The sequence below is a fragment of the Pseudarthrobacter sp. H2 genome, from assembly GCF_050157045.1.
GTDB lineage: Bacteria > Actinomycetota > Actinomycetes > Actinomycetales > Micrococcaceae > Arthrobacter.
In genome coordinates this window covers 2950099-3065441 of the sequence record NZ_CP189594.1, presented here as the reverse complement: position 1 = coordinate 3065441, position 115343 = coordinate 2950099, and the positions used below count along the sequence as shown (strand labels likewise).

The following is a 115343-nucleotide window of genomic DNA, read 5'->3' as shown; positions in this document are numbered from 1 at the left end:
GAATGGTTTCGTGCGGCCGGCTTCGCCGCACAGGTGCCGTTCGACGGGCTCACGAAAATCTGAAGCAGCACCTGCCGGTGCAGCTCGCAATCGGCGGTGCTTTCCCTCGCCGACGTAGGGTATTCCTTCGGGGCCTGGTGTGGCTGATGATGCGCAATCCGCTCCACGATGCGCCAGGCACCAGGCGCCGCGCGGGAGGCCCGGCCCACGCGGCCCCGGCGTGACGGATCCTGATATCCGGGTCGGGATTGCTCATACGCAGCAGCAAACACCGCCCGGTGCCCACTGCGTCCTGACCGCACGCGCGTTTCGGGAGAAGAAACTAGCCCGCAGTTGTTGTCGTTCTGAGCCCCCAAAACGACAACAACTGCGACCCAGTTGGGGGCCGTTGCCCGCACCTCTGGCAAGATAGCTAGCATGGAAACCGTCCCCGCCTACGACCTGCTCGTCCGCATCCAGGACACCGAGCCCGAGATCTTGCGGCGGCTGCACGTCCCGGAGACCATCACTATCCCGGAACTGCACCGGGTCCTGCAGGCGGCGTTCGGCTGGGAAAACCGCCACCTCTACGGGATCCGGGGCGTTGACCGCCACGGCCAGCCCCGCATGATTGTCGGACCTGACGAGGCGGCAGAGGACACAGACGCCGAGCGGGCCTCCGGCGTCGTGCTCTTTGAACTGCTGGACGCCCAGCACACCGGCCCGGCAAAGCTGGAATACGAGTACGACTTCGGCGATTCCTGGACGCACACATTCGAGGTCATGGGGTCCGCCGAGCTTCCCGCGGGTACCCTGCGCTGCGTCGACGGTGCCAACCGCGGCCCGGTGGAGGACTCGGGCGGACCCTACGGCTACGCGCGCGTGGTTGAGGTCCTGGCCGATCCCGGGCACGCCGAACACCAGGACGTCTCCGGCTGGTACACGTTCGCCACCGGGCAGGACGCCGGCACCTTTGATCCGCACGCGTTGGACCTGCCGGCGCTCAACCGGCGGCTGGACGGGCTCGCCCAGCGGCTGTGGCCGGAACCGCCCACGGACGGGGAGGTCGACGCCGTCGTCCGTCCCGTCCAGTGGCTGCTGACCCACGCAGGCCCGGACGGGCTGCAGCTGACCCAGGACGGCTACCTCAAGCCGGCCGTGGTGGTCCAGGCGATGCGCGACCTCGGCTGGGGATACCGCTGGCCGGGGACGGCGAACCGCGAAAGCCAGACCCGTCCCGTGCTGCTGCTCCGGCAGCAGCTGCAGGGATGGAAACTGCTGCGCAAGAGCAAGGGCCGGCTGGTCCTTTCACCCGCGGGCCGCAAGACGCACGACGGCGGCCGGAAACTGTGGGACTACCTCGCCGACGCCGTGGCGTTCCCGCCGGAGAAGGCGACGGCGGTGGTGACCGGGCTTGTGGTCACCTGGATGCTGGACGGCTCCACACCGTCCTGGGACCGGCGAAAACGGATCATCGCCGACGTCCTGACCGTGGCAGGGTTCCGCATGCAGGACGGGTCCGCGACGCCCCCGGACGTCGCGCAGGACCTGTACCTCGATGTGCGCTGGACGCTCGAATGCCTGCAGCTGACGGTTCCGGAACGCAAATTCAGCGAGGCGTCTGCCCTGACCGACGGCGGGCGGAAGTTCCTGCTGCAGGTACAGGGGCTGCTCGGCGGAGCGTAAGCCCTGACCTGAGCGGCCGCCGTCGGGGTCGTCGGGGTTTCGACAGGCTCAACCACCGATCAGGCTCAACCACCGATCAGGCGGCGTCTCCGCGGTAGTCGAAGAAGACCTTGGCCGGGGGAGGGCCCTGCAGCATCTCTACCGTCAGCCCGTGCAGGCTGACGAGGTTTTCGCGGAACCAGACGTCGAAGGGATCCTCCGAAGCGGCGAGGGTCTGGAAGGCCTTGGCAAGGTCCTCCGCCTCGTGGAACGGGCAGACGAAATCCCCCTGCGGGGTCTGCATGAGACTTGCGACCTCCCGGACCACGCCCATGCGCTTCCGGGAGCGTTCGTGCTCCTCCCTGCGCGGGCCGCTCATCTCCTGGTCGAACGCTTTCCACTCATCGACTTTCCCGGGCAGAATCGGCGCGAACCACGTAATGCATTCCATGACAGCTGTCCTTCCACGCAGTAACCAGCACGGTGGCAATCCCTTCCGTGCAGCTGAATCGTAGTCCTGCGGCCGACGGCGGGACAGAGTCCGCGGACAGGGACACTGCGCGCTCAACCACCGTGGCGCTGCACCAGGAACGCGGTCAACGCCGGGTTGTCGATCTCTTTGGCCAGCCAGGGCACGACTTCGGCGGCGGCCGCGTCGCCCAGGACCGCGCGGTGCGACTGCGCCCGGACCACGAACTCCCGCATCCCGCTGCGGCTGGCCAGCTTGCCCAGGCGCTCCACGAACTCTGAAGCACGGGGCGACCGCGTCGCGATGGCGACTTCCGCCGCAGTATCCAGCAGCCGGGCCGAGTACCAGAGGTACCACGGGGAGGGCTCGAGACCCCGCTCGATCCAGTGTTCGGCGGCAGCGAGATCGCCATGGGCCAGGAACAGCCGCGCTTCGGCGCCAGCCGCGAGGGCCATGTAGCAGTGGTCGCCGGCAATGTCGGCCATGACCCAGGAGCGGTCGATGAAGGCCGAGGCCTCCTCCAGCCGGCCGGCGGCCAGGTACGTTTCCCCCCGCAGCCCGGCAACAAAGGGCTCGAACGCCGTCCAGTGTTCAGCCGCGATCAAGCCCAGGGCCCGGTCCAAAGCTGCGCCCGCCTGCTCCAGTTCCCCGCGGAGGAGGTGCACGCGGCCGAGCAAGGCGCCGCTGAAGGCCTGCTGGCGGCGGTTCCCGGCTGCTTCGGCCAGCGTTCCGGACTCGGTGAAGGCCGCCACGGCGTCGCCGTAGTGCGCGGTGTCCGACGCCAGCATGCCCTTGATCGCCAGGATCCTGGACTGCTCGTCGGGGATTCCCGCCGCGGCGAGCATCGCCCGGTCAAGCCAGCCGGCCGCACGGTCCGGGACGCCCCGCTGCACGGACAGGTAGCCCAGCTCGCGGTAGGCAGCAGCGGCAGTCCGGGAGACGACGTCGGGCGCTTCCGCCGACAGCGCACGGTGCAGGAAATCGGCGACCTCGGCGCCGCGTCCGCCCGCCTGATGGATCAGGGCCCCGGCCAGCGTCACGAGGGATTCGGCGAGCAGGTGACGGTCGGCGGTGCGCTGGGCCAGTCCGACGGCGGCGCGCAGCTGATCCAGTCCCCGGTCGACCGAACCCGCCGAGAGCGAGGCGGCGCCGGCGTCGAGGTAGGACCGGACCGCCGCCGCGCTCGCCGGCACACCTGAGTCCGCAGCCGGTTGCGAATCCGACAGGGCACGCCGGACCTCCGCGGGCAGGGGCAGGCCGAGCTCGCGGTGATAGAGGTCTGCGCATTTGGCGACCTGCTCCCGCGCCCGCCGGTGCTCTCCGAGCGCGACGAGCGCCTTCACGAGGACGGCGTTGCAGTCCGCGTTGAAGGCATCCCGGCGCAGCGCCTGCGACGCCAGCTCGACCGCCTCGCCGGCCGCGCCGGAGGCAAGGGCGGCCAGGGCCGCCTCATAGAGCAGGGACTGGACACAGTTCTCGAGGCGGTACCGCTGGTCCGCCAGCCACGAATCGAAAACCGGACAATCGCCGAAGGCGAGCCCCTCCAGTAGCTGGCCGTCGAGCATCCGGGGTGCGACGCCGTCGGTCGAGTCACGAAGTGCGGCGGCGTCGCAGTGCCAGCCGGGCTGCAAGGCCAGCTGCAGGGGGTCACCGGCGATCGCCGCCCCGCCGAGGGTCCGCCGCAGCTCGGACAGGTTCCAGCGCAGGGCACCCAATGGATCCTCGGCATCGGGGAAGAGCAGCGCGGCAGTCCGGGACCGGCTGGTGCCACCCGTCTGCAGCGCAAGGTAGGCCAGCACCGCCCAGGCCTTGCGGCCCCGGGGCTGCGGGAGAGTTGCCTCAGGGGTCTCGATCCTGGGTGGACCGAGGAGCCGAATCCAGGTGTCGGCCATACGAGCCATGGTACGCCGGGGGACTGGCGGCGTCGTGGCGGATTCACACGCTTGCTCACACGGCCGCTGAACAGACTGGAGTCATCCAATCCGCTCAACACCTGAGGTGAATCACAATGGAACTGTTTCTAGTCCTGCTGGCTGGAATCGTGCTTGTCTCCGGCGGTGCCACGTTCCGCGCAGTGCTCAAGGACGGCCACGGCCATATCCCCGAGGAGCGCTCGAACGCATCCTGGACGGCCGGGAACCTGCCCAGCGAACCGTACGCAGGTTCGCCCAACCGCATCCCTACGGCGTTGTGGTTCCGGTAGGCGCGCCGGCCGCCGTCGAGTCTGGACACGAAAGCGGGGCGGTGGGATTCTGAGGCTGGCACCATCGGCGAGGGAGGCTGGTAGCAGCTCATGGATGAAACATCGGACACGCGTCAATTGCTTTCCGCCCGCATCGAACAGAAGCAACAAGCCGTCCGCTCGTATCTGGGACGGGAGCGCCCACGCCGGAACAAACTCTCCAACGTCAGCGTCGTGGGCAGCGCCCTGGCCGCCATGCTCACCGCCGGCCCGGCGTTCGGAGGCACCGGCTTCACCGAAGCACTCAGCAGGGTCTTCTCGCTGGGTGACGACTCCATAGTCTGGCGTGTCCTTTGCCTCTTTGCCGTGCTGCTGTCCGTGGCCGCGGCGCTCGCCACCAATTTCGCCAACTCCCATTCACTGGCGGACCGGGTCAGCGCGGCCGAGACGGCCAACGCCCAGCTGGAAGGGCTGCGGGACACCTTGAGCTTTGGCCACATCGACACCGACGAGGCACTGAAGCTCTATCAGCAATATGTGGCCCAGGTGGCGTTCGTGGACGACGTGACCCCGCGCTGAACGTCTGACCGTCTGATTTGGAGTCTCCGGGATCCCGACAGGCTGGATCAGGGCAGTGTTCACATCGGCGTCGCCGGCGGTTCACGCGGCCGGTCAAGGATGGGGCCATGACTCCCTTCACCCGCCGAAATGTCCTCAAAGGCGCCATCGCCGCCGCCGGTGCCGCCGTCGCCGTTCCCGGAACGGCCCACGCCTCTACCGCCGCCCGGCCGTCCGGCGTCGCGCTGGTCCGCAACCGCCTGACGCTCCCGTCCGGCATCGCCACCGGCGATGTGACTACCGATTCGGGCGTCCTGTGGTCCCGCGCGTCGGGCCCGGGCCGTCTGGTGGCCAGCCTGCTGGCGGTCGACGACGGCGGGTCCCCGCTCCGTGGACGCGGCGCCTTCCAGCGGGTGCTCCGGGGGACCGCCGCCAGCGAAGCGACCGACTTCACCGCCAGGATCAACGCCCGCGAGCTCCCTGCCGGCACCCGGTTCGCGCTCACCATGCACTTCGAGGACGCCGACGGCAACGCCGGCGAAACCGCACAGGGCTCCTTCAGCACGGCACCGGACACCCGTGGAGGAAACGGGGACGGGAACCGCAGCGGCGACAACAGCGGCGGCAATCGTGGCCGCGCCTCCCGGGGCCAGAGCTTCGTCTGGACCGGCGACACCGCCGGCCAGGGCTGGGGCATCAACGAGGAGATCGGCGGCATGCGCGGCTACGCAGCCATGCACGCCACCCGCCCGGACTTCTTCATCCACTCCGGCGACACCATCTACGCCGACGGGCCCATCGCCGCGCAGGCCACCGAGCCGGACGGGAACATCTGGCGGAACCTCGTCACCGAGGAGGTGTCCAAGGTCGCGGAGACGCTCAACGAGTTCCGCGGCCGGCACCGCTACAACATGATGGACAAGAACATCCGCGCCCTGTACGCCGAGGTGCCGGTGATCGCCCAGTGGGACGACCACGAAACCCACAACAACTGGTACCCCGGGCAGATCATCACCGACGACCGCTACACCGAACGCCGGGTGGACGTGCTCGCCGCCCGCGGCCGCCAGGCGTGGCAGGAATACCAGCCGATCTCGGGGCTGGGCGGCAGGTCCGGCGACGGCAGCACCGGCTTCGAGCCGGCCCGCATCTACCGCAAGATCTCCCGCGGCCCGCAGCTGGACATCTTCTGCCTGGACATGCGCACCTTCAAGGACCCGAACACGGACGGCAAGGAAACGAACCTCACGCACATCCTCGGCCAGGAGCAGGCCGACTGGCTGATCAAGGAAGTCAGCAAGTCCAAGGCCACGTGGAAGGTCATCGCCAACGACCTCCCGCTCGGAGTGATCGTGCCGGACGGCCCGGTGAACCAGGAATCCCTGTCAAACCGCGACGCCGGCGCCCCCTTGGGCAAGGAGCTCGAGCTCGCCGGTGTACTCTCCGCGTTCAAGCGCAACCGGGTGAAGAACGTGGTCTGGCTGACGGCCGACGTGCACTACTGCGCGGCCCACCACTACTCGCCGGAACGCGCCGCCTTCCAGGACTTCGACCCCTTCTGGGAGTTCGTGGCCGGCCCCATCAACGCCGGAAGCTTCGGGCCCAACCAGCTGGACGGCACGTTCGGCCCCGAGGTGGCGTTCTCCAAGGCCGGCGCCTACGCCAACGAATCCCCGCGCAGCGGCGAGAGCCAGTACTTCGGCCACGTGGACCTGGGGGACGACGACGTCTTCACCGTCAGCCTGCGCAACGCCAACGGCACCGTGCTCTGGAGCAAGGACCTGCAACCGGAGCGGTGATCGGGCGGCTTTCCGCAGACGCACTTCCGGCGGGACGCCGACGGCGGGTGGCCGGCAACGGTTGCCGGCCACCCGCAGTCGGGCGTTCAATGCCTGGTGAAATTCCTGATGGCCGCCTTGGCGGTGGCATAGTCCGACGTCGGCCCCTTCGCGTGCGAAGGCGATGGCCTTGTGTCCCTCAAGCCGGCCCGTGCCGCGACAGCTCCCATCCCTTTGGTGCTCCCGCAACGGACGACGGCGGTTCTGTTGAAGACTGTTCTGTTGAAGACTGTGGCGCGGTCCACAAAACCCGCCCGGGCCTGTGCCTGGCCCTTTCCGCGGGTGGCTATGCTGGTATTCCGTGCCAATCCGGGGATTTTGTTACCTGGGGGCCTCTCCGCCAGCGGATTTGTGCCGAGGACTCAGGGCGTGTATTGTTTTCTGAGTCGCCACCGAAGAGTGGCGGCCAACCCCACCAAAAATACAGAAGCGGTTCTTCGGGCGCCTGGCGCAGAAACAAGAATTTGCTTCATGTTTTGCTGGGCGGATTCACTCCACCGGGTGAATTCCGGGAGAATTTCCCGGATTTGCAAAGTGGAAATGAATGAAATAAGCTGTAAACATCGCAGCGAAGGAAAGCGGAACAAAGGAATTCATTGTAAATGAATTGTTTCGGCAAGTAATTCGAATGTGTCTGTTGTTTGAGAACTCAATAGTGTGCCAAGTTTGTTGATACCAATTTATTGTATGATGGATTGGTTGTTTTGCCGGGTCATGCCACCCCGTGGTGTGGTCTGGTTTTTACAGCCGGTTTCAAATTTTGTGCAGCCCGGGTCCGCGTTTTCCCGCGGGCCTGTGGTTGTGTCTGTTTTTGTTTTACTTCAACGGAGAGTTTGATCCTGGCTCAGGATGAACGCTGGCGGCGTGCTTAACACATGCAAGTCGAACGATGATCCGGTGCTTGCACCGGTGATTAGTGGCGAACGGGTGAGTAACACGTGAGTAACCTGCCCTTAACTCTGGGATAAGCCTGGGAAACCGGGTCTAATACCGGATATGACCTCTCACCGCATGGTGGGGGGTGGAAAGCTTTATTGTGGTTTTGGATGGACTCGCGGCCTATCAGCTTGTTGGTGAGGTAATGGCTCACCAAGGCGACGACGGGTAGCCGGCCTGAGAGGGTGACCGGCCACACTGGGACTGAGACACGGCCCAGACTCCTACGGGAGGCAGCAGTGGGGAATATTGCACAATGGGCGCAAGCCTGATGCAGCGACGCCGCGTGAGGGATGACGGCCTTCGGGTTGTAAACCTCTTTCAGTAGGGAAGAAGCGAAAGTGACGGTACCTGCAGAAGAAGCGCCGGCTAACTACGTGCCAGCAGCCGCGGTAATACGTAGGGCGCAAGCGTTATCCGGAATTATTGGGCGTAAAGAGCTCGTAGGCGGTTTGTCGCGTCTGCCGTGAAAGTCCGGGGCTCAACCCCGGATCTGCGGTGGGTACGGGCAGACTAGAGTGATGTAGGGGAGACTGGAATTCCTGGTGTAGCGGTGAAATGCGCAGATATCAGGAGGAACACCGATGGCGAAGGCAGGTCTCTGGGCATTAACTGACGCTGAGGAGCGAAAGCATGGGGAGCGAACAGGATTAGATACCCTGGTAGTCCATGCCGTAAACGTTGGGCACTAGGTGTGGGGGACATTCCACGTTCTCCGTACCGTAGCTAACGCATTAAGTGCCCCGCCTGGGGAGTACGGCCGCAAGGCTAAAACTCAAAGGAATTGACGGGGGCCCGCACAAGCGGCGGAGCATGCGGATTAATTCGATGCAACGCGAAGAACCTTACCAAGGCTTGACATGGACCGGAAACACCTGGAGACAGGTGCCCCGCTTGCGGCCGGTTCACAGGTGGTGCATGGTTGTCGTCAGCTCGTGTCGTGAGATGTTGGGTTAAGTCCCGCAACGAGCGCAACCCTCGTTCCATGTTGCCAGCGCGTAATGGCGGGGACTCATGGGAGACTGCCGGGGTCAACTCGGAGGAAGGTGGGGACGACGTCAAATCATCATGCCCCTTATGTCTTGGGCTTCACGCATGCTACAATGGCCGGTACAAAGGGTTGCGATACTGTGAGGTGGAGCTAATCCCAAAAAGCCGGTCTCAGTTCGGATTGGGGTCTGCAACTCGACCCCATGAAGTCGGAGTCGCTAGTAATCGCAGATCAGCAACGCTGCGGTGAATACGTTCCCGGGCCTTGTACACACCGCCCGTCAAGTCACGAAAGTTGGTAACACCCGAAGCCGGTGGCCTAACCCCTTGTGGGAGGGAGCTGTCGAAGGTGGGACCGGCGATTGGGACTAAGTCGTAACAAGGTAGCCGTACCGGAAGGTGCGGCTGGATCACCTCCTTTCTAAGGAGCACCTGCAAGCCACGCCCCGTGTATGCGGGATGCGGACGTTTGCCAGGAGTATATGCCCGCTGCGCAGACGCTAGTTCTGCGGCGGGTGCTCACGGGTGGAATATCAACGAACAGCGGCCGCCGGTTTTTCCCGGCACCCAGTACGGTGTTTCAGGGTTCTCCTTCGGGGGTCCCTGGTCATCTGGAACGGTGCGGGGAGGGTACGGGCGGTTTAGTGTTTGGCACACTGTTGGGTCCTGAGACAACAGGACCATGGCGCGGCTGCGTTTCCTTTCGGGGGGGCGGGGTTGTGGTGTGGGACTTGTGTTTCTGGTTTCCTGGCTGCACCGATCACACATGATCAGCCCTGACGGGTTGGCCCCTTTGCGGGGTTGTGTGTGGGGTGTGTGGTATGGGGTTGTTGTTTGAGAACTACATAGTGGACGCGAGCATCTTTTATAAGAAGCAATTTCCAAGAATATGAACCTGGATCTGGCTGCACTTTCGGGTGTGGTTGGTTTTCGTGGTTCTCTCGTGAAGTAGTTTTTTGATCTTTTGTGGTCAAGTTTTTAAGAGCACACGGTGGATGCCTTGGCATTAGGAGCCGAAGAAGGACGTAGGAATCTGCGATAAGCCTGGGGGAGTCGATAACCGGACTGTGATCCCAGGGTGTCCGAATGGGGAAACCCCGCCAGGGGCGCGAGCTGCCTGGTGACCCGCATCTGAACACATAGGGTGTGTGGGGGGAACGCGGGGAAGTGAAACATCTCAGTACCCGCAGGAAGAGAAAACAATAGTGATTCCGTCAGTAGTGGCGAGCGAACGCGGATCAGGCTAAACCGTTCCATGTGTGATAGCCGGCGGGCGTTGCATGGTCGGGGTTGTGGGACTTTCCATACCAGTTCTGCCGGACTGGTGAGGTGCGAAGTGTGGGCATAGGTGAACGGTCTTGAAAGGCCGGCCAGAGAGGGTGGGAGCCCCGTAACCGAAATGTTGTCATACCGCCTGGGAAGTATCCCAAGTAGCACGGGGCCCGAGAAATCCCGTGTGAATCTGTCAGGACCACCTGATAAGCCTAAATACTCCCTAATGACCGATAGCGGACCAGTACCGTGAGGGAAAGGTGAAAAGTACCCCGGGAGGGGAGTGAAACAGTACCTGAAACCGTGTGCTTACAATCCGTCGGAGCCAGTCTGATTCTGGTGACGGCGTGCCTTTTGAAGAATGAGCCTGCGAGTTAGTGTTACGTCGCGAGGTTAACCCGTGTGGGGAAGCCGTAGCGAAAGCGAGTCTGAACAGGGCGTTGCAGTGGCGAAGATCTAGACCCGAAGCGAAGTGATCTACCCATGGCCAGGTTGAAGCGACGGTAAGACGTCGTGGAGGACCGAACCCACTTCAGTTGAAAATGGAGGGGATGAGCTGTGGGTAGGGGTGAAAGGCCAATCAAACTTCGTGATAGCTGGTTCTCCCCGAAATGCATTTAGGTGCAGCGTTGCGTGTTTCTTGCCGGAGGTAGAGCTACTGGATGGCTAATGGGCCCTACAAGGTTACTGACGTCAGCCAAACTCCGAATGCCGGCAAGTGAGAGCGCAGCAGTGAGACTGTGGGGGATAAGCTTCATAGTCGAGAGGGAAACAGCCCAGACCACCAACTAAGGCCCCTAAGCGTGTGCTAAGTGGGAAAGGATGTGGAGTTGCGAAGACAACCAGGAGGTTGGCTTAGAAGCAGCCATCCTTAAAAGAGTGCGTAATAGCTCACTGGTCAAGTGATTCCGCGCCGACAATGTAGCGGGGCTCAAGTACACCGCCGAAGTTGTGGATTTCAGGCAATAACCCAGCCGCCCCCTTTGCGGGGTTGGTTCAGGTGTCTGGAGTGGTAGGGGAGCGTCGTGTGGGCAGTGAAGTCGCGGTGTAAACCAGCGGTGGAGCCCACACGAGTGAGAATGCAGGCATGAGTAGCGAAAGACGGGTGAGAAACCCGTCCGCCGAATGATCAAGGGTTCCAGGGTCAAGCTAATCTGCCCTGGGTAAGTCGGGACCTAAGGCGAGGCCGACAGGCGTAGTCGATGGACAACGGGTTGATATTCCCGTACCGGCGAAGAACCGCCCATGCTGAACAGGGGACACTAACCGCCCGAGACCTGCCCGACACCCCTTGTGGGTGAAGGGTTTTGGTGGAGCGCGGGACCTGATCCTGGGAGGCAAGCGTATTAACAGGTGTGACGCAGGAAGGTAGCCGGGCCGGGCGATGGTTGCCCCGGTCTAAGGATGTAGGGCGAACGGTAGGCAAATCCGCCGTTCATGATGCCTGAGACCCGATGGGACCCCCGTGAGGGGGGATCCGGTGATCCTATGCTGCCGAGAAAAGCATCGACGCGAGGTTCCAGCCGCCCGTACCCCAAACCGACACAGGTGATCAGGTAGAGAATACTAAGGCGATCGAGAGAATTATGGTTAAGGAACTCGGCAAAATGCCCCCGTAACTTCGGGAGAAGGGGGGCCCCCAGCGTGATGGACACGAGCTGTCCGGAGCGTGCAGGGGCCGCAGAGACCAGGGGGAAGCGACTGTTTACTAAAAACACAGGTCCGTGCGAAGTCGCAAGACGATGTATACGGACTGACTCCTGCCCGGTGCTGGAAGGTTAAGAGGACCGGTTAGCCGCAAGGCGAAGCTGAGAATTCAAGCCCCAGTAAACGGCGGTGGTAACTATAACCATCCTAAGGTAGCGAAATTCCTTGTCGGGTAAGTTCCGACCTGCACGAATGGAGTAACGACTTCCCCGCTGTCTCAACCATAAACTCGGCGAAATTGCAGTACGTAAAGATGCTCGTTACGCGCAGCAGGACGGAAAGACCCCGAGACCTTTACTATAGTTTGGTATTGGTGTTCGGAGTGGCTTGTGTAGGATAGGTGGGAGACGTTGAAGCCGTGACGCCAGTCATGGTGGAGTCATCGTTGAAATACCACTCTGGTCACTTTGGACATCTAACTTCGGCCCGTAATCCGGGTCAGGGACAGTGCCTGATGGGTAGTTTAACTGGGGCGGTTGCCTCCTAAAAAGTAACGGAGGCGCCCAAAGGTTCCCTCAGCCTGGTTGGCAATCAGGTGTCGAGTGTAAGTGCACAAGGGAGCTTGACTGTGAGAGAGACATCTCGAGCAGGGACGAAAGTCGGGACTAGTGATCCGGCGGTACATTGTGGAATGGCCGTCGCTCAACGGATAAAAGGTACCTCGGGGATAACAGGCTGATCTTGCCCAAGAGTCCATATCGACGGCATGGTTTGGCACCTCGATGTCGGCTCGTCGCATCCTGGGGCTGGAGTAGGTCCCAAGGGTTGGGCTGTTCGCCCATTAAAGCGGTACGCGAGCTGGGTTTAGAACGTCGTGAGACAGTTCGGTCCCTATCCGCTGCGCGCGCAGGAAATTTGAGAAGGGCTGTCCTTAGTACGAGAGGACCGGGACGGACGAACCTCTGGTGTGTCAGTTGTACTGCCAAGTGCACCGCTGATTAGCTACGTTCGGATGGGATAACCGCTGAAAGCATCTAAGCGGGAAGCCCGCTTCGAGATGAGATTTCCATACACCTTGTGTGTGAGAGGCCCCCAGCCAGACCACTGGGTTGATAGGCCGGACGTGGAAGACAGGACTAAAGACTGTTGAAGCTGACCGGTACTAATAGGCCGATAACTTACACCACACACTCTCCCCGTAAACCCATTCAAAAGGGGTTTACACCCAGGGGAGGGTACAAAGAAACAAGACTGCTTGCGTCCACTATGTGGTTCCCAGACAACAAACCCGTCCCGGACGGCACGTTGCAGGGAACCGACAACTGAATAACAACACCACAGCTGCATCCGCAGCGTCCCTGTTGTAACACCAGATTTCCCACCCCCGTCCAGGGGTGCGGAGCAAGGGTTACGGCGGTCATAGCGTGGGGGAAACGCCCGGTCCCATTCCGAACCCGGAAGCTAAGACCCACAGCGCCGATGGTACTGCACCCGGGAGGGTGTGGGAGAGTAGGTCACCGCCGGACAACAATTAAACACGGTCGAGAGCCCCAACCACACGGTCGGGGCTCTCCCGCATTTAACCCCCAAACCCCACACCACCACCCCCCGCACCGGAACCCCGGACCCTCCCGCAGGAAAACGACCGACCCTCCCGCACCTCCCGCAAGGAAAGGCCATGTCCTGTCCCAGGGCGTGGTGGCCGGTTTGTCTTGTGGTTCGTCTGCCGGCGGCGGGGTGGCGCAGGTTTTTCGCCGGCAGCGGGTCTGTTTTTTGTGGGCCGGTGCGGCTGATGACGCGCAACCCGCCCCGCGACGCGCAGATCCCCTGCCGCTACCGGAATCCCGGCAGCGACAGGAAATCCGCGCATCGCCAGGCACCAGGCGCCGCGCGGGTGGCCCGGGCCAGGCGGCCACGGCATCACGGGCCCTGCCATCCAGGCCCCCCGCAGCTCCCGGCGCCGGCCGGACAACATCTCAGGGTGCGTCGCCCCGGAACCTGCGGAACGTGAGGGAGCGTCCGGAGAGCCCCCAATCACCAAGAGCACGGTTGGGGGATCTCCCACAGTTAACCCACAAAACCCACAGTCAACCCACATCAAACCCACAGAATCCGCTCACGAGCAACTGCTGTGGGTGTTTTGGCGGATAGCGTTTGGAGCCCTGCGGACTGTTAAAGCGCAGGGTGCCAGCAGCATCGGGGGGTGCGTGGATAGGACCTAGGAGGCCCCACGATGAGACCCAAACCTGGATTCGCGTCCGGCAAGAACGACACCAGGAGGCTACGGCTGAGCCGCGCGTCGTGGCGGCACCGATGGATCTCCGTGGGAACAGCGCTGTTGCTGGCGGCCGGAGTTTCCCTCGTCGGGAGCCCCGCGGAAGCAGCCACGCTGACCTTTTCTGCCACGGCCGATGCCGTGGTGAAGCGTGACAGCCCCACCATCAACTTCGGCACGGCAACCGGCCTGAAGGCCGACAACTCGCCGGTCGAGATGGTGTTCATCAAGTTCACGGTAGCCGGGACCGCGGGCAGCACCGTAACCGGCGCCAAACTCAGGCTATTCGCGACTGATCCGTCCAACTCGGGTGGCCAGATCCGCCGGGTACTTAACAACGCCTGGAGCGAAAACACGGTGACGTTCAACAACGCGCCGGTCGCCGAAACCACGGTGGTGGCCTCAAAGGGTGCTGTAGCCGTGAATACGGTTGTGGAGTTTGACCTGTCCAGCGTCATCAAGGGCGACGGCACGTACTCCTTCCGCATCAGCAACACGTCCTCCGATGGCGTCATCTACAGCTCGAAGGAGACGTCGACCACCTCACAGCGGCCGCAGCTGATCCTGACTACGAATGCAACGCCGCCGCCACCCCCGCCGCCACCCCCGCCACCGCCGCCGCCCCCGCCACCACCGCCGGGAAACCCCTGCGGCACGACGACAACACCGCCGGCCACCTACGACCACGTCATCTGGGTGCTCTTCGAGAACAAGACGTACTCGCAGGTCATCGGCAACGCCAGCGCGCCGTACATGACGCAGACGGCGAGGCAGTGCGCCTCGGTGTCCACCTGGACCGACGCCGGTCTGGGCCTGCCCTCGCTGCCGAACTATCTGGCCATGACATCGGGCAGCACACAGGGCGTCACATCGGATTCGAACCCGAGCGGCCTGCCGCCCATTACGGCCGACAACATCTTCCGGCAGGTGAGGGCAACGGGCCAGTCGGAGAAGAGCTACATGGAATCCATGCCATCGAATTGCCAACTGGGCGCGTCGGGCCTGTATGCAGAGCGGCACAACCCCGAAATCTATTACCAGGGGCCGGGGGACAGGGCCGCCTGCGCCACCAACAACGTGCCGATGGGCACTACCAGTTCGGGAAACCTGGCCAGGGACCTCGCCAACAACACCCTGCCGAATTTCTCCTTCATCGTCCCGAATGTCTGCAATGACATGCACGACTGCAGCGTCGCCACGGGCGACACCTGGCTTTCCCAGTGGCTGCCGGTCATCCTGGCCAGCCAAAGCTACCAGGGCGGACGAACAGCGGTCTTCGTGCTCTTCGACGAGGACACCCCGGTGCCCAACTTCGTGGTGGCTCCGTCCGTGGTCCCGGGCACTGTTATCCAAGGTTCCTACAGCCATTACTCGCTGCTGCGGACAACCGAAGAAATGCTGGGCATCGGGCCCAAGCTGCTCAACGCCGGGACGGCGCTGAGCCTGCGGCCGGCACTGAGGCTGTAGCCGCCCGGAATATCCGGTCAATACCGGAGCAGCGACGTCCGGCCGGGGAACATAACCCGGCCGGACCTCGTTGTGCGGGCGGGACCTGGTTCGATTTGGACAAGGTCGCCACCGCCTCCCTTCGAAGGACACTTCATGGCCGCACGCACCATCGTCATCACCGGAGCCAGCGACGGCATCGGCGCGTCCGCCGCACGGACCCTGAGCAAACAGGGGGAGCGGGTCGTCGTCGTCGGGCGTTCCGCGGAAAAAACCGAGCGGCTCGCAACAGAAATCGGTGCGGACTATTTCGTCAGCGACTTCGCTGACCTGTCCCAGGTGCGTGCCCTCGCCGCGCAGCTGCTGGAGAAGTACCCGCGGATCGACGTCCTGGCCAACAACGCCGGCGGGATCATGGGCCAGCGCGAACTCACCGTGGACGCCTGCGAGTTGACCTTCCAGGTCAACCACCTCGCCCCGTTCCTGCTCACCACCGAGCTGATGGACGTGCTGACGGCCAGCAACGCGACCGTCATCAACACCTCCAGCGCCGCCAACGGCTTCGGCCGGCTGGACCTGGACGACCTCGACTCCGCGCGGAACTACTCCACCAACCGCGCCTACGGCACCGGCAAGCTCGCCAACATCCTCTTCACCGCCGAACTGCACCACCGCTACGGCGCCGAGGGAATCACGACGGCGGCCTTCCACCCCGGCGTGGTGGCCACCAACTTCGCGGCCGCATCCTCGAGCCCCATGCGGCACGCGTACAAGACCTTCCTCAACCGGTTCCTGCTGCGCCCGGAACAGGGCGCGGACACCCTCGTCTGGCTCGCCACGGCAAAGCCCGGGCAGGACTGGGTCTCCGGCGCGTACTACGCCAAGCGGGCGCTGGCGAAGGCCAACAAGCAGGCCTACGACGCGGACCTGGCGCGGGAGCTGTGGGACCGCAGCGAGGAAATGGTCAGCCGGGATCTCGACAAGCTCGGCCACCGGGGCTGAGCTCGATCACCGGGGCTGAGCTCGGCCACCGGGCCTAGCCGCCGAACTCAGCGCGGCCGCTCGACCCTGCCGATCGCGTCCAGCGCACTTTCCATCGTCCCGGCCAGCTCACCCGCCGGGGCCGGCCTGGCGAACAGATAGCCCTGCAGGGAATCGCAGCCCCGGTCCATCAGGTACTGGGCCTGGGCCGGCGTCTCGATGCCCTCGGCCGTGACCAACAGGCCCAGGCCGTGGGCGGCGGTGATCATCGTGGTGAAAAACGGCAGCCGTTCCTGGCCGGTCCTGATCATCGCGACGAACGAGCGGTCGATCTTGACCTCGTCCAGCGGCAGCTCCCTGAGCCGGTCCAGGGACGCGTAGCCGGGGCCGCAGTCGTCCATCGCGATCCGCACGCCGGCCTCGCGAAGCTGGCGCAGCTGGCGCAACACGTCGGAGTCGGCGTCGAAGAACACGCTCTCGGTCAGTTCCAGCATGAGCTGGCGCGGATCCACCCCGGCTGACGCCACGATCGCAAGCACGTCCGTGCCGAAGTCGCGGTGCTGGAACTGCAGGCCGGAGACGTTCACCGCAACGCTGTAGGCGGCATCGCCGGTCAGCCAGGGCCGGATTTCGGCGCAGGCGCGGCGCAGGACCTCGTCGCCGATTTCGCGGATCAGTCCGCTCTGCTCCGCCGCGGGCAGGAATTGGTTGGGCGGAACCACGCGGCCGTGCCGTTGCCAGCGCGCGAGGGCCTCGAACTGGACTACCGAGCCAAGCCTGGGGGACACCACCGGCTGGTAGTGCACCGAGATCTGGCCCAGCTCGACGGCGCGCCGGAGCCCGGTCCCGCCGTCGGGCCGGTGCGCCGCAGTGTCCAGCATCGCCGGCAGGAAGCGCAGCCACGTGCCCGGGCCGCCTGTCTTAGCCGCGGTCATGGCCGCATCCGCCTGCCGCAGCAGTTCCGCGCCGTCCGCAGTCTGGCCGGTCTGGGAGGCCAGCCCCATGCTCACGCCGGGCCGCACCAGGGTCCCGCCGACGAGCAGCGGCTCCTGCACGGCCGCGGCGACCCGCGCGGCCACCGCGTCCGCGTTGAGGCAATCGGTCAGCAGCACCCCGAATTCGTCCGCGCCGAGGCGGGCCACCGTGTCGTGCGGGCGGACGCAGTTGCGCAGCCGGCCGGCGACCTCCACCAGGAGCTCATCGGCGGCCGAACACCCCAGCGTGTTGTTGAGGTTCCCGACGTCGGCCAGGTCCAGCAGCAGGATGTCCACCGGATCCGCCCGACGCAGCGCCGCGGCCAGCCGCTCATTGAACAGGGTCCCGTTGGGCAGCGCGGTCAGCGGATCACGCAGCACCCCGGCCTTGAGCCGGTCATCGTGTTCGGCGAACGCGGCAGCCCCCGCAGGGGAAGAAACAGCAGAAGCAGCAGCAGTACGACGGCGGTGCGCCGCGGCTCCTGCCGCGGCGCCTGAACCGGCGGCGGGCGGGGAGTCCGGCCGGGTTCCCACACCGCGGACCGACAGCGCGACGGGCTGCCTTGCGGGGGCGGAATCCGGGCCGGCCGGGACCAGCGAGCAGGTGATCTCGACCCGGAGTTCGGTGCCGTCGGCGCGGCGGCCGGAACCGGTCAGGGTGCGGGAGCCGTGGGCGGCGGTGGCCGCCAGACCGGCCAGGACGGCGCGGAAATCCTCACGCCAGGTCTCGGCCAGCAGGAGGCCGGAGTCGGCGCCGAGGAGCCGGGCGCGGGGGTAGCCGAAGAGCTGCTCCGCGGCCAGGTTCAGGAAGGAAATGGTTCCGTCCGGGTCGAGCAGCAGCAGCGCGTCCGGGCTGTGCTCCAGCAGTACTTGTGCGAAATCAGCGTCCAAAGTGTTTGCCTGCCCCCAAGCGACGGATACGGAAAATGCAGCCGCCGCACCACATCTGATTCGGTAGGCAGGGCGGGCTGCGCCTTCTGAATCATATGTGGTGCGGGGCGCCGCCGCGTCACCCGCGTCAGGGGGAGGCGACAATGTGTAGGGATGGTTGGCCTGTTCAGTGTCCCTGCTGTGTGGGGAGCGGGTCCGCGTGGCGGTGCACGAGCGCCCAGGTGGTGCCTTCGGGGCGATAAATGCTGGTCACCCGCAGGTCCAGGGACGAGATGGCGTCGCCGCCGCCGATCCTGGCCTGCCAGTGTTCGATGTCCAGGAAACAGGCGAGATGGGGCGTGACATGCCGGGTCAGGGGATCCACGGCGGTTACCTCTCCGTCTCGGAACCGGGCAGCCGCGGCATCGAGGGCCTCAGCGACTTTCTTCCAGCCCACCACCGGCGGGCCCCACGGATTGGCCAGGGACACATCGGAGCGGTGGGAAAAGACAGCCTTGGCGGGTTCCGGGTCGCCTTTGGCAAACCGGTTCACGGCTTCACGAAACTGTTCGATGACCTCTTCGAGGCGCATGGTTCCCGCTTTCTGGCTGACAGGTTTTGGATCCGACGGCGTCAGTACAGCGGCGTCGGGGATATCCGAATCCTATCCCCGCGGCGTCGCTGTACCGCCTTCGCGGCGTCGGCGTCGACCACCTCTTTGTAGTGCTGGACCAGTTCGGCGCCCAGGACCGACCACGTCCGGCCCTGGACCGAGGTGTGGGCCGCCGCGGCGAACGCGCGGCGCTTGGCGTCGTCGCCCATCAGGTCCATCACGCGTGCCCGCAGCCCGGCCAGGTCGCCCGGCTTATACAGCCAGCCGGTGCGGGAGTTTTCGACCAGGTCCAGCGGGCCGCCGCGGCCCGTGGCCACCACCGGAACGCCCGATGCCATGGCCTCCTGGATGGTCTGGCAGAACGTCTCGAACTCGCCGGGGTGCACGAACAGGTCGAAGGATGCCACCGCCCGGGCCAGCTCCTCGCCGCCGAGGAACCCGGTAAACACCGCGTCCGGCAGCGCCGCCTCGAGGGCCGGCCGCTGGGGGCCGTCGCCCACGATCACCAGGCGTGTGCCGGGGACATCTGCCAGCACTGCCAGGTCCTCCACCTGTTTTTCGACCGCGAGCCGGCCCACATAGCCGATGATCCGCTCGCCGTCCGGCGCTACGGCGGCCCGCCAGCCGCCGTCGCGCTTCTCCGGGCTGAACCGCTGCGTGTCCACGCCGCGCCGCCACATGTCCACCCGCGGAATGCCGCGGCCGCGGAGCTGGTTGAGCGCGAAGGTGGAGGGCACGAGGGTCCGGGATGCCAGCACGTGGATGTGCTCCACCCGGTTCCAGGCCCAGTTCTCCAGGAACGGCACGCCATAGCGGCCGGCGTAACCGGGAACCTCGGTCTGATAGATGGCAACCGTGGGGATCCCCAGCTGGTGCGCGGCCTGTACCGCCCGCCAGCCGAGCACGAACGGGGACGCCAGATGGACGACGTCGGGCGCGAAATCGGCAAGGATTCGCTTGACCCGATACACACCGCCCAACGCCACCCGTACATTCGCATACCCGGCCAGCGGCACCGAGGGGAGCCGGTGGATGTACGCGCCAAGCACCTCGTGCGGGACCTCGGTGTCCTGCGTGGACGGCGCGATCACCAGCACCTCGTCTCCGCGCTCCTGAAGATGCTCCAGGACCCGCAGGATCGAGTGCGTTACCCCGTTCATCAATGGCAGGAATGATTCGGCCACAATTGCGATCCTCACCCCTCCACGGTGCGTGCGGTGGCTGTCGGGCCGGGGGAGCGGGTGTGGCCGGGAGGGGAAGAGTGGGTTAACACGAAGGCCCGGGTTCTCGCCCGGTTTTCGCATTGTGGAATTTAGTTATCCTATTGTGAAATGGTGTGATCTGGCTTACTGTGGTTTTACGTCCTCAACGATGTGGGCGGAATCCAAGTGATTGGTCTGAGTTCCATGTACATCCCACAACCTGCAGGGCTGAAAGCGAGTTCGGCCCCTGCCCGGAGGAATACGGCGCCGGCGCGCCTCCTCCTGAACAGCTCTGATCGCCCCGGCGGCGCCTTCAGACCCCGACCGCCGTGGGCAGATCCCCGCAGCTGACCGGTTCAGATATACAGGCGGCACCGCCTCCGCCACCGTGCTGACACCGCACGAATTAAGACGGATCCCCGCTTCCCTCCTGCTTGAGAGCCTGCCATCTCCTGGCGCGCTGACCCCCGGAAGCCGGAACCACAGCCCCACTGCTTGTATGCGGCATTTGGCATACCCAAAATTTCTTCAATTCCAGAAAGGCTTTTCCATGAATCTGGTGCCGGAAACGACCCGCCCAATCGATGTAGCCATTCCCGAGGACACCATGGGCCACCACCATGAGCACCACCACCATGAGCACCACGACCCCATCATGCACGAGCCGCCGGTCAGTGCTGAGGCCCTGGGCTTGTCGCCGACAAGCGCCCGGCTCTACAACCAGGATCTTGCCCCGACGAAGATGGCCGGACGCCGGTGGACCGCGTACAGCATCTTCACTCTGTGGGCCAACGACGTGCACAGCCTGGGGAACTACGGCTTCGCGATCGGGCTCTTCGCGCTGGGCCTCGGGGCCTGGCAGATCCTGCTGGCCCTCGGTGTGGGCGCCGTCCTGCTGTTCCTGCTCCTGACCCTTTCGGGCTTCATGGGCCACAAGACGGGTGTCCCCTTCCCCGTCATGAGCCGCATCGCGTTCGGCATCCACGGCGCCCAGATTCCCGCACTCATCCGTGGCGGCGTCGCGATCGCTTGGTTCGGAATCCAGACCTATCTGGCATCCCTGGTCCTGAGGGTTCTGCTCATCGCGCTGGTTCCGGGACTGGCGGACCTCGACAAGAATGACATCCTGGGCCTGTCCACCCTCGGCTGGGTGTCGTTCCTGTCCCTGTGGATTGTCCAGGTCATCATCGTCCGGTACGGAATGGACATGATCCGCAAGTACGAGGCCTTCGCCGGGCCGATCATCCTCGTCACGATGGCAGGCCTCGCCATCTGGATGTTCCTCCAGGCCGGCGGCTCCATCGCTCTCTCGACTAAGGATGCCCTGACCGGAGATGCCATGTGGCGCGAAATCTTCGCCGGCGGCGCCCTCTGGGTCTCCATCTACGCCACCTTCGTCCTGAACTTCTGCGACTTCACCCGTGCCTCGACCACCCGCAAATCCATCATCAAGGGCAACTTCTGGGGCATCCCGATCAACATGCTCTTCTTCGGCCTCATCGTCGTCGTCATCACCGGGGCCCAGTTCAAGATCAACGGCGCCATCATTGGCAGCCCCTCCGACATCGTCCAGTCCATCCCCAACACGTTCCTCCTGGTGGCAGCGGCGCTGGCTCTCCTGGTCCTGACCATCGCGGTGAACCTGATGGCCAACTTCGTCGCCCCCATCTACGCCCTGACCAACCTCATGCCCAAACGGCTCGACTTCCGCCGCGCCAGCCTGGTCAGCGCCATCATCGGCCTGGTCATCCTGCCGTGGAACCTGTACAACAACCCCGCCGTGATCGTGTACTTCCTCGGCGGCCTGGGCGCCCTCCTCGGCCCGCTGTTCGGCGTCATCATGGCCGACTACTGGCTCATCCGGAAGACCCGGATCAACGTCCCCGAGCTCTACACGGAAATCAGCCACGGCTCCTACTTCTACAGGAAGGGCGTCAACACCCGGGCCGTCGCAGCCTTCATCCCGGCCGCGGTCATCTCGCTCCTCATCGCCTTCATCCCGGCACTGGCACCGGCGGCCGCGTTCTCCTGGTTCATCGGCGCAGGCATCGGAGCCATCGCCTACTTCCTCATCGCGGACCGCAACAGGACGTTCCACGACGTGTCCGGCGAACCGATCGCCGTCCCCAGCCTCCACTAGGACCCCGGTCAAGATCCCACAATCCGCGGGGCCGGGCACTCCCCTCAGGAAGGCCCGGCCCCGAGACCTCCCCACCCGACCCGACCCGAAGGACACCATGCGCATCCTCGTCGCCAACGTCAACACCACGGCGTCCATGACCGAATCAATTGCCGCCCAGGCCCGCGCGGCCGCCGCCCCCGGGACGGAGATCGTCGGCCTGACACCCCGGTTCGGCGCCGACTCCTGCGAGGGCAACTTTGAAAGCTACCTTGCGGCCATCGCGGTCATGGACGCCGTTCTCGCCTACCCGGAACCGTTCGACGCCGTCATCCAGGCCGGCTACGGCGAGCACGGGCGGGAGGGGCTGCAGGAGCTTCTGGACGTCCCCGTCGTCGACATCACCGAAGCGGCGGCCAGCACGGCCATGTTCCTGGGCCACAAATACTCGGTGGTCACCACCCTTGACCGGACGGTCCCGCTGATCGAGGACCGGCTGAAACTCGCCGGGCTGGATGCGCGCTGTGCCTCCGTCCGCGCGAGCGGCCTTGGTGTCCTCGAACTCGAAGAATTCCCCGAGCGGGCGGTCGAGGCCATCCTCGACCAGGCCAAACGCGCCGTTGAAGACGACAAGGCAGAGGTGATCGTCCTCGGATGCGGCGGCATGTCGGGCCTTGATGAAAGGATCCGGACCCGGCTTGGCGTCCCCGTCGTCGACGGCGTCGCAGCCGCGGTCACCATCGCGGAGTCGCTGGTGCGCCTGGGACTGTCCACCTCGAAAGTCCGCACCTACGCCGCGCCGCGACCCAAAGTGGTGACCGGCTGGCCGTTCCCCACATCCATCACAGAAAAGGTGAGCACCAATGACTGACGCAACAGAGCCCCAGTTTGACCTCGTGATCCGGGGGCGGCGGGTCCTGACCACCGCCGGGATCGCGGCCCGCGAAGTGGGGGTGCGGGGCGGGAAGATCGTGGCCCTGGAACCCCTGGGCAACGGGCTCTCCGGCGCCGAAACGATCGACCTGGCCGACGACGAGACCCTCATCCCCGGCCTGGTGGACACCCACGTCCACGTCAACGAGCCGGGCCGGACCGAGTGGGAGGGCTTCGCGTCCGCGACCCGCGCGGCGGCGGCCGGGGGCGTGACCACCATCATCGACATGCCGCTGAACTCCATCCCGCCCACCACCACCGTGGAAAACCTCAAACTCAAGCGCAGCGTGGCCGAGGACCAGGCGTTTGTTGACGTCGGGTTCTGGGGCGGTGCCGTGCCAGGCAACAAGGCCGAGCTGCGCGGTCTCCACGACGAGGGCGTGTTCGGCTTCAAGTGCTTCCTGCTGCACTCCGGCGTGGACGAGTTCCCGCACCTGGAAGCGGACGAGATGGAAGAGGACATGGCCGAGCTCAAGTCCTTTGACTCGCTCATGATCGTCCACGCCGAGGACTCCCACGCGATCGACCACGCACCCCACCCGGGCGGCGACCACTACGCGACGTTCCTGGCCTCCCGCCCCCGCGGCGCCGAGAACAAGGCGATCGCCGAGGTGATCGAACGGGCCCGCTGGACCGGGGCCCGGGCGCACATCCTGCACCTGTCCTCCTCGGACGCGCTGCCGATGATCGCCAGCGCCAAGCGCGACGGCGTGCACCTGACCGTGGAGACCTGCCCGCACTACCTGACCCTGATGGCCGAGGAGATCCCCAACGGCGCCACGGCGTACAAGTGCTGCCCGCCGATCCGCGAGGCGTCCAACCGGGAGCTGCTGTGGAAGGGCCTGCAGGACGGCACCATCGACTGCATCGTCTCGGACCACTCACCCTCCACCCTGGACCTCAAAGACCTGGAAAACGGCGACTTCGCCGTGGCCTGGGGCGGGGTGTCCTCCCTGCAGCTGGGCCTGTCCCTGATCTGGACCGAGGCCCGGCACCGCGGCATCGCCCTGGAACAGGTGGTGTCCTGGATGGCCGAGAAGCCGGCCGCCCTGGCACGGCTCTCCACCAAGGGCCAGCTGGCGCTTGGGTACGACGCCGACTTCTCGGTCTTCGCCCCGGACGAGGCCTACGTCGTGGACGTCTCCAAACTCAAGCACAAGAACCCCATCACCCCCTACGACGGCAAAGCACTCTCCGGCGTCGTCCGCAAAACCTACCTCCGCGGCACCCTGGTCGACGGCCGGACCCCCACCGGCAAACTCATCCGCCGCGGCGGGATCGAGGGAAGGCAGCCCGAAAAGCGCCAGCACGAAGACCCCTCGGTCAGTTACGCCTAGATCCCGGCCGGCCACGCCGGCTGGGGCGCCGAAGTTGCCCCGCACTGCCGTCATGGCCGTGCGGGGCAACTTCCGAACCGGTTTCCGGTCTCAGCGCGGAGTTGTGGCGCCGGACCGACGCATCGGGTCCGGCCCGTTACCGACGCTGCAGAGTTGGCGCATCGGATCGGGCCAGTTGCCGACTCGACCGGGTGCATGGGTGGCGGCCCGGGCGGAGCCGCGGTGCGCGGCAAGGGAAACGGAATGAAGCAAGGGGGTGTGGATTGACATGACTGTTCTCCTGACTGAAATTTGAATTCCGTACGCCGAGGGCGCCGGTGGCCGTTGTCTGCCCGTAAGAGGGCAGGGATGGCCTTATTCAGTCAGGGGAAGACCCCGGGTCGAAGGACGGACCGGCTGCCGGAGCATGCGCCATGTCCGGCACCGGGGCACTCCTGCTCGCGGCCAAGGGATTCCAGAATCCGGCGGCGTCACCTGCAGCCTGGGCACCGCCGCCCCCGGGCCCGGCTCCGGGTCCGGAGGACGAGGAGCCTGCAGGGCCCTGCAGAGCGGACAGCCAGGGCAGCTTCTCCGGATCCTGCGGGGCGGCTGGTGGCGAGGAAGGTGCGAGGTATTCGTCAGCTGCCGGCAATGCCCGGACCGCAGCGGCGTCAACCGGCAGCTGCGCCGCGGTGTCGCCCGGTCCCGCAGTCCGTTGGCCAAGGCCGGCCGCGGCTTGCTTCGGCAGCGCGGCGTCCGGTGGGGTGGCCGGTGCGGTTGCCGGTGCAGTGGCCGGGCGGGCCTCATTGCCGGTGGTCGGGGCAAGCGGGACCCGGGGCGGGACCACCGGGGGAACGGGGAGCGAGACCGGCAGGACGCCGGACGCCTGGTCAATGACGTCTGCTGCCGGGTTGAGGACCGGGGCGGCAGCCGTGAGGACCGGGGCAGTCTCGGTGAGGACCGGGGCGGCAGTGTCGGCCACGGTTGCGACAGCAGCCGGTGCCTGGTTCAAAACCGCAACGGCGGTGCGCGCCAGGGCAGCCGCCGTCTGGGCCGGAGGGGCGACCGGAAGGGGCACTTCTTTGATCGGCACGGCGCCGGGCCCGGATCCCGGACCGGCCGGCGCGGCGTCGGCGGTTCCGGCACCCCAGACGAGCCAGGCCAGGGCAAGAAACGCGGAAAGCATCAGGGCGCGCGCGGCAGGACCGCAACGATCCCGCAGGCTGCTTCCCATCCGATGAACCCCCAGAGGTGACGGAGCCTCAGACTACGCCCGGTGCCGTCGCCCAGTCCAGAGGTCGCGTTGACTTCCGGAAACCTCCACGTGGCCGGCGAAACGGGGCTGACGCAGGCAGGAACCCCTCGGCACACGCGGCCCGTCCGCCGTAAAATTGGAGTCAGAGGTGTTCCAGAAATGACCGGGCCAATCGTCGTCGTACTCTTGCTCCTCGCCGCCGTCACCCTGCTCGGTGTCATCGGCACGGTGGTGGTGGTGGTGCGTGACGGCCGCGGCCGGGTCCCGGCGGAGCGCTCGGACCGCCCCTGGATGGCGGGAAACCTGCCCAGCGTGCCGTACTCGCTCTGGCGCTTCTAACCGTGGGTGTCGTGCCGGAGGACGTCCGGGAGTTCATCGACGTAGACCGTCTGGGGCGGCTCGTAGTAGATCACCAGAACCTGCTCACCGACGGCAAAAACGCTGGTCTTGTCGAAGGGGTGGGCGTGGAAGGCGCTGGTGCCGCCCCGGAAGGGCAGCATCACCTCGCCGATGGTGCCGGGCCCGATCGGTCCGGTGACCCGTCCGATCTTTCCCGTCAGGCTCCGGTCAACGTCCTTATGCATCCGGGGCTTTCGGCGGCTGCTTGGCTCCGTCCCGGCCGTTCCTGAGCGCGGACCGGAGGGCAGGGAGGTAATCGCCCACCTGGGCCAGGATCCCGCCGATCATCCGGTTGATGCCGTCGCCGCCGTTCAGGACGGTGAGCTGCCCGACGTGCGCAAACGGGGCGGCCGCCGCCGCGATGATGGCCGGCATGGTCTCGGCCAGCTGCTGGGAAATGACGGCCTCCTGGTTGGTCCCGAGCGCTTCGGCGCGTGCCTTGATGCCGTCCGCCTCGGCGAGGGCCTTGGCCTTGATGGCGGAGGCGGCGGCGTCACCACGGGCCTTCGTGGCCGCAGCCTCCGCTTCACCGGTGACGCGGGTGGCTCCGGCCGCGGCTGCCGCCGCCGTCGCGTTGGCCTGGGCCTGGAGTTCGGTGCGCCGGGCGTTGGCCTGGGCTTCGAGTTCGGTGCGCCGGGCCAGGGCTTCGGCGGCACTGATGTCGGCGGATTTCTGGCCCTCGGCGTCGGTCCGCTTGGCATAGGCCTTGGCATCGGCGGGCTTGCGGACGGTGGTCTGGAGCTTCTGCTCCTCCCGGTCCGCCTCGAGCTTGGCCACCTCGGTTTCCTGGACCACCACCTGCTGGCGGGCGGTGGCATCGGCGAGCGGGCCGGCCTGGGCGGCGTTGGCCTTGGCCCTTTCGGCGTTGGCCTGCGCCAGGGATTGCCGGATCGCGGAGACGCTCTGGGCGTCGGCAATCAGCGCCTCCGCCTCGGCTTCCTTTTCCGCCGCTTCACGGTTCCGGGTGGCCTCGGCGATGCGGGCCTCCATCTTGACCTGGGCAATATGGGGTTTGGCGATGTTCTGGATGTAGCCCGTGGGATCCTGCAGGTCCTTGATCTGCAGCGAATCGACCACGAGGCCGAGCTTCTCCATTTCAACCCCGCTGGCGCCGCGGACCTGCGACGCCAGTTTGTCGCGCTCGCGGATGATTTCCTCCATGGTCATGCTGCCGATGATCGAGCGCAGGTGCCCTTCAAATACGTTGTAGACCTGGCTTTCCATTTTGGGCTGCTGGCCCAGGAACCGCCGCGCGGCATTGGCGATGAAGGGCGGGGCGTCGCCGATCTTGTATATGACAACACCCTCGACTATCACCTGGATGCCCTGGGACGTCACGCAGGAAACCTTGAGTTCGGTTTCATTCAGGGTCAGGGACAGGGTCCTCACGGTCTGGAGCCCGGGCAGCACGAGGGCGCCCTTGCCGGTGACGATCTTGAAGTCCATTCCCTCCCGGGTGTCCAGCGTGCCCCGCGTCAGCCCGGAGATGATGAGGGCTTCATTGGGCTCGGCCACCTTCCACATCAACTTTGTCGCCAGCCAGATGACGGCGACGACGACGACCGCGCCGATGAGCGTGGCAATCAGCGGGTAGAAGCCTGACAAGTCCGGCATGACCAGGTCCTTTCACTGTGGTGGAAAAGGCGTAGAGCAACGCGGCTGCTGGCGGTCCCCGGCTGGTCTGGATACGGGAAACGCCGGCCGCCGAGCCAGCTGTTGTAGACAGTCTGTGTGGCTCCCCGCCGGGAAGTCCATAGCAGGCCCGGCTTTTTTGCCGGTGGACGTTTGTACTGCGGCAACCGCGCTGTGGCAACCGGGCTGGTGGCAGTTGAGCTGGCGCAACTGGTGGCGGCAGCTGGGCTGGCCCGTCGTCCCTCGGGTCGCCGCTACGGCCCCAGCATCCTCCGGGCCTCGCGTTCGGCGTCAAGCTCCTCGGGGGTCACCGTCGCTCCGGCCAGGAATCCGGCTCCGGCGATGATCCGCCGCAGTTCCGCCACGGTCCTCGGTGTGCTGACGCCCTGGTGCGCCATGGCGTGGCAGTTGGCGCAGAGCGGCACGAGGTCCGTGACCGGATCCAGTTCGTAGCCGCCGCCGAGCTGGGAGACCGGGACGATGTGATGGACGTGGATGAAATCCTTGCCGATCGCGCCATAGCTGATTTCAAACGAGAACCCGCAGGCCGCGCAGCCGGTGCCGTGATGCGCGATGCAGGCGCGCCGGGCTTCGGGGCTTCGTTCGTACCGGTTTATCGGAACCCGGGTGAGGGCCCCCTCGGGGTAGGTGCCTGGTGCGGGCTGTGTGGGGTCCGGTCCCGGCGGCCGCCCGAACTCGGTCCAGAGGGCCCGGATTCTGGCCTCCTCGGACGGCCCGACGGTCAGCACCGGGCCGTGCGTCCCGTCCGGGTGACCCTCCGCCACGGACTCCTCGGGAACGCCGACGTCGAGCTGGTCAGGAAGCCGGTCGCCGAGGGGGTCGCCGATCTGGTCGCCGATCTGGTCGCCGAGGGACAGGAGAGCGTCGAAGGCCACGATCACGGGCCTTGCCGTCCCATCGGGCCCGGCATAGAGCGGTTCTGGTTCCGGCTGCGCGGAGACCACGACACCGTGCCCGATCAGCCCGCGTCCGTGACGCCCCTGCAGGAGCAGCCAGGCTTCGGTGCCGGAGCGGATGTTCCGGTGGCGGCCGACGTCCCAGGGCTCCATGTGCAGCCCCGCAACGGCGACCCGATCGACGGCTGCGGGGTAATTCCAGCGGTTCCAGTGCTCCGGGTCCCAGGCCAGGATGATGGCGGTCATGGTCCATTGTCCCAGTGACCCGGCCGGGCGCGCGCCCATTTGCCGGAAACGGCCGCATAGCGAGGTGGTTAGCGGCCGTTTGTGGCAAATGGGCGCACTTATGGGGGCCGGACGAACCGCGGCCGGGCCGGACCGCCGTTGCAGGCAGGTCGCAGGCATGTCGCCGGCACAAGGAAGCTGGTGCAGCCGCTGCGTTTCCGCGAGGCGCCTGCACCAGCAGGTAGTACGAATTTTCAGATTGCTATGAAACGTTACTCATTCGCGGCTCCCTTTGTCCCGGTGATTACTTCCGGGTTTACCTTGCGTCGTCGGCCATATGCCTCGACATCAGCCAACCGGCGCCAATCATTGCTACGCCCAGCACCAAAAGGGTCCAGTCGTCCGCCATGTTCAGCGACAGGAAGTTAGCCGCCGACCCCACGCCGACAATGAGCCCGTAAACGCTAAGGACGATGTACAGCAGGCCGAAGCCCATGAGGAAGTTCCGGGCGCCCATGGCATTCCGCGACATGGCTGCTCCGGTAGCGCCGATGGCCAGCTGAACGATATTCAGCAACATCGACACCTGGAACAGATTCAGGAACATGGCCCTGGAATCAGGTCCGAAGAACCTCAGTTCGCCGTACTGCGTGGTGATACCGGGGATGAACCCCAGGATGCCCACGACTAACAGGACGATACCAACACCCATGCCGACGTTCTGAACATCTGTCCGACCGAAGTGAACGCCGTGTGCATGTGGGGATGCGGTAGTCATTTTCTGCCTCCAACCACTGATTGCGGACATTCCAATTTTACGGCGGGCCTCTGGAAAAAGCGCCGTCGGAAAGAGGGATTGAACGGTGTCGATCAGCGGCGGCGCCTGCCGGGTCCGGGTGTTGAGCCTGTCGGAACCTTGGCCGTGCCCCGCACATGGCACCATGGAACACGATGAAACTGCGCGCTGATCAGACCGGAGAACGTGGCCTTCCCATGCCCTTGGGGCTGCAGGGGGCGCTGGAGTCCGCGCAGGCAGCCGTCATTTCGGCCCTCGTGGTGGCCGCGCCGATCATCGCCGTGTGGGCCACGGCCGGCTTCCAGAACGGCGGCTTCGACGTGCTCGCGCGGCTGGCCGGCCAGGCGTGGCTGCTGATCCACGGCGTCCCGCTGCTCCTGGACACCGCCGGCACCGGAGCGGCAGGGTCCGCGGCGCGCCCGGGCTCGGCCACCCTCTCGCTCATCCCGCTGGGGCTGACCCTGATCCCGTTCCTCCTCGCCTGGCGGGCCGGCCGCCGGCTGGCCCGCGCCTCCTACACGGACCAGCTCTGGCAGGCGCTGCTTGGCTCCTGGCTGATGTACGCCGGCTTCGGCCTGACCACGGGCTTCGTCTGCCGCACCGACGACGTCGGCATCAGCCTCTGGTCCGCCGCGCTGATCCCCGTGGTTCCCTTCGCGCTCGGCATGGTGGTCGGGGCGCGCCGCGAGGCGGCCTCGTGGAGCCGGCTGATCGGCGTCGACGCGGTGGACTGGATTTCCCGCACCAGCCAGCACTCGCGCTGGGCCGGGTCGTACCTGGGCTCCGCCGTCAAGGCCGGTTCCGTGGCGCTGATGGCCAGCCTGACGCTGTCCGCCCTGCTGCTCGCCGTCGACATCTTCATCCACTGGAACCTCGTGATCGCCGTCTATGAAGGGCTCGACGCCGGAGCCATGGGAGGTGCCGTCCTCACCATCGCGCAGCTCGGCTTCCTGCCCAACCTCGCGGTGTTCGCGCTCGCCTGGACCTCAGGCTCGGGCTTCGCCCTGGGGATCGGCTCACAGGCGGGGGCACTCGGGACGGCCGTCGGGCCGCTGCCGTCCATCCCGCTGTTCGCGGCGCTGCCCTCCGGTCCGCCGGACTACGGCTTCGTCGCGCTCGTGGTGCCCGCGCTCGCCGGCGCCCTGGCCGGCTGGTGGTTCCTGCGCGAGGGGGAGAACCACTTCGACGAGTGGCTGTCCATCAAGATCCGTGCCCGCTGGTTCACCGCGGCCGTGTCCACCCTCGTCCTGGGCGCCATGATCGGCAGCGTGGCCGGGCTGCTCGCAGCGGGTCTCGCGTGGCTGGCGCGCGGATCCGCCGGCGTCGGGCGGCTGACGGATATCGGCCCGGACCCGCTCCGGACGGCCCTGTACGTGGCCGCCGAGGTGGGAATCGGCGTCGTCATCGGTTACGCGGCGGGACCCTGGCTGGAACGCCAGCAGAAACTGCGCGAGGCGGACCTGGACAGGGCCGCACGGAACTAGCCGGGCTGCCCGGCGCAGGCCCACGGCCTCAGCGCAGCTGGGCCGACAGCGACTTCTCCAGCTGCGTGCGGCACTCGGAGGCCCTCTGCTGCGTGAGGGCAGAGCGCGTGCACTCCTGGTAATCGCGGAACTGGTTGAAGAACGCTGCGGAGGCGAGGATCACCAGGACCATGACCGCGGAGACCAGCAGGCCGGCGATCGTCCCGAACAGCACCAGCCGGGATTCCTTGCATTTGAGGGCCCGGATCAGCACCATGATGCCCAGTACGAGGCCCACCGCCGTCAGGAGCGCGGTCAGCCACAGGTAGCTGATGTCCAGCCGGAAAACGAAGAACGAGCCCAGGACCACCAGGATGAAGATGCGGAACAGGGTGTGGGTCTTGACGAGCGATGCTTTGGCCGCCTCGCTGGGCGGCTGACGGCTCCGCTGGCTGTCGGCGGGGCCGTTCGGGGGATTCATGTTTGCCAGCCTACGCGAGCGGCCCCATAAGCTAGGACGATGCGCATAGTTGTCCTCGTGTCCGGTACCGGCTCCAACCTCCAGGCCGTCATCGACGCCGTGAAAGAGGGGCGGCTCGACGTCGAGATCGCCGCCGTCGGCGCGGACCGGCCGGGGACCTACGGGATCGAGCGCTCGGCCGCCGCCGGAATCCCGACCTTCGTGGTGGACTTCAAGGCCTGCCCGGACCGGGCGGCCTGGAACGAGGCGCTCACCGGGGCCGTGGCCGCCTTCGCGCCGGATGTGGTGGTGTCCTCGGGGTTCATGCGGATTGTCAGCGCGGACTTCATCGAGGCCTTCGGCGGCAAATACCTCAACACCCACCCGGCGCTGCTCCCCGCTTTTCCCGGCGCCCACGGCGTCCGTGATGCCCTGGCCTACGGCGTGAAGGTCACCGGCTGCACGGTGCACTGGGCCGACGCCGGGGTGGACACGGGCCCCATCATCGCGCAGGAGGCCGTGGCGGTCGGGGACGGCGAGACCGAGGAGTCGCTGCACGAGCGCATCAAGGTGGTGGAGCGCCGGCTGCTCGTGTCCACGCTGGCGTCCCTCGCCGCGGCTGAAAAGTCACCCAAGTAACTCGCAGTAGTTGTCGTTTTCAGGCCTCAAAACGACAACAACTGCCAGTCAGTTGGGCTGCTGCGCGGGGCTCCTACTCGAGGCGGCGCTGCTTGGTCTCGGGGGAGAAGAACGCCATCCACAGCACGGACAGCAGCACCAGGCCGCCGGCCAGGGCGAACGACGTCGCCAGCCCCAGTTCCGGCCACAGGACCGCGGCGAAGACCACGGGCCCGAACCCGGCGCCGAGCCGCGAAAACGTCGAGGCCCAGCCGAAGCCCGAGCCGCGCAGCTCCGTCGGGTAGAGCTCGGACACGTACGCGTACAGCACGGGGATGGCCACCTGCACCACGAAGCCGAACACGAGCAGCCAGAACACGGCAGCCGTCGGGATGTCCACCACCACCGCCACGACCACCAGCGTCAGCGCGGACAGCGGACCGGTGATGGCCAGGATCCACTTCCGGCCCACGCGCTCCACGAGCAGGGCGGCCAGCACCACGCCGAGGAGCCCGACGGCGGACATCGACGCCGTCGTGAGGAATGCCGCGTAGTCCTTGAAGCCGGCACCGATCAGGATCCGGGGCATCCACGTCAGCGACAGGTAATAGACCAGCAGGATGCTGAAGAACAGCGCCCAGGCCGCCGTCGTGATCTTCCAGCTGAACTGCCAGACCAGGCGCAGCTGGGTCCACGCGCTGCCGGCGGAGAGCCGCGGCGCGTCCTGCGGCGCGGGCAGGCTGTAGGCGCGGGGCTCGGCGCCGGTGGCAGCGACCAGGCCATCGATCACGGCGGCGGCCTCCTCGCGGCGGCCCCTGCGGATCAGGAACAGGGGCGATTCCGGGACGCTGCGCCGGACCCAGAACACCAGCAGGGCCGGGAGCACCATCACGAGCATGGTCAGCCGCCAGTCCGCGAACGCCGCCACGAGCCCGGCGGACACGAAGCCGCACAGCGCCGCCCCCACCGGCCACCAGCCGTCCATCGCGGTCAGGACCCGGCCGCGCTGCCGGCGGGGCGTGAACTCGCCCACCAGCGCGTAGTCCACCGGGATGCAGCCGCCCAGGCCGAAGCCTGCCATGAAACGGAACACGCAGAACCAGAGGAAGTCGGGCGAGAACGCACCCAGCACGGTGAACAGCGAGAAGATCAGCAGCGTCGCGGTGAAGGCCTTCTTGCGCCCGATCGTGTCCGCGATGGTGCCCCAGACGAAGGCGCCCAGGGCCATGCCGATCAGGTTCGAGGCGCCGATCCAGGCGGCGTCGCCGGGGCCCAGCGACCAGTGCTTGGACAGCAGCGGAATCAGGATGCCGTTGAGCGTCACATCCCAGGCATCAAACATGAAGCCCAGTCCGCCGATCAGGAAAATCCGGCCCTGGACCCGCCACCGCCACGGCAGTTCCTGGACCACCTGTTCGCCGCTGGGCACAGTGGTGTACGTATTCATCTCAGCCTCCTGGGAAAACTCTACGGGCAGGCAGCGGTCCCCGGGCAGGCCTCGTCCTCCGGCGCGCGGTCCGGCGCCCACCCCGGCGCCCATGCCCGCGCGCACTCCGGCGCCATCCGGCGCGCGGGGGGTCCCGGCGCCGCGACGCGATAAACTGGCCCCATCCCACCACCTGCGGCGCTGCCGCGAGATAAGACGGAGACCTTTGTGAGCCTTACGCAGCCTGAGCGTGTAACCATCGACCGTGTTCCCATCCGCCGTGCCCTCGTTTCGGTCTACGACAAGACCGGTCTGGAGGAACTCGCGAAGGGCCTGCACGAGGCAGGCGTCAAGATCGTCTCCACGGGCTCCACCGCCAAGAAGATCGCCGCCGCCGGCATCCCGGTGCAGGAAGTCGAGGAAGTCACCGGCTCCCCGGAAATGCTCGACGGCCGCGTCAAGACCCTCCACCCGCGCGTGCACGGCGGCATCCTCGCGGACCGCCGCGTCCCGGCCCACATGCAGACCCTCGCGGACATGGACATCGAGCCGTTCGACCTCGTCGTCGTCAACCTCTACCCGTTCGTGGAGACCGTGAAGTCCGGCGCCGCGCAGGACGACGTCGTCGAGCAGATCGACATCGGCGGCCCCGCGATGGTGCGCTCCGCCGCGAAGAACCACGCCGCCGTCGCCATTGTGGTGGACCCGTCCTCCTACGGCGACGTCGTCAGGGCCGCCGCTTCGGGCGGCTTTGACCTGAAGACCCGACGCCGGCTCGCCGCCAAAGCCTTCGCGCACACCGCCAGCTACGACAACGCCGTGGCGACCTGGACCGCGAGCCAGTTCCTCGACGAGGACGGCGACGGCGTCATCGACTGGCCCGCCTACGCCGGCCTCGCGCTGGAACGCTCCGAGGTCCTGCGCTACGGCGAAAACCCGCACCAGCAGGCCGCGCTGTATGTGGACAAGGCCGCTCCCGCCGGCATCGCGCAGGCCGACCAGCTGCACGGCAAGGCGATGAGCTACAACAACTTCGTCGACGCCGACGCCGCCCTCCGCGCCGCGTTCGACTTCGCCGGGCCGGCCGTGGCCATCATCAAGCACGCCAACCCCTGCGGCGTGGCCGTGGGCTCGGCGGACGCTGCCGATCCGATCGCCGACGCACACGCCAAGGCCCACGCCTGCGACCCGGTCTCCGCATTCGGCGGCGTGATCGCGGCCAACCGTACCGTCACCGCCAGCATGGCCAGGACCGTCGCGGGCATCTTCACGGAGGTCGTCATCGCGCCGGGCTTCGAGGACGAGGCCGTGGAGATCCTGTCCAAGAAGAAAAACATCCGCCTCCTGACGCTGCCCGAGGGCTACGGCCGCTACCCGACCGAGTTCCGCCAGGTCTCCGGCGGCATGCTCGTGCAGGCCACGGACAAGGTCGACGCCGAGGGCGACAACCCGGCCAACTGGACCCTCGCCGCCGGCGGGGCCGCCGATGCCGCAACGCTGGCCGACCTCACCTTCGCCTGGACCGCCTGCCGCGCGGCCAAGTCCAACGCCATCCTGCTCGCCTCCGAGGGTGCTGCGGTGGGTATCGGCATGGGCCAGGTGAACCGACTCGATTCCTGCCGCCTCGCCGTTGAGCGCGCCAACACCCTGGGCGTCACCGTACAGTCCGACGGTACTGTTGGGGGCGATGCCCCCGGTGGGGCTGCGGCCGTTACGGCAGAACCGGGCGCCAGCGGTGCCCCCGAGCGCGCCCGCGGCGCCGTGGCAGCCTCGGACGCGTTCTTCCCGTTCGCCGACGGCCTGCAGATCCTGATCGACGCCGGCGTCCGCGCCGTCGTCCAGCCCGGCGGATCCGTCCGGGACGAGGAAGTCGTCGCCGCGGCCAACGCCGCCGGCATCACCATGTACTTCACCGGGGCCCGGCACTTCTTCCACTAGCCACCGGCTTCCTCTGGCTTCCTCTGGCACTTCCTTTAGGGGTCCGAATGGACATGCCCTCCCCTCCCCGGGGGGCATGTCCATTTTTTGTGCCCGGGACTGGGCACAAGGGGAATATGTCCACGCCCGGGCCTGAGCGGAGGGCATGTCCGGTGCTGATGGGGTGCGCGGCAGCAACCAGGGGAGGCCCGGCGGGGGGCATGTCCATTTTTTGTGCCCGGGACTGGGCACAAGGGGAATATGTCCACGCCCGGGCCTGAGCGGAGGGCATGTCCGGTGCTGATGGGGTGCGCGGCGGCGTCACGGAGGGCCCGCGTCCGACGCCGGGAAGAACCAATCTGGCCACCTCGGGTAAGTTAGAGGTGTCGAACTAACACCCGATTCCGGATATCCGCAGACTTTCAGGAGACGCCCGAGCAATGGCCAAGATTATCTATACCCACACCGACGAAGCGCCGATGCTGGCTACCTATTCGTTCTTGCCGATCGTCGAGGCGTTCGCGTCCACGGCCGGTGTGGAAGTGGAGACCCGCGACATCTCGCTGGCCGGCCGCATCATCGCCACTTTCGGCGACTACCTCACCGAAGAGCAGCGGGTCAGTGATGCCCTGGCCGAACTCGGCGCCCTGGCCAAGAACCCGGAAGCCAACATCATCAAGCTTCCCAACATCAGCGCCTCGGTGCCCCAGTTGAAGGCAGCCGTCGCGGAACTCCAGGGCAAGGGCTATGCGCTGCCGGATTACCCGGACAACCCTTCCTCGGACGAGGAGACGGACATCCGCTCCCGCTACGACAAGATCAAGGGCTCCGCCGTCAACCCGGTGCTCCGCGAAGGCAACTCCGACCGCCGCGCACCGCTCTCGGTCAAGGCTTACGCCCGGCAGAACCCGCACAGCATGGGAGCCTGGAGCCCGGATTCGCAGACCAACGTCGCCACCATGGGCACCGATGACTTCCGCGACAATGAGAAGTCCGTCGTCATCGAGGCCGACACCAACATCAAGATCCAGTTCGTCAAGGAAGACGGCACGGTCAAGGTCCTGAAGCGGTCCTTCCCCGTCCTGGCCGGCGAGGTCATCGACGGCACCGTGATGCGCGCCGCCGCGCTGGATGAGTTCCTCGCAGCCCAGGTGGCCCGGGCCAAGGACGAGGGCGTGCTGTTCTCCGCCCACCTGAAGGCCACCATGATGAAGGTCTCCGACCCCATCATCTTCGGCCACGTCGTCACGGTGTATTTCTCCGAGCTCTTCGGCACCTACGGCAAGCAGATCGCCGCCGCCGGCCTGAGCCCGAACAACGGCCTCGCGTCCATCCTCAACGGCCTCGGGGACCTCCCCGAGGACATCCGCGGCGACGTCGAGGCCCTCATAACCAAGGGCCTCAACGAGGGACCCGAGCTCGCCATGGTCGACTCCGACAAGGGCATCACCAACCTGCACGTGCCTTCCGACGTCATCGTCGACGCGTCGATGCCGGCCATGATCCGCAGCTCCGGCCACATGTGGGGCCGCGACGGGCAGGAAGCCGACACGCTCGCCGTCCTCCCGGACAGCAGCTACGCCGGCATCTACCAGGTGGTCATCGACGACTGCCGCGCCCACGGAGCCTACGACCCGACCACCATGGGCACCGTCCCCAACGTCGGCCTCATGGCCCAGGCCGCGGAGGAATACGGCAGCCACGACAAGACCTTCGAGATCACCGCCGCCGGCACCGTCCAGATCGTCGACGACGCCGGGACCGTGCTGGTTGAACACCAGGTTGCCCCCGGCGACATCTGGCGCGCCTGCCAGACCAAGGATGTGCCGATCCGCGACTGGGTCAAGCTGGCCGTCACCCGTGCCCGCGCTTCCGCCATGCCGGCCGTTTTCTGGCTGGACAAGGGCCGCGCCCACGACGCCCAGATGATCGCCAAGGTCGAGGAATACCTGAAGGACCACGACACCGAGGGCCTGCAGATCGCCATCATGGCCCCGGACGAGGCCACCGCCTTCACGCTGGAGCGCATCCGCAAGGGCGAGGACACCATTTCGGTCACCGGCAATGTGCTCCGCGACTACCTCACCGACCTGTTCCCGATCCTGGAGCTCGGCACCAGCGCCAAGATGCTCTCCGTGGTCCCGCTGATCAACGGCGGCGGCCTCTTCGAAACCGGCGCCGGCGGCTCCGCGCCGAAGCACGTCCAGCAGCTGCTGAAGGAAAACCACCTGCGCTGGGACAGCCTGGGTGAGTTCCTCGCCCTGGCCGTGAGCTTCGAGCACCTCGCCACCAGCACCGGCAACGCCCGCGCGCAGATCCTGGCCGACACCCTGGACCGCGCCACCGGCACCTTCCTGCTCGAGGACAAATCCCCGAAGCGCAAGTCCGGCGAGCTGGACAACCGCGGAAGCCACTTCTACCTGGCCAAGTTCTGGGCCCAGGAGCTGGCACGCCAGACGGACGACGCCGAGCTGGCCGCGGCTTTCGCCGCTGTCTCGGGCGCTCTGGACTCCGGCGAGGAAACCATCACCGGCCAGCTCCTGGCCGTGCAGGGCTCCCCGGTGGACATCGGGGGCTACTACCGCCCCGACGCGGCGAAGGTCACCGCCGTCATGCGCCCCTCGGCAAAGTTCAGCGAAGTGCTGGCCCTGCTCAGCAAGTAGCACCCGGCCCGCCGACGAACTGCCGGCGCCGGGATGACGCAGCGAGGTGCCGGCAGCACGATGCCGCAGCGAAAACGCCCCGCCTCCCTTTCGGGAGGCGGGGCGTTTTCCGTAGCCGTCTTCATCTGAGCGGGGCTTCACGTCGGGGTTGCCCGACAGGGCAGGGCCCTAGCCCGGGGTTTTCATCAATGTTGGGCTGACGGGTGTGTTTAAGAGACGAAAAGGTGCTCTGACAAGGGAAAATAGGGGTGTCTACGCCGTTATTTCCGTGTCTTGAAGGAGCACCTTTTCGATGCACCAGTCTACCAAGGTCTTCCCATCCGTCCCGGTTTCTTTCACCGGCCAGTCGCTGGTCTCCCATGCCGGGGGACGGATCCTGACCTCATTCATCGACGCCCTCGGGTTCCGGGACCTGTGCGAGGACCGGCTGGGCCAGTTCGTCCCCGTGACGGCCTCACACCGGCCCGGGAGGCTGCTCGGGTCGCTGGCGGTGATGCTCGCCGCCGGCGGCGAGCATGCCTCCGACCTGGACATCCTGCGCTCCCAGCCCGGCGTGTTCGGCCAGGTGCCCTCGAACGCAACAGTCTCGCGGTTCTTCGAACGCACCGTGAAGAACCCGGACGTCTTCGATTACGGCTTTTCGACCCTGGCCAAGGAACTGCGGACCCGGGCCTGGGAAGCCGCCGGGGACCGCAGCCCCGCGGTGAAGGCGACGGCCGCGGACCCGCTGGTCATCGACCTCGACGCCACCTTGGTGACCTCGCACTCGGACAAGGAACAGGCCACCGGAAACTACAAGGGCGGTTTTGGATTCGCCCCGTTCACCGCCAGCATTGATTACGGTGCCGGCAGCGGCACCGGGGAGGAACTCGCGGTGCTGCTGCGTCACGGCGGGGCCACGGCGAACAACGCCGGGGACCACATCCGCATCTTCGAGGCCGCCATCGCCGTCCTGCCCGACGCCCTCTACGGTGAGGACGAGGAACTGGACGGGGAGAGGATCCTGGTCCGCACCGACAGCGCCGGCGCGTCCCGGAAGTTCCTCTGGTACCTGCATTCGCGCGGCGTGCAGTTCTCCGCCTCGTACCCGGTTCCGGTCGGCAAGGCCCACATGATCGACTGGATCAACGACAAGAAATACTGGCAGCCGGCCCTGGACCAGGACGGGGTCGAACGCGACAACGCCTGGGTCATCAACGCCACCCAGGTGATCCCGCTCCAGGACTACCCGCCCGGGACGAAGATCTTCCTGCGCGCCGAACCGCTGCACCCCGGCGCGACACCGACCCTGCTCGACATCGACGGTCACCGTGTGACAGCGTTCCTGACGAATGCCCCGCGCTGGCACGGACCTTTTCTGGATGCCCGGCACCGGGCCCGCGGCCGGGCCGAGAACCGCATCAAAACCCTAAAGAACACCGGGCTCGGAAAGCTCCCCTTCTTCGATTTCGCCGCCAACCAGGCCTGGGCCAACCTCGCGGTCCTGGCCGCGAACCTGGTCTCCTGGCTCCAGCTCACCGCCCTGCCCGACGGCCACAAGGCACGGGGCTGGGACATCAAACGCTGGCGCTACCGGCTCTTCGCCACCGCCGGGAAGATCATCACCCGCGCCCGCCGGAACCACCTGCTGCTGCCCGCCGCCGCGCCGGAGCAACCCCTCATCGCCGCCCTGCTCGAAGCCATCAGCCGGATCGCCGCGGCCGCGAACCGCCCCGCACCCCTGCTGCGGACCTGACACCACAGCCCCCCGGACAATCACGAGCAGGAAAGAAGAACACCAACGGGATCAGTGGAAACCCGCGCACCGCCCGGCGCCCCCGGGCCTTCAGCCACGCCCGAAATCCGATTCAGGCCGCCGGGACGGCAAAAACCAGGCCCGGCGCCCCGACCGCCATCCGATGAAAAATCCGGGCTAGTCCTTGCCCTTGTCTTTCGCTTTGGCCTTGCCGCTGTTCGCCGGGACCGGCGCGGGAACCACCACGGCGGCCGGCGGGGCAGCGGCGGCTGCAGCCCGGGCCGCTTCTTCCTCCGCCGCCTTTTCGGCTGCCAGCCGTTCCGCTGCCTTCCGGGCCGTTTCGGCCGTGGCCTGCCGGGCGGTGAGATCGGTCCGGACGGCGGCGATGGAGGCCCGGATGTTTTGATGGCGTTTGAAGGAAACGGCGCCGCTGGCGGCGGCCTGATCCAACCTGGTGGCCAGCTCATCGAGGAGTTTTAGCGAACCGGCCGGGTCCTCGGCGGCCGCGGCCTCGGTGACGGCGAGAACCTGGGTCTGGAGCGCCCTGGCCGCGTCGGGACGCAGCTCGGGAGGTGCGCCGCAGCCTGCCAGGGCACCGGCAAACAGGGCGGCGCAGGCCAGGAAGACCGCAGTTGCCGATCGCCGGCGGGGACAGCGGACACCGCGGCGCCGGCCGGTGGTGCTGGGGCTCATGGCTCCACGCTCTTCTGCAGCTGGTCCAGATGTTCCCCCAGGGTGCCGGTGACAGCCGGGTAGGGGACGACGGCGGGCGTCGCCGGGGAAGCGACAGCGACAACGACGGCGGCTCCCGCGACGAGGATGACGGCGGCCAGGAGCAGGACGGCCCGGGTCCGGCGTCGGGCCTGCCGGAAGCGGGCCACGGTGCGGGCCACGAACGGGTTCCGGCCACGCCGAGGTGCCGTCACGCCGTCGGGAGCCGGCTGGTGCCGCGGGTGCGTGCCGGGGTCCGGGAGCCGCGGGGGGCGTGCAGGCGGTGCCGGCAGTACCCGGGTATGCTCTTCGGCGAGGATGCCGGGAACGGACCCGGGCGAGACCACTGCCTGGCGCAGCGCCGCCTCCAGCGCCGCGGCGCCGGGACGGGCGAGAGGATCCAGAGCCGTCATGGCCCGCAGCAGGTGCGCCCATCCGGCCGGAACGCTGTCCGGGATGGCGGGGGCGCGGTGCAGCCGGGCCACGGCCGACTCCACGGCGCTGCCCGGATACTCGATCCCGCCCTTGATGCACTCGAGCAGGACGAGCCCCAGCGAGTAGATGTCACTGGCCGGGCCCAGATCCGCGCCCCTGGCCTGTTCCGGGCTCAGATAGGCGGCGGTCCCCACCATCGTGCCGGTGGTCGTCAGCCGCGTCGCGTCCAGGCTCCGGGCGATGCCGAAGTCCGTGAGCTTTGGCCGCAGGGGCTCACCGGGCCGGACCCGCACCAGCAGGATGTTTGCCGGCTTGATGTCACGGTGGATGATGCCCAGCGAGTGCACATATGCCAGGGCAGCGGCTACCCCCGCGCCGATGACGGCCAGCTCGTCCAGGGGCACCGGACTGTGCCGGATCCTGGTCCGGAGGTCCTGGCCGTCCACCAGTTCCATGGTCAGGAAGGGCCGCGGTTCCCCCGGGATCCGGGTGTCCGTCCCGGCGTCGAACAGGGTCACGAGGCTCGGATGACTCAGACCGGCCAGCAGCTCGATCTCGGCCTCCTGGCGCCTGAGTTCGTCAGGATCGGCGGACTGCGGCGCGAAGAGTTTCAGCGCCACGTCCCGGCCCAGATTCAAGTCCTTGGCGGTGTAGACCGAAGCCATCCCGCCCCGGCCGATCACTCCTCCCAGTTGATAGCGGCCGCCCAGCAGCTCAGCCGTGACGCTTTCGGGCGCAAAATCCACGATGTCCCCGTCCCTTCCCTGGGCGCCACGGCGGCGCTCCTGAAGAATATTACGGGGTCCGCGCCCTCGGTGGGCCTGAGTCCAGGCTGCGTGCGGCCGGCCGCACCGAGGGACGCCATGTCGCCGGAGCCAGTGAATGCCGTTGAGTCCCCCAGCGGACCCAACGACTTCACTCCGGCGGACGCCATGTCGCCGGAGCCAGTGAATGCCGCTGAGTCCCCCAGCGGACCCAACGACTTCACTCCGGCGGACGCCATGTCGCCGGAGCCAGTGAATGCCGCTGAGTCCCCCAATCGGACCCAACGACTTCACTCCGGCGGTCACAGGACCTTGACGGGAGCGGGCGGCCTTAGGGAGGTCGCTCCCGGGGGGGCGCCGACGGCTGGTGCCCGGCTGCTGAGCCCGGGCGCCGTGGCGGCACCAGAGACGTGGAAGGAGGCGTTGAAAGACGCGCTGAAGACGGCAGCGGTGGCGCCGGAATGCGGAGCCTGGTGGCAATGAGGGTGCCGGAAGCCCGGCCGGGGACGGTGGTGTCCATTGGGAAATCTCCTGAATGACTGATGGCGGGCGCCCATGGCAGCCCGATTGGCCGTGCCTGTGGAGACAGGGACGGCCTAACTAGTCAGGAGAAGAACCGGGGTCAGCGGAAACGGCGGAAGGCGCGTGCTGGAGCGGCCCGCGGATCGGGTCGGCATCGGTGGTAGGCAGGTAAAAGCACACGCCGGGAATCCAGGCAGCCGCACCCGTGGGCCCGTTGGAGTGGCCATTGCCCGAGCCGGAGCCCGAGCCGGGGGCCGGAGGCACAGCGTCGGGTGCCGGCAACCCCGTGCCGCCGTGCAACGGGCCAGGGCCGTCAGTGCCGCCAGTGCCGCTTGGCAGCGGTGCGCCCGCGCTTCCCTGGGCGGGGGCATTCGGCGGGGCGGCAGGCTCCCCGGAGTCCGGCAAAGCGTCAGCGAAGAGGGCGCCGTAGGAGCCGGGCGGTGGAACGTACAGGGGAGGGAGGCCGCCGTCGTTGGGGCCGGCCAGGTATCCCGTCGACTGCCCTTCCGGCGGTCGGGCTGCTGCGGCTTCTTTGGCAGCCGCGGAACCAGGCAACGATCCGGAAGTCTCGCCCGAGGTGACCGCCGCTTCCGGCGGAGGCACGGGCGTCGACGCAGCCCGGAGACCAGGTGCCGCGGCCAGGTCTCCGGCAAGGGGACTTACCGGATCGGGCAGCGAGATGGCCGGACCCACCACCGGTGGCACCAGGCCGGGGCCCGGAACCGGCAGGACGGGGTCCACAACCGGGAGTGTGGGATCGGGTGCCGTCGCCGCGGGGCCCGGCACCTGGGCCGCGGGGCCCGGCACCTGGGCCGCGGGGCCCGGCACCGGCACCGGCACGGAAACGGGGTCAGGGGCCGGGGCCACCGGATCCGGCACCGGCACGGGGACGGGGACGGGGACGGGGTCCGGCGTCGGGACCGGAGCAGGACCGACGGGGGCCTGCGTGTCCAGGGCTGGGCCCGGAACGGAGGCTGTGGGTTCCGGTGCCGGCAGAATCGGGTCTGGAACCACAGCAAAAGCCGTTGCTTCCGCTGTGGGGCCGGCAGAATTCGTGGCCAGGGCACTGAGCGTGACGTCGTACGGGGCCGGACTGGTGGCCGCGACGGCGACGCCGGTGCCGCCCGGGACAAGGGTGTAAGCCGCGGCGGCGTCGGCGCTGGCACCGGTCGCGGAGAGCGCCAGCCACGCCATTCCGGCCGCGCCGGCCAGGAGAATCCGGCGGACGGTTCGGCGTGCACGCGAGGGAACTGATGCTGGTTCCACGCGCGCACCCCCGTTCCCGAAGCCTCGACAATTGCCTACAGGGTAAGTCAGCCCGCAGGGGCGAGTCCAGAGCGCCCGCGAAAATTCGCGGAAACAGGCCGGTTCAGGGACTGAAAGCCCGTCAGCGGGCGTCGTTCGGATAGCTGACCCCGAGCTGCGCGCGGACGCCGTCGAACAGCCGCATGGTGTTCAGGGAATCCTCCAGCGGCATGACCGGGCTCTCGGTGAGCCCCTGCTGGATGCAGCGCGTCACCTCCCGGAGCTCGTAACTGTACCCCCGCCCGACGACGGTGAACTGTTCGCTGCGCGGCTCGTCGAAGCCGATCCTCAGCCGGATCTCCTTGGGGTTGTTGATCGAGCCGCTGGTCTGGAGATAGCCCAGGCTGCCGGCGACTGTCGCCGTGCGGGGGCCATGTGCCAGCAGGGAGGAGGTCAGCTGCGCCTGTGCACCATGGTGGTATCCCAGCGTCAGCGCATTCTGGGCATCCACGCCGTCGTCGTTGACCCAGCCCGTGGCGCTGACCGTCTGCGGGAAACCCAGGGTGCCCAGCGCCCACAGCAGCGGATAGACGGTCAGGTCCAGCAGCGCACCGCCGCCGTCCTTCGGAGCCCAGAGCCGCGAGGTGGGCGAGTACGGCGCCGGGAAGCCCAGATCCGCCCCGACCCACTTGACCTCGCCGATCTCACCGGAAGCGGCGATCTCGAAGGCCCGCTGCATGCTGGGCAGGAAACGGCTCCACATGGCCTCCATCAGGAACAGTCCCTTGGCCCTTGCCAGCGCCACCAGCTCGGAGGCTTCGCGCGCGTTGACGGTCAGCGCCTTCTCGCACAGGACGTGCTTGCCCGCGGTCAGGGCGGCCAGCGCGATCTTGTGATGATGGGCGTGCGGGGTCGCGACGTAGACGATGTCCACGGCGTCGTTGGCGAGCAGCCGGTCATAACCCGATTGGCCGGCGTCGTCCCCGTAGGCCCGGGCAAAGCCGTAGTCCGCGGCGAAGGCATCCGCGGCCGCCTGGGTGCGGGAGCTGACGGCATAGAGCTCGGCGTCGGACAGCAGCGTGAGGTCACGGGTCACCGCCGCCGCCATGCCTCCGGTGGCGACGACCCCCCAGCGCAGCCTGGCGCCGGTGGCCGTGCGGGGATCCTGGTCCGGCTGGCTGAACAGCCAGGGCTTCGCGATGGGGGCAGTCATGGAGCCATCTTCTCACCGGCTGCGGGAGGGATCCGGGAATGGCCGCTGTGGAGTCTCATGACTTCACGGACACTTCCGTCCCATGGCCTCGTGGACACCCTGTCTCAGGCCTCGTGGACGCCGGGGGCGGTGTTTGCTCCTGCGCAGGAGCAATCCCGACCCGGATATCAGGATCCGTCATGCCGTGGCCACCCGGCCCGGGCCTCCCGCGCGGCGCATCGTGGGGCGGGTTGCGCGTCACCAGCCACACCAGGGGCATCACGGCCGGCCCCGCGGGAGCGCGCAAATGGACTTGACCCGCAAAAACGAACACAATACCCGCGAACATGACATTCGGGAATGGCCGCGAAGCTGAGGGAGGATCTGGTCGAGGGACCCGCCCCCAGCGTCCGCGGCGCACGAGGTGCCCGGCCCTCAGGCGGGCGAGGCCGCCGTCGCGCGGGCCCTGGCGGGCTCCTCCGTGAGCCTGCCCTGCTGGAGCCGGAAACGGCGTTCGGTCTTGTTGGCCAGGCTCCGGTCATGGGTGACCACGAGGATCGTGGTGTTGTGGTCACGGCTCAGCGAGCTGAGCAGCTCGATGATGTGCCCGCCGGTCTGCTCGTCCAGGTTGCCGGTGGGCTCGTCGGCCAGGATCAGCCGGGGCGCGTTGGCCAGCGCCCGGGCGATGGCCACGCGCTGCTGCTCGCCGCCGGAGAGCCGGTTGATGCGGCGGACGTGCTTCTCCGGATCGAGCTGCACCTGTTCGAGCAGCCCGCGGGCACGCTCCCGCCGTGCGGCCTTGCGGATCCCGGCAAACTCCATCGGCAGCATCACGTTGTCCACCGCGGAGAGATTCGGGATCAGGTTGAACTGCTGGAACACGAAGCCGATGTCCCGCCGCCGGTATTCGGTGAGCTTGCCGTCCGGCATGCCGGCCAGGCTCACGCCGTTGACCACGACGTCGCCGCTGGTGGGCTTGTCCAGGGCGCCGAGCAGGGACAGGAGCGTGCTCTTCCCGCTGCCGCTCTTGCCCACGATCGAGGCCAGCGTGCCCTGTTCGAGCTCGAAGCTGACGTCGTTGACCGGCTTGATGGTGCGGTCGCCGGACTTGAACGTGCGGACCAGGTTCCTGACTTCGATCATGGCTACTCTCCTCGGAGGACTTCGATGGGACGGATGCGGGCGGTCAGCAGGGCCGGGACCAGCGCGCCGATGATGGCGACGCCGAACACCGCGGCGATGCCCGCGGCAATCACGCCGGGGGAGGCGCTCGCCGTCACGGAGGTCAGCAGCTGGTTGGCGCCGCCGAAGGGGCTCCCAGCGGGAAGGCCGGCACCGCCTCCCGGGAAGCCGCCGCCGGGGAAGCCGGCACCGCCGCCTGCGCCGCGCTGCCCGGCGGCAGCGCCGCCCGCTGCCGCGGCACTGGTGGTGTTGGAACTGATCAGGGCAGAGGCGATGCCGCCGCTGGCGAAGGAAGCGACGGCGGCGCCCACCACGCTGCCCAGGGCGACCAGCACGAGCGCCTCGAGCACGAACTGCAGGCCCACGGTGCGGTTCGGGGCGCCGATGGCCTTCAGCACGCCGATTTCACGGCGGCGCTCGCGGACCAGCATGACCATGATCAGCAGGATGATCAGGCCGGCGGTCCCGAGGGCCGCGACAAAGGCGATGAAGGAAATGTTCTTGACGCTGCCCAGCGAGCTGACGGCGGTCTGCAGGTTGCGCTGGCCCTGGCTGACGTCGGCCTTGTCGGAGCCGAGGGCGGCCTGCAGCGCGGTCTTGGCGGCGTCGACGTTTTCCATGGAATTGACGGTGACGATCAGCGTGGAGAGTTCACCGGGCAGCGCGGCAAGGGTCTGGGCGGCCGGGAGGGTCACGTAGAGGGCGTTGTTGCCGAACGCGGTGCCGGCGTCGAACAGGCCCGCCACGGTGAAGGTCTGGTCGTTGATGGTGAAGGTCGAGCCCACGGCCAGGCCGTTCTTCTCGGCGAGCGTGGTTCCCAGCAGCGCGCCGGCGGACGCGGCGTTGTAGTCGCCCAGGCCCGTTCCCTGCGTCAGCTCCAGTGCCTTGCCGGTGGCGTCCACTTCCGCGCCGACGCCGGTGGCGGTGATCGGCAGCGAGAACGCCGGCGCCGGCGTGGCCGCGCCCCCGGATGTCCCCGTTCCGGTGGTTCCGGAACTGGCCTGGTTGCGGTTGCCGAGCGTTCCGGCGTCGACGGCGGCCGTAAGGCTGGTGGTCACCGTGGTGGCGGACTGCCCGCCGGGGCCGCCCCGGCCGGCCTGTCCTGCTGCTGCCTGAGCGGCCGCTGCGGCGGCGTTGCGCAGCCGCAGCGCCTTGGTGCCGACGACGGTGCTCACGTTCGGCACCGCCGCCGCGGTCGCGGCCTGCACGGCCGTCAACGGCTCGCCGCCGCCCTCGAAGCCCTGGCCGCCGGCCGGATTGACGGTGAGGACGGTGCCCACCGAGGCGTTCAGTTCGGCGACCTTCCCGGCCACCGCCTGGTTGGCCACCAGCATGGACAGGGCAAGGCCGATGGCCACTGCCAGGACGGCTACGACGGCGGCCGTCCTGACCTTGTTTCGAAAGGCATTGCCAACACTCCGGGCAAGGACGCTCACGGTACTCCTAGGGGTAACAGGGCCGGACGGATTGGCCGGCGGCTGCTCCCACACTGGTAGCCATCGCTGTGCAGGAGGCACTGGAAAGCTATGCGTCCGCTGTGAAGTCGCAGCGGGCCAGGCGGGCAGCAAAAAGCCCCGGCTCTCCCATGCGGGGGAGCCGGGGCTCGTGCGTAGCGTCGGTCAGGCTACTTCGTCAGCGGTCCGAGTACCGGATCGTCCACGTAGGCCGTCTTGACGTTCTCCTTGGTCACGATGACCGGCTCCAGCAGGTACGCCGGGACGGTCTTGACCTTGTTGTTGTACGACTTGTCGTCGTTGATCTCGGGCGTCTTGCCTGCCTGGATGTCCTTGACCATGGTGATCGCGTGCTCGACGAGCTTGCGGGTGTCCTTGTTGATGGTGGAGTACTGCTCACCGGCGAGGATGGACTTGACCGACTCAACCTCGGAGTCCTGGCCGGTGATGACCGGAGTCGGCTTGCCGGCGGCCTTGACCGAGGTCAGGACAGCGCGGGCCAAAAGGTCGTTCGGGGACAGGACGCCGTCCAGGGGGGCGCTGCCGTAGCTGCCGCTCAGCAGGGTGTCGGCGCGACGCTGGGCGTTCTCCGCCTTCCAGCCCTGGGTGACTGCCTGCTCGAAGGAGGTCTGGCCGGAGAGGACCTTGAGGGTGCCGTCGTCGATCTTGGGCTTGAGGACGCTCATGGCGCCGTCGAAGAAGACCTTCGCATTGGCGTCATCGGGAGAGCCGGCGAACAGTTCGATGTTGTACGGGCCGGAGGGGTTCTTTGCCTGCATGCCCTTGAGCAGCGCCTGCCCCTGCAGCACACCGACCTTGAAGTTGTCGTAGGCCACGTAGTAGTCCACGTTCTCGGTGTTCAGCAGCAGCCGGTCATAGGCGATGATCGTTGCGCCGGAGTCCTTGGCCTGCTTGAGCTGGGTTCCCAGCTGCGCACCGTCGATCGCGCCGACGATGATGACCTTTGCACCCTTGGTGACCATGGCGCTGATCTGGTTCTGCTGCTCCGAAACGCCGCCGTTGGCGAACTGCACATCGGCCTTGAAGCCGGCGCCGTTGAGGCCGTCGTTGAACAGCTTTTCCGCCAGGACCCAGTTTTCACTGGTCTTCTGGGGCAGCGCGACGCCGATCGAAGAGTTCTTCGGGAATGCCTCGCCGCCCGTGCTCGAGCCGCCGGAAGGTCCGGTGTCGGTACGGCCGCAGGCCGTGAGCGCCAGTGCCGCAATGGCAGCGATGGCTGCTGCCTTTCCTGCTTTACCAATCAGTTGCATTGCTTGGTTCACTTTCTATAGGTGGTGTGCGGAGAATCGTGGGGGGCGGGTTAGGCTCCCTTTGCAATGGCCTCTTTGGTGGATGTGGTCTCGTCGGGCCCGATTTCGCTGCTGCGGCCGAAGTTTTTCATCATCATGCCGATGATCGATTTCTTGCCCTGGCTCTTGTTGTAGACGTCGAACGCCACGGCGATCAGGAGCACGAGGCCCTTGATGATCTGGGTGAGGTCCGCGCCCACGCCGAGGAGCTGCAGGCCGTTGTTCAGCACGGCCATCACGAGCCCGCCGACGATCGAGCCGATCACGGTGCCCACGCCGCCGGTCACTGCCGCGCCGCCGATGAACACGGCGGCGATGGCGTCCAGTTCCCAGCCGACGCCGTCGAACGGGCCCGATGCGGTGGAGCGGCCGACGAAGATCATGCCCGCCAGCCCGGCGAGGATGGCCATGTTCATCATCACCAGGAAGTTGACCTTCTTGGACTGGACACCCGAGAGCTCGGCGGCGTGCCGGTTGCCGCCGACCGCGTAGATGTGGCGGCCGATGATGGTCTTGGAGGCGATGAAGCCGTAGATGATCACGAGGACGGCGAGGATCAGGCCGGGGATCGGAAAGGACGTTCCCGGCCGGCCGGTCGCGAACAGGTACGTCGCGTAGAGGATGGCGCCGCAGATCAGCACCAGCTTGGTGATGACCACCCAGCCCTCGGGGACCTCAGCGCCGAGTGCCTTCGCGTTGCGGCGGGAGCGGAGTTCGCTGAAGATCACGAACGCGACGCCGAGCAGGCCCAGCAGCACGGTGAGGTTGTTGAAACCTGTGTTGGGGCCCACCTCCGGGAGGTAGCCGGAGCCGATGTACTGGAAGTCCTTGGGGACGGGGATGGTGTTGGACTTGCCCACGAACTGGTTGAAGCCGCGGAAGAGGAGCATGCCGGCCAGCGTCACGATGAAGGCAGGGATGCCCACAAAGGCCGTCCAGAACCCTTGCCAGGCCCCGATCAGGGCCCCGAGGGCCAGGCCCAGCAGGATGCCGGCGTACCAGGGGATGCCCCAGTCGCGGATGGCGAGTGCCACGCTGACGCCCACGAAGGCCGCAATCGAGCCGACCGAGAGGTCGATGTGGCCGGCGATGATCACCAGGACCATGCCGATCGCGAGGATCAGGATGTACGAGTTGCCGTTGAAGAGGTTGATGACGTTACCCGGGGTGAGCGTGCGGCCCTCTGTGAAAATCTGGAAGAAGACGATCAGTGCAACCAGGGCGAAGATCATGCCGAATTGGCGGGTGTTGCCGCCAAAGAGTTTCTTGAGCGCGTTCATTGTGTCGGTCCTTGTCCGGAAGGTTCTGGAAGGTTTCCAGAGGGTAAGGCGGTCTTGCGGGCGGAAGTCATGAGTTTCATGAGGCTTTCCTGGCTGGCTTCGTCTTTGTCCAGGACGCCGGTGATGGCGCCTTCGAAGATGGTGTAGATGCGGTCGGAAAGACCCAGCAGCTCCGGGAGCTCGGAGGAAATGACGATGACGCCCTTGCCCTGGTTCGCCAGCTGCTGGATGATGCCGTAAATCTCATACTTCGCTCCGACGTCGATCCCGCGGGTGGGTTCGTCCAGGATCAGGAGGTCCGGGTCGGTGAACATCCACTTGGCCAGCACCACCTTCTGCTGGTTGCCGCCGGAGAGCTTGGCCACCCCCTCTTCAACGGACGGGGCCTTGGTGCGCAGCGACTTCCGGTACTGCTCTGCGACCGTGAATTCCTTGTTGGCATCCACGATGTTGTGCTTGCTGATCTTCTTCAGTGCGGCCGAAACCGTGGTGGCCTTGATATCGTCCAGCAGGTTCAGTCCCAGGGTCTTGCGGTCCTCGGTGACGTAGCCCAGCCTGGCGTCGATGGCCTGCTTGACGTTGCGGAAGGTGCGTTCCTTGCCGTCCTTGTAGATGTGGCCGGAAATGAACCGTCCGTAGGAGCGCCCGAACACCGAGCGGGCCAGCTCGGTGCGGCCGGCGCCCATGAGCCCGGCGAAGCCGACGATTTCGCCGCGGCGGACGAAGAAGCTGGAGTCCTTGCAGACCATGCGGTCCTGGATCTGCGGGTGCCCCACGTTCCAGTTCTTGACCTCGAAGAACACCTCGCCGATCTTGGGCTCGTGGTCCGGGAACCGGGACTCCAGGGTCCGGCCCACCATGCCCTTGATGATGCGGTCCTCATCGACGCCGTCGGCCTTGACATCGAGGGTTTCGATGGCCTTGCCGTCGCGGATGATGGTGATGGAATCCGCGATCTGCTCGATCTCGTTGAGCTTGTGGGAAATCATGATGGACGTGATCCCGCGGCCCTTCAGGCCGAGCATCAGGTCCAGCAGGTGCTGGGAATCGGATTCGTTCAGGGCGGCCGTGGGCTCGTCCAGGATGAGGAGCTTCACGGACTTGTTCAGGGCCTTGGCGATTTCGACCAGCTGCTGCTTGCCGACGCCGATTTCCTTGACCGGGGTTTCCGGATGGTCCCGCAGGCCCACCCGGGCCAGCAGCTCGGTGGAACGGGTCCGGGCCTCGGCCCAGTCGATCACCCCGCGCCTGGTGGGTTCGTTGCCGAGGAAGATGTTCTCCATGATGGACAGTTCCGGGATCAGCGCGAGTTCCTGGTGGATGATCACGATCCCGGCGCGCTCGCTGGCACGGATGTCCTTGAACTCCTGGACTTCGCCCTGGTAGACGATGTCGCCTTCATAGCTGCCGTACGGGTACACGCCGGACAGCACCTTCATGAGCGTGGATTTGCCGGCTCCGTTCTCACCGCAGATTGCGTGGATCTCGCCGGCCTTCACCCGCAGGCTTACCTCGGACAAGGCTTTAACGCCGGGGAATTCCTTGGTGATGGAGCGCATCTCGAGGATGATCGGATCGCTGTGCGTGTCGAGGGACGTCATATTCCCTTACGCCTCCAATGCATGACTTCGTTGTCCGCCCTGCAAAGCACAGGGTCGTCTGATGAAAAAGTAAACTGGATCACATACGTTGTAGTCAAGTCTTTAACGCAACAGGCCGATAACGAATACCTCAATTCCGGCGGATTCCGGCGTGCTGGAAGACCAGCGCCGTGGCCCCGAGGGCCTCGGCCCGGTCGCCCAGGGAGGACATGGTGAGGGTCGTCGTCTCGCCGATCAGGGGCACGGCATGGCGGGTCAGGCCCCGGCGGATGGGGTCCAGGAGCAGGTCGCCCAGGCCCGCCAGCGGCCCGCCCACGACGATCACTTCGGGGTTGATCAGGTTCGCCACATTGCCCAGGGCGCGTCCGACGGCCAGTCCGGCGTCGTCCACCACCCGCACCGTCGCGGAGTCCCTGGCGAGGGCTTTGCGGACGATGTCTTCCGGCGCCAGCGGCTTGTCCTCCCCGCGGCTCAGGAGTTCGATCATGGTGGTGGTGGAGGCGACCGTTTCCAGGCAGCCCCGGTTTCCGCACCGGCAGACGAGCCCGTGCTCATGGATGGTGGCATGGCCGATTTCGCCGGTGATCCCGACGTTGCCGTAGTAGGGCGCGCCGTTGAGGATCAGCCCCGCGCCGATGCCCGAGCCGATCTTCAGGAACATCAGATTGTTGATGCCGGTGTGCGGCCCCCAGGTGACCTCCGACAGGGCGCCGAGATTGGCGTCGTTGTCAACAAACACGGGGAGTTTCAGGGCTTCCTCGAGGCGGCGGAGGATGTCGATGCCGACCCATTCGGGCAGGATGGCGCCCTGCGCCACGGTTCCGGTGCGGCGGTCGATGGGCCCCGGAATGCCGACGCCGGCGCCTACCAGGGCGCTGCGTTCCACGCCGCTTTCAGCCAGCAGCGCCTCAAGGACGCCGACGGCGGCGGCGATGCCTTCCTCGGCGTGGTGGCCCAGGGGGAGCAGGACCGATTGCTTGGCGAGCACGTGGTAACTGAGCGAGGCCAGGACCACCCGCAGGTGCCGGCGGCCGAAGTCGATCCCCACGGCGACGGCGCCGTTGCTGTTCAGCCGGACGTTCAGGGCGCGCCGCCCGGAGCTGGTGATCGGTTCGGTGGAAGCGAGTCCTGCCTCCTGCATGATCCTGACGATGTTCGAGACCGTGGCCGTGGAGAGGCCGGTCTGCCGTGCGAGCTCGGCCTGCGTGGACGGTCCGGCCAGGAGGCATTCGATGATCCGCTGCTGGTTCAGATGCCGGAGCGCCGACTGCGATCCGGGGTTTTTGCTTCGGCTCCTCGTTGAGCTCGTTGATGAGGGCATGAATGAAGCGTCCCGCATCCCCGGTTTGTAGTCAAGAAGTTAACGTATGCGTCGGCGCGCGCCTGCTGCCGGCACGGCAGGGCTTTCTGTCCTCCGGCCGCACCTGCCGGGCGGAAATGCACCAGGCCGGCGGCACCGCAGGTGGCTAGGCTGGGCAGGAAGAGATGCTGGCCGGGCTTCCGCGTGCTGCGTTCAGGCGCTGCATGCCGCGTGCTGCATTCTGCGTACTGCATTCTGCGTACTGCATTCTGCGTACTGCATTTGCATGCTGCGGAGGCCCCGTGGAGAGGTTGAGGTGGTAATGGTGCTGCTGGCCGTGATGCAGGCGAATGCCGCCGTGCTGGACATGGACGCGAACTGCGCGGCGGTGGAGGAGGCCGCGGGGAAGGCCGCCGCTGCCGGTGCGCAGCTGCTCCTGACGCCGGAGCTGTTCCCGGTGGGGTACGCGCCGCGCAGGATCCGGGCGGAACTGGACCCTGCGGTGCTGCCGTCCCTCCGCCGGACCCTCGCGGACATCGCCCGCAGGCATGGCATCGGGCTGGTCTACAGCCTGCCCGCGGTCACCGCGGAGGGGGAATGGCAGATCACGGCCACCCTCCTGGACGAGACCGGAGCGGAGCTGCTCAGCTATGCCAAGGTCCATCTCTTCGGTCCGGAAGAGCGCGCGGCGTTTGCCGCGGCCGGCGCGGCTCCCGGCGTCGTGGATTTCCACGGGGTCAAAACCTCCCTGGTGATCTGCTACGACGTCGAGTTCCCCGAGTCCGTCCGGGCTGCCGCCGTGCGCGGGGCCGGGCTGGTGCTGGTCCCGACGGCCCTGTCCGAAGGGTTCGACGCCGTGCCCCAGGTGCTGGTCAGGGCGCGGGCCCTGGAGAACCGGCTGACCGTGGCCTACGCCAACCACTCCGGCACGGAGGAGGGCTGCGACTTCCTCGGCGGCAGCGTCGTGGCCGCCCCGGACGGCTCGCTGGTGGCCGCTGCCGGGGCCGGGGACGAGTTGCTGTTTGCCAGGCTGGAGTTTGCCGGGCTGCCGGAGCCTGAGGCGGATCCCGGCAGCGGGGATGTGGCGTACCTGCGGGACCTGCGGCCGGAGACCTACCGGTCCTGGGGCAGCTGACCCTTCTCCTGCCTGGGCTCCTGGCTGGCACGCCCCGCGTCAGGGGCCGCCGGAAGGTCCGGGAGCCCGCCGGTGTACTGCAGCGCGATCCAGAATTCCGCGCGGGCCTGGGCCTGGTTGAAGTCCGTCCCCAGCAGCTCCGCGAGGACGCCGATCTGGCGGCGGACGCTGTTGCGGTGCAGTCCCGTGATTTTCGCCGTCGCGTCCCAGCTGCCGTTCTCGCCAAGCCAGGCGCGCAGGACGCCGAGCAGGGTGTCGCGGCGTTCCGGTTCAAGGGCCAGCACGGGTTCCAGCAGCCGGGCGGCCAGCATGGCGCCGGCCTCCTCGCCCAGCAGCCCGGTCACGGACCAGGTGACGTCGTCCACCCGGACGCTGCGCCCGGTGGCCTGGACGCGGGGGCGCAGGGACGAGGCGCGCTGGTAGGCGCCGGCCAGCCCGGCGAAGTCGGTGGCGCTCCCGATCACGAGGCGCCAGCCCGGCCGTTCCACCTCAGCCAGCAGGGTGTCGTCGACTTTCAGCCGGGTAATGGCGGCAAAGCCGTACTCGGTGAGCTCCACCAGCTTGGTATCGAACATCCTGCGCCATTCCAGCAGCCCCCGGACGGAGTTGTTGTCATCCCCGGCGGCGCGGAGGCCCAGCACCACCCGCAGCTGCCCGGAACGGGTGGACGAGACACTTTGCGCCAGCAGGTCCTTGAGGCCGTTGACGTGCCGGTCCCCGCCCGACGTCGCGCTTTCCGGATGGAGCAGCAGCGCGGTGGCGAGCTGGCTGGGGGCCAGTGAGCCGCTGGTGCGTTGCCGCACCAGCAGTTCCAGGAGCCCGACGGCGGAGGAGACGACGCTGTTCTGGGCCGGGGTCAGCGGCTCGTCCGTTCCCAGGACCAGGGCGCCCAGATTGGCGTCCCGGGTGCTGCGCAGGGGGTAGCCGAAAACCCGGGACGATCCGGCCGCGTCGAACGAGTCCACCTCCACCCGGGGTCCGCTGCCGGCCAGCAGCCGTGCCAGCAGCGGCTGCAGCGCCGCCGGATCCACGGCTGCGCCCGCGCCATGGACGCTGCCTGCCCTGCCTGTTCCCTGCGGGGTGGCCGCACCCCGGGCGCGGACCCGTCCGTCGGCCCCTACCAGCACCGCCCAGACCGGAATCCGCTGCACGAGCGCCGCCAGGAGCTCGTGTTCCGGCCGCGCCGAGAGCACGGCACGCATGAGCTGCCGGCTGGTATCGGCCAGTTGCCGGAACGTCCTGGCATTGTCCGATTCCAGCAGCTGGGAGAATTCCAGTCCGACGGCGGCGAACGGGACGGTCTGCGGGACTTCGACCAGGGTCAGGTTGTGCCGCCGGCAGGCCTGCACCACGGCCTCCGGCACGGCGTCGAAGTAGGGCTCGAGACCGAACCCCAGGGCGCCGACGTGCGCCCCGACCAGGCGTCGCACATAGGCATCCACCTGCGGCTCCCCGCCGCCCTCGCCGAGGAACGGCAAACCGGCAGTGAGCACGAATTCGCCGTCGAGCAGGTACGGGGTCGGGTCCTCCAGCTCGCTCGGCTCCACCCAGCGCAGCCGCCCCGCCCCGTTGCCGGCGTCGTGCAGGAGCCTCAGCTCCGGCGGGAGCTGCGCCAGGAATTGCGCCAGGGTGACGAAGCCGAGCCGTTCCGGGGCGTCAGCAGCCACAGCTGCCGCCCTCCCGGGGTCCGGAGTGAAGTGCATTAAGTCTCATGGATGACGACTATAGGTCATTTTGCACCGTCATGAGAGCTGCCTCACACCCCTACGCTGAACGAGGGGAAAATGACCACTACTGAAGATAAGGACGTCAAGGATGACTGTGCCAACTCTTGCCAGGGAACGCCAACCGGCCACGGGCCGCCGTCCCGGCCTGGCCGCGCAACTGCTTCGCCGCAAGCCGATCGGCCAGCTTGCCAGCGAGGCTGAGACGGGCCACGGCGGTACGCGCCTGGTCCGCAGCTTCGGCGTGATCCAACTGACGATGATCAGCGTCGGCGCCACCCTCGGCACCGGCATCCTCGTCATCCTGGGCGAATCGGTGCCGCTGGCCGGGCCGGCCATCTGGATTTCCTTTGCCATCGCCGGACTTGCCGCCCTGCTCTCCGCTGTCTCCTACGCGGAGATGGCCGGCCTGGTTCCCGCTGCCGGCTCGAGCTACTCCTACACCTACGCCACCATGGGCGAAGGCATGGCCTGGATCTGCGGCTGGTGCCTGGTCCTGGAGTACGCCGTCTCCGTGGCCGCCGTCGCCGTCGGGGCCGGACAGTACGTCAATGAAGCCCTGGCGGTCTTCGGCGCGGTCCTGCCGGACGCGATCGCCGCGCCGCCGGGCGACGGCGGGGTGCTCAACGCACCCGCGATCGTGATCGTGGTCCTGGCGATGGTGCTCCTGATCCGTGGCGCCAAGGAAAGCGCCTGGATCAACACCGCCATCGTGCTGATCAAGGTCGGCATCCTGCTGTTCTTCTGCGCCGTGGCCTTCACCGCCTTCAACGGCGGACACTTCGAACCGCTGATGCCGATGGGCGCCGCCGGCGTCTCGGCCGCCGCGTCCCGCGTCTTTTTCTCCTACATCGGATTCGACGCCGCGTCCACCGCCGGCGAGGAAGCCCGGAACCCGAAGCGGGACCTGCCGCGGGCCATCCTGCTCTCGATGCTGATCGTCACCACGATCTACGTGCTCGTCGCCGTCGCGGCCATCGGCGCCCGGCCGTGGGGCTGGTTCGACGGCACCGAAGCCGCCCTCGTGAAAATCCTCGAAGAAACCACGGGACAGCCCTGGGTCGGGGTGGTGTTCGCCGTCGGGGCCGTCCTGGCGATCGCCAGCATCGTGCTGACCGTCCTGTACGGGCAGACCCGCATCCTGCTGTCCATGGCACGGGACGGGCTGGTTCCCAGCATCTTCGGCCGTGTCTCGCCCCGGACCGGCACCCCGGTGGCCGGGACCCTGATCGTGGGCAGCGCCGTCGCGCTGACCGCCGGCCTCGTCCCGCTCGGTGCCCTGGCCGACGCCACGAGCATCGGCACCCTGTTCGCCTTTGCCCTGGTCAACGTCGCCGTCATCTACCTGCGGCGCACCCGGCCGGAGCTCAAGCGCAGCTTCCGGGTGCCGCTGTTTCCGCTCACGCCCATCCTCGGCGCCCTGATGTGCGCCTACCTGATGGCCAACCTCGGCGCCGAAACCTGGGCGGTGTTCGGCATCTGGATGCTGGTGGGCGTCGGCGCCTACTTCGGCTACGGCCGCCGGAACTCCAGGGTGGCCGCGCTGGGCCATGAGGAATACCGTGAACTAGCCGGCCTCCAACCCGCCAAAACCACCACACCCCAGGACCTGAAGGCAGGGATCTCATGACCATCGCCACCGAACTGCCGGCCCCCGGAACCGCCGCTCCAGCGGATGACCGGCCCATCACCATGCTGAACCCGGATTTCCCGTTCAGCTATGACCACTACCTGGCCCATCCGGACGGCCTGGGCTCGGTCCCGCCGGCGTTGTACGGGACCGAGGTGGCGGTGGTCGGCGCCGGCCTCTCCGGGCTGGTGGCCGCCTACGAGCTGATGAAGCTTGGCCTGCGCCCGGTCCTCTACGAAGCGGACCGGATCGGCGGCCGGCTGCGGACGGCGAGCTTCCCCTCCGCGCCCGGCGTCGTCGCCGACCTCGGCGGGATGCGCTTCCCGGTCTCCGGCAAAGCCTTCTACCACTACGTGGACCTGCTCGGACTTCAAACCCGGGAGTTCCCGAACCCGCTGGCGGCGGCGACGTCGAGCACCGTGATCGAGCTCGCCGGGCAGAAGCATTACGCCACCACCCCGGCGGACCTCCCGCCGTTCTTCCGGGAGGTCGCGGAGGCGTGGAAGGCCGCGGTCAACGACGGCGCCCAGTTCGCCGAAATGCAGGCCGCCATCCGGGCCCGGGACACCGCCAGGATCAAGGAGCTCTGGAACGCGCTCCTCCCGCTCCTGGACGAACAGACCTTCTACGGCTTCATCGCCGGCAGCGACTCGTTCAAGGAAGCCGGCTTCGCGCACCGGGAGGCGTTCGGCCAGGTCGGGTTCGGCACCGGCGGCTGGGACACGGACTTCCCCAACTCCATCCTCGAAATCCTCCGCGTCGTCTACACCGACGCCGACGATGCGCACCGCCTCATCGCCGGCGGCGCGCAGCGGCTCCCCGAGGCACTCTGGCAGCACGCGCCGTCGGGCATGGCCCACTGGCCCGACGGGACCTCCCTGGCGTCACTGCACGCCGGTGCCCCGCGGGGCGCCGTGGACCGGATTGCCCGCGAGGGCAGCGGCGACTTCCGCATCCGGGAGCGGTGGGGCCGCGAGTCGGCCTATCCCGCCGTGGTGACCACCTGCCAGTCGTGGCTGCTGTCCACCCGGATCCACACCGACGAATCGCTCTTCCCTGCGGAACTGTGGACGGCGATCGAGCGCTCGCACTACATGCAGTCGTCCAAGACCTTTGTGATGGTGGACCGGCCGTTCTGGAAGGACATTGATCCGGAGACCGGCCGCGAGGTCCTGTCCATGACGCTCACGGACCGGCTGAACCGCGCCACCTACCTGCTCGACAACGGCCCGGACCAGCCGGCGGTGATCCTGCTGTCCTATACCTGGAACGACGACGCGCTCAAATGGCTGGCGCTGGATGCGGACCAGCGGGTTGAGCTGATGCTGCATTCGCTCGCCCAGATCTACCCCGGCGTGGACATCACCAGCCACATCGTGGGCCAGCCGATCACCGTCTCCTGGGAAGCGGACCCCAACTTCATGGGCGCGTTCAAGGCGAACCTGCCCGGGCATTACCGCTACCAGCAGCGTCTCTTCAGCCACTTCAAGCAGGACAAGCTGCCGGAAACCCAGCGCGGGATCTTCCTGGCCGGCGACGACGTCTCCTTCACCGCGGGCTGGGCCGAAGGCGCCATCACCACCGGGCTGAACGCGGTCTGGGGCGTGGTCAACCACCTCGGCGGCCGGACCCCGGCCGGCAACCCGGGTCCAGGGGACCTGCTGGACGAGCTGGGGCCGATTCCGCTGGACTGAGGGGCCGGGGCGGAGCGCCTGGGCCGGGCGGCACGGTTCGCGCCGGGAGGACATGCCCACCGGGCGCCCGGGCGGTCAGGAGTTGTGCAGCTCCCGGTGGGCCCGGGCCAGGTCCAGGTAGTGCGCGGCATTGTGCTGGATGCCGGCGAACTCCTCGTCGCTGAGCTCCCGCCGGACCTTGGCCGGCACCCCGGCGACGAGCGAGCGCGGCGGGATGACCGTGCCTTCCAGGACCACCGCGCCGGCGGCGACGAGGGATCCGGCGCCGATCACCGCGCCGTTGAGGATCGTGGCGCTCATGCCGATCAGGCAGTCGTCCTCGACCGTGCAGCCGTGCACCACGGCACCGTGGCCGACGCTGACCCGGGCGCCCACGGTGCAGGGGAAGCCGGGGTCCGCGTGCAGCACCACGTTGTCCTGCAGGTTGCTGCCGGCGCCCACGGTGATGGCGGCGGTGTCGGCGCGGACGGAGACGCCGTAGAAGGCGCTCGAGTTCTCGGCCAGCGTGGCCCTGCCGATCACCGAGGCGGTCGGCGCGATGAAGGCGGAGTCGTGGACGGCCGGGGTGTCACCGGCGAAAGCGTAGAGGGGAGCCATGCCCCCAGCCTAGAACACGCCCCCGCACCGCGCCCCGCATCGGGCCCAGCCGGCCCAACTGGCTCGCATTAGTTGCCGTTTTCAGCGTTCAAAACGACAACTAGTGCGAGTCAGTTGGGTCAGCCGCGGAGCGTTATCCGGGGGAGCGCAGTATCGTGAAGCCCTGCCCGGGGCCGGGGAGCACGACGGCGATCGGGGCACCCGGCGCCGTCACGCGCCCGAGTTCGCGGACGACGTCGTCCCACTCCCCGGGCGGCAGGCCCGCCAGGGCGTCCACCGCCCAGACCGCGGGGAACACCGAATCGGCAAACGGCAGCACGGCGTCGGCAGCCACCGAGGCCTCCAGGCCCCTGGCGCGCGCGGAATGGATGTTTTCCTCCGACGGGTCCACGCCGGTGAAATGGATGCCGGACGCTACGAACAGGAGCCCGTCCGTGCCGTGGCCGCAATCGAGGCCAAGCACCGAATGCCGGCCCTCGGACTTGAGCAACGCCACGAACCCGGCCAGCCGGTCCTCCCGGATACCTGCCATAGCTCCAGTCAAGGACGGTGGCGGCCCAAAGACAATGGCCAGTTATCGGCCGTCCAGTCGGAGACCGCGCAGTTGAAGACCGTTCAGTTGAAGACCACGGTGCGGTTGCCGTCCAGGAGCACTCGGTGTTCGGCGTGCCACTGCACGGCCTGGGCCAGCGTCCGCGCTTCCACGTCGCGGCCCATCTGGACGAACTGTTCGGGCGTGCGGCGGTGGTCCACCCGGATGACTTCCTGCTCGATGATCGGCCCCTCATCCAGGGCAGCCGTAACGTAGTGGGCGGTGGCGCCGACGAGCTTCACGCCGCGGGCATGCGCCTGGTGGTACGGCCTGGCGCCCTTGAAGGACGGCAGGAAGGAGTGGTGGATGTTGATGGCGCTGCCGGTGAGCTCGGCGCACAGTTCGTCGGAGATGATCTGCATGTACCGGGCGAGCACCGTGAGCTCGATGTCGTGCTCCGCCATGAGGGCGCGGAGGGTGTCCTCGGCCTGGACCTTAGTGTCCGGGGTGACCGGGATGTGGTGGAAGGGGATGCCGTAGAACTCCGCCAGGCCGGCCAGGTCCTGATGGTTGGACACGATGGCCGGGATCTCGATGGGCAGGGTTCCGGAGCGCTGCAGGAACAGCAGATCGTTCAGGCAGTGCGCCGAGGTGCTGGCCATCAGCAGGGTGCGGACCTTGCGGCCTGCCGGGTTGAGGCTCCACCGCATGCCGAAGGCCTGGGCCACCGGCTCGAGGGCGGCCTGGAGCCCGGCGTACGGCGCCGCCGTCGTGGCCTCGACCCGCATGAAGAACGTGCCTGTGCTCTGGCTGCCGTACTGCTGGGAGTCCGTAATATTGCAGCCCGCCACGAGGAGGGCGCCGGCGACGGCGTGGACGATTCCCGGCCGGTCCGGGCAGGAAAGGGTAAGGATGTAGGAGGCAGTCAGCTGGTCGTCAATCACGTAGAACAGCCTACCCGCGCGTAACGGCGGGCCCGGGCACCGTCACGGGCACCGTCAGCGGGCACGGTCACCGGGTGCGGGCCAGGGCCCTGGGGTAGGCTTAACCCGTCGCAACTGGCGTTGGGTGGTGAACCACCAGGGAGCGGCACTCACGAAGACCACGGATCGTACGCCTGGGCCGAGGGTCCTGTTTTGCCGGCTGCCAGCACGATGCTGCCAGCACCATGCTGCCGGCCCGCCGCCGGCACCCGCTACGGGTGCCGGTCCCCGGCTCGTGCCCCGTCTTCGGGGTGCCGTAATCTGGGGGCGCCGCAGCGGGCCAGCCGGTAACCTGACCTTAAAGCAGTGCCGTCGCCTAGCCAGGAGTTATCCGTGACCACTTCCGTTAGCCTTTCATCCGCCGCCGTGAGCAACCAGCCGCTGGCCGACCTTGATCCCGAAATCGCCGCCGTCCTTGCCCAGGAGCTGGGCCGCCAGCGCGGCACCCTGGAAATGATCGCCTCCGAGAACTTCGCCCCGCGCGCCGTCATGGAGGCCCAGGGCTCGGTCCTGACCAACAAGTACGCCGAGGGCTACCCGGGCCGCCGCTACTACGGCGGCTGCGAGTACGTCGACGTCGCCGAGCAGCTGGCGATCGACCGCGTCAAGGACCTCTTCGGCGCCGAATACGCCAACGTGCAGCCGCACTCGGGCGCCCAGGCCAACGCGGCCGCGCTCGCCGCCATGATCACCCCGGGCGACAAGATCCTGGGCCTCTCGCTGGCCCACGGCGGCCACCTGACGCACGGCATGAAGCTGAACTTCTCCGGCAAGCTCTACAAGGTTGCCGCGTACCAGGTCGAGGAAGACACCTTCCGGGTCGACATGGACAAACTGCGCGCGCAGGCCGTCGCCGAGAAGCCGCAGGTCATCATCGCCGGCTGGTCCGCGTACCCCCGCCATCTCGACTTCGCCGCCTTCCGCTCGATCGCCGACGAGGTCGGCGCCCTGCTCTGGACGGACATGGCCCACTTCGCCGGACTCGTGGCCGCCGGCGTGCACCCGAGCCCGGTGCCGCACTCCGACGTCGTGACCTCCACCGTGCACAAGACCCTCGCCGGCCCGCGCTCCGGCGTGATCCTGGCCAGGCAGGAATGGGCCAAGAAGCTCAACTCCGCAGTCTTCCCGGGCCAGCAGGGAGGCCCGCTCATGCACGTGATCGCCGCGAAGGCGGTGGCCTTCAAGATTGCCGGGACCGCTGAATTCAAGGAGCGCCAGGAGCGCGTCCTGGAAGGCGCCCGGATCATCGCCGACCGCCTCAACCAGTCCGACGTGGCCGACGCCGGCGTGTCCGTCCTGACCGGCGGCACCGATGTGCACCTGGTCCTGGTGGACCTGCGCAACTCCGCGCTGGACGGCCAGCAGGCCGAGGACCTGCTGCACTCCGTCGGCATCACCGTCAACCGCAACGCCGTGCCGTTCGATCCCCGCCCGCCGATGGTCACCTCGGGCCTGCGCATCGGCACCCCGGCCCTGGCCACCCGCGGCTTCGGCGCCGAGGAGTTCACCGAGGTTGCGGAGATCATCGCCGCGGCGCTGAAGGCCGGTGCGGCCACGGACGTGGAGGCCCTGCAGTCCCGCGTGGACAAGCTCGCCGCGGACTTCCCGCTGTACCCGCAGCACGAGCAGTGGTGACGCGGATGAGCACTGGCTCCGCAACAACCGCCCAGGCGCTTACCGCGCAGATCCTCGACGGCAAAGCCACCGCCGCCACGATCAAGGCCGAACTGACCGAACGCGTTGCCGTGCTCAAGGCCAAGGGCGTCGTCCCCGGCCTGGGCACCATCCTGGTGGGCTCGGACCCGGGCAGCACCTGGTACGTGGCCGGCAAGCACAAGGACTGCGCCGAGGTGGGCATCACGTCCATCCGCCGCGACCTTCCCGAGGACACCAGCCAGGAGGACCTCCTGGCCGTGGTCCGCGAGCTTAACGAGAACCCGGAATGCACCGGCTACATCGTCCAGCTTCCGCTGCCCAAGCACATCGACCAGAACACCGTCCTGGAGGCCATGGATCCCGAGAAGGACGCCGACGGCCTGCACCCGATGAACCTGGGCCGTCTCGTGGCCAGCGTCAGCGGGCCCATGAAGTCCCCGCTGCCTTGCACGCCCAAAGGCTGCGTGGAGCTCCTGACCCGGCACGGGATCAACCTCAACGGCAAGCGCGTGCTGGTGGTCGGCCGCGGCGTCACCATCGGCCGCCCGGTGGGACTCCTGCTCACCCGCAAGGACGTCAACGCCACGGTCATCCTCGCCCACACCGGCACGGTGGACCTGCCCGCCGAACTCCGGCAGGCCGACGTCGTGATCGCCGCGGCCGGACAGCCGCACATGATCAAGGCGGCCGACCTCAAGCCCGGCGCGATCGTGCTCGACGTCGGCGTCAGCCGCGTGGACGACGGCAACGGCAAGGCCGTGGTCACCGGAGACGTGGAGCCGGCTGCTGCCGGCGTCGCCTCCTGGCTGTCCCCGAACCCCGGGGGAGTGGGCCCGATGACCCGGGCCATGCTGCTGGCCAACGTGGTGGAAACCGCGGAACGCCACGTGGGAATCGCTTAGCCCGGTGGTCGAGGCTTAGCCCGGTGGTCGAGCCTTAGCCCGGTGGTCGAGCCTTAGCCCGGTGGTCGAGCCTGTCGAGACCTGATTTCGACGGGCTCAATCACCGGCCCGCCCCAGGGCTCAATCACCGGTCCGGCAGGGCGCCTACTCCCGCGGGAGTAGGCGCCCTGCCCCGTTAATGCCCCGTCAAGCAGACGACGCCGGCCCGCTCCGCCGCTAGGCTCGGGGTATGCAGCGCCGATTCCAGGGTCCGCCCACGAGCTTCATGGTGGTCGCCGTGGCCGCCGTCCAGGTGGTGGGCACCCTCTTCGCTGCAGCCCGGCAGCCGGACCACAGGCCGCTGGACGCGCTGGCCTTCGCGCTGCTGCTGGCCGGCCCGGCCGCGCTGTCCCTGCGCCGCCGCGCACCGCTGGTCATGCTTCCCGCAGCCGTGGCAGCCACCGGGGCCTACCTGGCTCTCGGCTATCCGTGGGGGCCGGTGTTGCTCTCGCTGGCGCTGGCCCTGATCCTCACCGCCGCAGCCGGCAAGCGCTGGCAGGCGTGGACCGTGGCCGGACTGTGCGCCGCTGCCGTGACCATCGGATCGGTCCGCAGCGGTGCTGAGACGGCGCTGGTCCGCGCCTTCGCGGGCACCGCCTGGCTGGCCATCCTTGTCCTGCTGGGCGAGGGCATCAGGCTCAGGAGCGAGCGGGTGGCCGAACGGCACCGCCAGCGCGAAGCCAGGGAGCAGGCAGCCCGGGATGAATACCGGCTGGCGCTGGCCCGCGACATCCACGACGTGGTGGCCCACTCGCTCTCCCTGATCAACGTCCGGGCCTCTGTTGCGCTGCATCTGGGCGACCGGGATCCGGAGCAGTTCCGGCCGGCGCTGGAGGCCATCAAGGCGGCCAGCAAGGAATCCCTGGACGAGGTCCGCCAGCTGCTGGGAGTGCTGCGCGACGATGTCCCGCTCGGCCCGGCGGCCGGTCCCGGGCTCGGACGACTGCCCGCACTGGCCGAGACCGCGCGCCGGGCCGGACTCGAGGTGCGGCTGGAGGAGCGGATCGAGGTCCCGCTCCCGGCCCCCGTCCAGGAGGCCGCCTACCGGATCGTGCAGGAGGCGCTGACCAACGTGGTGCGGCACGCCGGAGCCGGCCGGACCGCCGTCGTCCTGGCCGCTCCCGCCGCCGGACCGGACGCCGGACGGCTCACCGTAACGGTCGACGACGACGGCCGTGGCGCGTCCGGCGCGGCCGAAGGAAACGGGGTGACCGGGATGCGGGAAAGGGCGGCGGGGCTGGGCGGCACCGTCGAGTTCCTGCCCCTGGACCCGGGCTGGCGGGTCCGGGCGGTCCTTCCGGCGGCCGGTGTTCCCGGCCCGGCGCCGTCGTCCCGCGGCACGGGGAACGGCCGGCGATGATCCGCATCCTGATCGCCGATGACCAGACGCTCATCCGCGCCGGATTCCGGGCCCTCCTGGACGCGGAGCCGGACATGGACGTGGTGGCGGAGTGCGGCACCGGGGACGAGGCGGTGCGCCTGGCGGCCCGGGACAGGCCCGACGTCGTGCTGATGGACATCCGGATGCCGCACGGGGACGGGCTGGACGCCACCCGCCGGATCCTGGCCGATCCCGGCCTCGCGGGAACGCGGGTCATCATCCTCACCACCTTCGAACTCGATGAGTACATCGCCGAAGCCGTGCGGGCCGGGGCGGCCGGGTTCCTCGTCAAGGACACCGAACCGGCGGAACTGCTCCGCGCCGTGCGGGTCGTGCACGACGGCGACGCCCTCCTCTCGCCCTCGGTGACGCGCCGCATCATGGCGGCGCTGGCGGTGCAGTCCCGCGCCGCCACACCGCCCACGGCCCTGGACCGGATCACCGAACGCGAACGGGAAGTCCTGCAACTCGTGGGCGAGGGGCTCAACAACGCGGAAATCGCGGGGCGGCTCTTCATCACCCCGCTGACCGCGAAGACCCACGTGTCCCGGATCATGGCCAAGCTGCAGGTCCGCGACAGGGTGCAGCTGGTGGTCCTGGCGTACGAATCGGGCCTCGTCCGGCCAGGCTGGGCCGGATAGCGGCCTGGTGCTGCCGGCTGGCGGCGCGGGCGGCGCGGGTGCACCGGGTGGCCTCCCGCCGGAGTACGCCGGGCGGGGACAATGACTCCCGGCGGCGGACGCGGCCGGAACGCCCGCGCGGAAGACTCGGTACAGGGCCGGAAACCCGGCCCGAACCGAGAGTCTGGACAACTGACATGATTGCTTCAATGACCGCGGCAACCGCCGACGTCCTCACCGCCTACGGGCCCTGGCGCGACGGCGGGTTCTCGCCCTGGTTCCTGCTGTTCCCGCTGTTCTGGATCCTCGTGATCGGCCTGGTGATCTTCATCGGCCGGCGCACGTGGCGCTCCAACCGCCGCTGGGCCGCGTCGCAGGGCGGCGAAAGCGTGCTGCGGGAACGCTATGCCCGCGGGGAAATCGACGAGAACGAATACCGCAAGCGCCTGCAGGTGCTGCGCGGGGACACGAAAGGCGACACGAAATAGGCCGGCGTGGGCCGGGGGATCCGCTGGGTGTCACTTTTCGAAGTCGTCTGCACGGAATGTCCAGAGTCGTCTGCACGCCTTCTTGCTGGTATGGGCGGAGGGCTTTAAGACACGTTTCCATAGGCTCTGTCTTCGTTGAGGAGTCTTCGGCGATGCGACCGCACACTGCTGTTGGTTTAAAAGCCGAACAGTTGAGCTGCCAGCGAATATATCCCCCACAACCCAGCCGCTAACAGGATGCCCAGGTAGGCCAAGACCAGCCTCGTATCGCGGAGGTAGCAGTTCGACCTCGTCAGGCCCCTCCGGCGTGCTTTCCAGTAACCAACGAAGCCGACTGCAGCGAACACGGCCAGTGCCACCGGACCGGCTGCCCAACCCAGCAGGGCAATGGTTGCGAAGATGCAGAGCCGCAGCGGATCGAAGGTCGGCGGGGACTGCGGATCCGTTTCAGGGTCAGGCCTGTGTCCGTGCCGGGCTGCGTGCTTGGAGCGCACCAGCTGCGACGGCAATGGCCCGGCTGCAATACGCCGGGCGTCAGAAGCGGAACTCATCATTCCTCCGTATCGCTGGCTACTCAGATCTGGCGGACTGGGAGAATCCGTGTGCCCGTGGCTGTGCTCATTCGTTGCCTGGCCAGGGCCGGCCACGCCTGAACAGCGCAGAACGGAGCGCACTGGTGAGCGCCGGCATCGCTCTTTGTTCCCACATGGACGCAGCACTGGGTGAGCCGTTCCTCGATCATGGTCGAAATGTCCATGAACGGCTTGACCATGATGCGGGTGATCCGTTCGGCGAGAAGCCTGCGCAGCCGCTGTTGTTGGCCCGGGAGCTTGCCGGCAGCCAGTGTGGTGAGTGTGCCGATGCCGAGGTCGCACTGGGTGCAGATGTTCTTCCAAAGATCCATTGTCCGCGGGTGGGACAGCGAGGACTGCTCGCTTAACAGGTCCAGCAGGGAGGACTTCATGAGGTTGCGCAGTTCGAGCGGGATCACGCTGTCGGCGATGCGGTTGGCGATGCTGTCAGGATTGAGTTCCAGCCAGGCGAGCAGCTGATCGTGTCCGATGAGGGCTGTCAGCGAACGCCAGACCCCTGAGTCGTCCTTCAGCATGTAGCCCACGGAAGCGCAGTGCGGATGTGAGCACGGGAGTGCTGTCAGGTCGTGCCATGAGACCACCCCTCCGGTTTGCTCCGCGAGCCGTTCCAGCACGCCTGTGTGGGTGAGCCTGTCCGTGGGGTCGATGCCGTGGCCGCGCCCTGAACCGAACACCGGCTGAAGCGCAACCCCACCCACGAACGGGGTTTCCAAAGCCCTCATGACGACGGCGCCGACCTCACCGTCGTTGACGCCCAGTGTCGCTGTCATCGTCAGGGTTGTGAAAACACCTGCCTCGGACAGGCGCGCGATGGCCATGTCTTTGAAGCGGGTCAGATCTCCGCCTCGGTGGTGGATGGATGCTTCTTTGGACGGGCCGTCGTATTGGAGGTATACCTCCACGCGGTCCCGGTGCCTGGCCAGCAGTGCGAGGAGTTCGTCGTCGGTGGCCATTAGCATGCCGTTGCTGTTCACCATGATCCGGACGATCGGCCGAGCGACGAGCTCATCCAGAAGTTCGGACAGATGGGGATAAAGGGTCGGCTCGCCGCCGGAGAGCATCAGCACGTCCAGCCGCCCGTTTTCGCGGGCAAGCCGGATGTCGATATTCGCGAGTACCTCGCTGAGCGGTGCGACTCCCTGCAGTTGGGGGCCGGAGGCCGTGAAGCAGGTGGGGCAGCGCAGGTTGCAGTGCTCGATGATGTCCTGCAGGAGGATGCACGTGTGCTGCGTCTGCATGGCGGGCAAACCGTATGCGTAGGCCTCCGGTACCTGGCGGTAATTGCCGGCCTGGTCCGGGATGTGTTGCTTGGTCGGTGCCCGCCACTTCTCCAGGTAGCGCAGGATTTCCGGGGACTCGTCGTACAAGGTGCTGATGAGGCCGTGGTCCGGGCAGCCGCGTTCGAGCCAGACCCGGTCATCGCGGATCAGCAGCGCGCCGGAGAGGCGTCGCACCTGCGCGAGCGGGGGGTTTGTCTCGTGGCAGCGGGGACAGAAGGCTGTGACGTATCGGTGGATGCGGTCCCCGCGCAGCGGCTGTCCGGGGCCGGGCAGCGCCTGCTGGGAAGAGAACGGTGACGGATTCATCTCAGGCCTCTCATCTGCGCGAGGAATCCGACGCAGATCCCACCGCCGAGCAGGGTGAAGATTCCCAGGCCCATGAGCAGTCCCGCACCCAACCGGGACGTGCGTGGCCGGACCGCCAGCACAATGGCTATCGCCAGATAGACGGCGATTGGTATGAACGCTGCAGGCCCGGCGAGGAAGGTCTTGTAGCCTTCATCCGGAGCGATACCCCTTGTTGTCCCGAAATAGAGGGCATAAAGGGCAGGAGCCCCTAACAGGATTCCAAGCACCATGAGGCCGAGCCCTGGTGCAGAGGGCGGCTCCTCTTCTCGGGGCGGTGGCAGTGGGCTCCAGGCTTCTTCGGGGTTGTCCTCGCTCATGCCACTCTTCTTTCCAACTTTGGGCGGAGTGGTTTCCCGAAGACCCGCAGCATCCGCCAGAACAGCAGGGGGAGAACCATCAAGAGGAACCATTGGGGTCGGCTCATCCCCAGCCAGAGCACCTGGTTGCCGCGGACGAATTCGACTCCGAACCGGAACAAGGCGTAGGAAGTCACGTAGCAGATGAAGAGGTCGCCAGGATGAGGCAGGCGGTCACGATAGCGCCACATGAGCACGAATGCGGCCACATGGAACAGGATTTCATAGGCAAAGGACGGGTGGAGCCCTACCCCGGGTGGTCCGCCCAACATCGCAGCCTGCCCGGGCGTGAGCGCTATCCCCCATGCTCCCCCCGTCGGGGTGCCGGGCAGTTCCGTGAGGAGACAGCCGACGCGCCCGATGACCAGCGCCAAGGCGACGGCGGGCGCAAGCAGATCCCCGGTGGATTCGCGGTAACGTGTCAGCCGTTTACCCAAATGAACGCCGAGCCACGCGCCCACAAGGCCTGCGAGGATGCTGCGGTCGCCGTTGCCCCACCAGTCCGCCAAGGAGACCTGCCGGGAAAAATCCCATGTGAGGACCCTGGAGCCGATGGCCCCGAAGGCGACAGCGAAACCGGCAATGGGCCACAACCGTGGGTCGGACAGACGGCGCCGGCGCTTCTCATAGGCGTAGAACAGCAGGGCTGCGAGGATTCCCAGCCCTAACGCGCCGGCGTGCACCAGCCCGTCTCCCGCGAAGGGAAGCCCGATCATGAGCAGAGTGTAGCAGTGCCCCTGCAGGGCCTTTCCGCCGGCGCCCGGTACTACATGTGGGCGTGGAGCCGCCGCGCGGCTTCAGATATCGACCGGCCGGGACGGTCACTTCCGGCTGTGAGCAGCTCCCCAAGATGTCTCGCTCGGCGTTGGTCGACGGGTGAATCCTGGTCGAGCCCAGTCTTCGAGGACCCTTGCGACGTAGCCGGAGGCGGGGTCACCGGTGAGGTCGGCGCCGCTGAAGACAGGTCAGCCGATCCGCTCGGCCAGGGACACGATGATCCCCTCTGGACCGCGCGCGTAGGCCATGCGCCAGAGGTGCTCGTACTGGCCGATGTCGCCGACCAGCCCGTAGCCGTCCGCGGCCAGCCGGTCGACCGCCGCCTGGAGGTCGTCGACCTCGAAGGCGACGCTGCGCAGCCCCAGCTCGTTGGCCATCGCGGCGGGCGATCCGGGCTGGTGGTCGGGCCGGACGAAGCTCGAGAGCTCCAGCCGGGTACCTCCGTCGGGCGGCCGCAGCATGACGATCTCGGTGCGGGAGTCGGGGATGCCGATGACCGTGTCCAGGAACTCGCCCTCCACGAACATCCGCGTGCCCTCGACCTCGAGACCCAGCCCGACGAAGAACGCCGTCACCGTGTCGAGGTCCGCAACGGTGATACCGATATGGTCGAAACGTCGTACATGTGACATTGGGGTCCATCCTCCGGTGCTGTGACTGCTAGCTTCGTTTGGCGGTGATTTCCAACTTCAAGATGGCGGTCTGGGCAGTCCCTGTAGCCGATCCACATACGGATTTGGTTCGGTTATCCGAATGGGTGAACTCCCTTGGTGCCTTTGGCGGAGTAGGTCGCTATTGCCCCGATGGCCAGACCCAAGCCGTCACTGAGCACGAGCAGTCGGCCCGCAAAGCTTCTCACCGCACCGTCGGAGCGCAGGACAGGGACCCCGGTACCCCGGATGAATAGTCATGACCGGGTTTAACGCTCGACGTATGCGGCGAGGTTCGCCAGCGAGGACGCGAACCCGGCCGCGTGATCGTCCGCGGAGATGCCGCTGGGAACGTTGTCGGCTCGGATTTCCACCAAAGTTCCAGCCCCGACTGTGGCGACGTCCCAGGTCATGGTCATGGTCATGGTGCCGGCGTACTCCGGGTCGTCGGAGACGAAGTCCACCGCCTGCACAACCCGCACGCCGGGGACCATGTCAACGAAGCGAGCCTCGACAATGTCGGAATCCGCTGTTGCCTTGCCGCGGGCGGTCGATGCCTCTGTATACGTGAGCACCATCCGGTAGGAGCCGCCCGGTCGGGCGTCGAAGCGCTCGAATCTGCCAGTCATTCCGTTCGGCGGCAGCCACTCCACAAGCGCATTCGGATCGATGAAAGCGGCATAGACTCGTTCGAGCGGCGCCGCAACCACCCGGGAAGAAGTGTCCGTCCGTGCCATGGCAGACATTGTATGATCGCTGGTCCCACCGCTTCAATGCTCCGTCTGCAGGCAGCTCTCACGGACCCCCGCAAGCGTTTCTGCTGCGCGCATGTCGCGTCTACCTTGATTCTCATCATTGGGCCGTCTGTCCGATTGAGGTTCGGCTTACGCGACACCGAAGCTGCCATTCCCAACTGTGAATTAACCGCCATTCTCAACCAACAGTCATACGCGGCTATCGAGATCCGAAAATTTTGAGTGGCGCTTGCACCGGTGGGGGACCGGCTTGCGGGCTTCAGATTCATGTGTGCTCGCACGACGCGCATTGAGTGACCTGCGAAACTAAGGCATGGCTCAAATCATTGTCTACGGTCACAAAGCGGCGCTCGCTCCTCGTATCTCTTCACTGTCCGACGCGATCCACGCGGCGGCGGTATCAGTCCTCCAACTGCCGGTTGAGAAGCGATTCCACCGTTTCATTACCCTGGATCCCGACCAGTTCATCACGCCTTCGGATCGTTCGATCGACTACACCATCGTCGAGGTCAGCATGTTCGAGGGCCGCTCGACGGCTACGAAGAAGGACTTCATCCGCCAACTCATCAGTAATGTTGCGGCTGTCGGCGTCACTCCGAACGATCTTGAAATCACAATCACCGAGACGCCTCGTGCGAGCTGGGGCATTAGGGGAGTGCCTGCTGATGAGCTCCAGCTGAACTACTCAGTGGACGTCTAAGCACACGGGAGAATTTGTTGTCCTTCGAGCGTTCTCCAAATGGCGAAGCAGGCGCAACGGTCGGGTAGCGGGTACAACGAACATGCGCCTCGACATGGATGACGCTAAAATGTACAATTTAGCCATGACAAGTATTCCCGCCACTGAGGCGCGTCAGAAATGGGCGCAAACGCTCGACCTCGCCCATCACGAGCCGGTGACCATTACCCAGCATGGCCGCGACAGCGTGGTTCTGCTTGATGCCGCTGTGGCCAGGCGGGCCTTGGCTGCCTTAGAGGATGCGCAGGACGCGGCGGCGGCCGATGCGGCGCGTTTGGAGATAGAAGCTGGCGAGGCGAGCATCCCACTTGATGAGATCGCCCGTGAGCTGGGTATCGAGCTTGGCTGACGAGTACGTCGTCGAGTTATCCCCGGCGGCAGCTCGGTCCCTTCGGAAGCTGGGTCGACAAGCGCAACGACGTATTCTCGGCGCCCTGGTTCTTCTTCGCGAAACGCCGCGGCCACCGACTGCGAAATCGCTGGTCGGCCATCCGGGCTATTTGCGTGTGCGCACGGGTGACTATCGAGTCGTGTACACGATCGAGGAACGAAAGCTCCTGGTCCTGGTGCTCGCGCTCGGTCACCGACGCGAGGTCTATCGGGACCTCTGAGCGATGCGAAGAGGCGCCAGATCGAGTGTTCATGGAACGGAGTCTCCGGCCTGAACTGCACAGCGCGACGCGCGGCCCCCTGCGGACAGGAGCTGACACCAAGATCATCCGGCGGCCAGGCGGCCAATTTCCCGGCGCCGCGCGCCCTTTCCTTGTTCGAACGCTGCTACTAACGTGGTGCGGGTGGCTGAACTCCAGTCGAAAGCATCCCCCGTGGGCAGGCCCTCCGGCACCGGGCCGCCGCAGTATGTCATCACCGCCGGGAACCTGACGAAGCGCTACGGCGACGTCGCCGCCGTCGACGGTATCTCCTTCCGCGTGGCGGCCGGGGAGGCCTTCGGGCTGCTCGGGCCCAACGGCGCCGGGAAGTCCACCACGATGAAGATGATCGGCGGGGTCTCCCGGCGGACCTCCGGCAGCCTGAGCGTCATGGGGCTGGATCCGGACCAGCACGGGCCCGAGGTCCGCGCCCACCTGGGCGTCGTGCCGCAGCAGGACAACCTGGATGAGGAACTCCGGGTCCGGGACAACCTGCTGGTCTACGGACGCTACTTCGGCCTGCCCCTGAGCTACCTGCGGCCCAAGACCGACGAACTGCTCGAATTCGCCCAGCTCACGGACAAGGCCAGGTCCAGGGTCGACGCGCTCTCCGGCGGCATGAAGCGCCGCCTCACCATTGCCCGCGCCCTCATCAACGAGCCCCGGATCCTGCTGCTGGACGAGCCCACCACGGGCCTGGACCCGCAGGCCCGGCACGTCCTCTGGGACCGGCTGTTCCGGCTCAAGGAGCAGGGCGTGACGCTGATCCTGACCACCCACTACATGGACGAGGCCGAGCAGCTCTGCGACCGCCTGATCGTGGTGGACAAGGGCACGATCATGGCCGAGGGCTCACCGGCGGCCCTGATCCGCGAACACTCCAGCCGGGAGGTCCTGGAGCTGCGGTTCGGCTCGGACCGGAATGCGGGCATCGGCGCCGAACTGGCGGGCATCGGCGAACGGGTGGAAACCCTTCCGGACCGCGTGCTGATCTACGCCCACGACGGCGAAGCCGCCCTCGAGCAGGTTTCCGCCCGGGGACTGCGCCCCCTGGCGTCCCTGGTGCGCCGCTCCTCGCTCGAGGACGTCTTCCTGCGCCTGACCGGCAGGAGCCTCGTTGACTGAGCCAGCCCGGAGCGGATATGCCCCGCCCGCGCACGCCGCACCCCTGCACGCCCACGCGCCCGCCGTCTCGGCGGCCCGGGCGCGGCGGTGGGGGGCCTTCTACTACGCCGAGCAGGTCCTGCGGGTCATGAAGGGCTACGGCTGGACCATCATCATGTACGGCGTCGGGCAGCCGGTGGCCTACCTCTTCGCCATGGGCGTAGGCCTGGCCACGCTGGTCGAGGCCAACGGCGCGCCGGGTTTCGGCGGCGTCAGCTACCTGGTGTTCATCGCCCCGGCCCTGCTGATCTCCGCCGCCGTCATGACGGCCGCCAGCGAGTTCACCTTCCCGGTGATGGACGGCTTCAAATGGCGCCGGGTCTACTACGGCCCGCACGCCTCGCCGCTGACCCCGCAGCAGATCGCCGCCGGGCAGATCATCGCCGTCACCGTGCGCTTCGTGCTGCAGTCGGCTCTCTTCTTCGCCGTCATCGCGCTGTTCGGGGCGGCCCCCGGCGGCTGGGGCGCGGTCTCGATCCTCGTCGCGACGCTGGCCGGGCTGTCCTTCGGGCTGCCCCTGATGGCCTACGCGGCGTCGATCACGGACGACAAGGGCCAGTTCGCCATGGTCATGCGGTTCGTCGTCACCCCGCTGTTCCTCTTCTCCGGCACGTTCTTCCCGCTGGACGCCCTGCCGCCCGCGGTGCGGTGGATCGGCTGGATCTCACCGATCTGGCATGGAACCCAGCTGGGCCGGGTCTTCACCTACGGCTACCAGGAGCCCCCGCTGCTCACCGCCGCCCACCTGGTGTTCCTGCTGGCCCTCGGCGCCGCCGGCTGGACGCTGACCAGGCGGCAGTTCGCCCGGCGGATGGGCCCATGAGCGTCACGGAGACCGCCCGGAACCGCCGCTTCGGGACGCTGTACTCCCGCAACGTGCGCGCCGTCGTCGGGCGTGGCCTGATGGCCACGAAGAGCAGCAACGCGCTGGTCATGCTCTCGGGTTTCTTCGAACCCGTGCTCTACCTGATCTCCATGGGCGTGGGCCTGGGCGCCATCGTCGGCCCGGTGCAGGGGCCCGGCGGGCAGGAGATTTCCTACGCGGCGTACATCGCGCCGGCGCTGCTGGCCGTCTCGGCCATGAACGGCGCCGTCTACGACTCCACCTGGAACGTCTTCTTCAAGATGAACTTCGCCAAGCTGTATCAGGGCATGCTCTACACCTCGCTCGGGCCGCTGGACGTCGCGATGGGGGAGATCTTCCTGGCCCTGCTCCGCGGGCTCCTGTACGCCACCGGCTTCACCGCGGTGCTGGGCCTGATGGGGCTCATCACGACGCCGTGGGCCGTCCTGATGATTCCGGCCTCGGTCCTGATCGCGTTCGGCTTCGCGAGCCTCGGGATGGGCATCACGAGCTTCATGAAGACGTTCCAGCAGATGGACTGGATCAGCTTCGTGATGCTGCCGATGTTCCTGTTCAGCGCCACGTTCTACCCGCTCAGCGTCTACCCGCAGCACATCCAGTGGCTCATCCAGGCCATGCCGCTGTGGCACGGGGTGGAGCTGCTGCGCCAGATCAGCGTGGGGGTGTTCAGCCCGGCCACCGCGTTGCACATCGGCTACTACCTGGTGATGATCGCCCTGGGCATCCTGCTCACCACGGGCCGGCTGCGCGCGCTCTTCCTGAAGTAGGGCGGCGCCCGGACCCCAACTGGCTAGCAGTAGTTGTCGTTTTGAGCACCCAAAACGACAACTACTGCGAGCTAGTTGGGATGGACGGCGGCAGCGCGTTCGCCCGGGGTGGAAGCGTCCGGCGGCGGGGGCCGCGTTTGAGACAATGGAGTCATGCGAACTCTGGGCAGCCTCAACTCCTCGTCCAAACCGGCCAAGGGCGGGTTCTCCATGTTCCGGATCAGCGGGCCCGGCATGATGGTCTTCATCATCGCGTTCCTGGTCGCCGTCATCTTTGCGGCCAACCAGAACGACGTCGTGGGCTGGGTCGTTGCGGTCATCGCCGCCTTCTGGCTCGCGCTGGCATCCTTCGTCGTCTTCAGCATCCAGAAGGCGGCCAAAAAGGCCGGAGCCAAGCTCAACGAGGCGCAGAACGCGTTCAACGCGGCCACCGGCCGGGCGCCGTCGACGGCCAGCGCCGATCACGGCGGCACCCGCCTCGTGGGGGTGCGCCGCGAAGCGGACGAGGTCCGTGACCTCAAACTTGACCATTCGTTCAAGATCGTCCAGGTCCAGGCCCGCGTCGTCGAGGACGAACGCGCCAAGGGGGCGGCCGCGGACCAGGACACGATCCGCCGGGCCCTGGAGACCATCGCCATCACCGCCACCAACGCCCGCGACATGATCAGGTCCGGCGGCGCCGACGAGCCCGTGGCCGGAACCATCATCGACTAGAGTGGATCGGGTGATCTCGGCATTGAAGAAGGACCACCTTCGCATCGCATCAGTCAACGTCAACGGTTTGCGCGCCGCCTACAAGAAGGGCATGGCGGAATGGCTGGAGCCCCGCGGGGTGGACATCCTCTGCCTCCAGGAAGTCCGGGCACCGGATGCGATCGTGGCGGAACTCCTCGGTGAGGGCTGGTACATCCTGCACGCCGAAGCCGAAGCGAAGGGCCGCGCCGGCGTCGCCATAGCCTCCCGCGACGAGCCCCTCGCCACCCGCACCGGGATCGGGGACGACTACTTCGCCACCACCGGCCGCTGGGTCGAAGCTGACTACACCGTCCGGAACGCCGAGGGCCAGGCCTCCCAGCTGACGGTCGCCAGCGCCTACGTGCACTCCGGTGAGACCGGCACTCCCAAGCAGGAGGACAAGTTCCGTTTCCTCGACGTCATGGTCAGCCGGCTGCCCGAGCTGGCCAAGCACAGCGACCACGCCCTCGTCGTGGGCGACCTCAACGTCGGCCACACCGAACTGGATATCAAGAACTGGAAGGGCAACGTCAAACGTGCCGGCTTCCTTCCCGAGGAGCGCGCGTATTTCGACCGCTTCTTCGGCGAGGACATCGGCTGGAAGGATGTCCACCGGGGCCTGGCGGGCAACGTCGAGGGCCCCTACACCTGGTGGTCGCAACGCGGCCAGGCCTTCGACAACGACACCGGCTGGCGCATCGATTACCACCTGGCCACGCCCGACCTCGCTGCTGCCGCCGTGTCAGCCGTCGTCGACCGGGCACCGTCCTGGGACACGCGCTTCTCCGACCATGCCCCGCTGGTAGTGGACTACCGGCTCTAAGCCCTGAAGGTTTTCACATCATGACGACTCCGACCACCCCTGGTACCAAGAAGCGCATCCTTTCGGGAGCGAAGCCCACCGCGGATTCCCTGCACCTGGGAAATTACATCGGTGCTGTCCGCAACTGGGTGGACATGCAGTCCGAATACGACGCCGTGTTCTTCATTCCCGATCTCCACGCGATCACCGTGGACTTCGAGCCGTCCGAGCTGGCCAAACGGACCCGCGTTGTCGCCGCCCAGTACATCGCCGCCGGCATCGACCCGGACAAGTGCATCTTCTTCGTGCAGTCGCACGTGCCCGAGCACGCGCAGCTCGCCTGGGCCCTGAACTGCATCACCGGATTCGGCGAAGCCTCCCGCATGACGCAGTTCAAGGACAAGACCCAGAAGTCCGGCGCCGACGCGGCAACGGTGGGGCTGTTTGCGTATCCCACGCTGATGGCCGCCGATATCCTGCTGTACCAGACGGATCTGGTTCCGGTGGGGGAGGACCAGCGGCAGCACCTGGAGCTGACCCGCAATCTGGCCCAGCGCTTCAACACCCGCTTCGGGCACACGTTCACCGTCCCGGAGGCCACCATCCTCAAGGCCACCGCCAAGATCTACGACCTGCAGAGTCCCACCGCCAAGATGTCCAAGACCGGCGGGTCACCCAACGGGTCCATCCAGCTGCTGGAAGACCCCAAGATCGCGGCCAAACGCATCAAGTCCGCCGTCACCGATACCGGCACGGAAGTCCGCTTCGATGCCGAGGCCAAGCCCGGGGTGTCCAACCTGCTGACCATCTATTCCACGCTGACCGGCAAGTCGGTGCCGGACCTTGAAACCGAATACCAGGGCAAGATGTACGGCCACCTCAAAGCGGATCTGGCGGAGGTGATGGTGGAGTTCATCACGCCGCTGCGGAACCGCACCAACGAGCTCATGGCGGATCCGGCAGAGCTGGACCGGCTGTTGGCCCGGGGCGCCGAGCGTGCCCGCGAAATCGCCGCAGTGACCCTCAGCCAGGTCTACGACCGCATGGGTTTCCTGCCGTCGCTGAGCCTCGCGGGAGTCCACTAGGCCGATGTCCTCCGTCAGCAAAGTGACCGCAGACGACACCGGCCGGGCGACTGCCCGTGGCGCGGGCCCCCGCCCGGACGGGCAGGCCCGCAGCGAGGGCATCAGCATCGGCGTGATCCTGGGGTTCCCGCCGGACATTGCCGAGGAACTCCAGCGCTGGCGTGCCTCGTTCGGGGACCCCATGGCCGGCGTCATCCCGGCACACATCACGCTCGTCACCACCACCCTGACCCAGGACTGGGAGGCGACCTGCCGCCACGTGCGGGAGATCGCCCGCCGGCAGCCGCCGTTCACCGTCACCATCGCCGGCACCGGGTCCTTCCGGCCGGTCTCCCCGGTGGTCTTCCTCAACGTCGACGACGGCTTCGAAGACTGCGTCAGCCTGCACCGGCAGCTCCAGGCCGGGCCGCTGGAGAGCGAGTTGCCCTTCGCGTACCACCCGCACGTCACGGTCGCCCATGACGTGGCGCCGGAAAGCCTCGATGAAGCCGAAACCGCGCTCAAGGATTACCGGGCCACGTTCCCGGTGGCTAGCATGGGACTTTACGAGCACGACGACAACGGCATCTGGCAGCTACGGGAAGAGCTTGACTTTGGCACCGAACCTGACGACGACGGCGGCCGCGCCACCGGCGCCTGCTGAACCTCCCCTTCCCACCGACCTTGCCCTGCTGAAGCGCGAAGTCATCCGGAAACGGGTCGACTGGGGCAGGGCCCGCCGCTCCGGCGGCGGACCGCTGGCCACCCTGCTGCCGCTGGTCCAGTGGCTCCTCGCCCGGCTCAACGCGTTCCGGCCCATGCGGGCCTTCCAGCACTACAACCTCCGGCACGGCCCGCTGATGAGCGCCGGCATCGGCTTCAGGATGTTCTTTTCGATCACGGGCCTGCTGGCCACCGGCTTCTCCGTCGCGGGGCTGCTGCTGCGCGGGCAGCCCGCCCTGCTGGACCGGATCATCGGCTCCGTCGATTCCAGCGCCCCCGGCCTGTTGAAGGTCGACGGCGGTGAGGGCCTGGTTGACCCGCAGGACCTGCTGAACCCCAACGGCCTCGGCTGGGCCGCCGTGATCGCCGCGGCGGTGACCCTGGTGACCTCGCTCGGCTGGATCGACGGCGTGCGCGACGGACTGCGCGGCGTGATGGGGCTGGGCCCGCGGAAGCTGAACCCGGTCCTGGTCAAGCTCCGGGACCTCGGTACCCTGGTGCTTTTGGGCCTGGCCCTGGTGGTCAGCGCCGGCGCCTCGCTCGTGTTCGGTACGGCGGCCGGCTGGGTCACCGAACAGTTCCGCCTGGACCCCCTGGTGGCCGGACCGCTGGCCACCTCGATCAAGATTGCCGTGCCCTTGCTGCTGGGCTGGTGCACGGCACTGATCATGTTCCGGCTCGCGGCGGGGCTGAAGCTGGCCCGGCGGGCCCTGCTGGAAGGCACCATCCTGGCGGCCGTGGGCACCGGTGTGCTGCAGATCTTCAGCGCCGAGCTGCTGGCCGGTGCCGGCCGGAACCCCATCCTGGCGCCCTTCGCCATCATCATCGGCCTGCTGATCTGGTTCAACCTGGTCAGCCAGGTGTACCTGCTCTCCGCCGCCTGGGCCGCGGTCCGCGAGACGGACCTGAAGGCCGGCCCCGCGGCGGCGACGACCGGGTGGGGCGCCCGCCAGGTGCAGCCGGGCAAAACCCCACCCGCGGGTAAACAGTCTGCGGGAAACCAGCCTGCAGGAAACCAGCCTGCTGGCGGTATGTTCAGGCGTCGAGGTACTGGTCGGCCCACGCCGAGATAATCTTCGCGGCCCGCGCTGCCTGGCCCTTGCCGGTCAGCAGGTGGTCGCTGCCCTCGAGCGAGACGAAGCTGCGCGGGTGCCGGGCCGTCTGGAAGATGGTGCTGGCGTTCTCGATCCCCACCGTGTTGTCGGTGGGGGAGTGCAGCACCATGAGCGGCTTGTGCAGGGCCCTGATGCAGTCCGTCAGGTCGGCGTTTTCGAGATCCTCGACGAAGTGCCGCCGGATCTCCACCCGCTTGCCGCCGAGGTCGACTTCCGCGCTGCCCTCGCTGAGGATCCGGTCCAGCGCAGCGTCGAAGACGTGGGCCACGTGCTTGGGCGAGAAGGGGGCGCCCACGGTGGCCACGGCGTCGAGCTCCGGGATCAGGCGGGCGGCCGCCAGGACCGCGGCGCCGCCGAAGGAATGCCCCACGAGCAGCGCGACCTGCCGGCCCGTGGCTCCCATGAATTCGGCCGCCTTCACGGTGTCCGCCACCTTGTGGCTGAAGGACCCCTCCGACCACAGCCCGGCGGACTCGCCCAGGCCCAGGTTGTCGAAGCGGAGCATGCCCACCCCGTTGTCCGCCAGCGCCTTGCACATCCGGGACGCCGCGGGGCTGTCCTTGCCGAGCGTGAAGCCGTGCGAGAACACGCCCCAGCCCTTCACCTTCCCTTCGGGGACGTCGATGATGCCGGAGAGCAGTTCACCGGTGGAACCGTGGAATGAGACTTTTTCGGAACGGGACATGGCGGCCCTTTCATTTATTCGGATTACGACGACGGCGCCCCCACCCGGAAGGTGAGAGGCGCCGTCGTCGTACTGCTTGTGCCTAACTTGGGGAGTGCGGCCGTCAGACCTTGCGGGACAGGATGGCCTGCTTGACCTCGGCGATCGCCTGCGTGATCTGGATGCCGCGGGGGCATGCCTCGGTGCAGTTGAAGGTGGTGCGGCAGCGCCACACGCCTTCCTTGTCGTTGAGGATCTCCAGGCGCATGTCGCCGGCGTCGTCGCGGGAATCGAAGATGAAGCGGTGCGCGTTGACGATTGCCGCCGGGCCGAAGTACTGGCCGTCGGTCCAGAACACCGGGCAGGACGAGGTGCACGCGGCGCACAGGATGCACTTGGTGGTGTCGTCGAACCGCTCGCGGTCCTCGGCGGACTGCAGGCGTTCCTTGGTGGGCTCGTGGCCGCGGTTGACCAGGAAGGGCATGACTTCGCGGAAGGACTGGAAGAACGGCTCCATGTCCACGATCAGGTCCTTCTCCACCGGCAGGCCCTTGATGGGCTCGACGGTGATGGGCTTGGACGTGTCCAGGTCCTTGAGCAGCGTCTTGCAGGCCAGGCGGTTGCGGCCGTTGATGCGCATGGCATCGGAACCGCAGACGCCGTGGGCGCACGAACGGCGGAAGGAAACACTGCCGTCGAGTTCCCACTTGACCTTGTGCAGGGCATCGAGGACGCGGTCGGTCCCGTACATGGTGACCTTGAAGTCATCCCAGGTGGATTCCTCGGAGACCTCGGGGTTGTAGCGGCGCACGCGCAGGGTGACGTCGAAGGACGGGATCTCCCCGCCGCCTCCGATGTGGGCGGGCAGTTCGATCTTGGAGGCTGGCTCAGCAAGTTCAGCGGTCATCTTAGTACTTCCTCACCATCGGCTCGTAGCGCGTAAAGACAACCGGCTTGGTGCCAAGCCGGATCCCCGCAATGCTCTCCGCGGAACCGTCCGCGGGAGCATGCTCATCCTTGTACGCCATGGAGTGCTTCATGAATTTTTCGTCGTCGCGCTCGGGGAAGTCCTCGCGGAAGTGTCCGCCGCGGGATTCCTCGCGGTGCAGGGCCGCCACGGTCATGACCTTGGCCAGTTCCAGCAGGAAGCCCAGCTCCACGGCCTCGAGCAGGTCAAGGTTGAAGCGCTTGCCCTTGTCCTGGACGCTGATGCGCTGGTACCGCTCCTCGAAGGAGGCGATGTCCGTCAGGACCTGGTTCAGCGTGTCGGCGGTGCGGAACACCTGCATGTTGGCATCCATGGTGTCCTGCAGTTCCTTGCGGATCGCAGCGACCTTCTCGGTGCCGTCGGAGGTGCGGACGTGGTCCAGCAGGTTCAGCGTGTAGCCCTCCGGATCGGCGGGGAGTTCCACGTAGTCGGCGGTCTTGGCGTATTCCGCTGCGGCGATTCCGGCGCGCTTGCCGAAGACGTTGATGTCCAGCAGCGAGTTGGTGCCGAGGCGGTTGGAGCCGTGCACCGAAACGCAGGCGACCTCACCGGCAGCGTACAGGCCCGGGATGACGGTGTCGTTGTCCTGGAGCACCTCGGCGCTGATGTTCGTAGGGATGCCGCCCATGGCGTAGTGCGCCGTCGGGAACACCGGAACCGGCTCCGTGTAGGGCTCGACGCCGAGGTAGGTGCGGGCGAACTCGGTGATGTCCGGCAGCTTCGCGTCGATGTGCGCCGGCTCCAGGTGGGTCAGGTCAAGGAGGACGTAGTCCTTGTTGGGGCCGCAGCCGCGTCCTTCACGGACTTCGTTGGCCATGGAGCGGGCCACGATGTCGCGGGGGGCGAGGTCCTTGATGGTGGGGGCGTAGCGCTCCATGAAGCGCTCTCCCTCGGAGTTGCGCAGGATGGCGCCTTCGCCGCGGGCGGCCTCGGAAAGGAGGATGCCCAGGCCGGCCAGGCCTGTCGGGTGGAACTGGAAGAACTCCATGTCTTCCAGGGGGATGCCGCGGCGGAACGCGATGCCCATGCCGTCACCGGTGAGGGTGTGGGCGTTGGAAGTGGTCTTGAAGACCTTCCCGGCGCCGCCGGAGGCGAAAATCACGGACTTGGCCTGGAAGACGTGCAGTTCGCCGGAGGCGAGGTCGTAGGAGACGACGCCGGCAACGCGCTTCTGCTTGTACGGCGTGCCGTCCTCGCGGACGGCGTCCTCCTCGACGGTCAGCAGGTCCAGCACGTAGTACTCGTTGTAGAACTCGACGTTGTGCTTGACGCAGTTCTGGTACAGGGTCTGCAGGATCATGTGGCCGGTGCGGTCGGCGGCGTAGCAGGCGCGGCGGACCGGGGCCTTGCCGTGATCGCGGGTGTGGCCGCCGAAACGGCGCTGGTCGATCCGGCCCTCGGGCGTGCGGTTGAACGGCAGGCCCATCTTTTCCAGGTCCAGGACGGCGTCGATCGCTTCCTTCGCCATGACCTCGGCGGCGTCCTGGTCCACCAGGTAGTCGCCGCCCTTGATGGTGTCGAAGGTGTGCCACTCCCAGTTGTCTTCCTCGACGTTCGCCAGCGCCGCGCACATGCCGCCCTGCGCCGCGCCGGTGTGGGACCGGGTGGGGTAGAGCTTGGTCAGTACTGCTGTTCGCGCGCGCTGACCGGATTCGATCGCCGCGCGCATCCCGGCGCCACCGGCACCGACGATGACGACGTCGTACTTATGGACCTGCATACCAGACGCTCTTTCTCTCAAAATTCGCTATAAGACACCGGCCGGCGGAGCCTGGCCGGTGAATTCTCGTGACATCCCGGCCTGCGCTGGGCAGGCAGGGACCGGTTGCCGGAACGGGCCGCCAGCAGATGGTGCTGATCATGCCCGGAGGGGCAGGGGCCCGCTACGGGTGCGCCGTTAAGGCACGGGGCAGAAACCGCCCGGCAGCTGCACACCGTTGACCACGGGGCACGGGTTGAAGGTGAAGATCACCAGGGTGCCGAGGATGATGATGACGGCGGTGGCCGCGAAGAGGACAATCTTCAGCCAGAGGCGGGTGGAGTCCTTCTCGGCGTAGTCGTTGATGATGGTCCGGACGCCGTTGGTGCCGTGCAGCATGGCCAGCCACAGCATCGCGAGGTCCCAGACCTGCCAGAACGGGTCGGCCCACTTGCCGGCGACGAAACCGAAGTCGATCGCGTGGATGCCCTCGCCCACCAGGAGGTTGACGGTCAGGTGTCCGAAGATCAGGACAACCAGGACCACGCCGGAAAGCCGCATGAACAGCCATGCCAGCATTTCGAAGTTTCCCTTGGAGGAACCGCTGCGGCGGTACTGCGGCGCAATGCGCCCGCCCGCCGTGGTCTTCCCGCTGATTTGTCCGCTGCGCGGGGCCTTAATCTCTGTTGCACTCATGGCTTAGTGGCCTCCAAGGGCGAGGGAAAGGTGGCGGATGGAGAAGCCGACCATGACGACGAGCCACAGGGCCAGAACCGTCCACAGCATCTGGCGCTGGTACTTCGCGCCCTTCTTCCAGAAGTCGACGGCGATGATCCGCAGGCCGTTGAAGGCATGGAACACGATCGCTGCGACAAGGCCCGTTTCACCCAGGGCCATCAGGGGATTCTTGTAGGCGCCGATCACGGCCGTGTAGGCCTCGGGCGACACACGCACCAATGAGGTGTCCAGCACGTGGACCAACAAGAAGAAAAAAATCACTACACCGGTAATGCGGTGTCCAACCCAGGACCACTGGCCTTCACGGCCGCGGTACAAGGTGCCAGCTGGTTTTGTCGGCACTGAATAAACCTCCCTGCAACGCAGCGGCGCTGGCATGGGATCCACGCGGGGGGAACGCCTGCTGCGAGAGCACTCAAAAGCTCAAGCCTAAATCTAGGCTTCGCTCACAGCTTATTCAATTCAGCGGGGAGATCGTGACGGCGCCCCGGCGCGGTTTTCATCCAGTTTTGAGACTAACGCCACACCGGCGGACGTTCAAGCGGATCCGGGGGCCAGGTTCACGGGCTATCCGGCGGTGGTCGGCTAAAGTAGGCCGTGATGAGTACAAACAAGATGACAAGCCAGGGTTCACCACTTGACCGTTTCATTGCGGTGATTCCCGCCGGCGGGGTGGGGACCCGCCTCTGGCCGCTGTCACGGGCAGCCGCCCCCAAGTTCCTCCACGACCTCACGGGATCGGGCAGTACTTTGCTGCGCGCAACCTACGACCGGCTGGAGCCGCTCACCGGCCGGCACGTGCTTGTGGTCACCGGAACGGCGCACCGCGCGGCGGTCTGCCGGCAGTTGCCGGAAGTGCAGGAAGCCGATCTGGTGCTGGAAAGCGAACCCAAGGACTCGGGGGCGGCGATCGGACTTGCCGCCGCCATCCTCTACGAACGGGACCCGGACACCATCATGGGCTCCTTCGCCGCGGACCAGGTCATCAGCCCCGACGAGTTGTTCCGGGACGCCGTCCGCGAGGCGATCCACACGGCCGCCGCCGGCAAGATCGTCACCATCGGCATCAAGCCCACCCACCCCTCCACCGGGTTCGGCTACATCCGCTCGGGTGCCTCCCTCAACATCCCCGGCGCCCCCAGTGCCCAGTCCGTCGTCGAGTTCGTGGAGAAGCCCAGCGAGGAAGTTGCCCAGCAGTACCTGGACAGCGGTGAATACGTCTGGAACGCCGGCATGTTCGTGGCGCCGGTTTCGCTCATGCTCAAGCACCTCGAGGCCAACCAGCCCGAACTCTTCGCCGGCCTGCAGGAAATCGCCAAGGCCTGGGACACCCCCCTGCAGGACGAAGTCACGGCCCGCGTCTGGCCGACCCTGCCCAAGATTGCGATCGACTACGCCGTCGCCGAACCCGCCGCCGCCGCCGGCGACGTCGCGGTGGTGCCCGGCGCGTTCCGTTGGGACGACGTCGGGGACTTCGCCTCCGTGGGCCGGCTCAACAGCGCCAAGGAAGTCGACGACGTCACCGTCATCGGCGAGGGCGCCCGGGTGTTCACCGAAAACGCCAGCGGCGTGGTGGTCTCCGACACCAAGCGCGTCATTGCCCTGATCGGCATCAAGGACGTGGTCATCGTCGACACCCCGGATGCCCTGCTGGTGACCACCAAGGAACATTCCCAGCGGGTCAAGCAGGCCGTCGATGCCCTCAAGGCCAAGGGCGACACCGACGTCCTGTAGCAGTGCAGTGGCGCGGCCGGAGCGGTGCCGGAGCCGTGCAAGCACCCTGCCGAAGCCGCCGGGGCGGCCCCGGATGTTCAGGAATCCGTAATGCGCCGTTCGCTATGCCGCTAATCATGGTCCGGTCGATAGAGTTAGTCAGTGCGCAACTACACTACTGAAGCTGAGCCCACCACTCTGGTGGGGCCGTGGCTGGAGCCCCTCCTGCCGGAGCTGATCGCTTTCCGCCGTGACCTGCATGCGCACCCCGAGCTGTCCTTCAAGGAGTTCCGCACCACGGACAGGCTGGCGAAACGGCTCGAGGCTGCCGGCCTGAAGCCGCGCCGCCTCGAAGGCACCGGCCTGACCGTGGACATAGGCGAAGGCCCCATCGCCACCGCCCTCCGGGGCGACATCGACGCCCTGCCCATCATCGAGGAAACGGGCCTGGAGTTCGCGTCGAAGAACCACGGCGTCACCCATGCCTGCGGGCACGACGTGCACACCACCACCATGCTGGGCATCGCCCTGATCCTGCAGCGCATGCACGAGGCCTCACCGCTGGGCGGCTCGGTCCGGATCGTCTTCCAGCCCGCCGAGGAAACCATGCCCGGCGGAGCGCAGGCCTGCATCGAGCAGGGCGTCCTGGAAGGCGTCCCGCGCATCCTGGCCCTGCACTGCGATCCCAGGATCGAGGTGGGCAAGATCGGTACCCGGATCGGCGCCATCACCTCCGCCTCGGACACCATCAAGATTGAACTCTCGGGACGCGGCGGCCATACCTCCCGCCCGCACCTGACCGAGGACCTCGTTTTCGCGCTGGCGCAGATCGCCGTCAACGTCCCGGCGGTCCTCTCCCGCCGCGTCGACGTGCGCAGCGGCGTCTCCGTCGTCTGGGGCCAGATCTCCGCGGGCTCCGCCCCTAACGCCATTCCCGGCAGCGGCTACATGGCCGGCACCATGCGCTGCCTGGACCGCGACGCCTGGCACGGCGCCGGCAAAATCCTCGACGAGGTCGTGCAGCAGGTCGCCGCGCCCTACGGCGTCGACGTCCGCCTGGAACATACCCGCGGGGTCCCTCCCGTGGTGAACTCCGAACAGGAGACCGCGCTGATTGAAGCCGTGGCCCGTGCGGAAATCGGCGAGGGCTCGGTGGTCCTGACACCCCAGTCCATGGGCGGGGAGGACTTCGCCTGGTTCCTCGCGGACATCCCCGGGGCCATGATGCGCCTGGGCACCAGGACCCCGGGCGGGGAAGAGTACGATCTGCACCGCGGAGACTACATCCTCGACGAACGGTCCCTCGGGATCGGCATCCAGGTCCTCACCGCGGCCGCGCTGCGTACCCTCCGCGACCTCTAAGCCGCACCGCGCACCGAACCCACCAAAACCCCCGCGCGCACCCACCCCACCCCGCGCGAACCCACCCAAACCCCCGCGCGAACGTACACTTGGGGCCCCGATTTCGACGATTTCGGGGCCTCAAATGTCCGTTCGGCCGGGGGTGCTGGCACCGGATTGAGTTGTGCACAATTGAATTGCCCGCTACCGTAGGGGGATGACCGATGCTCCCCGCCTCCACTCTCCCCGCCTGAACAGGCAGCTGTGCTTTGCGATGTACTCGGCGTCCCGCGCTGCCACGGCCGCCTACCGGCCCATGCTCGAGGAGCTCGGCCTGACCTACCCGCAGTACCTCGTGATGCTGGTGCTCTGGGAGGAGCAGCCCCGCAGCGTCGGGGAACTGGGGGAGGAGCTGGGACTCGATTCGGGCACCCTCTCGCCCCTGCTCAAGCGACTGGAATCCTTGGGATTCGTGGAGCGGCGGCGGTCCGCCGCGGACGAGCGCCGCGTCGAGGTCTTCCTGACGGACGCCGGCACCGCGCTGAGCACCGGGGCAGCCGGCATCCCGCAGCGGCTTGCGGAGGCGGCCGGACTTTCCGGCGCAGAACTCGACCGGCTCCGGGAGTCCCTGAACCGGCTGACCGCCGCGCTCCAGTCCTCCCGCTGAGGCCAGACCCCGGGCAGTGGGCCGCGTGTGCCTCCCCGGAACCGCGCATTTCGCGTCCAGTCCCCGCGCCTGTCCCGCGCAACAGACCTGTACTTCCCACGCAACAGAACGGAATCCCATGAAGACTCTCTACACGGCAGAAGCACTGGCATCGGGCGAGGGCCGCGACGGCAACGCCCGCACCCGGGACGGCAAGCTCAACGTGACCCTGGCCAGCCCCGTGGAACTGGGCGGCAGCGGGGAAGGCACGAACCCGGAGCAGCTGTTCGCCGCCGGCTATGCGGCATGCTTCCACTCCGCATTGCGCGTCGTGGGACGCCAGGAGCGGGCGGACCTGACGGATTCCGCCGTTGCGGCGAAGATCCACTTCGGCGCCCTCGCTGACGGTGCCGGCTACGGCCTGGCCGCCGAGCTCGAGATCGCCCTTCCCGCCGTCGACCCGCAGACCGCCGAGGCGCTGGTGACCAAGGCCCACCGGATCTGCCCGTATTCCAACGCCACCCGCGGCAACATCACCGTCGACATCACCATCCTGGCGACCGCCGCATGAGCGCCGACACCGCCGCAAACAACCCCACCACCGCCCTCCCCGCGACCACAAGGGAAATCCGGCTGGCGTCGCGGCCGCACGGCCGTCCCGTGCCGGAGAACTTCCGCCTCGCGGAATCCCGGCTGCCTGAACTCCGGGACGGCCAGGTGCTGGTCCGCAACCTCTACATCTCGGTGGATCCCTACATGCGCGGCCGGATGAATGACGTCAAGTCCTACTCCGCGCCGTTTGCGCTGGACGCCGCGCTCGACGGCGGCGCCGTCGGCGAGGTCATCGCGTCCCGGGCCGAAGGGCGGACGGTGGGTGACGCCGTCGTGCATCAGCTCGGCTGGCGGGAGTACGCCGTGGTGGACGCCGCGGCAACCACCCTGGCGCGCACGGACCTGGCCCCCGCCCCGGCCTTCCTCGGCGCCCTGGGCATGACGGGGCTCACGGCCTACGCCGGGCTGCTGAAAGTGGCCGGGTTCCAGCGCGGCGACGCCGTCTTCGTCTCCGGGGCTGCCGGCGCGGTGGGCTCGCTCGTGGGGCAGATCGCCAAGGCCGAGGGCGCTTCCCGCGTGATCGGCAGCGCCGGAAGCCCCGAAAAGGTCGCGCGGCTGCTCGAACTCGGCTTTGACGCGGCGTTCAACTACCACGACGGCCCGGTGCGTGAACTGCTCCGGGAGGCCGCGGGTTCAGAGGGCATCGACGTCTACTTCGACAACGTCGGCGGCGAGCACCTCGAGGCGGCACTCGCAGAACTGAACGTCGGCGGCCGCGTGGCCCTGTGCGGGGCGATTTCCCAGTACAACGCAACCGTTGCCCCGGCTGCCCCGCGCAACCTGGCTGTGGCGATCGGGAAGCAGCTGACCCTCCGCGGCTTCCTCGTCGGCGGGCAGCGGCAGCACGCGGCAGAATTCGCCGCCCGGATGTCGGGGTGGCTGGCCGACGGCACCGTGCGCTACGACGAGACAATCGTGGACGGGCTGGAAAACGCGCCGCAGGCGTTCATCGACCTGCTGGACGGCGCCAACACGGGCAAGATGCTCGTCCGCATCTGACGCCCCGGCCGGCGCGAACGTACACTTGGGGCCTCGATTTCGACGATTTCGGGGCCTCAAATGCCCGCTCGCGCAGACGGCGGCTACCGCCTGGTAACAAGTTCTCAACAATCCGGGAACTTACAGCCGGCTGTGCTGTCTGGACGTGTCCCGGGACACTAGGGTAGCTTCCATCAGAGCGCCGCTCGTCGTAGCGCTACTCTTTCGTCCTGGAGGAAAATTGAAGAACTCACTGCGAGCAATCCTCAAACGCGGTTCCATGGCCGGAGCCGCCACCGCGGGCATGGCCGCTCTTCTGCTGACCGGCTGCGGGTCCGCCCCGTCCGGATCCGGCGCGTCAGGCTCCGCGGCGCTCAGTTGACGCCTTCAGCAAGGACATGTCCGGCGGCCGTGGCTACATCGCGCTGGCTGCCATGATCTTCGGCCGCTGGAATCCCATTGGAGCCTTCCTGGCCGCCCTCCTCTTCGGATTCGCCGACAACCTGCAGAGCATCATCACCATCATCGGGTCACCTGTTCCCAGTCAGTTCATGGCGATGCTGCCCTACGCGCTGACGGTGATCGCGGTGGCCGGACTGGTGGGACGCTCCCGTCCGCCGGCCGCCAGCGGCATACCGTACGTCAAGGGCTGAGCGGCGTGGACGGACAGGACATCGACTGGAAGGCCCTCGAGGCCGCGGCCGTCGCGGCCATGAAGAACGCCTACGCGCCGTATTCGAAGTTCCCGGTCGGGGCCGCAGCCCTCACCGGTGACGGCCGGATCGTGAGCGGCTGCAACGTCGAAAACGCCAGCTACGGGCTGACCCTCTGCGCCGAATGTTCCCTCGTGGGCAATCTGCAGATGACCGGAGGCGGCCTCCTCCGCGCCTTCTACTGCGTCGACGCCCACGGCAACATCCTGATGCCGTGCGGACGGTGCCGGCAATTGCTGTACGAATTCCGGGCTCCCGAGCTGCAGATCATGACCACCCAGGGCATCAAGACCATGGACCAGGTGCTGCCCGACGCCTTTGGCCCCCACCATCTGGAGGAACCCCGGTGACGCAGACCCCACATCAGACCGAAGCGTTCGACGCCGTCGACATCATCCGCATCAAGCGGGACAAAGGCGTGCTGAGCCCCGAACAGATCGACTGGACCATCGACGCCTACACCCGCGGCGCCATCGCCGACGAGCAGATGGCCGCCCTGAACATGGCGATCCTGCTCAACGGCATGGACCGGGCCGAGATCTCGCGCTGGACGGAGGCGATGATCGCCTCCGGCGAGCGGATGGACTTCTCCAGCCTCCGGCGTAGGGACGGCTCCGTGAAGCCCACCTCGGACAAGCACTCCACCGGCGGCGTCGGGGACAAGATCACCCTCCCGCTGGCGCCCCTCGTGGCGGTCTTCGGAGTTGCGGTGCCGCAGCTGTCCGGCCGCGGCCTCGGCCACACCGGCGGCACCCTGGACAAGCTGGAATCGATCCCGGGCTGGCGCGCCGCGCTGAGCAACGAGGAAATGCTGGCCCAGCTCCAGGACGTGGGCGCGGTCATCTGCGCGGCCGGAGCGGGGCTGGCCCCGGCCGACAAGAAGCTCTACGCGCTCCGGGACGTCACCGGAACGGTCGAGGCCATTCCGCTGATCGCCTCCTCGATCATGAGCAAGAAGATCGCCGAAGGCACCGGATCGCTGGTGCTGGACGTCAAGGTGGGCAGCGGTGCCTTCATGAAGGACGAGGCCCGGGCCCGGGAACTGGCCGAGACCATGGTGGCCCTCGGCAAGGACGCCGGCGTCAACACCGTCGCCCTGCTGACCAACATGGACACGCCCCTGGGCCTCACCGCCGGCAACGCGATCGAAGTTGAGGAATCCGTCGAGGTGCTCGCCGGCGGAGGCCCGGACGACGTCGTCGAACTCACCGTCCGGCTGGCGGAGGAGATGCTCGCCTGCGCCGGTGTCCACGACGCCGACCCCCGGGCCGCGCTGAAGGACGGCCGGGCGATGGACGTCTGGAACCGCATGATTGCCGCGCAGGGCGGGGACCCCCGGGCCAAGCTGCCGGCCGCCCGGGAATCCGAGGTCATCTACGCGCCGGCCGACGGCGTGCTGGTGCAGCTCGACGCCCTGGCCGTCGGCGTCGCCGCCTGGCGCCTCGGCGCCGGACGCGCCCGCAAGGAAGACGTGGTCCAGGCCGGTGCCGGAGTGCGCCTGCACGCGAAGCCCGGCGCCGTGGTGCGGGCCGGTGAGCCGCTCATGACGCTCCTGACGGACACCCCCGAGAAGTTTGCCCGGGCCAAGGCGGCACTCGAGCACGCCGCCGTGATCGCACCGGAAGGCTCGCGCCCAGCCCAGCAGCTCATCATCGACCGCATCGCCTAGGCTGAAGCGGTGCAGGCAATCAACGACTTCATCCTGGCCGCCGCCGGGCAGCCCTGGGTGTTGTTCCTCGTGTTCGCCTGCTGCGTCATCGACGGCTTTTTCCCGCCGATCCCGAGCGAATCGGTGGTGGTCGGGCTGGCCGCCGTGGCCGCCACGGCCGACGTCCCGAACCCCGCGTTCCTGATCGCGACCGCCGCCGCCGGCGCCTTCCTGGGCGACAACACCGCCTACCTGATCGGCCGGGGCACCGGAACGCGCCGCTGGGCGTGGATGCGGGGGCCGCGCATGCAGAAGGCCTTCCTCTGGGCCGGACTGGAGTTGCGGAAGCGGCCGGCGTCGCTGATCCTCGTGGCGCGCTTCGTCCCCATCGGCCGGGTGGCCGTCAACCTGACAGCCGGCGCCACACACTACCCGAGGCCCAGATTCATGGGCCTGACGGTGCTCTCGGCGCTGCTCTGGGCCGGATACTCCGTGGCCATCGGAATGTTCTTCGGGCAGTGGTTCGAGGATAACCATCTGCTCGGTGCGGTTATCGCCATCATCTGCGCGGTCGTCCTGGGCATCGGCGTGGACCTCGGCATCAGCAAACTGCGGGGGAAGATTCCGGAGGAAGCGGATAGTGCCGCGCCGCCGCCGGAGGCTTAAGACGGCGGGGTCCCGGCCCGCACGGGGCCGCCGCGAGGCGCCGGCACTCCGGCCTGGGAATTTCTTGGCCGACGGCGGATTTTATCCGTGCGGGCGTAGCGGATCCATTCATGCCATGGGACACTGAAGAGCGCTTTTCCATCACTTTCTAGGAGCACTGCCTGCGTGGAATTCATCAATGAGGCTATTCTCCATGCCGCGGGCCAATGGTGGATTTATCCGACGCTGCTGGTGTTCTGCTTCATCGACGGCTTCGTGCCGATTCTGCCCAGTGAAACACTGATCGTTGCCCTGGGCGCACTCTCCCTCTCGTCCGGGCAGCCGAACATGTGGCTCGTCATGGCCGCCGGTGCCCTCGGGGCCATCGGCGGCGACAACATGGCGTACCTGCTCGGGCGGCACATCGGCGTGGAGCGCTTCCGCTGGATGCGCAAACCGAAGGTCCAGCGGGCCATGCACTGGGCCCGCTACGAGTTGGACAAGCGCGGCGCCATGCTGATTTTCACGGCCCGCTACATCCCGGTGGGGCGTGTGGCGGTCAACTGGATCGCCGGCACCACCGGCTATCCCCGGCGCCGGTTCGTCATCCTCGACATCTTCGCCTCCATCACCTGGGTGGCCTATTCCGCCGGGATCGGCATCCTGGCCGGCACCTGGGTCCACGAACACCCGCTGCTGGGCGTGGGCATCGCCATTGCCTTCGCCATCGTGCTCGGCATCGTGATCGACCACCTGCTGACCTGGCTGCACCGCTGGCGCGATACGCGGGGCGCTGCCGCGGCGGCCAGCCGGGCCGCCGCCGCCGATGCCACGGCCGCCCACACGGCTGCCGGCGGTGGGCCGGTGTCCATGACGCCGGCGGCGCCGGCCGACGTCGAAGCCTGATCTCCCGGTCTGCTGGCAGCACCCGGCCCCTGGATATCCGGCTGGCATTGCACGGGCTCCGACCTTAGGGTGGGAACGTGACTGAGACTATTCCTGACGCTGCCCCTGACCTCGAATTCGATCTGAAGGGCCTCCCCAAGGTTTCCCTTCACGACCACCTGGACGGCGGACTTCGTCCGGCCACCATCATTGAACTTGCGGAGGCGGCCGGCCACACGCTGCCCTCGACCGACCCCGTCGCGCTGGGGGAGTGGTTCCGCGAATCCGCAGACTCCGGCTCGCTGGTGCGCTACCTCGAGACCTTCGACCACACCGTCGCCGTGATGCAGACGAAGGAAGGCCTGTTCCGCGTCGCCCAGGAGTTCGTCGAGGACCTGGCGGAGGACGGCGTCGTCTACGGCGAAGTGCGCTGGGCCCCTGAGCAGCACCTGCAGCAGGGCCTGAGCCTGGACGACGCCGTCGAGGCCGTGCAGGCAGGGCTGGAAGCCGGGGTGGACGCCGTCGCCGAGACCGGGCGCGAGATCCAGGTGGGCCAGCTCATCACGGCCATGCGCCACGCGGACCGCGGCCAGGAGATTGCCGAACTGGCAGTCCGCCACCGCTACAAGGGCGCGGTCGGCTTCGACATCGCCGGCGCCGAGGACGGCTTCCTGCCCTCCCGCTTCAAGGACGCCTTCACGTATCTTGCCCAGCACAACTTCCCGGTGACGGTCCACGCGGGCGAGGCGGCGGGCCTGGACAGCATCCAGTCCGCGCTGGTCGACGGCCGTGCCCTGCGCCTGGGGCACGGCGTGCGGATCGCCGAAGATGTCAGCGTCGAATTCGACGACGACGACAGCGACGACGCCGCAGCCGACGGCGGGGATGAAGTGAACGACAACATCGGCATGGTGACCCTCGGTGAGCTCGCCAGCTGGGTCCGCGACCGCGGCATTGCGCTGGAGATCTGCCCGTCCTCCAACCTGCAGACCGGCGCCATTGCCGGCTTCGGCGAGGGGATCGAAAGCCACCCGCTGGACATGCTCTATCAGCTCGGCTTCAACGTCACCATCAACACGGACAACCGGCTCATGAGCGGCGTGACGCTGACCGACGAGTTCGAACTCCTCGTGGAGACCTTCGACTACGACCTTGACGACCTGCTGGAGCTGACGCTGAACGCCGCCGAGGCCGCGTTCCTTCCGCTCGAGGAAAAGGAAGCGCTGGTCGAATACATCAACGAGGCCTACGCGGACCTTGGCTAAAGACTCCAACGCGATGGGCGCGCTGGTCGGTGTCATTGCCGAGCTGCGCGCCCACTGCCCCTGGATGGGCGCCCTCACCCACGAATCCCTCGTGGAGTACCTCCTCGAGGAGGCCTACGAGGTGGCGGAGACCATCGAGACGGGCGGTGGCGACGCCGAGCTGAAGGCCGAACTGGGCGACGTCCTGCTGCAGGTGGTCCTCCACGCCCGGCTCGCCCAGGAGCACAACGCCTTCACGTTCGACGACGTCGCCCGCGGCCTCACCGCCAAGATGATCCGCCGTAATCCGCATGTCTTCCGCGCGGACGGTTCGCTGCAGGATTCCTTTCCCGCCACCGTGGAGGACATCGTCCGTACGTGGGACGCCGTCAAACGCTCGGAGCAGGTCCTGCACTCCGGGGTCCCACACTCCGGACCCCTCGGGGGCGTCCCCGGCGCCCTTCCGGCGTTGGCCCGGGCACAAAAACTCCTGGACCGCGCCGAACGGGCCGGCTTCCCGGCGTTTACTGAGCCGGTCGACATCCCGTCCTCGGAAGAGGACCTCGGGGACCTGCTCTTCGCCATTGCCGCCGCCGCCCGGGCCCAGGGGCTCGACGCCGAACGCGCCCTCCGCGGCGTGAACCGCCGATTCCAGGAGGGCCCGCCGCCGCCGTCATCCGCGTGATCCGCCAAAATGACGTCCGTGGACTGGATAGGTTTCTGTAACTTATCCCACTCTCGACTAGGCTGGGTAGCGACGAGGACGTCGGTTTTTCAGCTTGATTCCCAGCTTGATTTCCATTCAGATTCCCAGCAGACCGCTGCACCCAAAGGAGCCTATTCATGGCGCTTATCGATGCCATCCACGCCCGCGAGATCCTCGATTCCCGTGGCAACCCCACCGTAGAAGTTGAAGTCCTGCTCTCCGACGGCCAGATCGGCCGCGCGGCAGTTCCCTCCGGCGCCTCCACCGGCGAGCACGAGGCCGTTGAACTGCGCGACGGCGACAAGGGCCGTTACCTCGGCAAGGGTGTCCAGAAGGCCGTCGACGCCGTCATCGACCAGATCGCCCCGGCCCTGATCGGCTTCGACGCCACCGACCAGCGCAGCATCGACCAGTCCATGATCGACCTGGACGGCACTGCCAACAAGAGCAAGCTCGGCGCCAACGCCATCCTGGGCGTGTCCCTGGCCGTCGCCAACGCCGCCGCGGCCTCCGCGGACCTGCCGCTGTACAAGTACCTGGGCGGCCCGAACGCCCACGTCCTGCCCGTCCCGCTGATGAACATCCTCAACGGCGGCTCGCACGCAGACTCCGACGTCGACATCCAGGAATTCATGGTTGTCCCGCTCGGCGCCGAGACCTTCTCCGAAGGCCTGCGCTGGGGCGTCGAGGTCTACCACGCGCTCAAGGCCGTGCTGCAGGAAAAGGGCCTCTCCACCGGCCTCGGCGACGAGGGCGGCTTCGCGCCGAACCTGCCGTCCAACCGCGCAGCCCTGGACCTCATCCAGGAAGCCATCAAGAACGCCGGCTACACCCCGGGCAAGGACATCGCCCTGGCACTGGACGTCGCCTCCTCCGAGTTCTTCACGGACGGCGCCTACCAGTTCGAGGGCAAGGCCCTGTCCGCCACCGAGATGAGCGCGTACTACGCTGAGCTCGTCGCCGACTACCCGCTGGTCTCGATTGAGGACCCGCTGGATGAAAATGACTGGGAGGGCTGGAAGACCCTCACCGACACCATCGGCGACAAGGTCCAGCTCGTGGGCGATGACCTCTTCGTCACCAACCCGGCAATCCTGCAGCGCGGCATCGACACGAAAACCGCCAACTCGCTGCTGGTCAAGGTCAACCAGATCGGTTCACTGACCGAGACCCTCGACGCCGTGTCCCTGGCCCAGCGCGCCGGTTACACGACCATCACCTCGCACCGCTCCGGCGAGACCGAGGACACCACCATCGCTGACATCGCCGTTGCCACCAACGCGGGCCAGATCAAGACCGGTGCCCCGGCCCGCTCCGAGCGCGTCGCCAAGTACAACCAGCTGCTGCGCATCGAAGAGGAACTCGACGACGCCGCACGCTACGCGGGCCGCAGCGCCTTCCCGCGTTTCAAAGGCTAGAACCCGCAAAAACCGGTGGCCGGTGGCTATGGTTGAAGGACCATGGCCACCGGTTTCCGCTTTGGCCGGGCCCACCGCAAGCCAGTCCGGCAAGGACCGGGCATTACAGGAGTGACATGGCTACCCGCCGTCCCAAGGTCCCCCGGGCCACGCCTGCGGCCCCGAAGTCCCCGGACACGGGCGACGGCGGCGACGTCGTCCAGGGCGATTTCGGCGGTGTGCGCGGCAGCGGAACAGCCAGCGGAACCGGGACAGGCACAGCCGCCTCAGCCGGAAAACCCGCGGCCGGCAACCCGGCAGCGGGAGTTCCGGGGTCACAAAACCCGGGGCCACGAAGCCCAGAAACTGGAGAACGGCAGACCGGAGAACGGCGGACCGGAGAACGGCATACCGGAGTGCCGCCGACCGGAGAACAACGGGCCGGCCAACGGGCGGCCGGGCCCGGCGGCCCGGGAAAGCGTCCGGCAGGTGCCGGCACGGGGCCGTCCGCCCCGAACCGGACGTCCACGGCGAAACGCGGCACGGACGGGCCTGCGGAGTCCCTCGATCCCGTGCCTGCCAAGGCGTTCTCGGGCCGCATGCTGGCCCTGGCGGTCGTCATGGTTGCCATCACCATCATGCTGGCGCCCACTGTGAAGATCTTCCTCGACAAGCGCGCCGAAATCGCCGCGCTCCAGGCGGATATCACGGCCAAGCAGGCGCAGCAGACCGACCTCAAACGCCAGGTCTCGCGGTGGCAGGATCCGAACTACGTCAAACAGCAGGCCCGCGACCGCATTAACATGGTTATGCCCGGTGAGACGGGCTACTGGGTCTTCGGCAGCGATCTTCCTGCCGGGCAGTCCGGTGGCGCGGCCGGCGAAGGATCAGCACAAGACCCGGCCGACCTGCCGTGGGTGGACGCCCTCTGGCAATCCATCAGGCGGTCGGCAACAGACTAGAAGCGGCGCCCGCCGCGGGATTGTCCGATGGACGATCCTTTACAGGGCAGGAAGGTGCCGCGCCAGTGGACGAGAACCGAGTGGACGAGAATTCCAGCGCCGGGACCCAAATGGCGGCGAACCCGGCACGCACGCCGGAGGAATCCCGCCGGCCGTCAGCGGCGGACCTCGATGTCCTCAGCCGCCAGCTGGGACGACCGGTGCGTGACGTCGTGGAAATCCCGGCCCGCTGCGTCTGCGGCAACCCGCTCGTGGCGGCCACCTCGCCCCGGCTCAGCAACGGCACGCCATTCCCCACCACCTTCTATCTGACGCACCCGGTCATCACCGCCGCGGTGTCGCGGCTGGAGGCAGCCGGCCTGATGAACGCGATGAACGATCGGCTCGGGGCTGACACGGCGCTGGCCGCGGACTACCGCGCCGCCCACGAGGCCTACCTCGCCTCCCGCGCCGGGATCGGGGCCCGGGCCGGCATCGGGGCCGTGCCCGAAATCGACGGCGTGTCGGCCGGCGGGATGCCGACCCGCGTCAAGTGCCTGCACGTCCTCGTGGGCCATTCCCTCGCAGCCGGGCCCGGCGTGAACCCGCTCGGGGACGAGGCCATCGCCGCGATCGGCGAATGGTGGACCGCGGACCGCTGCTACTGTGACGGGGCCTGGGATACCGGCGGGGAGGCGCCCTCGCGGGACCTCAGCCGGCACGGGCCGCAGGGGCTGCCCGGGATCGTCGGGCGTCCGGCCCCGGTGCGCAAGTCCCGCACCGAGGAGGCCGACAGCACAGGCGACGCCGGTAGCGACAGTGCGGAGGCCGGCCAGTGACCCGGGTCGCCGCCATCGACTGCGGAACGAACTCCATCCGCCTCCTCATCGCAGATGTAAACGCAGGAGATGTAAACGCAGGAGATGTAAACGCAGCAGATGCGGCAACTGACGGCGGCGCCCTTCGGCTGGGCGACATTGTGCGGGAAATGCGCGTGGTCCGGCTGGGCCAGGGCGTGGACGCCACCGGTGAACTGGCCCAGGAAGCCCTGGACCGCACCTTCGCCGCCGCGAAGGACTACGCGGGGCTGATCCGCCGCCACGGCACCGGGAAGGTGCGCTTCGTGGCGACCTCCGCCACCCGGGACGCCCGCAACCGCCGGGTCTTTGTCGACGGCATCCGCGGGATCCTTGGTGTCGAGCCGGAGGTCATCACCGGCGATGAGGAAGCCGCGTTGTCCTTCGCCGGCGCCAGCAGCGTCCTGCCCTCACGCGGCGCGGATCCCGTGCTCGTGGTGGACCTGGGCGGGGGCAGCACCGAATTCGTGCTGGGGGACGCCGGCGGCGTCATCGCCGCCAAATCCGTGGACGTCGGCTGCGTCCGGATGACCGAACGCCACCTGCGCAGCGACCCGCCGACGGCGGACCAGATCGCCGCGGCGGAGGCCGACGTCGACGCCGCGATCAGCGAAGCGGCACTGCTCGTGCCGCTGGAACGCGCCACGGCCGTCGTCGGCGTCGCGGGCTCGGTCACCACCATCACAGCGCACGCGCTGCGTCTGCCGGAGTACTCCCCGGCGGCCATCCACGGCAGCGAGCTGTCCCTGGCGGCGGTGCGGCAGGCGTGCACGGAACTGCTGGGGATGTCCCGGGCCGAGCGCGCCGCGCTGCCGTACATGCACCCGGGCCGGGTGGACGTGATCGGAGCCGGCGCGCTCATCTGGCGGCGCGTCCTGGAACGGCTGGCGGACGTCACGGACGGCCGGATCACCACGGCCGTGGCCAGCGAGCACGATATTCTTGATGGAATCGCCCTCAGCATCAGCTGAAATTGCGCATCACCGGGTGCACAGCGCCACCAGCTGTACCGCCGATAGGACCCGAATGACCAGAGCAACAGCCCGGCCCCGCCGGACCGCCTCCGCACTGATGGCCTTGGCCCTTGCCGGCGGAATTTTCGCCGCGGCCCTGGCGGGTGCCGTCTTGGCTGCGCCGGCCGCCCACGCTGATTCCTGGCGGGACAAGGAATACTGGCTCGCCGAGTCCGGCATCACCAAGGCCTGGGAGGTCTCCAAGGGCGCCAACGTCAAGGTCGCCGTGATCGACAGCGGCGTGGACGGCACGCACCCGGACCTGAAAGGCGTGCTCAGGGGCGGCGCCGACGTTTCCGGCGCCGGCGGCCCGGGCGGACAGCAGAGCATCGGCGCGAAACCCGAGCACGGCACCCTCGTGGCGACCATGCTCGCCGGGCGCGGCCACCAGCCGGCGGGATCCACGGCCAGCCCCAGCCCGAGCCCGAGCCCGAGCCCGGGTTCCTCCGTCGGCCCGGACGGAATCGTCGGGGTCGCACCGGAGGCCCAGCTCCTCTCCGTCTCCACGTGGCTCGGATCGGCCAACCCCGGCGGCAAGAGCGACCAGGACCAGATCCCCGAAGCCGTCCGGTGGGCCGTCGACAACGGCGCCCGGGTCATCAACATCTCGCTGGGCAGCACCTCACCGGAGTGGCCGCAGAGCTGGGACGCGGCGTTCCTGTACGCCGAACAGAAGGACGTCGTCATCGTGGCCGCCGCCGGCAACCGTATCGGCGGCAACGTGCAGGTCGGCGCTCCGGCCACCATCCCCGGAGTGCTGACCGTGGCCGGACTGAACCGCAAGGGTGCCGCGAGCATCGACTCATCGTCACAGGGCATCAGTATCGGCGTCGCGGCTCCGGCCGAGAACCTGGTGGGGGGCATGCCCGCCGGCGGCTACGCCGAATGGGCGGGGACCTCCGGGGCGACCCCCATCGTTTCCGGCGTCGCCGCGCTGATCCGTTCCAAGTGGCCGGAGATGCCGGCCAGCCAGGTCATCAACAGGATCGTCAGCACCGCCAGGGATGCCGGGGCCGCGGGCAAGGACCCGTTGTACGGCTTCGGCGTGCTCGACGCCGAGGCGGCCCTCAAGGCCGACGTTCCAGAGACCAAAATCAATCCGCTTGGCTCGATTTCGGACTGGATCCGTGTGCACCGGCGCGGGAATCCGGCTACGACGGCGGCCACGGCCGGCCCGGCGCCCTCCAGCGCCGCGCCGACGCTTCCGGACGCCACGGTGCCGGCGGCAGAAGCGCCGTCGCAGCTCGACAACGCCGTCCCTGCCATGGTGGTGCTGGGATTCGGCGGCCTGTTCGTGTGCATCGTGGGAGCCGCGGCCGTCCAGCTGAGGCGCGCCATGCGGGGCCCCGGAACCGGTCCCGCCAGCCTGGAAACAGGGGCTTTGGATCCGCTGGAACCGGGCCGGCAACCATAGCTGGTGAAAATTTTCACAAACCAATGTATCCTTGTGAAATGGCATCCTCCCCTCAGCTCCAGGACCGTCCCAGGGTACTCATCGTCGGCGGCGGGTACGTCGGCCTGTACGTAGCCCTCAAACTGCAGAACAAGATCGCGAATGCCGGTGGCATCGTCACCGTCGTTGATCCGCTGCCCTACATGACCTACCAGCCCTTCCTGCCGGAAGTTGCCGGCGGCAACATCGAGGCCCGCCACGCCGTTGTCTCGCACCGCCAGCACCTGAAGCAGACCGAACTGATCCAGGGCCGCGTCACCTCGATCGACCACGCCAACCGCACGGCCGTGGTGGCACCGGCCGACGGCGGCGAAAACTTCGAGATCCCGTACTTCGACATCGTGGTCTCCGCAGGCGCCATCACCCGCACGTTCCCGATCAAGGGCCTGGCGGACAAGGGCATCGGCCTGAAGACGATCGAGGAAGCCGTTGCGCTGCGCAACAAGGTCCTCGAGCGCATCGAAGCCGGCTCACTCATGACGGACCCGGCCGAACGCGCCCGCGCCCTGACGTTCGTCGTCGTCGGCGGCGGCTTCGCCGGCATCGAGTGCATCACCGAAATGGAAGACCTCGCCCGCGCGGCGGTCAGGAACAACCCGCGCGTCAGGCAGGAGGAAGTCCGCTTCGTCCTGGTCGAGGCCATGGGCCGCATCATGCCCGAGGTCACCGAGAAGCAGGCCGTATGGGTTGTGGAGCACCTCCGCAGCCGCGGCATGGAGGTGCTCCTCAACACCTCGCTGGACAGCGCCGAAGGCACCCTGAAGCTCATCAACCTCCCGGACAAGTCCCCGGCCCAGGAGTTCCAGGCCGATACGCTGGTCTGGACTGCCGGCGTGCAGGCCAACCCGATGGTCCGTTCCACCGACTTCCCGCTGGAGCCGCGCGGACGCGTGCGCGTCCTGCCCGACCTCCGCGTCTCCGGCGATGAGGGCATCGTGCCGAACGCCTGGGCCGCCGGCGACGTCGCAGCCGTGCCGGACCTCACGGGCAGCGGCCTGCCGGACGGCACCTGCGTGCCGAACGCCCAGCACGCGCTGCGCCAGGCCAAGCGCCTCGCCAAGAACCTCTGGGCCTCCCGCTGGGACAAGCCGCTCAAGGACTACAAGCACAAGAACCTGGGCGCCGTCGCCGGCTTCGGCGAATGGAAGGGCGTTGCGAACATCAACCTCGTCGGCCGCATCGGCCTCAAGGGCCCGCTGGCCTGGCTGGCACACCGTGGCTACCACGGCCTGGCCATGCCGACCGTGGAGCGCAAGATCCGGGTCATCTTCGGCTGGATCCTCGCCTTCTTCATAGGCCGCGACACCACGCAGCTGATCGACCTGGACAACCCGCGCGGGGCCTTCGTCGCTGCGGCCGCCCCGGCACCCCGGCCGGCCGCCGCCCCGGCAGCCCCGGCTGCGGAAAAGCCGGCAGCGGACGCTGCCACGGCACGCTCCAAGGAGTCTGTCCCGGCCAACTCCAAGTAGCCCGCAGAAGCCTGACGACGGCGGCTGTTCCCTTCCGGGGGAGCGGCCGCCGTCGTCGTTGGCGGCAGTGGCGGCAGGGCAGCGGGCCTAAACTGGCTCCATGACAGCTGAAAAGGACCTCCACGCACTGCTGGCGACCATGCATCCCGTGCTCCGCGAGGGCGAGTTCGTCTATGTCCTGTGGCCGCACGGCAAAGCCCTGGCGGGCGGCATTGCGGCCGCAGTGCGGGAGGCCGAGGGGCTGACCGTGGTGCTGCCGCGGGCCGAGGCGGACCGTCTGGGGCTGCCCTACGACTTTGTCGGGGCCTGGATCACTCTCGAGGTGCATTCCTCCCTGGAAGCGGTGGGCCTGACGGCTGCCGTCGGCACAGCCCTGGCCGCGGCGAAAATCAGCGGCAATGTGCTGGCCGGCTTCCACCACGACCATCTGCTGGTGCCCGTGGCCGATACGGAACGGGCACTGGAGGTCCTGCACGAACTGGCCGCCGCCAGTGGGGAGCAGAAGCCGGCGCCGGAACTTGTCCTGCGCAGCGAACAGCCCGCAGACCGGCCCGCCATCCTCGCACTCACGGCCGCGGCCTTCTCCGTCTCGCCTATCACCGGGCTGCCGGTCGAAGGCGAACCGGAAGAGGTGCAGCTCCTGGCGCGGCTCTTTGGGTGCGAGGAATACCTGCCGGACTACAGCATCGTGGCGGAGCTCGACGGCGAGGTCGTGGGCCACGTCATCAGCACCCGGGGCCGGGTGGGGGAGCTGGAACTCCTGGGACTCGGCCCCATCAGTGTGGTGCCGCGCCTCCAGCGCCACGGCATCGGTTCCGCGCTCATGAAGGAAACCATCTTTCGCGCGAACGCCGCGCGGGAACGGGGGATCGCGCTGCTGGGGGACCCGGACTATTACGCCCGATTCGGCTTCGTGCCCTCCACCTCCCTCGGTGTGGAGCCGCCGGACCCCGCGTGGGGCGTGCACTTCCAACTGCTCCCGCTCGCGGTCTGGCCCGGCGGCGTCAGCGGGACCTTCCACTATGCCGGGCCGTTTAATGACCCTCTTAATGGACCCTCAGACGTCGCGGAAGGGACGGCTTGACGGGATACCATGGACCGGGCGCCCCAGTAGCCCAATTGGCAGAGGCAGCGGACTTAAAATCCGCGTGTTGTGGGTTCGAGTCCCACCTGGGGCACAAGCTGGTTGCCGGCAGCCGCCGCGCCCCACAGATTTCTCCCAGGCAACGAGTGTTATCAGGATGTGACCGTAGTCACTTATTTTCCGGTGGGATATGCATTAGCTTGAAGCTAAATCAGGAACACCTGATCTTTCGCGTCAAAGGCCGTTCGCACCTTTAGATCGAGGAGACTATACATGACTTCACTGCCCCAGGTGGCGCCCCGCATCGCTAAGCTCACTGCGCTTAGCATCGGCGTCGCCCTTCTGGCTACGGCGTGCGGCGGTTCGCCCACGCCGACGTCAACAGGATCCGCTTCGGCCAAGGCAGCGGGCATCTCTTGTCCGGCCCCGAGCGCGACCGGTGGCGCCACGACCGCGCCCGGCGCCGGCGGAGCCGTACCGCCGTCCTCCACGACGACTGAAACGCCGCTGAAGATCGGATCGCTCCTGCCGACCACCGGGTCCCTGGCGTTCCTCGGCCCGCCCGAAATCGCTGGCGTCAACCTCGGCATCAAGGAAATCAACGATGCCGGCGGTGTGCTCGGCAAACCGGTCGAGGTCATCCACCGCGACTCCGGCGACACGAAGACCGACATCGCCACCCAGTCCACCACCGCATTGCTTGGCCAGGGCGTCAGCGCGATTGTCGGTGCTGCCTCCTCGGGCGTATCCAAGACCGTGATCAACCAGATCACCGGTGCGGGGGTCCTCCAGTTCTCCCCGGCCAACACCTCTCCGGACTTCACCACCTGGGACGACAAGGGCCTCTACTGGCGCACGGCCCCCTCGGACGTGCTCCAGGGCAAGGTCCTCGGGAACTACATGGCCACCTGCGGGGCCCAGACCGTCGGCATGATCGTCCTGAACGACGCCTACGGGACCGGCCTTGCAAAGAACGTGCAGGCAGCATTTGAAGCAGCCGGCGGCAAAGTGGTTGCGCAGGAACTCTTCAACGAAGGTGATTCCCAGTTCAGCAGCCAGGTGGACAAGGTCATTGCGGCCAAGCCGGATGCCATTGCACTGATCACCTTCGACCAGGCCAAGAGCATTGTTCCGCTGGTGACCGGCAAGGGCGTCAAGCCCACCCAGCTCTTCATGGTGGACGGCAACATGGTCGATTACAGCAAGGACTTCCAGCCAGGCACCCTGAAGGGCGCGGAGGGCACCATCCCCGGCACGTTCGCCAAGGAGGACTTCAAGAAGAAGCTCCTCACCATCGATCCTGCGCTGAAGGACTACACCTACGCAGGCGAGTCCTACGACGCGTTGAACCTGATCGCCCTCGCAACAGAAGAAGCGAAGAGCACCAAGGGCGTTGACATCGCCAAGCACCTCAAGGACGTCTCCGAAGTCGGCGAGAAGTGCAACACGTTCCCGTCCTGCGTCACCCTGCTCCGCAACGGCAAGGACATCGACTACGACGGCCAGTCGGGCCCCATCACGTTCTCGGACGCCGGAGACCCGACGGAAGCCTACATCGGCATCTACGAGTACCAGGATGACAACACCTTCAAGGCAGTCAAGGAAGAATTCGGCAAGCTGTAAGCCGCCTCCTCCCGACGCACAGAAGGCCCCCGTCCCCACGGGGGCCTTTTGGTGTGCCCGGGAACGTGCGACGCCGCCGGATTCGGCCGGGACGGTGTCACGCACAGCAGCCTTTTGGTCCGCACCGGGACGTCCGACGCCGGGAATCCGGCACTGTGCCTTGCCTGGCGGCCCGAAACTCTGCGCGGCGTGACGCCGTCCCGCCCGGCATGAGGGGGACGCCGCCGCGAGGGCAGTCCCCGGCAGGCAGAAGGGCCGCCACCGGCTGGTGACGGCCCTTCTGAGCGCCTATTGGGTACTGCCCGGAAGGCTACTCGACCTCGTCGGCCAGGGTGCCCAGGTACAGGTGGATGACCTTGGGATCCTTCATGAGTTCCCGGCCGGTGCCCGTGTAGGCATCCTTCCCCTGGTCCAGCACATAGCCGCGGTCACAGATCTGCAGGCAGCGGCGCGCGTTCTGCTCCACCATGATCACGGAGACGCCGGCCCGGTTGATCTCGTGGACCCGCAGGAAAGTCTCATCCTGTTTGACGGGGGAGAGGCCTGCCGACGGCTCATCGAGCAGCAACACGGCCGGCTCCATCATCAGGGCCCGTCCCATGGCCACCATCTGGCGTTCGCCGCCGGACAGCGAGCCGGCCCGCTGGGCGCGCCGTTTGCCGAGTTCCGGGAACAGGCTCGTAACGAAGTCGAAGCGCTCAGGGAAGTCCTTGGGCCGCTGGAACATGCCCATCTGCAGGTTTTCCTCGATCGTCAGGGTGGCGAAGACGTTGTTGTTCTGCGGGACGAAGCCGACACCCCGGCTGACCAGCTTGTTGGCCTTCAGCCCGGTGATGTCCTGGCCGCGGACGACCACCGAGCCGGAGTGGACCTTGACCAGGCCGAACATCGCCTTCAGGAGCGTTGACTTTCCGGCGCCGTTGGGGCCGATGATGCCGATCAGTTCGCCCTTGCGGGCTTCGATGCTGCAGCCGTTGAGGATGTTGACGCCGGGAAGGTAGCCGGCCACCAGGTCGGTGACCTTGACGACCGAGTCCTCATCGTAGGCGGGCTTCGCGGCGGGCGCCGCGCTGGTGGCGCTCATGGGGTGTCCTTTCCTGTGCGGTCCGCCCCGGGGCCCTGATCCTTGGACTCGGCCTCAAGGACGTCGAGGGAGATGATGCCGGCGTTCTCGGTGCCGACGATCGACTCCTCGTCGGCTTCAAGCTCCGCGGCGAGTTCCTTGATGCCCTCGGTGTCACCGAGATCCACGTCGTGGTGCGCGCCCAGGTAGGCGTCGATCACGGCCGGGTTCTTCATGACCTCGGCGGGCGGGCCTTCGGCCACGATCTTTCCTTCGGCCATCACCACCACCCAGTCGGCGATGTGGCGGACCATGTTCATGTCGTGCTCAACGAACAGCACGGTCATGCCCTCGGCCTTGAGGTTCCTGACGTGGTCCAGCAGTGACTGCGTCAATGCCGGGTTGACGCCGGCCATCGGCTCATCCAGCATGACCAGTTTGGGCCGGACCATGAGGGAACGTGCCATTTCCAGCAGCTTGCGCTGCCCGCCGGACAGCGAGGCCGCGTAGTCGTCCTTCTTGGCGTCCAGCTTGAACTTCTCCAGCAGCACGGTGGCCTGGGCCGTGATCTCCTTTTCGCGGCCGCCCCAGATGCCCTTGAACAGTGCCTTGGACAGCCGCTCGCCGGACTGGTCGGAGGCGCCGAGGCGCATGTTTTCCATGACGGTGAGTTTGCCCATGACCTTGGTGAGCTGGAAGGTGCGCACCATGCCCATCCGGGCGACCTTGTACGAGGAGACGCCGGCAATGCTCTGGCCTTCGAACTGCCATTTGCCGGTGTTCGGAGTATCGAAGCCGGTCAGCAGGTTGAACAGAGTGGTCTTGCCGGCACCGTTGGGGCCGATCAGGGCCGTGATCTTGTGCCGCGGGATCTCCAGGTACTCGACGTCGACGGCGTTGAGGCCGCCGAAGCTGCGGGTGACGTTCTCCGCGACCATGATCGGATCGCGTTTCTTGCAGCCCGGGGCCGTCTCGCCGGCGGCAATCGGCCGGTCATCCGTCATGTAGTTGACGGTTTCTTCTGTTGACTTCTCGCTCATGCGAACGCCAGCTCCTTCTTGTTGCCGAAGACGCCCTGGGGCCTGAAGACCATCAGCAGCATCAACGCGACGCCGACCAGAATGAAGCGCAGCTGCCCGGCCTGGACAGTGTTCAGCCAGGTCACGGCGCCGGATTCGATCAGGCCGAACAGGATGCCTTGCGTGAGGGACAGCACGACCCAGAAGATCATGGCGCCGACCACCGGGCCCAGCACCGTGCCGAGGCCGCCGAGCAGCAGGCAGGTGTAGAGGAAGAACGTCAGTTCGGTGCCGTAGTTCGCCGGCTGGACCGCGCCGCGGGGGAGGGTGAAGATCATGCCCGCCAAGGCGCCGAGGACGCCGCCGATGATGAGGGCCTGCATCTTGTACGAGTAGACGTTCTTGCCAAGCGAGCGGACGGCGTTTTCGTCCTCGCGGATGCCCTTCAGGACCCGGCCCCACGGGCTGCGCATCAGGAGCCACACCAGCGTGCAGCAGACGATGACGAGTGCCCAGCCGACGACCCGGATGAAGAAGTCCCTGTTGTTCATGCCCAGATAGGAGCCCTCAGGGAACGGGTTCATGGAGTAGAAGTCGCCTTCGAAGGCGGCGAGGCCGTTGGCCGAACCGGTCACCGCGGTCAGCTGGTTCGTGGTAACGATGTAGCGGACGATTTCCGCCGCAGCGATCGTGACGATGGCGAGGTAGTCGGCCCTCAGCCGGAGGGTGGGAATACCCAGCAGCATGGCGAAGATTGCCGAGCAGACCACCGCAATGAGCAGGCCCACGAAGAACGGGACCTTGAAGGTCAGCGTGGATATGGCGAAGCCGTACGCGCCCACCGCCATGAAGCCGGCCTGGCCGAAGTTGAGCAGGCCCGAGAAGCCGAAGTGGACCGCAAGGCCGAGCGCGGCAAGCGCGTACGCCGCCGTCGTCGGGCTGAACAATTCAGCGGCGGCGCTGGAAAGAATGAATCCGAAGTTCATGGCTCTCCTAACCCACGCGCTCGCGGCGGCCCAGAATGCCCTGGGGCCGGAACAAGAGGACAACAATCATGATGAACAGCGCTCCCACGTATTTGAGGTCGGCGGCGAGGCCGAACACGGTGGTCAGCTCCACGAAGATGCCGACGATGATGGATCCGATCAGGGCCCCGAAGACCGTGCCGAGGCCGCCCAGGGTCACGCCGGCGAAGATGAGCAGCAGGATCTGCGAGCCCATGTCGAAGGTGACGCCGGGCCGGTAGTACGCCCACAGGATGCCGCCGAGGGCGGCCAGCATGCCGCCGGCAATCCAGACAATCCGGATGACGGAGTCGACGTCGATGCCGGACGCCGCAGCCAGGGCCGGGTTGTCGGCTACCGCACGGGTGGCCTTTCCGAGCCGGGTCTTCAGCAGGATGATGCCGAGCAGGGCGATCACGACGGCGCTGATGACCAGGGACCAGAGGTTGTTGGGGGAGATGGAGACCGGGCCGAGCTGGATTTCCGCGCTCTGGGCGAACGGCAGCTGCTGGGTGGCGCCGCCGAAGTAGAACTGGATCACGTACCGGACGGCGAGCGCGAGGCCGATGCTGACGATCATCATCGGGACCAGGCCCGTGCCGCGGCGACGCAGCGGCCGCCACAGGCCGGCGTCCTGTGCCCAGCCGAACAGGCCGCCGCCGAGCAGGGCCAGGACTATGGCCAGCCAGAACGGGAGGTTCATGGCGTTGAACACGAAGACGAGGACCGCTCCGAGCGTGACCATCTCGCCGTGGGCAAAGTTGGTCAGGCCGGTGGTGCCGAAGATCAGCGAGAGGCCCACGGAGGCGAGGGCGAGCAGGAGCCCGAAGCTCAGGCCGGCCACCAGCCGGTTGAGCAGGTTCTTGCCGAAGTCCTGCTGCTGGACGACGATGCCCTTGCCGAAGGCGAAGATCACCGAGACGTTGGACGTCTGGCTGAAGGTGACCTTGCGGGGGTTTTCCTGGCCGTCGGCGAGCTTGATGCCCTCCGGCAGCGTGGATTCATCAAGCTTGACCTCGTATGTTCCCTGGGTGGGGACGCCGATGGTCCATGAGCCGTTGGCTGCCGATTTGGCGGTTCCGGTGAAGTCGCCGCTTGTGGCGGTGATGGTCACGTCAACGATCGGTGCGCGGTCGTCGCCGCGAAGAAAGCCGCTGATGCTGTTCGAGAACTGTGTGGCCGACGGGGATGGTGCCGGCGAGGGGCTCGTGGCCTGCGACGCCGGGGCGACGATGAGCAGTAGCGCGGCCGCGGAGGCAAAAACAGCCCCCACAGCGTTCAGCAGTCTGCCGCGCCGTCTCTGCGACAGGCCTCTCGGTGTGCTTCTCAAATTCAAAACCTCCACATGGGTGGTGTCGGTTGCGCCTGTGCAACCGCTGCTAACGGTCAGGGGGACGAACGGCGGTGCGTTGCTGCTGTGGTGCAATGCTGCTGTGGTGCAATGCGGGGTAATGCGCACAGAGGTGGTGAGTGCAGCTTGTGACATTCATCACCCTGTGGGCCCATGTTACAGCCCGGGCGGGCCAATGAATGCCGTCGCGAGCAGGGGAAACGTCGCGATCGGATAACAACCGCGAGGCACCGGCCCTCCTGCGATTCGTCGGTTACGGCACGGGTGGGATTACGGTTGGGTTGCGGCCGTTTCCCTGCGGGAACTATCCCTGCCTTTCGGGCGTGGGAATTGGTAGCGTGAGTTTTAACCAAGTCCTGACTAGGACAAAATACAGCTCACGCTCTGATCATCATTCACCCCCTTATTTGGAGGACACCAGCAATGGCACTTGGCGGAAACCCGATCTTCAACGGAAAGAATTTCCGGGGGGCCACCCAGGCACCGCCTGTCCCGCAGGCGTTCGGGCAGGGCCCCTACGGGCAGAACGCCTACGGGCAGGGCCAGTACGGCCAGGTTCCGGGCCGGGCTCCCGGCCAGGTCATGGACGCCCAGGGCGGGTGGGCTGCTGCCCAGCCGGGGATGAGCCAGGAGCAGCTGCAGCAGATGTACAACCGGCCCGCCGCCGGTCCTGCCGACACCGGCCGGATGACGTTTGACGACGTCATCGTCAAGACGGCGGCCTGCCTCGGCGTGCTGGTTGCCGGCGCCGCCGTCACGCTCCTCGTGGCGCAGGGCCTGGCCATGATGCTGATGCTCGTCGGCGCGCTCGGCGGATTCGTCCTCGCGCTCGTCAACACCTTCAAGAAGCAGCCCTCCCCGGCGCTGATCCTGGCCTACGCCGGGCTGGAAGGACTCTTCCTCGGCGGTCTGACCCGCGTCCTGGACGGGATGTTCCCGGGGGTGGGCCTGCAGGCCGTCATCGGCACGCTCTCTGTCTTCGCCGTGACCCTGGTGCTGTTCAAGAGCGGCAAGGTCCGGGCCACGCCCAAGGTCATGCGGTTCTTCATGATCGCCATGGTCGGCTACGCCGTCTTCGCGCTGATCAACATGGTCATGATGTGGACCGGCGCCGTGAACTCGCCGTTCGGCCTGCGCACGTCCGTGGAGATCTTCGGCATCCCGCTGGGCGTCTTCATCGGCCTGCTGGCGATCGGCCTCGCCGCGTTCTCCCTGATCATGGACTTCACCAGCATCGAAGCGGGCGTCCGCAGCGGCGCCCCGCAGCGCTTCTCCTGGACCGCGGCGTTCGGCCTCACGGTAACCCTGGTGTGGCTCTACGTTGAGATCATCCGCCTCCTGGCGATCCTCCGCGGCGACGACTGACCAGGACCACCAAGCAACCGGTTCCAGACGATGGGGCCCCGCCACGGCGGGGCCCCATCTCCGTCTTCCCCCGCCGTCAGCCGGGCCGTACGCTGTCAGCTGAGCCGGACGCCGTCAGTTGAGCCGCTCGAGGATGACCGCCATGCCCTGCCCGCCGCCGACGCACAGGGTGGCGAGGCCCAGGCCCGCATCGCGCTCCCGGAGCCCGTTCAGCAGGGTCGCGGTCAGGCGGGCGCCGGTCATGCCGAACGGATGCCCCAGCGCAATGGCGCCGCCGTGGACGTTGAGCTTCCCGGGATCGATGCCCAGTTCCCGTGCGCTCGCCACGACCTGGACCGCGAAGGCCTCATTGAGCTCCACGAGGTCGATGTCGCCGATGTCCAGCCCCGCGTGTTTCAGCGCCTGCCGGGTCGCCTCCACGGGGCCCATGCCCATCAGTTCCGGGGACAGGGCGCTGGCCCCGGTGGCCACGATCCGCGCCAGCGGCTCCAGCCCCAGTTCACGGGCCCGCGCATCACTGACAACGACGACGGCGGCGGCGCCGTCGTTCAGCGGGCAGGCATTGCCGGCCGTCACGGTGCCTTCGGCGCGGAACACGGGCTGCAGGGCAGCGACCGCCTCCAGCGTCACTCCCGCCCGCGGGGAATCGTCCCGGTCGACGACGGTGCCGTCCTTCCGCGTGTACGGCGTGATTTCGCGGGCGAAGAAACCGGAGGCGATGGCAGCCTCGGCGCGGTTCTGGCTCAGCACGGCCCAGGCGTCCTGCTCCGCGCGGCCGATGCCGTAGCTCGTGGCCACGTTTTCCGCCGTCTGCCCCATCGCGCTGTAGATGTCCGGCAGCAGCCCCTCCAGCCGCGGATCGGTCCAGCGCGGGTTGGACGCGGCCCTGGCCGCGGTGCGCCTCCCGGCCGCGTCGAAGAGCGGATTGTGGGTGCCGGCGTCGGTCTCGCCGGCGCCGGCCCAGTCCCGGTAGCGGGACACCGCCTCCACCCCGGCCGCGATGAATGCCTGGCCTTCCCCGGCCCTGATGGCGTGGAAGGCCATCCGGAGGGTCTGCAGGCTCGAGGCGCAGAACCGGTTGATCGTGGCGGCGGGAACGTTGTCCAGCCCGGCCAGGACGGCGACCACCCGGGCCATGTTGGACCCGGCCTCGCCGCTCGGTTCCGCGCAGCCCAGGTACAGGTCGTCCAGGCCCCGGCCGGGGCCCGCAGCCGCGTCGAAGGAGGGAAGCTTGGCGAGTGCGGCCTGCACCATCGCCGCGGCGAGGTCATCGGGCCGCTCGTCCTTGAGCGAACCCTTGAACGCCCGTCCGATCGGGCCCCGTGCAGTGGAAACTATGACGGCTTCTGGCATGTGCCCAGCCTACGCTCCGGCTCCGCCGGCAGGATGGCTCCTTGTTCAGCGCACTCCTAGGCCAGCCGGGTGGCTCCGCCCGCGGGGCGCACGCTGAAGATGTCCGGCGCGGCGTAGCCGGCCCGGGCGAAGCCGCGTTCGACGGCGGCGCGGACGGCCTGTTCGGAGCCCGCCGGGGTCAGCGCGATCGCCGAGCCGCCGAAGCCGCCCCCGGTCATCCGGGCGCCGATCGCGCCGCCGGAGCGGGCGGCGTCCACCGCAAGGTCCAACTCGGCGCAGGAGATCTCGAAATCGTCCCGCATCGAGGCGTGGGAGGCATCGAGCAGTGGGCCGATTGCCTGCGGACCGGCGCCCTCGAGCAGTTCCACCGTCTGCAGCACGCGGTCGTTTTCCGTGACGACGTGGCGGACCCTGCGGAACGTCTCCGGGTCCAGGAGCCCGCTGGCCTCCTCGAGGTCCTCGAACCCGACGTCGCGCAGGGCCTTGACGCCGAGCACGTCGGCGCCGAGTTCGCAGGATTCCCGCCGCGCGGCGTAGCCGCCCTCGGCATGGGAATGCGACACCCTGGTGTCGATCACCAGCAGCACCAGCCCGGCGGCTTCGGCGTCGAACGGCACCAGGCGGACCCCCTGGTCCCGGCAGTCGAGGAAGACGGCGTGCCCGGCCGTGGCCCGCAGCGAGGCCGACTGGTCCATGATGCCGGTCGGGGCGCCGACGAAATCATTCTCCGCGCGCCGGGTGGCCAGCACCATCTCCTTAACATCCATCCCGGCGGCCGTGAGGGCGTTCAGGGCTGTGATCACGGCGCATTCGATGGCATGCGAGGAGGCCAGGCCGGCGCCCCGGGGCACGTCGGAGTCCAGCAGCAGGTCCAGGCCGGGGACGGCGAGGCCCCGCTGCTGCAGCGCCCAGATGACGCCCAGCGGATACTTGGTCCAGCCCCGGGCGGCCGCGCGGTCCAGGGAGCCGGCGTCCGCCGTCGTCAATCCCTGGTTGCCGAACGTGGACAGCATCCTGAGCGTGGAATCCGGCCGGAGCCGGACGGCCACCCGGGCCGTCCTGTCGATGGCGAACGGCAGTACGAAACCCTCGTTGTAGTCCGTGTGCTCCCCGATCAGGTTGACGCGGCCGGGCGCCTGCCAGATGCCGTCGGGGGCCGCGCCGAAAACGCCCTCGAACCGGGACGCAAGTTCCTTGCTGCCGAGGATCATGCGGTGCCTTCCCACTGCGGTGCCTTCTTACTGCGGTGCCCTCCGATGGGGGTGCCTTCCCACGGACGTGGCGGATACTCCAGCTTATCGGCCGCCCTGTGCCGCGGCCTGTACCGTGGTGCCATGGAGCTGAGCGAATCCCCTGGCGGTCCCGGTACTCCCGATAATTCGGCGCGGCGCTGCGCCTCGGGCAGGCAGTACGAGCTGCGGCGCGGTGACGCCCTCGCCGTCGTCACCGAACTGGCCGCCGGCCTCCGGCTGTACAGCCGGGGCGGCACGCAGCTGACCGAGAGCTACGGCGACGCGGAGATTCCGCCCGGCGCCGCCGGGATCACGCTGGCGCCCTGGGCCAACCGCGTCGAAGACGGCGTCTGGTACCTGGACGGCAGGAAGCAGCAGCTGGACATCACCGAGGTCCCGCGCAACAACGCCAGCCACGGGCTGCTGCGCAACGCCTCCTACGGGCTCGTGGACGAATCCGCGTTTTCCGTGACCCTGGAGGCGGCCATCTTCCCCCAGCACGGCTACCCCTTCCTGCTGCGGCACCGGGTCCGCTACGAACTGGCCGCGGACCTGGGCCTGGCGGTCCGGCAGACCCTCATCAACGACTCCGGCGAACGGGCGCCGTTCGTCCTCGGCTCCCACCCCTACCTCCGGCTGGGCGAGGTGCCCAGCGGGGAGCTGACCGTGACGGTGGGCGCCCGCACCCGGCTCGTGACGGACGGGCGGCTCATCCCGCGCAGCACGGAACCGGTCGGCGGGGACTTCGACCTGCGCGGCGGCCGGCAGGCTGCCGGACTGGAGATCGACTCCGCCTACACGGACCTGGAGTTCGACGGCGGGGTGGCCTGCCACACGCTCCGGGCACCCGACGGGCGGAGCGTGAGCCTCTGGCAGGACGGGAGCTGTGGCTACGTCCACGTCTTCGTGACGACGAAGTACCCGGGCCGGGCGTTGGCGGTGGCCATCGAGCCCATGACCGGGCCGGCGAATGCCTTCAACAGCGGCGAGGGCCTCCGCTGGCTGGCGCCGGGGGAGCAGTTCAGCATGAACTGGGGCATCAGCGCGTCGCTGGCGGTCTGAGCCAGGAGGCCAGGACCTGCCCGGGGAGCCGGTTTCCCGCGCGTTTCCCAGCCGGTTTCCCGCGCGTTTCCCAGCCGGTTTCCCGCGCGTTTCCCAGCCGGTTTCCCATGCGGGCCCGGCTGGGGAATCATGGGGCTATGACGCCAGCTGAGGACGCCGCCCCACGAACCCGCCTCGATTCCGCCACCCCGGTAACCGCCCGGGGCGGCGATGGGGTGCCATCCCGCCGGGCACTGACTGACCGGGAGCTCGACCAGGAGATTCCCTACGGCGTCCGGATCGCGGCCTCGTGGGCCTGGCGGATCGGGCTGATCCTCCTCGTGACCGGCGCACTCGTCTGGCTGCTGGGCAAGGTGAGTTTCCTCATCATCCCCGTCATGGTCGCCGCCCTGCTAGCAGGACTCCTGAGCCCCGTGGTGGGGTGGCTGGCCCGGCACCGGGTGCCGAAGGGCCTCGCCGTCGCGATCACCGTCCTTGGCTTCATCGGCGTGATCGCAGGCGCCCTGGCGCTCGTCGGCCGGCAGCTCGTGTCCGGCTTCGGCGAACTCTGGTCCCAGGCCCTCGTCGGGATCCAGCAGGTCCAGGACTGGCTGTCCGACGGCCCGCTGCATCTGACGGCGACCCAGATCGACCAGTACGTCAAGGACGCCACCGCGGCGCTGCAGAACAACAGCAGCAGCATCCTGAGCGGGGCGCTGAACTTCGGCAGCACCGCCGGCCATTTCGCCGCCGGGCTCGTCCTGTCGCTCTTCATCCTCATCTTCTTCCTGCTCGAGGGGACCCGGATCTGGGGCTTCCTGGTCCGGCTGCTGCCGCGGAAGGCCCGGCCCGCGACCTACGGGGCCGGCCGCCGGGGCTGGTCCTCGATGGTCAGTTACGCGCGGATCCAGATGTTCGTGGCGTTCGTCGACGCCGTCGGAATCGGGGCGGGCGCCGCCATCATCGGCGTGCCGCTGGCGCTCCCGCTGGGGGTGCTGGTGTTCCTTGGCTCCTTCATTCCGATCGTGGGCGCGCTCGTTACGGGCGCCGTCGCCGTGCTGCTGGCCCTCGTGGCCAACGGGCCCGTCAACGCGCTGATCATGCTGGGCATCGTGCTGGCCGTCCAGCAGCTGGAAAGCCACATCCTGCAGCCCCTCGTGATGGGCAAGGCCGTGGCCCTGCATCCGGTGGCCGTGATCCTGTCAGTGGCGGCCGGATCCTACCTGGCGGGAATCCCCGGCGCGCTCTTCTCCGTGCCGATCCTCGCCGTAGCAAATACGTCGATTCGCTACATTGCCGGCAGATCATGGGAACATGATGAAGTGCT

Annotated in this window: 99 protein-coding genes, 1 tRNA gene, 3 rRNA genes, 1 pseudogene and 1 riboswitch (2 of these 105 only partly in view); of the genes and pseudogenes, 62 read left to right on the top strand and 42 right to left on the bottom strand. The window is 67.5% G+C overall.

The window, feature by feature from the left end; translation table 11 throughout:
• Nucleotides 1-63, top strand: partial view of a hypothetical protein gene (locus tag ACQCSZ_RS14355; RefSeq protein ID WP_427004424.1) — the end only. 765 nt of this gene lie to the left of the window's left edge; the window shows 63 of its 828 coding nt (coding positions 766-828); its start codon lies beyond the left edge, outside the window; its stop codon occupies nt 61-63.
• Nucleotides 64-417: 354 nt separating this feature from the next.
• Nucleotides 418-1665, top strand: coding sequence for a plasmid pRiA4b ORF-3 family protein (locus tag ACQCSZ_RS14350; RefSeq protein ID WP_427004423.1), 1248 nt, complete (start codon nt 418-420; stop codon nt 1663-1665).
• A gap of 76 nt (nt 1666-1741) precedes the next feature.
• On the opposite strand, the gene ACQCSZ_RS14345 is transcribed toward ACQCSZ_RS14350, so the two are convergent.
• Nucleotides 1742-2095 carry a DUF6176 family protein gene (locus ACQCSZ_RS14345; RefSeq protein ID WP_427004422.1) on the bottom strand — a complete coding sequence of 118 codons (354 nt, stop codon included), beginning with the start codon at nt 2093-2095 and terminating at the stop codon, nt 1742-1744.
• Nucleotides 2096-2208: 113 nt separating this feature from the next.
• Nucleotides 2209-4005 (bottom strand): SARP family transcriptional regulator, encoded by a 1797-nt coding sequence (locus ACQCSZ_RS14340; RefSeq protein ID WP_427004421.1) that lies wholly within the window; start codon nt 4003-4005, stop codon nt 2209-2211.
• A gap of 116 nt (nt 4006-4121) precedes the next feature.
• Between ACQCSZ_RS14340 and ACQCSZ_RS14335 the strand changes: the two genes are divergently transcribed.
• The 8 genes from ACQCSZ_RS14335 to ACQCSZ_RS14300 all read left to right on the top strand — a co-directional run bounded on the left by ACQCSZ_RS14335 (nt 4122) and on the right by ACQCSZ_RS14300 (nt 16259).
• Nucleotides 4122-4316, top strand: coding sequence for a hypothetical protein (locus ACQCSZ_RS14335; RefSeq protein WP_427004420.1), 195 nt, complete (start codon nt 4122-4124; stop codon nt 4314-4316).
• Between the two features lie 90 nt (nt 4317-4406).
• Entirely contained in the window at nt 4407-4874 is a 468-nt protein-coding gene (locus ACQCSZ_RS14330) for a hypothetical protein (RefSeq protein ID WP_427004419.1), read from the top strand.
• Between the two features lie 107 nt (nt 4875-4981).
• Nucleotides 4982-6652, top strand: coding sequence for an alkaline phosphatase D family protein (locus ACQCSZ_RS14325; RefSeq protein ID WP_427004418.1), 1671 nt, complete (start codon nt 4982-4984; stop codon nt 6650-6652).
• An 860-nt stretch (nt 6653-7512) separates the two neighbouring features.
• Nucleotides 7513-9038 (top strand): 16S ribosomal RNA (locus ACQCSZ_RS14320).
• Nucleotides 9039-9585: 547 nt separating this feature from the next.
• Nucleotides 9586-12723, top strand: a 23S ribosomal RNA gene (locus ACQCSZ_RS14315).
• A 222-nt stretch (nt 12724-12945) separates the two neighbouring features.
• Nucleotides 12946-13062, top strand: a 5S ribosomal RNA gene (gene rrf, locus ACQCSZ_RS14310).
• The 16S, 23S and 5S rRNA genes sit together here, the layout of an rRNA operon.
• A gap of 707 nt (nt 13063-13769) precedes the next feature.
• A complete protein-coding gene (locus ACQCSZ_RS14305; RefSeq protein WP_427004417.1) occupies nt 13770-15278 on the top strand; it encodes a DUF7594 domain-containing protein in 1509 nt (502 codons plus the stop codon).
• A gap of 135 nt (nt 15279-15413) precedes the next feature.
• A complete protein-coding gene (locus tag ACQCSZ_RS14300) occupies nt 15414-16259 on the top strand; it encodes an SDR family NAD(P)-dependent oxidoreductase (protein WP_427004416.1) in 846 nt (281 codons plus the stop codon).
• Between the two features lie 47 nt (nt 16260-16306).
• On the opposite strand, the gene ACQCSZ_RS14295 is transcribed toward ACQCSZ_RS14300, so the two are convergent.
• From ACQCSZ_RS14295 to ACQCSZ_RS14285, 3 genes are all read right to left on the bottom strand, one after another.
• The gene (locus ACQCSZ_RS14295; protein ID WP_427004415.1) at nt 16307-18103 is read right to left on the bottom strand and encodes a putative bifunctional diguanylate cyclase/phosphodiesterase; all 1797 of its coding nucleotides are present in this window, start codon (nt 18101-18103) and stop codon (nt 16307-16309) included.
• A 166-nt stretch (nt 18104-18269) separates the two neighbouring features.
• Complete coding sequence (locus ACQCSZ_RS14290; protein WP_427004414.1) at nt 18270-18674, bottom strand: YybH family protein; 405 nt, start codon at nt 18672-18674, stop codon at nt 18270-18272.
• Between the two features lie 41 nt (nt 18675-18715).
• Nucleotides 18716-19894: a glycosyltransferase family 4 protein gene (locus ACQCSZ_RS14285; RefSeq protein ID WP_427004413.1), complete on the bottom strand. Its 1179-nt coding sequence runs from the start codon at nt 19892-19894 to the stop codon at nt 18716-18718.
• A gap of 658 nt (nt 19895-20552) precedes the next feature.
• Here ACQCSZ_RS14285 and ACQCSZ_RS14280 point away from each other — a divergent pair.
• The 3 genes from ACQCSZ_RS14280 to allB all read left to right on the top strand — a co-directional run bounded on the left by ACQCSZ_RS14280 (nt 20553) and on the right by allB (nt 24286).
• Nucleotides 20553-22037, top strand: a complete 1485-nt coding sequence (locus ACQCSZ_RS14280) for an NCS1 family nucleobase:cation symporter-1 (protein WP_427008349.1) — start codon at nt 20553-20555, stop codon at nt 22035-22037.
• A gap of 97 nt (nt 22038-22134) precedes the next feature.
• A complete protein-coding gene (locus tag ACQCSZ_RS14275; RefSeq protein ID WP_427004412.1) occupies nt 22135-22887 on the top strand; it encodes an aspartate/glutamate racemase family protein in 753 nt (250 codons plus the stop codon).
• Nucleotides 22880-24286 carry an allantoinase AllB gene (gene allB / locus ACQCSZ_RS14270; RefSeq protein ID WP_427004411.1) on the top strand — a complete coding sequence of 469 codons (1407 nt, stop codon included), beginning with the start codon at nt 22880-22882 and terminating at the stop codon, nt 24284-24286. The genes ACQCSZ_RS14275 and allB overlap by 8 nt, the downstream gene beginning before the upstream one ends.
• A 358-nt stretch (nt 24287-24644) precedes the next feature.
• On the opposite strand, the gene ACQCSZ_RS14265 is transcribed toward allB, so the two are convergent.
• Nucleotides 24645-25451 carry a hypothetical protein gene (locus tag ACQCSZ_RS14265; RefSeq protein ID WP_427004410.1) on the bottom strand — a complete coding sequence of 269 codons (807 nt, stop codon included), beginning with the start codon at nt 25449-25451 and terminating at the stop codon, nt 24645-24647.
• Nucleotides 25452-25679: 228 nt separating this feature from the next.
• Between ACQCSZ_RS14265 and ACQCSZ_RS14260 the strand changes: the two genes are divergently transcribed.
• Nucleotides 25680-25859 carry a hypothetical protein gene (locus ACQCSZ_RS14260; protein WP_427004409.1) on the top strand — a complete coding sequence of 60 codons (180 nt, stop codon included), beginning with the start codon at nt 25680-25682 and terminating at the stop codon, nt 25857-25859.
• On the opposite strand, the gene ACQCSZ_RS14255 is transcribed toward ACQCSZ_RS14260, so the two are convergent.
• The 4 genes from ACQCSZ_RS14255 to ACQCSZ_RS14240 all read right to left on the bottom strand — a co-directional run bounded on the left by ACQCSZ_RS14255 (nt 25856) and on the right by ACQCSZ_RS14240 (nt 29471).
• Nucleotides 25856-26104 (bottom strand): hypothetical protein, encoded by a 249-nt coding sequence (locus ACQCSZ_RS14255; RefSeq protein WP_427004408.1) that lies wholly within the window; start codon nt 26102-26104, stop codon nt 25856-25858. The genes ACQCSZ_RS14260 and ACQCSZ_RS14255 overlap by 4 nt on opposite strands.
• Nucleotides 26097-27533, bottom strand: coding sequence for an SPFH domain-containing protein (locus ACQCSZ_RS14250; RefSeq protein WP_427004407.1), 1437 nt, complete (start codon nt 27531-27533; stop codon nt 26097-26099). The genes ACQCSZ_RS14255 and ACQCSZ_RS14250 overlap by 8 nt, the downstream gene beginning before the upstream one ends.
• Before the next feature lie 272 nt (nt 27534-27805).
• Nucleotides 27806-28714, bottom strand: coding sequence for an HNH endonuclease (locus ACQCSZ_RS14245; protein WP_427004406.1), 909 nt, complete (start codon nt 28712-28714; stop codon nt 27806-27808).
• Nucleotides 28715-29009: 295 nt separating this feature from the next.
• Nucleotides 29010-29471 carry a DUF4383 domain-containing protein gene (locus ACQCSZ_RS14240; RefSeq protein WP_427004405.1) on the bottom strand — a complete coding sequence of 154 codons (462 nt, stop codon included), beginning with the start codon at nt 29469-29471 and terminating at the stop codon, nt 29010-29012.
• 173 nt (nt 29472-29644) lie between these two features.
• On the opposite strand from ACQCSZ_RS14240, the gene ACQCSZ_RS14235 reads away from it, so the two are divergent.
• Nucleotides 29645-30973, top strand: a complete 1329-nt coding sequence (locus ACQCSZ_RS14235) for a DUF6350 family protein (RefSeq protein WP_427004404.1) — start codon at nt 29645-29647, stop codon at nt 30971-30973.
• A 28-nt stretch (nt 30974-31001) separates the two neighbouring features.
• Here ACQCSZ_RS14235 and ACQCSZ_RS14230 read toward each other — a convergent pair whose 3' ends face one another.
• Nucleotides 31002-31433 carry a hypothetical protein gene (locus ACQCSZ_RS14230; RefSeq protein ID WP_427004403.1) on the bottom strand — a complete coding sequence of 144 codons (432 nt, stop codon included), beginning with the start codon at nt 31431-31433 and terminating at the stop codon, nt 31002-31004.
• 39 nt (nt 31434-31472) lie between these two features.
• Here ACQCSZ_RS14230 and purN point away from each other — a divergent pair, with 39 nt between their 5' ends.
• On the top strand, nt 31473-32051 hold the full coding sequence (gene purN / locus ACQCSZ_RS14225) for a phosphoribosylglycinamide formyltransferase (protein WP_427004402.1): 579 nt from the start codon (nt 31473-31475) through the stop codon (nt 32049-32051).
• 73 nt (nt 32052-32124) lie between these two features.
• Here purN and ACQCSZ_RS14220 read toward each other — a convergent pair whose 3' ends face one another.
• Nucleotides 32125-33477 carry an MFS transporter gene (locus ACQCSZ_RS14220; RefSeq protein ID WP_427004401.1) on the bottom strand — a complete coding sequence of 451 codons (1353 nt, stop codon included), beginning with the start codon at nt 33475-33477 and terminating at the stop codon, nt 32125-32127.
• A 207-nt stretch (nt 33478-33684) separates the two neighbouring features.
• Here ACQCSZ_RS14220 and purH point away from each other — a divergent pair, with 207 nt between their 5' ends.
• The 3 genes from purH to ACQCSZ_RS14205 all read left to right on the top strand — a co-directional run bounded on the left by purH (nt 33685) and on the right by ACQCSZ_RS14205 (nt 39771).
• Nucleotides 33685-35394, top strand: coding sequence for a bifunctional phosphoribosylaminoimidazolecarboxamide formyltransferase/IMP cyclohydrolase (gene purH / locus ACQCSZ_RS14215; RefSeq protein ID WP_427004400.1), 1710 nt, complete (start codon nt 33685-33687; stop codon nt 35392-35394).
• Nucleotides 35395-35813: 419 nt separating this feature from the next.
• Nucleotides 35814-38036 carry an NADP-dependent isocitrate dehydrogenase gene (locus ACQCSZ_RS14210; protein ID WP_427004399.1) on the top strand — a complete coding sequence of 741 codons (2223 nt, stop codon included), beginning with the start codon at nt 35814-35816 and terminating at the stop codon, nt 38034-38036.
• 292 nt (nt 38037-38328) lie between these two features.
• Nucleotides 38329-39771 carry an IS1380 family transposase gene (locus tag ACQCSZ_RS14205; protein WP_427004398.1) on the top strand — a complete coding sequence of 481 codons (1443 nt, stop codon included), beginning with the start codon at nt 38329-38331 and terminating at the stop codon, nt 39769-39771.
• A 177-nt stretch (nt 39772-39948) separates the two neighbouring features.
• Here ACQCSZ_RS14205 and ACQCSZ_RS14200 read toward each other — a convergent pair whose 3' ends face one another.
• The 10 genes from ACQCSZ_RS14200 to ACQCSZ_RS14155 all read right to left on the bottom strand — a co-directional run bounded on the left by ACQCSZ_RS14200 (nt 39949) and on the right by ACQCSZ_RS14155 (nt 52788).
• On the bottom strand, nt 39949-40464 hold the full coding sequence (locus ACQCSZ_RS14200) for a mucin-associated surface protein (RefSeq protein WP_427004397.1): 516 nt from the start codon (nt 40462-40464) through the stop codon (nt 39949-39951).
• Nucleotides 40461-41582, bottom strand: a complete 1122-nt coding sequence (locus ACQCSZ_RS14195) for a serine/threonine-protein kinase (protein ID WP_427008348.1) — start codon at nt 41580-41582, stop codon at nt 40461-40463. Before ACQCSZ_RS14195 ends, ACQCSZ_RS14200 begins: the two co-directional genes overlap by 4 nt.
• 699 nt (nt 41583-42281) lie before the next feature.
• Complete coding sequence (locus ACQCSZ_RS14190) at nt 42282-43469, bottom strand: hypothetical protein (RefSeq protein ID WP_427004396.1); 1188 nt, start codon at nt 43467-43469, stop codon at nt 42282-42284.
• Between the two features lie 121 nt (nt 43470-43590).
• Nucleotides 43591-44661 carry a Gfo/Idh/MocA family protein gene (locus tag ACQCSZ_RS14185; protein ID WP_427004395.1) on the bottom strand — a complete coding sequence of 357 codons (1071 nt, stop codon included), beginning with the start codon at nt 44659-44661 and terminating at the stop codon, nt 43591-43593.
• A gap of 414 nt (nt 44662-45075) precedes the next feature.
• A complete protein-coding gene (locus tag ACQCSZ_RS14180) occupies nt 45076-45783 on the bottom strand; it encodes an ABC transporter ATP-binding protein (protein WP_427004394.1) in 708 nt (235 codons plus the stop codon).
• A 2-nt stretch (nt 45784-45785) separates the two neighbouring features.
• Complete coding sequence (locus ACQCSZ_RS14175; protein WP_427004393.1) at nt 45786-47258, bottom strand: ABC transporter permease; 1473 nt, start codon at nt 47256-47258, stop codon at nt 45786-45788.
• A gap of 188 nt (nt 47259-47446) precedes the next feature.
• A complete protein-coding gene (locus ACQCSZ_RS14170; protein ID WP_427004392.1) occupies nt 47447-48547 on the bottom strand; it encodes a substrate-binding domain-containing protein in 1101 nt (366 codons plus the stop codon).
• Nucleotides 48548-48597: 50 nt separating this feature from the next.
• The gene (mmsB, locus tag ACQCSZ_RS14165; protein ID WP_427004391.1) at nt 48598-49866 is read right to left on the bottom strand and encodes a multiple monosaccharide ABC transporter permease; all 1269 of its coding nucleotides are present in this window, start codon (nt 49864-49866) and stop codon (nt 48598-48600) included.
• A complete protein-coding gene (gene mmsA / locus ACQCSZ_RS14160; RefSeq protein ID WP_427004390.1) occupies nt 49863-51467 on the bottom strand; it encodes a multiple monosaccharide ABC transporter ATP-binding protein in 1605 nt (534 codons plus the stop codon). The genes mmsB and mmsA overlap by 4 nt, the downstream gene beginning before the upstream one ends.
• 130 nt (nt 51468-51597) lie before the next feature.
• On the bottom strand, nt 51598-52788 hold the full coding sequence (locus ACQCSZ_RS14155) for an ROK family transcriptional regulator (RefSeq protein ID WP_427004389.1): 1191 nt from the start codon (nt 52786-52788) through the stop codon (nt 51598-51600).
• Between the two features lie 301 nt (nt 52789-53089).
• Between ACQCSZ_RS14155 and ACQCSZ_RS14150 the strand changes: the two genes are divergently transcribed.
• Nucleotides 53090-53902: a nitrilase-related carbon-nitrogen hydrolase gene (locus ACQCSZ_RS14150; protein WP_427008347.1), complete on the top strand. Its 813-nt coding sequence runs from the start codon at nt 53090-53092 to the stop codon at nt 53900-53902.
• On the opposite strand, the gene ACQCSZ_RS14145 is transcribed toward ACQCSZ_RS14150, so the two are convergent.
• Nucleotides 53881-55605 (bottom strand): PucR family transcriptional regulator ligand-binding domain-containing protein, encoded by a 1725-nt coding sequence (locus ACQCSZ_RS14145; RefSeq protein ID WP_427004388.1) that lies wholly within the window; start codon nt 55603-55605, stop codon nt 53881-53883. The two genes, ACQCSZ_RS14150 and ACQCSZ_RS14145, sit on opposite strands and share 22 nt — an antisense overlap.
• Before the next feature lie 112 nt (nt 55606-55717).
• On the opposite strand from ACQCSZ_RS14145, the gene ACQCSZ_RS14140 reads away from it, so the two are divergent.
• Together ACQCSZ_RS14140 and ACQCSZ_RS14135 are read left to right on the top strand one after the other, a co-directional pair.
• Nucleotides 55718-57256 (top strand): amino acid permease, encoded by a 1539-nt coding sequence (locus ACQCSZ_RS14140; RefSeq protein WP_427004387.1) that lies wholly within the window; start codon nt 55718-55720, stop codon nt 57254-57256.
• Nucleotides 57253-58950: a flavin monoamine oxidase family protein gene (locus ACQCSZ_RS14135; RefSeq protein ID WP_427004386.1), complete on the top strand. Its 1698-nt coding sequence runs from the start codon at nt 57253-57255 to the stop codon at nt 58948-58950. Before ACQCSZ_RS14140 ends, ACQCSZ_RS14135 begins: the two co-directional genes overlap by 4 nt.
• Nucleotides 58951-59025: 75 nt before the next feature.
• Here the strand turns inward: ACQCSZ_RS14135 and ACQCSZ_RS14130 are convergent, their stop codons facing one another.
• The 3 genes from ACQCSZ_RS14130 to purU form a co-directional block, all read right to left on the bottom strand.
• Nucleotides 59026-59547 (bottom strand): gamma carbonic anhydrase family protein, encoded by a 522-nt coding sequence (locus tag ACQCSZ_RS14130; protein ID WP_427004385.1) that lies wholly within the window; start codon nt 59545-59547, stop codon nt 59026-59028.
• A 133-nt stretch (nt 59548-59680) separates the two neighbouring features.
• Complete coding sequence (locus ACQCSZ_RS14125; RefSeq protein ID WP_427004384.1) at nt 59681-60079, bottom strand: class I SAM-dependent methyltransferase; 399 nt, start codon at nt 60077-60079, stop codon at nt 59681-59683.
• Nucleotides 60080-60162: 83 nt separating this feature from the next.
• Nucleotides 60163-61023 (bottom strand): formyltetrahydrofolate deformylase, encoded by an 861-nt coding sequence (gene purU, locus ACQCSZ_RS14120; RefSeq protein WP_427004383.1) that lies wholly within the window; start codon nt 61021-61023, stop codon nt 60163-60165.
• Nucleotides 61024-61123: 100 nt separating this feature from the next.
• Nucleotides 61124-61209: riboswitch (ZMP/ZTP riboswitch) on the top strand.
• Between the two features lie 186 nt (nt 61210-61395).
• On the opposite strand from purU, the gene glyA reads away from it, so the two are divergent.
• The 5 genes from glyA to ACQCSZ_RS14095 all read left to right on the top strand — a co-directional run bounded on the left by glyA (nt 61396) and on the right by ACQCSZ_RS14095 (nt 66148).
• Entirely contained in the window at nt 61396-62697 is a 1302-nt protein-coding gene (glyA, locus tag ACQCSZ_RS14115; protein ID WP_427004382.1) for a serine hydroxymethyltransferase, read from the top strand.
• Between the two features lie 5 nt (nt 62698-62702).
• Nucleotides 62703-63620, top strand: a complete 918-nt coding sequence (locus ACQCSZ_RS14110; protein WP_427004381.1) for a bifunctional methylenetetrahydrofolate dehydrogenase/methenyltetrahydrofolate cyclohydrolase — start codon at nt 62703-62705, stop codon at nt 63618-63620.
• Nucleotides 63621-63849: 229 nt separating this feature from the next.
• The gene (locus tag ACQCSZ_RS14105; protein WP_427004380.1) at nt 63850-65019 is read left to right on the top strand and encodes a sensor histidine kinase; all 1170 of its coding nucleotides are present in this window, start codon (nt 63850-63852) and stop codon (nt 65017-65019) included.
• The gene (locus ACQCSZ_RS14100) at nt 65016-65681 is read left to right on the top strand and encodes a response regulator (protein WP_427004379.1); all 666 of its coding nucleotides are present in this window, start codon (nt 65016-65018) and stop codon (nt 65679-65681) included. Before ACQCSZ_RS14105 ends, ACQCSZ_RS14100 begins: the two co-directional genes overlap by 4 nt.
• 188 nt (nt 65682-65869) lie before the next feature.
• Nucleotides 65870-66148, top strand: coding sequence for an SHOCT domain-containing protein (locus ACQCSZ_RS14095; protein WP_427004378.1), 279 nt, complete (start codon nt 65870-65872; stop codon nt 66146-66148).
• 574 nt (nt 66149-66722) lie between these two features.
• Here the strand turns inward: ACQCSZ_RS14095 and ACQCSZ_RS14090 are convergent.
• From ACQCSZ_RS14090 to ACQCSZ_RS14070, 5 genes are all read right to left on the bottom strand, one after another.
• Nucleotides 66723-68327: a radical SAM protein gene (locus ACQCSZ_RS14090; protein WP_427004377.1), complete on the bottom strand. Its 1605-nt coding sequence runs from the start codon at nt 68325-68327 to the stop codon at nt 66723-66725.
• The gene (locus tag ACQCSZ_RS14085) at nt 68324-68686 is read right to left on the bottom strand and encodes a hypothetical protein (protein ID WP_427004376.1); all 363 of its coding nucleotides are present in this window, start codon (nt 68684-68686) and stop codon (nt 68324-68326) included. Before ACQCSZ_RS14085 ends, ACQCSZ_RS14090 begins: the two co-directional genes overlap by 4 nt.
• Nucleotides 68683-69441 carry a prolipoprotein diacylglyceryl transferase gene (locus ACQCSZ_RS14080; protein ID WP_427004375.1) on the bottom strand — a complete coding sequence of 253 codons (759 nt, stop codon included), beginning with the start codon at nt 69439-69441 and terminating at the stop codon, nt 68683-68685. Before ACQCSZ_RS14080 ends, ACQCSZ_RS14085 begins: the two co-directional genes overlap by 4 nt.
• 249 nt (nt 69442-69690) lie before the next feature.
• A complete protein-coding gene (locus ACQCSZ_RS14075; protein WP_427004374.1) occupies nt 69691-70134 on the bottom strand; it encodes a VOC family protein in 444 nt (147 codons plus the stop codon).
• 287 nt (nt 70135-70421) lie between these two features.
• Entirely contained in the window at nt 70422-70889 is a 468-nt protein-coding gene (locus ACQCSZ_RS14070) for an SRPBCC family protein (RefSeq protein WP_427004373.1), read from the bottom strand.
• Nucleotides 70890-71220: 331 nt separating this feature from the next.
• Between ACQCSZ_RS14070 and ACQCSZ_RS14065 the strand changes: the two genes are divergently transcribed.
• The 11 genes from ACQCSZ_RS14065 to ACQCSZ_RS14015 all read left to right on the top strand — a co-directional run bounded on the left by ACQCSZ_RS14065 (nt 71221) and on the right by ACQCSZ_RS14015 (nt 79489).
• Nucleotides 71221-71607, top strand: coding sequence for a tautomerase family protein (locus tag ACQCSZ_RS14065; RefSeq protein WP_427004372.1), 387 nt, complete (start codon nt 71221-71223; stop codon nt 71605-71607).
• A 124-nt stretch (nt 71608-71731) separates the two neighbouring features.
• Entirely contained in the window at nt 71732-71995 is a 264-nt protein-coding gene (locus ACQCSZ_RS14060; RefSeq protein ID WP_427004371.1) for a type II toxin-antitoxin system Phd/YefM family antitoxin, read from the top strand.
• A complete protein-coding gene (locus ACQCSZ_RS14055; protein ID WP_427004370.1) occupies nt 71958-72257 on the top strand; it encodes a type II toxin-antitoxin system RelE family toxin in 300 nt (99 codons plus the stop codon). The genes ACQCSZ_RS14060 and ACQCSZ_RS14055 overlap by 38 nt, the downstream gene beginning before the upstream one ends.
• A gap of 213 nt (nt 72258-72470) precedes the next feature.
• Nucleotides 72471-73421: an ABC transporter ATP-binding protein gene (locus ACQCSZ_RS14050; protein ID WP_427008346.1), complete on the top strand. Its 951-nt coding sequence runs from the start codon at nt 72471-72473 to the stop codon at nt 73419-73421.
• Nucleotides 73414-74283 (top strand): ABC transporter permease, encoded by an 870-nt coding sequence (locus ACQCSZ_RS14045; protein WP_427004369.1) that lies wholly within the window; start codon nt 73414-73416, stop codon nt 74281-74283. Before ACQCSZ_RS14050 ends, ACQCSZ_RS14045 begins: the two co-directional genes overlap by 8 nt.
• Nucleotides 74280-75092, top strand: coding sequence for an ABC transporter permease (locus ACQCSZ_RS14040; RefSeq protein ID WP_427004368.1), 813 nt, complete (start codon nt 74280-74282; stop codon nt 75090-75092). Before ACQCSZ_RS14045 ends, ACQCSZ_RS14040 begins: the two co-directional genes overlap by 4 nt.
• A 153-nt stretch (nt 75093-75245) precedes the next feature.
• The gene (locus ACQCSZ_RS14035; RefSeq protein ID WP_427004367.1) at nt 75246-75806 is read left to right on the top strand and encodes a hypothetical protein; all 561 of its coding nucleotides are present in this window, start codon (nt 75246-75248) and stop codon (nt 75804-75806) included.
• 10 nt (nt 75807-75816) lie between these two features.
• Complete coding sequence (locus ACQCSZ_RS14030; protein ID WP_427004366.1) at nt 75817-76650, top strand: exodeoxyribonuclease III; 834 nt, start codon at nt 75817-75819, stop codon at nt 76648-76650.
• Nucleotides 76651-76670: 20 nt separating this feature from the next.
• Nucleotides 76671-77714, top strand: a complete 1044-nt coding sequence (gene trpS / locus ACQCSZ_RS14025; RefSeq protein ID WP_427004365.1) for a tryptophan--tRNA ligase — start codon at nt 76671-76673, stop codon at nt 77712-77714.
• A gap of 4 nt (nt 77715-77718) precedes the next feature.
• Entirely contained in the window at nt 77719-78357 is a 639-nt protein-coding gene (locus ACQCSZ_RS14020) for a 2'-5' RNA ligase family protein (RefSeq protein ID WP_427004364.1), read from the top strand.
• Entirely contained in the window at nt 78308-79489 is a 1182-nt protein-coding gene (locus ACQCSZ_RS14015) for a YihY/virulence factor BrkB family protein (protein WP_427008345.1), read from the top strand. The genes ACQCSZ_RS14020 and ACQCSZ_RS14015 overlap by 50 nt, the downstream gene beginning before the upstream one ends.
• Here ACQCSZ_RS14015 and ACQCSZ_RS14010 read toward each other — a convergent pair.
• From ACQCSZ_RS14010 to sdhC, 5 genes are all read right to left on the bottom strand, one after another.
• Nucleotides 79452-80216, bottom strand: a complete 765-nt coding sequence (locus ACQCSZ_RS14010; protein WP_427004363.1) for an alpha/beta hydrolase family protein — start codon at nt 80214-80216, stop codon at nt 79452-79454. The genes ACQCSZ_RS14015 and ACQCSZ_RS14010 overlap by 38 nt on opposite strands.
• 103 nt (nt 80217-80319) lie before the next feature.
• Complete coding sequence (locus tag ACQCSZ_RS14005) at nt 80320-81102, bottom strand: succinate dehydrogenase iron-sulfur subunit (RefSeq protein ID WP_211877531.1); 783 nt, start codon at nt 81100-81102, stop codon at nt 80320-80322.
• A gap of 1 nt (nt 81103) precedes the next feature.
• Nucleotides 81104-82903: a succinate dehydrogenase flavoprotein subunit gene (gene sdhA, locus ACQCSZ_RS14000; protein ID WP_427004362.1), complete on the bottom strand. Its 1800-nt coding sequence runs from the start codon at nt 82901-82903 to the stop codon at nt 81104-81106.
• A gap of 177 nt (nt 82904-83080) precedes the next feature.
• Nucleotides 83081-83578, bottom strand: coding sequence for a succinate dehydrogenase hydrophobic membrane anchor subunit (locus tag ACQCSZ_RS13995; RefSeq protein ID WP_427004361.1), 498 nt, complete (start codon nt 83576-83578; stop codon nt 83081-83083).
• A gap of 3 nt (nt 83579-83581) precedes the next feature.
• Nucleotides 83582-83962: a succinate dehydrogenase, cytochrome b556 subunit gene (gene sdhC, locus ACQCSZ_RS13990; protein ID WP_211877534.1), complete on the bottom strand. Its 381-nt coding sequence runs from the start codon at nt 83960-83962 to the stop codon at nt 83582-83584.
• 258 nt (nt 83963-84220) lie between these two features.
• Here sdhC and ACQCSZ_RS13985 point away from each other — a divergent pair, with 258 nt between their 5' ends.
• The 21 genes and pseudogenes from ACQCSZ_RS13985 (at nt 84221) to ACQCSZ_RS13885 (ending at nt 104588) form a co-directional block, all read left to right on the top strand.
• Nucleotides 84221-85354: a mannose-1-phosphate guanylyltransferase gene (locus ACQCSZ_RS13985; protein WP_211877535.1), complete on the top strand. Its 1134-nt coding sequence runs from the start codon at nt 84221-84223 to the stop codon at nt 85352-85354.
• A 141-nt stretch (nt 85355-85495) separates the two neighbouring features.
• Nucleotides 85496-86695 (top strand): amidohydrolase, encoded by a 1200-nt coding sequence (locus tag ACQCSZ_RS13980; protein WP_427004360.1) that lies wholly within the window; start codon nt 85496-85498, stop codon nt 86693-86695.
• A gap of 196 nt (nt 86696-86891) precedes the next feature.
• Entirely contained in the window at nt 86892-87341 is a 450-nt protein-coding gene (locus ACQCSZ_RS13975) for a MarR family winged helix-turn-helix transcriptional regulator (RefSeq protein WP_427004359.1), read from the top strand.
• A gap of 118 nt (nt 87342-87459) precedes the next feature.
• Complete coding sequence (locus tag ACQCSZ_RS13970; protein ID WP_427004358.1) at nt 87460-87891, top strand: organic hydroperoxide resistance protein; 432 nt, start codon at nt 87460-87462, stop codon at nt 87889-87891.
• Nucleotides 87888-88931: an NADP-dependent oxidoreductase gene (locus tag ACQCSZ_RS13965; protein WP_427004357.1), complete on the top strand. Its 1044-nt coding sequence runs from the start codon at nt 87888-87890 to the stop codon at nt 88929-88931. Before ACQCSZ_RS13970 ends, ACQCSZ_RS13965 begins: the two co-directional genes overlap by 4 nt.
• Nucleotides 88932-89284: 353 nt before the next feature.
• A pseudogene (locus ACQCSZ_RS13960) lies at nt 89285-89563 on the top strand (ABC transporter permease); the annotation flags it as partial.
• A gap of 5 nt (nt 89564-89568) precedes the next feature.
• Nucleotides 89569-89973: a cytidine deaminase gene (locus ACQCSZ_RS13955; protein ID WP_427004356.1), complete on the top strand. Its 405-nt coding sequence runs from the start codon at nt 89569-89571 to the stop codon at nt 89971-89973.
• Entirely contained in the window at nt 89970-91292 is a 1323-nt protein-coding gene (locus tag ACQCSZ_RS13950) for a thymidine phosphorylase (protein WP_427004355.1), read from the top strand. Before ACQCSZ_RS13955 ends, ACQCSZ_RS13950 begins: the two co-directional genes overlap by 4 nt.
• Before the next feature lie 9 nt (nt 91293-91301).
• Nucleotides 91302-91937, top strand: coding sequence for a DedA family protein (locus ACQCSZ_RS13945; protein WP_427004354.1), 636 nt, complete (start codon nt 91302-91304; stop codon nt 91935-91937).
• A gap of 165 nt (nt 91938-92102) precedes the next feature.
• A complete protein-coding gene (locus tag ACQCSZ_RS13940; protein WP_427004353.1) occupies nt 92103-92822 on the top strand; it encodes a DedA family protein in 720 nt (239 codons plus the stop codon).
• Nucleotides 92823-92899: 77 nt separating this feature from the next.
• A complete protein-coding gene (locus ACQCSZ_RS13935; protein WP_427004352.1) occupies nt 92900-94066 on the top strand; it encodes an adenosine deaminase in 1167 nt (388 codons plus the stop codon).
• Nucleotides 94067-94079: 13 nt separating this feature from the next.
• Nucleotides 94080-94730, top strand: a complete 651-nt coding sequence (locus tag ACQCSZ_RS13930; protein ID WP_427008344.1) for a MazG nucleotide pyrophosphohydrolase domain-containing protein — start codon at nt 94080-94082, stop codon at nt 94728-94730.
• A 158-nt stretch (nt 94731-94888) separates the two neighbouring features.
• Nucleotides 94889-96169 (top strand): phosphopyruvate hydratase, encoded by a 1281-nt coding sequence (eno, locus tag ACQCSZ_RS13925; protein ID WP_427004351.1) that lies wholly within the window; start codon nt 94889-94891, stop codon nt 96167-96169.
• 116 nt (nt 96170-96285) lie between these two features.
• Nucleotides 96286-97110 (top strand): FtsB family cell division protein, encoded by an 825-nt coding sequence (locus ACQCSZ_RS13920; RefSeq protein ID WP_427004350.1) that lies wholly within the window; start codon nt 96286-96288, stop codon nt 97108-97110.
• A gap of 110 nt (nt 97111-97220) precedes the next feature.
• Complete coding sequence (locus ACQCSZ_RS13915) at nt 97221-97928, top strand: DUF501 domain-containing protein (RefSeq protein ID WP_427008343.1); 708 nt, start codon at nt 97221-97223, stop codon at nt 97926-97928.
• Entirely contained in the window at nt 97925-98917 is a 993-nt protein-coding gene (locus ACQCSZ_RS13910) for an exopolyphosphatase (RefSeq protein ID WP_427004349.1), read from the top strand. Before ACQCSZ_RS13915 ends, ACQCSZ_RS13910 begins: the two co-directional genes overlap by 4 nt.
• A 55-nt stretch (nt 98918-98972) precedes the next feature.
• Nucleotides 98973-100373, top strand: coding sequence for a S8 family serine peptidase (locus tag ACQCSZ_RS13905; protein WP_427004348.1), 1401 nt, complete (start codon nt 98973-98975; stop codon nt 100371-100373).
• Nucleotides 100374-100411: 38 nt separating this feature from the next.
• Nucleotides 100412-101881 carry an NAD(P)/FAD-dependent oxidoreductase gene (locus ACQCSZ_RS13900; protein WP_427004347.1) on the top strand — a complete coding sequence of 490 codons (1470 nt, stop codon included), beginning with the start codon at nt 100412-100414 and terminating at the stop codon, nt 101879-101881.
• Nucleotides 101882-101981: 100 nt separating this feature from the next.
• Complete coding sequence (locus ACQCSZ_RS13895) at nt 101982-102965, top strand: N-acetyltransferase (RefSeq protein ID WP_427004346.1); 984 nt, start codon at nt 101982-101984, stop codon at nt 102963-102965.
• 20 nt (nt 102966-102985) lie between these two features.
• Nucleotides 102986-103059 (top strand) — tRNA-Leu (locus tag ACQCSZ_RS13890).
• 179 nt (nt 103060-103238) lie between these two features.
• The gene (locus tag ACQCSZ_RS13885) at nt 103239-104588 is read left to right on the top strand and encodes an ABC transporter substrate-binding protein (RefSeq protein WP_427004345.1); all 1350 of its coding nucleotides are present in this window, start codon (nt 103239-103241) and stop codon (nt 104586-104588) included.
• 310 nt (nt 104589-104898) lie between these two features.
• On the opposite strand, the gene ACQCSZ_RS13880 is transcribed toward ACQCSZ_RS13885, so the two are convergent.
• From ACQCSZ_RS13880 to ACQCSZ_RS13865, 4 genes are read right to left on the bottom strand one after another with little or no spacing between them, the layout of a single operon-like run.
• Nucleotides 104899-105672, bottom strand: a complete 774-nt coding sequence (locus ACQCSZ_RS13880; RefSeq protein ID WP_427004344.1) for an ABC transporter ATP-binding protein — start codon at nt 105670-105672, stop codon at nt 104899-104901.
• Nucleotides 105669-106691 carry an ABC transporter ATP-binding protein gene (locus tag ACQCSZ_RS13875; protein WP_427004343.1) on the bottom strand — a complete coding sequence of 341 codons (1023 nt, stop codon included), beginning with the start codon at nt 106689-106691 and terminating at the stop codon, nt 105669-105671. Before ACQCSZ_RS13875 ends, ACQCSZ_RS13880 begins: the two co-directional genes overlap by 4 nt.
• On the bottom strand, nt 106688-107656 hold the full coding sequence (locus ACQCSZ_RS13870) for a branched-chain amino acid ABC transporter permease (RefSeq protein WP_427004342.1): 969 nt from the start codon (nt 107654-107656) through the stop codon (nt 106688-106690). The genes ACQCSZ_RS13875 and ACQCSZ_RS13870 overlap by 4 nt, the downstream gene beginning before the upstream one ends.
• Before the next feature lie 7 nt (nt 107657-107663).
• Complete coding sequence (locus ACQCSZ_RS13865) at nt 107664-108947, bottom strand: branched-chain amino acid ABC transporter permease (RefSeq protein WP_427004341.1); 1284 nt, start codon at nt 108945-108947, stop codon at nt 107664-107666.
• 501 nt (nt 108948-109448) lie between these two features.
• Here ACQCSZ_RS13865 and ACQCSZ_RS13860 point away from each other — a divergent pair.
• The gene (locus ACQCSZ_RS13860; RefSeq protein WP_427004340.1) at nt 109449-110390 is read left to right on the top strand and encodes a Bax inhibitor-1/YccA family protein; all 942 of its coding nucleotides are present in this window, start codon (nt 109449-109451) and stop codon (nt 110388-110390) included.
• A 114-nt stretch (nt 110391-110504) separates the two neighbouring features.
• On the opposite strand, the gene ACQCSZ_RS13855 is transcribed toward ACQCSZ_RS13860, so the two are convergent.
• Both ACQCSZ_RS13855 and galK read right to left on the bottom strand, forming a co-directional pair.
• On the bottom strand, nt 110505-111743 hold the full coding sequence (locus tag ACQCSZ_RS13855) for an acetyl-CoA C-acetyltransferase (RefSeq protein WP_427004339.1): 1239 nt from the start codon (nt 111741-111743) through the stop codon (nt 110505-110507).
• Nucleotides 111744-111799: 56 nt separating this feature from the next.
• Complete coding sequence (galK, locus tag ACQCSZ_RS13850) at nt 111800-112954, bottom strand: galactokinase (protein WP_427008342.1); 1155 nt, start codon at nt 112952-112954, stop codon at nt 111800-111802.
• Between the two features lie 123 nt (nt 112955-113077).
• Here galK and ACQCSZ_RS13845 point away from each other — a divergent pair, with 123 nt between their 5' ends.
• Both ACQCSZ_RS13845 and ACQCSZ_RS13840 read left to right on the top strand, forming a co-directional pair.
• Nucleotides 113078-114037, top strand: coding sequence for an aldose 1-epimerase family protein (locus tag ACQCSZ_RS13845; RefSeq protein ID WP_427004338.1), 960 nt, complete (start codon nt 113078-113080; stop codon nt 114035-114037).
• Nucleotides 114038-114174: 137 nt separating this feature from the next.
• A protein-coding gene (locus ACQCSZ_RS13840) for an AI-2E family transporter (protein ID WP_427004337.1) crosses the window boundary here: on the top strand, nt 114175-115343 show its 5' portion. The gene runs 160 nt beyond the window's last position; only the first 1169 of its 1329 coding nucleotides appear in the window; its start codon is at nt 114175-114177; its stop codon lies beyond the right edge, outside the window.

Coding starts and splice junctions, on each gene's coding strand:
- ACQCSZ_RS14340 (WP_427004421.1), bottom strand. CDS start 4,005: ATGGCCGACACCTGGATTCGGCTCCTCGGTCCACCCAGGATCGAGACC.
- ACQCSZ_RS14095 (WP_427004378.1), top strand. CDS start 65,870: ATGACCGCGGCAACCGCCGACGTCCTCACCGCCTACGGGCCCTGGCGC.
- ACQCSZ_RS14275 (WP_427004412.1), top strand. CDS start 22,135: ATGCGCATCCTCGTCGCCAACGTCAACACCACGGCGTCCATGACCGAA.
- ACQCSZ_RS14195 (WP_427008348.1), bottom strand. CDS start 41,582: ATGGCTTCGGTCTACACCGCCAAGGACTTGAATCTGGGCCGGGACGTG.
- ACQCSZ_RS13855 (WP_427004339.1), bottom strand. CDS start 111,743: ATGCCAGAAGCCGTCATAGTTTCCACTGCACGGGGCCCGATCGGACGG.
- ACQCSZ_RS14040 (WP_427004368.1), top strand. CDS start 74,280: ATGAGCGTCACGGAGACCGCCCGGAACCGCCGCTTCGGGACGCTGTAC.
- ACQCSZ_RS14345 (WP_427004422.1), bottom strand. CDS start 2,095: ATGGAATGCATTACGTGGTTCGCGCCGATTCTGCCCGGGAAAGTCGAT.
- ACQCSZ_RS14130 (WP_427004385.1), bottom strand. CDS start 59,547: ATGGCTCCCCTCTACGCTTTCGCCGGTGACACCCCGGCCGTCCACGAC.
- mmsA (WP_427004390.1), bottom strand. CDS start 51,467: ATGACGTCCCTCGACACGCACAGCGATCCGATCATCCTCGAGATGCGC.
- ACQCSZ_RS14250 (WP_427004407.1), bottom strand. CDS start 27,533: ATGCCGGACTTGTCAGGCTTCTACCCGCTGATTGCCACGCTCATCGGC.
- ACQCSZ_RS14245 (WP_427004406.1), bottom strand. CDS start 28,714: ATGACCGCCATCATCCTGGCCTGGGACCCGGAGCACTGGAACCGCTGG.
- ACQCSZ_RS13970 (WP_427004358.1), top strand. CDS start 87,460: ATGAAGACTCTCTACACGGCAGAAGCACTGGCATCGGGCGAGGGCCGC.
- ACQCSZ_RS14240 (WP_427004405.1), bottom strand. CDS start 29,471: ATGACTACCGCATCCCCACATGCACACGGCGTTCACTTCGGTCGGACA.
- ACQCSZ_RS13885 (WP_427004345.1), top strand. CDS start 103,239: ATGACTTCACTGCCCCAGGTGGCGCCCCGCATCGCTAAGCTCACTGCG.
- ACQCSZ_RS14010 (WP_427004363.1), bottom strand. CDS start 80,216: ATGTCCCGTTCCGAAAAAGTCTCATTCCACGGTTCCACCGGTGAACTG.
- ACQCSZ_RS13985 (WP_211877535.1), top strand. CDS start 84,221: ATGAGTACAAACAAGATGACAAGCCAGGGTTCACCACTTGACCGTTTC.
- ACQCSZ_RS14065 (WP_427004372.1), top strand. CDS start 71,221: ATGGCTCAAATCATTGTCTACGGTCACAAAGCGGCGCTCGCTCCTCGT.
- ACQCSZ_RS14170 (WP_427004392.1), bottom strand. CDS start 48,547: ATGCAACTGATTGGTAAAGCAGGAAAGGCAGCAGCCATCGCTGCCATT.
- ACQCSZ_RS14220 (WP_427004401.1), bottom strand. CDS start 33,477: ATGAATACGTACACCACTGTGCCCAGCGGCGAACAGGTGGTCCAGGAA.
- ACQCSZ_RS14260 (WP_427004409.1), top strand. CDS start 25,680: ATGACCGGGCCAATCGTCGTCGTACTCTTGCTCCTCGCCGCCGTCACC.
- ACQCSZ_RS14105 (WP_427004380.1), top strand. CDS start 63,850: ATGCAGCGCCGATTCCAGGGTCCGCCCACGAGCTTCATGGTGGTCGCC.
- ACQCSZ_RS14350 (WP_427004423.1), top strand. CDS start 418: ATGGAAACCGTCCCCGCCTACGACCTGCTCGTCCGCATCCAGGACACC.
- ACQCSZ_RS14180 (WP_427004394.1), bottom strand. CDS start 45,783: ATGATCGAAGTCAGGAACCTGGTCCGCACGTTCAAGTCCGGCGACCGC.
- trpS (WP_427004365.1), top strand. CDS start 76,671: ATGACGACTCCGACCACCCCTGGTACCAAGAAGCGCATCCTTTCGGGA.
- ACQCSZ_RS13900 (WP_427004347.1), top strand. CDS start 100,412: ATGGCATCCTCCCCTCAGCTCCAGGACCGTCCCAGGGTACTCATCGTC.
- ACQCSZ_RS14135 (WP_427004386.1), top strand. CDS start 57,253: ATGACCATCGCCACCGAACTGCCGGCCCCCGGAACCGCCGCTCCAGCG.
- ACQCSZ_RS14265 (WP_427004410.1), bottom strand. CDS start 25,451: ATGCTTTCCGCGTTTCTTGCCCTGGCCTGGCTCGTCTGGGGTGCCGGA.
- ACQCSZ_RS14035 (WP_427004367.1), top strand. CDS start 75,246: ATGCGAACTCTGGGCAGCCTCAACTCCTCGTCCAAACCGGCCAAGGGC.
- ACQCSZ_RS14255 (WP_427004408.1), bottom strand. CDS start 26,104: ATGCATAAGGACGTTGACCGGAGCCTGACGGGAAAGATCGGACGGGTC.
- ACQCSZ_RS14070 (WP_427004373.1), bottom strand. CDS start 70,889: ATGGCACGGACGGACACTTCTTCCCGGGTGGTTGCGGCGCCGCTCGAA.
- ACQCSZ_RS14200 (WP_427004397.1), bottom strand. CDS start 40,464: ATGAGCCCCAGCACCACCGGCCGGCGCCGCGGTGTCCGCTGTCCCCGC.
- ACQCSZ_RS14075 (WP_427004374.1), bottom strand. CDS start 70,134: ATGTCACATGTACGACGTTTCGACCATATCGGTATCACCGTTGCGGAC.
- ACQCSZ_RS13920 (WP_427004350.1), top strand. CDS start 96,286: ATGGCTACCCGCCGTCCCAAGGTCCCCCGGGCCACGCCTGCGGCCCCG.
- ACQCSZ_RS14290 (WP_427004414.1), bottom strand. CDS start 18,674: ATGCGCCTCGAAGAGGTCATCGAACAGTTTCGTGAAGCCGTGAACCGG.
- ACQCSZ_RS14145 (WP_427004388.1), bottom strand. CDS start 55,605: ATGCACTTCACTCCGGACCCCGGGAGGGCGGCAGCTGTGGCTGCTGAC.
- ACQCSZ_RS14305 (WP_427004417.1), top strand. CDS start 13,770: ATGAGACCCAAACCTGGATTCGCGTCCGGCAAGAACGACACCAGGAGG.
- ACQCSZ_RS14060 (WP_427004371.1), top strand. CDS start 71,732: ATGACAAGTATTCCCGCCACTGAGGCGCGTCAGAAATGGGCGCAAACG.
- ACQCSZ_RS14300 (WP_427004416.1), top strand. CDS start 15,414: ATGGCCGCACGCACCATCGTCATCACCGGAGCCAGCGACGGCATCGGC.
- ACQCSZ_RS13915 (WP_427008343.1), top strand. CDS start 97,221: ATGGCGGCGAACCCGGCACGCACGCCGGAGGAATCCCGCCGGCCGTCA.
- ACQCSZ_RS14100 (WP_427004379.1), top strand. CDS start 65,016: ATGATCCGCATCCTGATCGCCGATGACCAGACGCTCATCCGCGCCGGA.
- ACQCSZ_RS14005 (WP_211877531.1), bottom strand. CDS start 81,102: ATGACCGCTGAACTTGCTGAGCCAGCCTCCAAGATCGAACTGCCCGCC.
- ACQCSZ_RS14330 (WP_427004419.1), top strand. CDS start 4,407: ATGGATGAAACATCGGACACGCGTCAATTGCTTTCCGCCCGCATCGAA.
- ACQCSZ_RS14110 (WP_427004381.1), top strand. CDS start 62,703: ATGAGCACTGGCTCCGCAACAACCGCCCAGGCGCTTACCGCGCAGATC.
- ACQCSZ_RS13930 (WP_427008344.1), top strand. CDS start 94,080: ATGGGCGCGCTGGTCGGTGTCATTGCCGAGCTGCGCGCCCACTGCCCC.
- ACQCSZ_RS13995 (WP_427004361.1), bottom strand. CDS start 83,578: ATGAGTGCAACAGAGATTAAGGCCCCGCGCAGCGGACAAATCAGCGGG.
- ACQCSZ_RS14205 (WP_427004398.1), top strand. CDS start 38,329: ATGCACCAGTCTACCAAGGTCTTCCCATCCGTCCCGGTTTCTTTCACC.
- ACQCSZ_RS13870 (WP_427004342.1), bottom strand. CDS start 107,656: ATGAACTTCGGATTCATTCTTTCCAGCGCCGCCGCTGAATTGTTCAGC.
- ACQCSZ_RS13880 (WP_427004344.1), bottom strand. CDS start 105,672: ATGAGCGCCACCAGCGCGGCGCCCGCCGCGAAGCCCGCCTACGATGAG.
- ACQCSZ_RS14280 (WP_427008349.1), top strand. CDS start 20,553: ATGCACGAGCCGCCGGTCAGTGCTGAGGCCCTGGGCTTGTCGCCGACA.
- mmsB (WP_427004391.1), bottom strand. CDS start 49,866: ATGAACGCGCTCAAGAAACTCTTTGGCGGCAACACCCGCCAATTCGGC.
- ACQCSZ_RS14155 (WP_427004389.1), bottom strand. CDS start 52,788: ATGCCCTCATCAACGAGCTCAACGAGGAGCCGAAGCAAAAACCCCGGA.
- allB (WP_427004411.1), top strand. CDS start 22,880: ATGACTGACGCAACAGAGCCCCAGTTTGACCTCGTGATCCGGGGGCGG.
- ACQCSZ_RS14125 (WP_427004384.1), bottom strand. CDS start 60,079: ATGGCAGGTATCCGGGAGGACCGGCTGGCCGGGTTCGTGGCGTTGCTC.
- ACQCSZ_RS14090 (WP_427004377.1), bottom strand. CDS start 68,327: ATGAATCCGTCACCGTTCTCTTCCCAGCAGGCGCTGCCCGGCCCCGGA.
- ACQCSZ_RS14020 (WP_427004364.1), top strand. CDS start 77,719: ATGTCCTCCGTCAGCAAAGTGACCGCAGACGACACCGGCCGGGCGACT.
- ACQCSZ_RS13965 (WP_427004357.1), top strand. CDS start 87,888: ATGAGCGCCGACACCGCCGCAAACAACCCCACCACCGCCCTCCCCGCG.
- ACQCSZ_RS14235 (WP_427004404.1), top strand. CDS start 29,645: ATGAAACTGCGCGCTGATCAGACCGGAGAACGTGGCCTTCCCATGCCC.
- ACQCSZ_RS13895 (WP_427004346.1), top strand. CDS start 101,982: ATGACAGCTGAAAAGGACCTCCACGCACTGCTGGCGACCATGCATCCC.
- ACQCSZ_RS14150 (WP_427008347.1), top strand. CDS start 53,090: ATGGTGCTGCTGGCCGTGATGCAGGCGAATGCCGCCGTGCTGGACATG.
- ACQCSZ_RS13975 (WP_427004359.1), top strand. CDS start 86,892: ATGACCGATGCTCCCCGCCTCCACTCTCCCCGCCTGAACAGGCAGCTG.
- ACQCSZ_RS13845 (WP_427004338.1), top strand. CDS start 113,078: ATGGAGCTGAGCGAATCCCCTGGCGGTCCCGGTACTCCCGATAATTCG.
- ACQCSZ_RS14210 (WP_427004399.1), top strand. CDS start 35,814: ATGGCCAAGATTATCTATACCCACACCGACGAAGCGCCGATGCTGGCT.
- ACQCSZ_RS14335 (WP_427004420.1), top strand. CDS start 4,122: ATGGAACTGTTTCTAGTCCTGCTGGCTGGAATCGTGCTTGTCTCCGGC.
- ACQCSZ_RS14230 (WP_427004403.1), bottom strand. CDS start 31,433: ATGAATCCCCCGAACGGCCCCGCCGACAGCCAGCGGAGCCGTCAGCCG.
- purN (WP_427004402.1), top strand. CDS start 31,473: ATGCGCATAGTTGTCCTCGTGTCCGGTACCGGCTCCAACCTCCAGGCC.
- sdhA (WP_427004362.1), bottom strand. CDS start 82,903: ATGCAGGTCCATAAGTACGACGTCGTCATCGTCGGTGCCGGTGGCGCC.
- ACQCSZ_RS13875 (WP_427004343.1), bottom strand. CDS start 106,691: ATGAGCGAGAAGTCAACAGAAGAAACCGTCAACTACATGACGGATGAC.
- ACQCSZ_RS14185 (WP_427004395.1), bottom strand. CDS start 44,661: ATGACTGCCCCCATCGCGAAGCCCTGGCTGTTCAGCCAGCCGGACCAG.
- ACQCSZ_RS14085 (WP_427004376.1), bottom strand. CDS start 68,686: ATGAGCGAGGACAACCCCGAAGAAGCCTGGAGCCCACTGCCACCGCCC.
- ACQCSZ_RS14140 (WP_427004387.1), top strand. CDS start 55,718: ATGACTGTGCCAACTCTTGCCAGGGAACGCCAACCGGCCACGGGCCGC.
- galK (WP_427008342.1), bottom strand. CDS start 112,954: ATGATCCTCGGCAGCAAGGAACTTGCGTCCCGGTTCGAGGGCGTTTTC.
- ACQCSZ_RS13905 (WP_427004348.1), top strand. CDS start 98,973: ATGACCAGAGCAACAGCCCGGCCCCGCCGGACCGCCTCCGCACTGATG.
- ACQCSZ_RS14055 (WP_427004370.1), top strand. CDS start 71,958: ATGAGATCGCCCGTGAGCTGGGTATCGAGCTTGGCTGACGAGTACGTC.
- ACQCSZ_RS14325 (WP_427004418.1), top strand. CDS start 4,982: ATGACTCCCTTCACCCGCCGAAATGTCCTCAAAGGCGCCATCGCCGCC.
- ACQCSZ_RS13860 (WP_427004340.1), top strand. CDS start 109,449: ATGGCACTTGGCGGAAACCCGATCTTCAACGGAAAGAATTTCCGGGGG.
- eno (WP_427004351.1), top strand. CDS start 94,889: ATGGCGCTTATCGATGCCATCCACGCCCGCGAGATCCTCGATTCCCGT.
- ACQCSZ_RS14080 (WP_427004375.1), bottom strand. CDS start 69,441: ATGATCGGGCTTCCCTTCGCGGGAGACGGGCTGGTGCACGCCGGCGCG.